The organism is Acinetobacter sp. HY1485 (genome assembly GCF_027568475.1).
Lineage (GTDB): Bacteria > Pseudomonadota > Gammaproteobacteria > Pseudomonadales > Moraxellaceae > Acinetobacter.
Window position 1 is genome coordinate 1 of the sequence record NZ_JANKZG010000002.1, and the last position, 115343, is coordinate 115343.

Here is a 115343-nt window from a genome sequence, read left to right on the forward strand (position 1 = left end):
ATTACTAGCAATATTCGCTCAAATAAATTTTCGAGTAAATTCTTACTAATTGTAACCAATGATTTTAATTTATCAGTGATCAATCAGTAAAAATCCACACAAGTTGTTCTTCAATTCTCTTAATGATTTCTTCTCACTTCGTCAGTGAAAAGCATCAACACAACACTCCAAAACACATCAGCTTTTCGTTGTATCGCGTCGGTATGGGGTGCATTATAGGACGTTTTTTTTCTTTGACAAGCTTATTTTTAAATTTTCTTTACAAGCGTCTTTTTTTTGTACTATAAATCACACAACAATAAATCAAGTTATTGTTTTTTATAAATAATTTATTTTTAAAAAAATATAGCATTAAATTTAAAATTTTCTAGCTCAAGTATTTAATAAGCAAATTGTAATATTTGAATGTTTTTTAAACATTATTATTATTTTCTTTTACTATGCTCTTTTTATCATCATTTTTATACTTTAATATGCATTTTTTATGTTTTAGGCATTTTTAATTTGTGTATTTTTTACTATGAAAAAAATATATTTCTGCCTTTTTGTTTTTTCTCTCTTTTTAATTCCGATTGTTCATGCAACTCCTTTACATAACTATTATACTTTAACTTTATCTATATTGAGCTATAGTAAATGGGCGAGCAATCAAACACCAACTTTATGTGTTGTAGAGGACAATCATACAGCTACTCTTTTTAGTCACTATATAAAGCACTATGGTTATAATTATAGAGTGAATAATGTCATCGTTAATGACGTACTAAAAAGTAATTGTCAAATTGTTTATTTTTCTTCTGCAATAGCTGTAAATCAACAGCGCACTTTAATTTTAAACTCATCATTAACAACAAATACGCTAATTTTCACTGAAAATGATAGTAATTGTGAATTAGGTAGCTCTTTTTGTTTGTACAAAAAAACTGAAAAAGTTACTTTTAGTATTAATCTTGACGCTCTCACACGTTCACGAATTCATATTGATCCACGTGTGTTGTTATTAGCCCGTAATTCGGAGTAAGTAATGTATAAGCAAAGCTCTACTTCGCTAAGGGGTTTATTTAGAAAATCACAACTCATTACATTGTTTGTAATGTTCTCAATTTGCTCTTTAACTTTTGTATCTATTTCTATCTTTACAATGAAAACGTATGTAACTCAAAATTTAAACTTATTGGGTAATACGTTAAGTGAAAGAATTCAACCAGCAATTGTATTTAAAGATGATACAACCCTTAAGCAAATTTTAAATGAATACACTCAAGAACATTCTATCCGAACCATTTATGTTTTTGATAATAACAATAATCTAATTGCAAATAGTACTGAAAATCCCAACCATTTTTCGAGTGCTCAGCGTTTATTTGATCACTGGTTTTTAAGCCAACCTGCTACTTTTAATATTTATCATCAGCAAAAAATTGGAAAGCTACAAATTTATGGGAGTTCTGAAAAAATTTTACAGTTTTTACTTACTATTTTGGTCGGCATTTTTATTTCACTAGTGGCCATGCTAATCACGCTTTGGCTTTCAACTAAAATGACGTATCGTTTTATTATGCAAGCCATTTATCCACTCACACAAATTGCGCAACTTGTTAGTGAGCAAAAAGCTTATAATCTTAGATTTCCAAACAATAAAATTAAAGAATTTCAAAAAATTAACAATGTTTTTAACGAATTACTTTCTGAAATCCAAATTTGGCATACTCATCTACAAAAAGAAAATACTCAACTTTCTTTTCAAGCCAAACATGATCCACTGACTAAACTGCCTAATCGCAGTTATTTCTATCAACAGCTGTTGGCTATATTTGAAGATATTGATGATCGGAACCATTCTGCTCTTTTATTTTTAGATAATAATAATTTTAAAATGATCAACGATGAATATGGGCATTTAGCAGGAGATGCAGTTTTAATTGAAATGGCAAAACGTATTCAAATGTGTTTAAGGCATGAGGATTTTATTGCTCGTTTAGGAGGGGATGAATTTGCAATTATTATTCGCTCAATTCAAGAAAAACAGCATTTGTTCAAAGTAATTGAAAAAATTATGGCAACAAGCCAAGCACCTTTACGTTTTAAAGATAATATGATTGATTTTAGTTTTAGTATGGGTATTGCATTTTCTGCCTATTCCTCATCTCCTGAAGATTTAATTACACAAGCTGATCAAGCAATGTATCGAGCAAAAAACTCCTCTAAGCATTGGGCGATTAGCCAAAAACCTTAGGATTCTTTATGAAGTTCAAATTATTATTTGCTGTTTGTATTTGTTTTATTTTAACAGGTTGTACTGGACTAGGTGGATTAAAACCTCGTCAAATTACCATGCTAAAGCAACAAGGCTTTACCTATCATGAAGATGAAGGCTGGTCTCTTAAGTTAAATGATCCATTATTATTTGGATTTGACAAGATTGAGTCTTCACCTGAAAGTATTCGACAGATCGAAGGATTATCAATCAAATTACATAAATATAATTTAGAGCAATTAAAAATTGTAGGTTATACCGATGATATTGGACAAGAAGCTTATAATTTAAAATTATCTCAACAACGCGCTGAGTATATTTCTTCAATTTTTTTACAAAATGGATTTAAACCAATTAATATACAAACATTAGGACGTGGTTCAGAAAATCCAATTGTTCCAAATGATTCTGATGAAAATAGAGCAAATAACCGACGCGTATCTATTATTATTGTACCTTAAAATTATCGCCTCCTTTGAAGGGGGCTTTTTTTAGATATAAAAAAACCGCATTTAAGCGGATCTCTTATTTAATGGTCGGAGCAGTAGGATTCGAACCTACGACCCCCTGGTCCCAAACCAGGTGCACTACCAGGCTGTGCTATGCTCCGAAAATTGGGGTGAATGATGGGGCTCGAACCCACGACAACCGGAATCACAATCCGGGGCTCTACCAACTGAGCTACATCCACCGTAGTGCTTAAGTTCTACAACACCAGACACTTTAAATTGCGCGCCTGACAGGATTCGAACCTGTGACCATCCGCTTAGAAGGCGGATGCTCTATCCAACTGAGCTACAGGCGCATAATCGATGACTCGATACACTTGCCGACTTTTTGGTCGGAGCAGTAGGATTCGAACCTACGACCCCCTGGTCCCAAACCAGGTGCACTACCAGGCTGTGCTATGCTCCGTTCCGCTTCTCAGCTTTTGTTGTATCGCACATCGTGCGGTACGGTGTGCATTTTAGGCGTGAGTTCATCTTACGTCAAGCACTATATTGAAAAAAAACAATCGAAAGCGCATTAATTGTTCGTTTTTCAGTTATTTTCTTATTTTCAACAACTTATTGTCGATTTTTAGTACAAAAAAAGATGGTTTAACCATCTTTTTTAAAATTTATGAGCGATAGTCTGCATTGATTTTAACGTAATCATACGATAAATCGCAGGTATACACCGTATCGCTTGCTTCACCGCGATTTAAATCTACTCGGATCGTAATTTCTTTTTGTTGCATTACTGCTGCACCTGCTTCTTCTGTATAGGTTGAAGCTGCACCACCATCTTTACATAGTTGGACATCACCTAACCAAACTTGAATTTTATTTACATCTAAATTTTGAATATCTGAATAACCAATTGCACACAAAATTCGACCCCAATTTGGATCTTCTGCAAATATTGCCGTTTTTACCAACGGTGATTGTGCAATACTATAAGCGACATTGCAGCATTCTTGCGTATTCGCTCCGCCTTCTACATGTACAGTGATGAACTTTGTTGCACCCTCACCATCGCGGATAATCAATTGCGCTAAACGTTTCATTATACGCGTTAAAACCGTTTTAAATGCATTGTAACGTACATCTGTTGTTTCTTTTAATGGCAGACCGCCTGCTTGTCCTGTTGCCATTAAAATACAAGAGTCATTTGTTGATGTATCACCATCTACTGTAATGCGATTAAATGATTGATCTGCTGTCTCTTTAAGTAATGTTTGAAGCAACGACTGCTCAATTGGCATATCGGTTGCTACAAAACCAAGCATCGTTGCCATATTTGGGCGGATCATGCCCGCGCCTTTACTAATTCCTGTAATAGTGTACTTAATATCATCAAGTACAAATGTTTCAGATGCACCTTTTGGGATAGTATCAGTCGTCATAATACCGTGTGCAGCGTCTACCCATGCGTTTTCTGAAAGTATATTCAATGCAGGGGTTAAACCTGCTGTCAAACGCTCAATAGGAAGTTGTTCGCCAATGACACCTGTAGAAAAAGGTAAAATTTGCGTTGAATCTACATTTGCAATAGTGGCAAGTTCTTCACATGTTGCATAGGTATTTTGTAATCCCTGTTGCCCTGTACCTGCGTTGGCATTGCCTGTATTAATGACTAAGTAACGAATAGATGAATGTTTTAAATTTAATTTACTGACCTGAACAGGTGCAGCACAAAATGCATTTTGGGTGAAAATACCTGCAACACTACTGCCTTCTGCAAGTTCAAAAACTACTAAATCTCGTCGGTTGGGATAGCGTACGTAAGCCTCTGCTGTACCAATTTTTATTCCTTTCACCACTTGCATTTGTGGCATTGTAATATCACCAACCGCCATTTTTTATTCCTAGAATTTAAATATTTAGCTTATGAGATTAGTTAAAAAAAAACCAGTCTTTTATGACTGGTTTTTGATTAGTTCGCTGGCATATCTAATAATGCTTTTTCTGCTTTTTGTTGGCTTTCAGCAGATAATGCAGGGTTGGTTGCCACAATACGTTTTACTGTAACCTCATTAGCAGGTGCAACTGCTTCTGTTTGAAATACCACTGAACGACCATTGGTATTGCCTAGTGTATAGCTAATGCCAGTACGAGGGCTAACGACGGTCGTTGAGCCTTTTTTAATGCTTGCTTCTGCTGTTTGATTACCCATTGCAGCTTTTACATTGTCAGGTGTTGTGGTAAATGGCTCTGTAGGGGCTGCAAATACAGATGATGCTACCGCTGAAAAAGCAATAATTTGTATTATTTTCTTCATTTTCAAATCTCAAAATCAAAAGTGTACTAAAGTTCGTCTATAAAAAAAGCAGAACTCTTGTTCTGCTTTTGTAAAAGCTTAAATTTTACCGTGACACTGCTTGTACTTTAACCCTGAGCCACACGGACATGGCGAGTTACGACTTGCAGGTGGTGTAACCTCTTGTACAGTTTCTTCTGTATTTTCAATTACTGTACCTGTTAGGGTATCAACATCATCATGTTCAAAAGACAGTTTCAATTCTTCAGCTTGCTGTTGTTGGCGTGCTTCTAATTCTGCTGCTTCTTCTGGCGTTGGGATGTGTACCATCGACAGGTCTGTAACAACATCAGATTTAATGACACCTAACATGTTCACAAATAAATTAAATGCTTCTTTTTTGTATTCTTGCTCAGGATTTTTCTGTGCATAACCGCGTAAATGAATACCTTGGCGCAAATAATCCATTGCTGCAAGATGTTCTTTCCAATGACGATCTAACGAATTAAGCATAAAGTGACGTTCTAACATTGCTGCTGAATCTGCCATTTGCTCACGACGGTCACGATAACGTGCCAATACCTCGTCTGTAATACGGCGTACCAAGCCTTCTTCATCTAGACGACGGTCTTGCTCTAACCACTGCTGAATAGGTAAATCAATTGCAAGATCTGTACGCAATGCACTTTCTAAACCTTCAACGTCCCACTGATCGTGAATTGATTCAGGTGGAATAAAGTTAGCAATAAAGCCATGCATTACATCGGTATGCATATTTTCGATGTAATCTTGCAGTGAATTTTCTGCCAACACATCATCACGTTGAGAGTAAATAATTTTACGCTGTTCGTTATTTACATCGTCATATTTTAATAAGTTTTTACGAATATCAAAGTTACGTGCTTCAACTTTACGCTGTGCATTTTCAATTGAACGGCTTACAATTTTATGCTCAATTGCTTCATCTTCTTTTAAACCTGCCGCACGCATCATATTTACCATACGATCACCTGCGAAGATACGCATTAGGTCATCATCAAGTGATAAGTAGAAGCGAGATACACCCGGATCGCCTTGACGACCTGCACGACCACGCAACTGGTTATCAATACGACGCGATTCGTGACGTTCTGAACCAATAATGTGTAAACCGCCTGCATTAAGCACGATATCGTGGTTTTTTTGCCACTCTTCTTTTAAGCGAGCTTCGTCTTCAGGGGTTGGGTTTTCAATTTTAGCTAGTTTAACTTTCCAGTTACCACCTAAAATAATATCTGTACCGCGACCTGCCATGTTTGTTGCAATGGTAACAGAGTCTGGACTACCTGCTTGTGCAATAATATCTGCTTCACGCTCATGCTGTTTTGCATTCAGCACTTCGTGTTTAATACCCGCTTGAGTAAGTTTATGCGCTAATACTTCGCTAGCTTCAATGGTTGCTGTACCCACTAAAATAGGCGCACGCGTTTCTTGGATACGTTTAATTTCTGCAACAATGGCATCAAATTTCCCATTACGGTTTAAGAAAATTAAATCGTTGTGGTCTTGGCGTACCATTGGACGGTGTGTTGGAATAAGAACAACATCTAAACCATAAATTTCTTTCATTTCGGCAGCTTCGGTATCCGCTGTACCTGTCATGCCTGAAAGTTTTTTATATAATCGGAAATAGTTTTGGAATGTTGTGGTCGCAAGCGTTTGGTTTTCAGGTTGAATTTCTAAGCCTTCTTTTGCTTCTACTGCCTGATGCAAACCTTCAGACCAACGACGCCCTGGCATGGTACGACCTGTATGCTCATCAACAATCACAATTTCGCCATCATGAACAATATAATGTACGTCACGATGGAATAAAAAGTGAGCACGAATAGCGGCAGAAACGTGATGCACTAAACTTAAGTTTGTAGCTGAATATAAACTTTCACCCTCTTGAAGTAAGCCCATTTCGATCAGTTCTTTTTCAACTGCCTCGTAACCCACTTCTGTCATTTCTACAGAGCGTTGTTTTTCATCAATCCAAAAATGTCCACCATCTGCCACTTTTTCTTCTTTTTGGGCATGTAGTTTTGGTGCAATATGATTAATTGCACTGTATAACTGTGATGAGTCTTCACTTTGCCCTGAAATAATCAGTGGCGTACGTGCTTCATCAATTAAAATTGAATCGACTTCATCAATAATGGCATATGACAAACTACGTTGCTTTTTCTCAGCAAGTGAGAACACCATATTGTCACGAAGATAATCAAAACCAAATTCGTTGTTTGTACCATAAGTAAGGTCGGCTTGATATGCCAATGCCTTTTCATCTGGCGCTTGCATTGAGTAAATGATACCTACCGTTAGACCTAAGAACTCATACAACGGACGGTTAATCTCAGCATCACGCTGTGCAAGATAGTCATTGACGGTAATAACATGCACACCTTCGCCACTGATTGCATTAAGGTAACATGCCAAAGTACCCATCAAGGTTTTACCTTCACCTGTACGCATCTCAGCAATTTTACCTTCATGCAAGGTAATACCACCAATCAGCTGAACATCGTAATGGCGCATTCCCATCACACGCTTGGCTGCCTCACGACAAACCGCAAATGCTTCTGGTAATAGATCGTCTAAACTCACCCCTGTTTGGTAACGATCTTTAAATTCTTGAGTTTTTGCAGATAAGTCTGCGTCACTAAGGGCTGATATCGTCGGTTCAAGCGCATTAATTTTATCGACAATTTTACGCATGCGTTTAAGTTCGCGCTCATTTTTTGTACCGAAGATGCCTCCGATCAGACTTGCCAACATGAATAAACTCTCTAATTTTTGCTAGTCAAAATACATTTCTAATAATAGGTTATTATGGTGTTAGATTTAGGAAGTACAAGTATTTTTATGATTTTTCTTTTTTGATGCTGTACCTTTCTTATACGTTTTTAGCACTTTTCATTATATAAACATAACAAAAGACTATTTTTTATTTCGCTTTAAAACACGCATATTAAAGACAGACAAAAATTAAAGGGTACAAAAATGACATTACGTTTAGGCGATACAGCACCTAATTTTCAGCAAAATTCTAGCGATGGTATGATTGATTTTTATGAATATTTAGGGAATGATTGGGGTGTTTTATTTTCTCATCCTGCTGACTATACTCCTGTATGTACAACTGAACTTGGTTTTACAGCTAAATTAAAAAAAGAATTTGAAAAACGACATGTTAAAGCCATTGCACTTTCTGTTGATGATGTAGAATCCCATCGTGGTTGGATTAATGACATTAATGAAACACAAGAGACAGAGGTTAATTTTCCAATTTTGGCAGATAAAGACCGCAAAGTTTCGGAAATTTATGGCTTCTTACACCCAAATGCAAGCGATACCACCACTGTACGTTCACTGGTGATTATTGATCCAAATAAAAAAGTACGCCTTATTATTACTTATCCTGCATCTACAGGGCGTAACTTCCATGAAGTATTACGTGTAATTGATTCTTTACAACTCACCGATGAGCATAAAGTGGCAACACCTGCAAATTGGCAACAAGGCGACGATGTGGTGATTGTGCCTTCAATTCAAGATGAAGAAGAATTAAAAACACGTTTTCCACAAGGATATAAGGCTGTGAAACCCTATTTACGTTTGACACCACAACCCAATAAAAAGCCTGCATAACGCAGGCTTTTTTTAACGCTGATCCAATGGTACCCAATCAATGACCCATGCAGACTTCATTCCTAAACTTGCATCAGCTTGAATTTTCTTACGTATATCTGTTGCACTATCTCGATCTTTCATCGGTCCAATCATAATACGAATACCTTTCGATGTTGGACTGGTTGTAACTTTGTAACCTTTAGCACGTAATTTTGCCACAGTATTATCAGCATTAGCTTGATTAGCTGCTAAAGATACCTGCACCATAATTTTGCTTGAGCCGCCCATAATCTCACGGGCTTTCTCTGTATCTGCTTTTTTCTTCGCTACTTCTGAAGTATCCGCTTCATGTTTTTTTACTTTAGGCTCGGTCTTAGCTTCCGTTTGTTTTTTTGCTTCTAGCTCTGCTTGATGTTTTGCTTTTGCTTCTAAATCTGCTTGCTTTTTCGCTTTAGCATCTAGTTCAGCTTGACGCTTAGCCTTTGCCTCTACGTCAGCTTGCTTTTTCGCTTTTGCTTCGGCCTGTTCAGCTTGGTGCTTGGCTTTTGCTTCTAAATCCGCTTGTTTTGCTTTTGCGTCTAAGTCTGCTTGTTTTTTAAGTTTTGCATATACATCAGACTGTTCTGCCTGAAACTTCTGTTTTTGTTGCTCCGCTTCCAAACTTGCTTTTTTCTTCGCTTGCAACGCCAAAGCATCAGCTTGTTTTTTCGCATCGTCTGCAACTTGTTTTCTTTTAGCTGCTATATCTTCTGCAGCTGTTGCAGCTTTGGTCACTTCAGGTGGAATATTATCTGAACTTTCTGTTTCACGTTTACGGCGCGCATTAATCTCAGCATATTCTTGTGCAGCTTTTTGCGCGGCTGCCGCTTCTGCTTGCTGTTGCTGTGCCAAATATTGCTGTGTTCTTGCTTCTTGCTCAGCCACGGCACGTTCACGCGCACGCTTTTGCTCTGCAAGTAGGCGTTTTTCTGTTTCTACGTCCACGGTTACAGGCTGTAACGACTGCATTTCTGCAACAGTTGCTTTTTCAGGTGCAACCTGTGCTGTTTGAGGTGCTGGCGCTTGTTTTAACTCTTGTGTTCCTTTATGTAGTAAGGCGGCAAGTAAAACACCTCCTCCTAATAGAACAACGCCACCCATCCAACGTTGTTTGTTATTCATTGACATTATTCAATGTACTCCCAAACCGCTTCTAATGTATGAAACGAACCGCATACTAAAATAATTTGTTCTTCATTTGCTTGTTGTAATGCATTTTCAAATGCCTGTGAAATTGTTTCAAATACCTCAACAGGTTCATTGTCTAGTGCATTTACGATTGCATTTAAAGGTGCTGCACGCGGTGCCGATAAAGCTGCAATATTCCACGAAGCAATAGCAGGCTTTAATTGCTGTACAACACTTTGAATGTCTTTATCTACCAGCATAGAAAATACAGCTTTGATTTGCGTATATTGTGTATTGCATTGTAAGAAATTTTTCAATTCACGCAACAAAAATTCAACACCGTGTGCATTATGTCCCGCATCAAAAATAACGGTTTTATTTTTAATTGTTCTAATTTCAAAACGCCCTGCAATTTTAGCATTTTGTATACCTTGTATGATGGCATCATTAGATACGTTTAAACCACTTTTTAAAATGCTTGCTAAAGCAGTCGATAAATTTTCAATCGCAAGATGCCCACGAGGTAAACGTAGTGTTGTCCCACCACTTGCAAATGCCCAATATTCTGTATCTAAATTTTCGTAAACATAGTCATGCCCTGCTACTGTCAACGGCGCTTGGCATTGTTGCGCTTTTTTCTCAATCGCTTGTGGTAATGCCTGTTGTCCTGCAAAAATAACAGGAATATGCGGGCGTATAATACCTGCTTTTTCAAATGCAATTTTTTCGATGGTATCGCCTAACCAATCTATATGATCCAAACCAATATTTGTAATAACTGCTAAGTCAGGATCAATGATGTTTACAACATCTAAACGCCCACCTAGTCCGACTTCTAATACCCAAACATCGCACTGTTGCTGTTGAAAAATAACAAATGCTGCTAGCGTGGTCGCTTCAAAAAAAGAAAGTGTCAATCCGCAATCACGGCGTGCTTGATCAACTTGAACAAAAGCATCAATTAATTTTTGATCTGTCGCTTCTATACCCGAAATTTTAACCCGTTCGTTAAAACGGTAGATATGAGGAGATTGATACAAGCCAACTTGATAGCCTGCTTGCTTTAGAATACTAGCAATTGTTGTTGTTGTAGAGCCTTTACCATTGGTACCCGCCACAGTAATCACTTTGGCTTTAGGCTGTGTAATATTTAATTTTTGTGCAACAGGGAGAACTCGTTCTAATCCAAGATCAATCCCTGTAACATGAACGTGACCCCAATAGTTGAGCCACGTCATTAAAGAGTCAGTGCTTAATGGTGCGTTCACTTTACATTCATTAGTTTGCTTACGATTCTGTATACAGTATCACGTAATGAATGACGGTGAACAATTTGATCAACCACACCATGCTCTAATAAATATTCAGCACGTTGGAACGGTTCATCTAGTTTTTCACGTACCGTTTGCTCAATCACACGTTTACCTGCAAAACCAATCATCGCTTTAGGTTCTGCCAAATGCACATCACCTAGCATTGCTAATGATGCTGTTACACCACCATATACAGGATGTGTAAGTACCACAATGTATGGTAAACGTGCTTGTTTAAGGCGCTCAACTGCTGCTGATGTACGTGCCATTTGCATTAAAGACAACATACCTTCTTGCATACGCGCGCCACCTGAAGCAGCAAAGCATACTACTGCTTGCTTATTTGCAATGGCATGTTCAACAGCTTTTACAAAACGGTCGCCCACTACTGTACCCATTGAGCCTGCCATAAAATCAAACTCAAATGCACACGCTGTCATTGGAATGCCCTTTAGAACACCCTCAAATACCACTAAGGCTTCAGTTTCACCTGTTTTCTTTTGTGCTTCAGAAATACGTTCTGTATACGGTCTATTGTCTACAAATTTAAGTGGATCTTTTGTAACAAACTCTTGTCCAAGTTCTTGAGTAACTTGATCAAAAAACCAATTTAAACGCGGACGTGCTTTCATGCGTAAGTGTTCATCACACTGTGGGCATACATAGCCATTAAATGAGATTGCCGTTACTGTCGTCAGTGAATGACATTCTGGACATTCAATCGTTGGTTCAGAAAAGCTGGCTTTTAGCGTTTCTTTTTCATCAGGTACATGGATACCTGGTACAGGACGATCTGTCCACGGCGTTGCGGCATTTAATACTTTTGCTGTCATACTCACTCGTCGAGCGCTGCTCGAAGCTCCTTGATTTTGTTAATCGTTTGATCTGCGGCTTGCTCGATAGGTTGTGTTGCAAAAGGTTTAACTAACGCACTACCTACAATCACAGCATCGGCAACAGCACCCATGGCTTTTGCAGATGCTGCATCATTAATTCCAAAACCCACACCCACAGGTGTATTGGTTTTAGTTTTAATTTTGGCAATGCGCTCGGCTGCTTCTTCTACATTTAATGTAGCAGCACCTGTTACGCCTTTTAGCGACACATAGTAGATAAACCCACTTGCTTGTTGCGCTACATGTTGAATACGATCATCGGTTGATGTGGGTGCAAGTAAGAAGATTTGGTTCATGTCATGTTTTTTCAACACATCATTAAACGCTGTTGCTTCTTCGGGTGGTAAATCCACAAGTAACACACCATCTACACCGCTTTCGTGTGCAATTTGAACAAACTTATCGTAACCAATCACTTCAATCGGATTGAGATAACCCATCAGCACCACAGGTGTTGTGCTATCTTTTTCACGGAATTGTTTCACCATGCTCAGCGCATCAAGTGTATTTGTTCCGCCTGCTAATGCACGCTCAGCAGCCAATGCAATCACAGGTCCATCTGCCATTGGGTCAGAAAAAGGAAGTCCTAATTCAATGACATCTACCCCTGCTTCAACCATACGGTGTAATAAAGGGACAGTAACAGAAGGCACAGGATCACCCGCCATTACATAAGACACAAGTGCTTTACGCTGTTGAGATTTAAGCTGTTCAAAACGTGTGGCTAAACGCGACATAAGCTCTATTTCCTTGAATAATGGCTTATTACCGATTCATCAAACTGGTCTAATCGCATTCAACATTCACTGCAATTTTCCGCGAGGTACATTAATCAATATTTAAGGTTTTTTCTCAATGATCAAAGATACCTTTTTTCGTTGTTTTCTAAAGACGCAATTTAACGGTAATAAGCAAAATAATATTTAAAATTAATAGCCCAAACAATGATTTAAAAACATTTTGGGTTTATATAGGGTAATAGCAAAAGGCACCGCATCATTGCAGTGCCTCAAGAAATGGCTACATATCTACCATTTCTATACCATCTAAGCGAGCTACCGTCATCAGGTCTTTATCGCCACGCCCTGATACCGTTGCAATTAAGATTTGGTCTTTTGGCATGGTTTGTGCAAGTTTAGACACATACGCCATTGCATGGGCACTTTCAAGCGCAGGAATAATCCCTTCAATACGCGTTAAATCACGGAAACCCTGTAACGCTTCTTCATCATTAATTGGCACGTAATTCACACGTTGCATATCTTTTAAGAAGCTATGTTCAGGCCCTACGCCTGGATAATCTAAACCTGCCGAAATACTGTGAGTTTCGATGATCTGCCCTTGAGGGTCACTCATCAAGTAAGTACGATTACCATGTAACACGCCCACATGCCCTGCATTCAACGGTGCAGAATGTTTACCTGTTTCAATGCCTAACCCTGCAGCTTCTACGCCGTACATTGCCACATCATCATTTAAGAATGGGTAAAATAAGCCCATTGCATTTGAGCCACCACCCACACATGCCACAAGTGCATCGGGTAAACGCCCTGCTTGTTCTAAAATTTGGCGACGTGCCTCACGCCCAATAATGGATTGAAAATCACGTACAAGTTGTGGATAAGGATGTGGACCTGCTACCGTACCAATCACATAATAAGTATTATCTACATTAGATACCCAATCGCGCATGGCTTCGTTCATGGCATCTTTGAGTGTGCGTGAACCACTAGTCACAGGCACAACTTTTGCACCTAATAAACGCATACGGTATACATTCATCGCTTGACGTTTTACATCGTCCTCGCCCATATATACCACACACTCTAGTCCTAAGCGTGCTGCAATGGTTGCAGTGGCAACACCGTGTTGTCCTGCACCTGTTTCGGCAATAATACGCTGTTTACCCGAAAGTTTAGCCAATAGAGCTTGTCCAATCGTATTATTTACTTTATGAGAACCTGTATGGTTTAAATCCTCACGTTTTAAGTAAATTTGCGCACCGCCGAGGTGCTTCGACCATCGTTCAGCATAATAAAGTGGACTAGGGCGACCAACATAGTGCGCCAAATCGCGGTCGAATTCTGCAAGAAACTGCTCATCTGTTTTCATGCGTGTATACAAGTTTTCTAAATCTTGTAATGCCGCCATAAGCGTTTCTGACACAAATCGTCCGCCATGAATACCAAAATGCCCACGAGCATCTGGATATTGTGTGTAGTCAATTTTATTTTGCTGATCCACAATGGACTCCTTGCATAAACATCTTTATTTGCTGATGGTCTTTAATACCTTTTGCAACTTCTACACCACCACTTACATCCACTGCAAATGGCTGTGTTTGTTTTATTGCTTGTTGAATATTTTGCGGGTTTAATCCACCTGCTAAAATGAGTGGAATACTGAGTTTGGGAAACGTTGACCAATCAAATGAATGTCCCGTTCCACCTTTTAGTTCAGGATGCCAAGCATCTAATAAGATAGCACTTGCACCTGCATCTTGGTAGCGTTCAATTTCTGCAATAATGTCTAAATTAGGCTTCATTTGAATAGCTTTATACCAACGGCGCTGTACGTGCTTGGCAATTTGCGCACATTCTTGGGCTGATTCATCACCATGAAACTGTAAAATATCCACAGGGGCTTTGGCAAGTGTACTTAAAATATCTTCAAGTGACGCATTAACAAAGAGCCCGACCGTTTGCACATAAGCAGGTACGGCATGCAACAATATTTTTGCTTGCTCAGGCGTTACAGCACGTGGGCTAGGTGGATAAAATACAAAGCCAATGGCATCTGCGCCTAAACTCACCACACTGTTTACATCTTCTAAACGTGTAATCCCACAAATTTTGGTTCGAACTCGCATCTTTAATCTTTTAATCTTGCGTTACACACACTTTACCTGAAACAACATAATATTTGATATATTTTAAGTTGTGCCAATTTTTAATGTGCTGTTATGCAATTTAATGCTCAATATACGCAACTTGCGTCTAAACTGTATCACCATCAAAAACCTCATCCCCTATTAAACCCACAAGCAGGGCATTTTAACCATGCACTTGCCGATGAATTAAAATTTAATGGTGATTGGGTTGCACTTTGTAGCGGGCAACAAACCTTTGATGAATTTGAACCGCTTGCAATGGTGTATGCAGGGCATCAGTTTGGGCAATGGGCAGGACAATTAGGCGATGGTCGAGGTTTATTGATTGCTCAAGTGCTTAACACACACGGAAAAACCATTGATTTACACCTTAAGGGTGCAGGTAAAACGCCATATTCTAGAATGGGTGATGGACGTGCCGTATTACGTTCAGTAATTCGTGAATATTTAGCAGGTCATGCTTTAAATTCATTGGGTGTTGCCTCAAGCAATGCGCTTGGTTTCACAAGTTCACGCCAAGGCGTACAACGTGAAAAACTTGAACCAGGTGCGATGATGCTTCGTACATCGGATTGCCATATCCGTTTAGGACATTTTGAATGGATTAATCAATATGCACCTGAGCTATTGGCAGACTTTACGCAAAAATGTATTGAATGGCATTACCCACACCTTTTAGATAGTGCTAGTCCTACTATTGATTTTGCACGTGGCGTCATTGAACGCACCGCTCAAATGGTGGCAAATTGGCAGTTAGTGGGTTTTGCACACGGTGTAATGAATACCGACAATTTGAATATTACAGGTTCGACCCTCGATTTTGGACCATTCGGATTTATGGAGCGTTTTCGTCCTGATTGGCAAAACAACCATTCAGACCATAGCAAACGCTATACCTACCAAAAACAGCCAAGTATTGCTAAATGGAATTTATGGGTATGGGTAAATAACCTGCGTCCTTTGGTAGATGATGAACAAACACTCCTTGCGACCATCGAACACTTTGAACCCACTTTTTTAAAGTATTACCAAAATGGACTCGCACAAAAGATGGGCTTACCAAGTTTCCATAAGGATAGTTTTGATTGTGGCTTAGAATTTTTACAGCTTTTACAAAAAGAACAGTTAGATTACACGCAAAGTTTTTGGCGTTTACAACAGCAAGAATACACAGCAATCCAACATGACTGCATTGACCAAACATCATTTGAAAAATTCATCACACGTTATCATGCAATACGTGAACATCAAGATGTCAGTGCATTACAAGCTAATATGAAAAACCCACGTTATATTTTGCGTAATCATATGGCACAAAAAGCCATTGAGCATGCAGAATGTGAGGACTTTTCTGAAGTTGACCGTTTATTTAAATTATTAGCAAATCCGTTTACCGTACAGCCTGAGTTAGAACAACCGAGCGACTTACTGACCAATGAGCCTGCTTTAGCAATTAGTTGCTCGTCTTAATTATAAGGTGTCACTATTTTTAAAACAGTGACACCTTATGCTTTAAAGTATTCAATTTTATAGAAATAAATTAAGGATATTCAAAACGATAGCCTATTCCATAAACTGCTTGTACCCACTCATGATCTGTATCACTCATTTCGGTGATTTTACGGCGTAAATTTTTAATATGGCTATCAATCACACGGTCAGCCACATCAAAACTATCGGGGTTGATATGATCTAACAGTTGCGTACGAGAATAGACCTGCCCCACATGTTCTAAAAATAATTCTAATAAGCGAAACTCTGTTGGCGTTAAATTTAATGCTTTTTGCTTATACCAAATACGCTGTTGAGACGCATCAATTCTAAACGTTTCTTGTTGCTCAGGTTCTGCTTTACGTTCTAAACGGCGCAACACAGCTTGTACACGTGCAACCAACTCTTTTGGACTAAATGGTTTACACACATAATCATCTGCACCCATATTTAAGCCCAATACACGGTCAATCTCTTCAGTGCGTGCTGTTACCATAATAATCGGTAAATCTGATTGTTCACGTACTTTACGGCAAATTTCTAAACCATCCATACGCGGTACCATTAAGTCTAAAATCATTAAACTTGGCTTTTTGGTTAAAAACGCTTGATACGCCTCAAACCCATCATGAAATACCCGCACCGCAAAACCCGATGCTTCTAAATAGTCTTTTACTAAGCCTGCAAGTTCTACTTCATCTTCAACTAAATAGATTTGATGCATATTCCGATCCTAATTTAATTTTAATAATTGCTTGTTAAATGTAAGTTTGGCACGTAATCCCCCTAAAGGTGAATGTTCAAACGTTAACTCGCCACCTAAGGCATGAGCAAGACGTACTGAAAGCGCAAGCCCTAGACCTGTACCACCTGTACTACGTGTACGCGAATCATCTACTCGATAAAACCGCTCGCCTAAACGTTCTAATTGCTCATCACTTAAACCCAGTGGGCTGTCATCCACATAAAGTGTCCAATCGCGTTCTGTTTCCTCGGTGTGAATCTGAATTTTTCCGCCACGCTCGGTATAACGAATACTATTGCCTAGAAGATTAACCAAAATTTGTTTAAAACGGTCTTGGTCTAGTGTTAATCGTGTACTGTGTCCCTGAACTGTGACCTCAAATTCAGATTGATCAAACTTTGTTTTAAAACTTTCAATTTCCTGACAAATAATCTGCCACGGATCAACTTCTGTGAAGTAACATTTTAATTGTTGCACATCAACTTGTGCTAAATCTGATAAATCTTGTGTGAGTTTTTTTAAGCTACACACTTGCGCCATCATTGAACCTAAATGCTCAGGTGTTGCTTTTCTAATGCCATCTTGCATCGCTTCAATTTGCGCTTGAAGTACAGAAAGTGGGGTTTTAAGCTCATGGGAGGTATCTGCTACCCACTGACGGCGTGACTGTTCGTGCTGATATAAAATTTCCGAAAGTCGATTGATCTGTGTTGATAAATCCCCTAATTCATCATTTCGTTTCACTTTTACTTCGTATTGGTAGTTGCCTTGTGTGAGTTCTTGTGTCGCTTTAAGCAAACGATGAATTGGTTTTTTAAAGTAAGTTGCAAGTAAAATAGCCAGAAGCAAACTGGCCAATACAGTCACTGCATAAATAAGAAGTAAAACACGTTTTTGTGTACTAAAGAAATTTAGACTGAGTGCATCATCTTGGTTTAAAACGGGTTTAAGCCCCAAATAACCCACTACTTTGCCATTCACCTCAATTTCACGATATGACACTGTTCCGTGACTTTGCTCTCCCACAATAAGATTTTTGTTTTGATCATATAACGACAAGCGCCCACTCAGTCCTAATTTATCGGGAAATGGTGGTGGAAAACGCCTATCAAAGCGACCTTCTCGAGAAGGCATTGGTCTATTAAATTCAAAACCATCGAAAGGCTGGTACTCTGAAGGTAAGTTTTGTTGTAATAGCTGTAAATGATCTGCCTCATCCCACAGACCATGTTTAAACCCTGTAGGAATATTTAAACTTGTATTGTCTTTAAAATATCGTTGTTGCAAAGAAATATCGTACTGACGGCGTAACCACATACGCGATAAATGTTCTAGATTTTCGGGGTTTGGAGAAGCATCTACCTGCAAAATTTGTGCTTGAATGGCATCACCCCAATCATGGTAAACCTTATAGACGCCTTCTAAATTATCAATTAGATGGTCAAGTTTTTGCATCTCAACATCAGCCACGTACTTGGCAAAGTTTTCTTTCATCGTCCACTGGAACACTGCCAAACTTACCGTTGTAATAAAAACTGTGGTGAGCAACACTGTAGAAAATAAGCGTAAAGCAATCGGAATACGGCGATTTTGCAACTTAACCATCTCAATATGTATCTTGTGTGTATTGTAACCAACATATTGCTAAAAAACTCTTCATAGTTCCTCCATGTTGGTTGGATATATTTAAATAAACATAAGTGAGGAATTTTGATGAATAACTTAATAAAAATAATGTTACTCGGTGGAATGGGTGTTTTAACGGCTTGTTCGAGTATGCCAAATAAACCACCACATGATGGTAAACCACCAATGTCGCACAAAGATCGTGCTGAACGCAAAGCGATGATGGAGCAATTTAACCAAGCATGTAAGGGACAACCTGAAGGACAAACGCTACAACTGAGCGTGGGTGATAAAGTGATTCAAGGTACATGTGAGCTTCACTTTAAACCAAATAAGCCACCAAAAGGTATGGCACCACAACCACCGAAAGATGTACCGCCACCTCCTGCTGTAAATCCTTAGTATAAAACCCCACATTGTTGGGGTTTTCTTTTATATTATGGTTTTATTTGCTTGGAGTCAGTCATGCAATCTCCCAAAAAAAGACCAAGTTTTGAAACCGTACTTGATAAAATTGGTAACATTGCTGTAGAAGGCTTTCATTATTTTGCCTTGTTTATTATTGGCTGTATGATTGCGTGGTCTGCAGTGCATACCACCATAGATATTTTTACAGACAAATCTTATGCCTCTATTGATGATATTTTACTACTCTTCATTTATTTAGAGCTTGGTGCGATGGTGGGAATTTACTTTAAAACCAACCGTATGCCTGTACGTTTTCTTATTTATATTGCGATTACAGCACTCACACGTTTGCTCATTTCAGTTATTCAGCAAGAGCACCAAGCCGATTGGGGGCTTTTAATTATTACAGGTGCAATTTTAATTTTAGCCATTTCAATTTTTATTGTGCGCTATGCATCATGGCATTACCCATCAAATGTGGTTGAAAAACACGAAAAACCGAATAGAAAATTACAACCTCAAGATGATGAACTTGCATAACATATTTACAAATTTAAATTTATAAATATAATAGCAACATATTTAAGGAGATAAATATGTTGTTTTCATCATTAAAACTTGGTGGTTTAACGCTTAAAAACCGTATTGCATTACCCCCACTTACACGTTGCCGTAGTAGCCAACCGGGTAATATTCCAAATCAACGTATGGTGGAATATTACACGCAACGTGCAAGCGCTGGCTTTATGGTCACAGAAGGCACTCAAATAGAACCGCGTGGACAAGGCTATGCATGGACACCCGGTATTCACTCACAAGACCAAATTGAGGGTTGGAAAAAAGTAACGCAAGCCGTGCATCAAGCAGGGGGTACGTTATTTTGTCAGCTTTGGCATGTAGGACGTGTCTCTCACAACCAATTACAGCCCCAACAACAAGCCCCTATTGCACCTTCTGCACTGCCTGCAACCAATGTACGTGTGTTTATTGAAACAGCCCCTAACGAAGGAATACTTACAAGTCCAAGCGAACCACGCGCTTTATCCACAGCAGAAGTTAAAGAAGTTGTTGAGCTTTATCGTCAAGCTGCACACAATGCCAAAGAAGCAGGTTTTGATGGTGTAGAGCTTCATGCTGCCAATGGTTATCTGATTAATCAGTTCATTTCTGAACATACCAACCAACGTACCGATGAATATGGTGGCTGTTTAGAAAACCGTTTACGCTTTTTAAAAGAAGTTGTAGAAGCGGTAAGCAGTGCATTTGGTTCACAACGTGTCGGTGTGCGTTTTGCCCCGCTATTTCATAGTACAGATGAAGAACGTGTTTATTTAGGTTTAGTTGAGTCAGACCCACATCATACGTACATTACAGCAGCCAAAATGCTCAATGACTTAAATATTGGTTATTTATCTATTGCAGAAGCCGATTGGGATAACGCTCCTGATTTACCAATATCGTTTCGTCAAGCGCTACGCGACACATTCAAAGCACCTATTATGTATGCGGGCAAATACACCTTAGAAAAAGCACAATATGTGATTGAAAATGGTTGGGGCGATCTATTTGGCTTTGGACGTACATTTATTGCCAATCCAGACTTACCACACCGTTTAGCACATCAACTACCATTGAATGAGGTTGATGCAGGGTCACTATATGGCGGTACAGAAAAAGGCTATACTGACTATCCAACTTATTCAACACCGTAATCTGTTATGTGTTTTGCTAGCGAAGAACTGTTAAAAATCCTTGCCAACCCAACACGCCGTGCAATTTTGCAATGGTTAAAAGCGCCAAGTATTGCCTTTGCCAGCCAAACACAATTGTATCCATTTGATCAATACGGCGTGTGTGCAAGTTTAATTCAGCATAAAGCAGGTTTATCGCAACCTGCTACCTCGTTAAGTCTAAAGATCTTACTTGATGCCAATCTTGTGATTGCCACACGCGTAGGTAAATGGACATACTTCAAACGCAATGAAACGGCACTTCAGCAAAGCCTTGATCTGTTACAACAAGACATTCAAACGCTTTAAAAAGTTGAAATACCCGACCATTCCATAAAACGATATAACCAATATTTTGATGTAGATTCGTCTGCATATTGGGCATAGTCCACACTTGTGGTTGTCCACTTGGTATCAAAATACTGCTGTGCATCTACAAATACAGGCTGTACAGCAGTACCCACCACACGTATATCGCTTTCTAAATTATAGTTTTTTAAATTACGTGCGGTGTAGTTGGCAGAACCTAAAATCATTTCGGCTTGCTGTGCATGACGCTTCATCATCATTTTACTATGACACTGCTCACCATGCGTATCGCACCATCGAACGTTAATGCCTGCTTGATGAAACTCAGATGCCACTTGACGGTTAGGTATACCATTTTTTTGATGCCCAAATGCATCTTTATTAGGATCAAGTAAAATACGTAACTTCACACCACGTTGATGTGCAGATTTTAATGCTTCAACGATCTGACGCTCAGATAAGTAAAACATCACTAAATCAAGCTGATCATTGGCTTGAGCATTGTTAATGGTATTTAATACGGCATTATAAATGGCTTTTTCAGTGAGCAATTGAACTTGAGGTAGCTGTTTATCACCATCTTTTTGCCCCACCACAATCATGGGTACATCCCCTTCGGACATTTTTGCCACAGGTTGCTCACTACGCATTACATCTACGGCTGTTGCACCTTGTACCACCACACCCACGTTATCATGATGCGAACTTCCATCATGCGTATTTTGTGAGGTTACTAATGCTTTCCAACCTTGTGTGGTATCTACCGTGAGTGTTTTACGATGATTGGCTTTAAAATTAAGTAGGTTTAAATAACTGCGTAAAGTTACTTTTTCTTGCCCAAATGGATTAGTTAGCCAGCCTGCTTGTGGGTTGTTTTGCACTTGGCAGCACAAATACCAAAATCCAGACCACGCAGGATTAGACGCACGTAATACAGATAAATTGGTTTCCATTAAATCAATGCCTGCACGGCGTAACTGAATATAATGTTCAGGTACAACGCCACCATAAACAGAATTAATCGGATCTGTCATTACTGTAATTGACATATTTGGATTAATCTTTTTCTTTTTAATTAACGCTTGTGTAAGCTCTTGCGTCATGGCACGTTGTGGCTGTGTAGATTTTCCTACCTCACTGTTAAATAAAAACATATCTAACACAATCGTGGTTTGTGCCTCGTTAATCATGCTCAACATTTCATCAAAAATTTGATGTTTTTGCACTGTATCTGCAACAAATTTAACATCGGCATGGCGTAACGGTGTTTCCACACTCAGCCCTTCGGGTAAGGGTTTAATAGTTTGATAGACCGCAGAGCTAACATAACTTAAAGCAAACACACCCAAGATAAGCCCAACATACCGACGCTTAGACCACTTGAGTTTACTTTGAACTCGTTCAAAAATACGCATAATAAAAAACCTAACCCGATATGCTCAGGCTAGGTCGAATAGTCACTTTTTTCAAGTAGATTTTAGAAATTAAAATCTACACCTACTGTAAAATTACGTCCAACTTGTGGTACATCAGCCAAGAAGGATTCATGTTGATAAACTTTACTATCTAACACATTATTTGCTTTGGTATATAAACGGTAGCCTGTTTTATCATTCAGTTTACCACTATACGCTAAGCCCAAGTTGAGCATGTTATAACCCGACGTATTGGTTTCATAACTTGCAATTTTATCTTGCTTAAACACATGGTAATACTCTGCATTTGCCGTATAACCATCAGCAAAATTGGCATTAATTCGGGTGCCTAAACGCCCTGCTGGGACGCGTGGGGCATTCTCACTTTCAATTTTGCCACGTACATAATCACCAAACAGCCCGACGTTATATATAGAAGAAAGTTGATAGCTTATGTCACTATCTACACCATAAAAACGTGCCTTTGCTTGTTCATAATGCACAGAGCGGAACTCACCCACACGGTCAATGGTATTGGCATAAATAAAGTTATCAAACCAATTATGGTACACACTGACATTATATTTCAGTGCATCTTGAGCACCATGAAACCCTAAGCTTACGTTATTTGATTTTTCTTTTGTTAGCTCATCATTTCCAAACTCAAAGCTTTTAGTTGGTCCATGCAAACCACCATTTGAATAAAGCTCTTGTGCCATAGGTAAACGTTCTTGATGAGATGCATTTAAAGATAACTTATGATCAGGTACAAATTCCCAAGCTGTTTCGCCTGCTACAGAATATGCTGTACCTTTAAAATCTTTCTGATCTGAATTTACATGCGAATCTTGGTGATCAATACGGGTTGAAAATTTGGTATTGACCGTACCAAATTGTTTGCCCTGTAAAGCAAATATACTATAGCGTTTAGTATCAGTTGGTGCCATTAAGGCTTCTTCACCATCAATGGTGAGTTTTTGTCGTGTAAATTGTGTCCCAATTTGTCCACTCCACCCTGCCCACGGGTTGTTTTCTAAAACAATACGTCCATCTGTTCCTGTACTATTAAAAATAGTGGCAGGTGTATCACCATCCATTTCTTCATGTTCGTACGTGGTATGCGTAGCTTGTACCGTTAATTTATTAAATCCTGCAAATGGATCATTTAATTGCGTTTTAAAGTCATAACGCTTTTGTTTAAGATTAATCCAAGAAGAACCACCTGCTTCATCTTCGTCATCCTCATGTTCGGCAGGAACAGTTAACATCATGTTTGCATCAGGCTCCCATTCAGATTCCACATCTCCCGGAATACCATAACGATCATGACGATTACTGAACGAAATACCTGTAAAGCCTCGGTCGTAAATCCAAGATAATCCTGCATTATAATTATCAGATTTGGCGAATGTACTGTCTTCACGACGAGTTTGTTGTTGTAAATCATTTGGTAAGATATAGTCATTTGCACGTCGGGTTAAGCCACCCACTTTAAGTGCTACTTGGCTACCTAAACCAATCGTCGTATCTGCCGAATACAACATATCATCGCTACCTGTATTGTAGCGTGTACCAATATGCCCCTCAAAACCATCTTTTGGCATTTGGTTTGGAATTTTATTATCCACCACATTTACCAAACCACCCACAGAACCTGCCCCATACAACAAGGTATCTGCACCTTGAATAAGTTGTATTTCTTGGGCACTGTTTGGGTCTACAGTCACAGCATGGTCAGGCGAAACTGATGATACATCTAAAACATCGCCTCCATTTTCTGTAATTTTAATACGTGCCCCATCTTGCCCCCGAATAACAGGACGACTCACGCCACCTGTGTACTGCGCAGCATAAACCCCTGCTTGCCCATTTAATGCGTTTCCAATTGTGGTAGCACCTTCCATCAATTGCTCATGTTCAATTGCTTTATCATTTACATTTAGTAATGTTTTAGGTTGCGCGTGCAGTTGTATTGTTGCCAACTCAGTTGGTTGGTCTGCCATGGCATGTTGCACTGAAAAAGCAAGTAACGACAAAACAAAAGCTTTGTGATGAAGGTACATATCCGAGTTCCGTTCAAAAGTTTTACGTTATGTTATAACATTGTTTTATTTTTACAAGCCAAACCTGTAAAAAACTTCATTATTGCCCCACTATGCGTCATTTAAATGACATTTTGATTTAATCCTTGAGCGCACAGTATGAAATAGGCATAATTAAAGGCTTTACTACATAAGTCATTCGTGGCTTTATCTCACTAAATAATAGAAGTTGGACTTAGTACGCCATGATGCGAACTCATTACTGTGGCTCATTAACAGAAGCCCAAATTGATCAAACAGTTACAATATGCGGTTGGGTACACCGTCGCCGCGATCATGGCGGTGTCATTTTCCTTGATATGCGTGACCGTGATGGTCTTGTACAGGTAGTGATTGATCCAGACACCCCTGAAGCATTTGCAACTGCCGATAAAGCACGCTCTGAATTTGTATTAAAAGTAACAGGTCGTGTACGTCGCCGTTATGAAGGCACAGAAAATGCCAACATGATTAGCGGACAAATTGAAGTTTTAGGTAAAGATATTGAAGTGCTTGCTGCTTCAGAAACACCACCGTTTCCACTCAATGACGAAACAACAAATATCTCTGAAGACATCCGTTTAAAATATCGTTTCTTAGATATTCGTCGTCCAGAAATGTTAGATCGTTTACGTTTTCGCTCTAAAGTAACCAACTTAATTCGTAACTACTTAGACGACCACGGTTTCTTAGATGTAGAAACACCAATTTTAACGCGTGCAACACCAGAAGGTGCGCGTGACTATTTAGTACCAAGCCGTGTATCAAATGGTAGCTTCTACGCATTACCACAATCACCACAGTTGTTTAAACAATTGCTCATGGTGGGTGGTATTGATCGTTACTACCAAATCGCAAAATGTTTCCGTGATGAAGATTTGCGTGCAGATCGTCAGCCTGAATTTACACAAATCGACGTTGAAACATCGTTCTTAAATGACGATGAAATCATGGATTTGATGGAAGGCATGACAACTAAACTATTTAGCGAATTGCTAAATGTTAAGTTTGATAAGTTCCAACGTATGCCGTATTCAGAAGCAATGCGTGATTATGCGTCAGACAAACCAGACTTACGTATTCCACTTAAATTAGTAGACGTTGCAGATTTAATGCAAGGTGTAGAATTTAAAGTATTCTCAGGTCCTGCAAACGATCCTAAAGGACGTATTGCGGCGTTACGTGTACCAAATGCAAGTTCGCTTACACGTAGTCAAATTGATGAATACACTAAATTTGTGGGCATCTACGGTGCTAAAGGTTTGGCATACATCAAAGTAAACGAAATCGAAAAAGGGGTTGAAGGTCTTCAATCACCAATCGTTAAGTTTATCGAACCAATTGTAATGCAATTGCTTGAACGCGTTGGCGCACAAAATGGCGATATCGTATTCTTTGGTGCAGATAAAGCAAAAGTTGTAAATGATGCAATGGGTGCTTTACGCGTGAAGATTGGTCACGATCTTAACCTTGCAACATGCGAGTGGGCACCGCTTTGGGTGGTTGACTTCCCAATGTTTGAAGAAACAGACGATGGCAAATGGACATCTGTTCACCATCCATTCACGCTTCCAAAAAGCAGCGTAGAAGATGTGAAGAACAATCCAGGTGAAGCACTATCTGTTGCTTACGATATGGTACTTAACGGTACTGAGCTTGGTGGTGGTTCACTTCGTATCTATACACTTGAAATGCAAAAAGCAATTTTTGAAGCGCTTGGCATTTCTGATGAAGAAGCAGAAGAGAAATTCAGCTTCTTACTTAACGCGCTTAAATACGGTGCACCTCCGCATGGTGGTTTAGCATTTGGTTTAGACCGTTTAATTATGCTCATGACGGGTGCATCATCTATCCGTGATGTGATTGCATTCCCGAAAACGAAAACAGCTGAATGTCCAATGACACAAGCACCTGCACCAGTTGAAACAACGCAACTGCGTGATTTAGGTATTCGTTTACGTGAACAAGCTAAAAAAGAAGCTTAATTTAAAAACCCTGCTTCGGCAGGGTTTTTCTTTATAAATGTTCTAATATCTTTTCTAAATTTTTAAAATAGTTTTCTCTATATAAGTAAGCGATCGATTCTTTGATTTTATCTGCGTTATAAAAGTTTTTTGGGTTGGCAACAAATTGCTGCATTTTATTTGCAAGCACCTCTACATCACCTACTTCAAACAAACTGCCATTAACGCTCTCTGTAATAATATCTTTAGGTCCGAATTTACAATCAGAAGCTAAACATGGAATACCATAAGAAATCGCTTCACCTAACACCAAAGGCAAACCTTCATATTGAGAAGGTAATATTAAACAACTTGCCTCTGTAATGGCTTGCCAAGGTTTATCAAACCAACCTAAAAATTTTACTTTCTCTTGTAGTCCAAACTGTTGTACGGCTTGTTCAAGCTCAGTGCGGTCTTGCCCATCACCATAAAATTCAAAGGTAAAATTGAGCTTCTTAATTTTTTTAATTGCATGCAAAATATCCATACAGCGTTTTTGCTGATAACAAAATAAACGCCCAACATAAATAAATTTTATTTTTTCAGTTGTTCTTTTTAGTTCTTGTTGCTGTTCAATTGGGTTATAAATTAATGAGATTTTCTCTTGAGAAATGCCCAAATCATGTAATGAATGCTCAATACCTGTGCAAATAGCAAAATAATGGTCAGCATAATAAATGTTTTCTAAAAATACAGGCTTTTGCGCATGATAATAACTATACGACATATGATCCCAAAAAATAATGCTCGCTTGCTTATACTCTTTAAGTACTTTTAGATAAAAATAATTAGGCGTTAGAATTAAGTTAGGTTGATACTGTTCCAAACTTTGCTTTAGAACATCCTCTAAAATGAGTTCTGCTGATACATACTCAAAATGAGTATCACACAACCACTCTTCATTTAAACAATGATTTAAAAGTAAAATTTTAATTTTATAATTATCAGTAAAATAATCATAAAAATCTCTTATAACTTTTTCTGTGCCACCATGGCCACTCAGTCCATCGGCAATAATTAATATTTTTTTCATTTATTTTCTCTTTTCTTTTAATTATATGCTTCTAAACTGAATTTAAATTAACTTTTGTCTTAGACTTTGTAACTATGGCATAATAAAGCCCTAAAATAGCAAAGGTACCGTAACATGGCTATGCGTCCAGAAGTACGTCGTCGTTCATTTGTTGTGATTGGTTTCTCTTTAGTTCAATGGGGAATTATGAACTATATTCTCCATAATGAAATGTTTAATATTACAACATACCAGCGTATTTTATATTTTTGTGTAAGTAGTTTGTCTGCGGCTTTACTCATCTTTTTAGCACTCATTTATATGGTTTTAAAAGGTAACGCTGATAGTCGCTAATTATGCATATGCTTCGTTTTTTTCGTTATATTCCGCTTTCTGTACTTAGAAAACTTGCCGTTTGTACGGCTTGGATTATTAATCAAAATCCAAACAAGGGCATGTTACGAAAAGTTTTAATTAATTTGAAACTTACTTACCCTCAGCTTAATGAACAAGAACGAATACAGCTTGCAAAAACGAGTGTTCAAAAACAATGCTTATCTTATGTTGAATCTATTAAATGCTGGGCAATGCCACCGCAATGGAGCATTGATCAAATTACAACTGTTCATCATATCGAAAAACTGCAAAATGCACTTAAAGACCCCAGAGGTACTTTAATTATTACACCGCATTTGGGTACATGGGAAATGATGAACGCATGGGTGCATCAGTATGGTATACCAACCATTATGTATAAACCTATGAAAGATAAGTTTGTTAATGATTTTGTCCTCCAAGCAAGACAAAGTTTAAATGCAAACCTTGTACCAACGGATGCAACAGGTGTAAGAGCTTTATTTAAAAATTTAAAACAAGGTGGTTTTAGCGTTATTTTACCTGACCATGTGCCTCATCCATCAGGGGGTGTCGTTGTTCCATTTTTTGGTATTCATACATTGACTAGTACACTTGCTAGTAAAATGGCACAAAAAACACAATGTAGACTCATTGGTTTAAGTTGTATTCGGAAAAAAAATGGGCAAGGCTTTGAGGTCTATTGTGACCTTTTAGATCATCCACAACTTTACAATTCAGATATCAATATTGCGACCACCGCTTTAAATCTAGAAATAGAAAAAATGGTGAATCGTTTTCCTGCTGAATATATGTGGGGATATAAACGCTTTAAACATATCCCCAATATTGGTCATCCTTACTAAATTAAATCATCAAGTGTCAATTTAATATCAATACCGAGTCTTTGGGTTCGGTCATTGACCACCGCATGACGCTTTGAAATTTTCTGACTACTTTTAAGTAAGTGTGGAAAACGCATTAACCACTGATATAGTGCATTTCTTCTTTTATATTTCTCAATCCAACGCATATCTCGACTTGCTTGTAACTGCTCAATAATGGGCTTTACATCATTGCCATATACGCGTCGTGATGTATCAAAAATAAATGTATAGCTTGGTGGTAAATTTTTTAACGTAATTTTTCCTGCCTCTAACCATTCAAAAACAAGCTCTTGTAAAATGACCTGATCCCAACGTTCTGGCTCTGCCAACATACGCTTTTCCCACTCATTCATTAAAGCATGAGCATTTGGCGTTTCATTAATAAATAAGGTACTACTTACTAAACGTTCGTCATTCATTAAATGGACAGCAATATCTTCTTTAATATTACTAAAATATGGGCGAATATCTTCTAAAACCACCGCATCAGCATCAATATATAAAATAGGGCCTTTAATCTCGCGACGCATTTGTGCAATAAATGTAGGCTTAAATGCAATAATTTTTTGCCAATCATTTTTTGAAAACTCACGGAGTTCTACATTAATATCAAATTTTTTTGCTGACTGCTCTAAGATCTGTGCGTGTTTTGTATATAACTTATCATCTGTATAAAAACCAAAAATTGTCAGCATAGTTATCCTATAAAATAAAAGCGTCTAAACCTATAAAAATGAATTGTATAATACCGCACGTTTGTAAAACAAATTGTACGGTGTTCTGTAGAGTTAAATGTATTAAGATTAACAACGAAACTTTAAGGGGAAAATAAAATGTCGAATGAAAAAATTAAAGTCTTTGTCGGCTGTGACCCAAATAACTGCGACTTAGAGCAAATGATGGTGCTTGAGTACAGTATTAAAAAACATACTCAAAACCCTGTAGAAATTGTGTGGATGCAAATCTCACACGATGAAAATAGTTTTTGGTTTTCTGAAAAAAATAAAAATTTAGGCTGGAACACCCAAAAATGGGCGACTCCTTTTTCAGGTTTTCGTTGGGCAATTCCTGAATATTGTAATTTTGAAGGTCGTGCCATTTATATGGATGCAGACGTTATTGTATTGTGTGACCTTTTAGAATTATGGCATCATCCGATTGGGGAAAATGCAATTGTAGCGGCTAAAGGGGGCAAAAAATCAGCTCGTTTATGCACATGTGTATGGGACTGTGCCAAAGCCAAAGCGTATATCCCTGCTTTATCAGAATTTAAAATGGATGAAAATGGGCATCAAAAAATGATGCAAACCCTAAAAGACCATCCAAACCTAGTAGAACCATACCAAAATTCATATAACTGTGTAGATGGTGAGGGATTAGAGATTGAGCAGATTAAAATCTTGCATTACTCAGATATGGGAACGCAATTTAGTCATAAATACTCTTTACCTCGTTTAGAGCAAAATCAGCAAAAACATTGGTTTGATGGCAAGATTATGCCGCATCCTCGTGAAGATCTTGTTGCTTTATTTGATCAGTATTATCATGAAGCTCTAGAGGCGGGTTATACACCCGAACAATACCGCATAGAACCTTATGGTCACTTCCCTAAAGCGACACAAGTAAATTATCACGGTAATGGTGTGACGCGTCCTGAATCTACAGTAAGCCGATTTATTCATAAATTAAAAGCAAAATTTAAAAATAATAAATTTTCTTTGGATAACTAAAGCCCATGTATAATGGCATGCAAAGAATTCGTCACTAGAGTTATGCATGCCATCTTTTTCTCTTGATATGCTTAATCGCAGTATTTTTAAATTTATTTATAAACTGAGTTTTCCTAAAACACACAAACATAATCGCCGTTTTTGGCCTTACTATCGTGTAGAAAGAAATTCCGAGCATCACATACAAAGAGTCATTTTTAAAAAACAAATTGTTGCTCAAAATACAGTTACACGCTCTAAAAATCGTAAATTAATGCTGATAGCGACAGGCCCTTCTTTAACTCAACTACCAAAACAAGATTTGACTCAAAGTGATATTGATTATATTGGTGTAAATGGGGCAATTTCCTGCCAAGAAATTCATTTTAAATATTACGTGATTATTGATCATAATTTTGTGATGGAAAAATTTGATCTTGTAAAAGCAGTGTTAAATACGCCTTGTACTTTATTTACCACACCACGCTGTTTAGATTTAATTTTACGTAAAATGAATTTTTCACAAATTAAGAGTGATATTAAAGTATTAGAAGTGATCACACGCAACGAAATTGAAGTTTTTTTAAATGCAAAAAAAACTATTTCGTTTGATGATCCTAATTACTATATTCATGAAGGATATGGTTTTTCTAAAAATATCTTTCATAGTGTATTTGATTACTTTACGGTTGCATATGTAGCATTGCAAATTGGCGTATTTTTAAAATATCCAACTATATTTTTAGCAGGCTTAGATATGAATAATTTTTCTCAGCCCCGCTTTTATGAAACTAAAGAGAACCAACAACCTACCTTATTAGATCTACACCAATCTACAGTGCTTAATGCGTTTGCACTAGCAAGCGAATATATGACTCAAAATCATATAAAAGTTATTAATTTATCACCAAGCAGTGCAATTGAAAATTTTACTAAATATGCGTGCTTAGCAGATTATGATAAATCTAAAAGTGACCCTTTAAAGTAGTATTGATGTTGATAAAATTTACTCAAGTAGTTACGTTCTTTTTTTGTCAATTTAATTAAGTAAGGATGAGGTATAGAAGGCGTAGAAATTGCCAGCTCAATTAATACTTTTTCTTTTACCCAACGATTTTTTACTTGATAACTCAAGGCATTTTCATCACAATTTATTACCGTTATACTGGGTTTAGTACAACGCATAATCTTTTGACATGCTACATAAGCAATAAGATATTCTAGATTTCCGATTTCTTGAAAAATTTCTTTAGGATTTTCATATTGCTGTTTTATATCTGCAATATATTGTTGCGGAGAAATTTTAAGTGCATAAGCTAATTCATCAAACCATGCTTTAAAAAATTCTTGTTTTGGTCTTGCTGCTAACAACCAATTCTCAATAACAGGATAATCTGAATGTATCGTATTTTTTGCTCTGTAATAAGCAAAAATAGCGGTCTTTTCTTGACATAATAAGTGGTTGATCCAATCTAAATTTTGATACAGTAAAATACTTGCATCCAACCAAATTCCGCCATGCGCATATAGCAAGTCAAATCTGAGTAAATCGGCTTTTTGTTGCGGTGTTAAATGCGAGTAAATAGTCCAATCAACTTGACTATACTGCCCCATATTTTCTGGGTTTAGAATAAGAACTTGATAATCTAAATTTTCTTTTTGTATTTTTTGTAAACAGGCCTGAACTAAATCAGGGCATTCACCTTGCCAATAAATCCAAATAATTTTTGGAAGAGAAGATTCATTTTTTTGCATCGGATAAAGACTAATCTTGTCCGCAAAATTATCAATCTGAATCTCACTTTTCACCCATTTATGATTCATAAATAGATATTTAAACTTACATGCGTAGTAAAGTTTTTTAAAAATTTTCATGAGATTTTATATTTATTTTTTAATGCAGATAAACGATCACACCACATTCTTTTTTGCTTTTTCACGTTGTATGACCAACTTCGATGTGCTTTGTCATTTCTTCTTTGACTCTGCGTTGCAATAGCTCCATCAATATCACTATCTAAACCATTCGGTTTAAGTAAAGGTGGCCAAACAGATAATCCTTTACCGTTTTGGCTGAGCCATGTTTGAAATACATTATCAACAGGCATAGAAATATCTTGAATATAGTTTACAAATGCCTGAGCACCCTGACGAGACCAAATTAAACCAATACCTCGTATAGGAAAATAATAAGCATGGATTAATGTATGATGTTCAAATGTTTGGATAGGCGTATAAATCTTTCTTTTTTTGGCAGCCAAATTAATTAAATACCAATCCAAATCACGATGAGTATCTAAATATTTTAAAATATCATCTACCGTTTCTTTAAAATGCTCTGAAACTTTCAAATCATCTTCTAAAACAATTAAATAATCAGCATCTGTTTGTAAGAATTTTTTAACACAGCCAAGATGACTCATGTAACAACCAAGCTCAGAATTTAATAAACTCCGACCCATAATTTGATTTGCTTTTTGATCATTATAATCAACAAAATCACTCAGCTGTTTTTTTCTTCCATCGTAAGCAGGAAACCGAGTAAAAGAGAACTGTTGAGCATTCAACTGAGTTGTTGCACTTGCAAGACGCTCATCACTTCCATCTAAATTAATTAAATAGGTTTCTACTTTCATTTTTGCTCTAATATCTGAGAAGGTAAAAAATCTTCAAATTTTTTAATCAAATCTTGTTGAATAACACGTTTGTACGTTATGTCTAGCTGATCTAAACTTTGCACACAGCCAAACTTAATGCTGTCATCGTGTAATTCATTACGCCAACGCTCTACACCTTTTTGATTTTTTAAATAAGCAATATTCAAATCATTTTTGAGTGTTGCTTGGTCTTTTTGAATCGCAAGATGATTAGACAATCCAACAGGTAAAAATTGTTGATGATGTCTAAATTTAAATTGAATTTGCTCATTCAAAATATGCGTATTTTCTTTAAAAAATTGCCTTAATAAATCTTTATTTATAAGATGTGGACGATGATGAATTTCGAAGTATTGAGATAAACCAACCATCTCAGCACTTAACATTTGGGCAACTGTATATTTAGCAGAAACTGTTTTACTCAATAATTTTTTAATTTCATATTTAAATTTTTTAGCTATATTTTTCTGCCAATGCCCATAAATAACCACTTTATTATCTACTAAAAAATCTTCAATTTTAGACGGTGCATTAAAGAAAAAATCATCATTAAGGTAAATAAACTTAGAAGAAATATTTGGAATATTCCAAAGCATTGTTTCTAAACTTAATGAATTAAATGTAGGCAGATACTGAGTATAACCATCAAATAAAACTTGATGATCAATCACTTGAATTTTGTCTGCTGTACAAATGCCTTGTGCTACAAACTCTGTTAACCAAGTGGGTTGTTGTTGGTCTGTCACCAAATAAATTGTTCTACAATACGGTACGTATTTTAAAATAGAAGCAATACAAAAATAAATTTCTTCATCACTTGCAAAACGAGTGGTTTCTACCGATTTACAGTATTGATTTCGCTTCGCTTGTAATTTTTGATCACTTCCATCTACCCAAGTAATCACAAAATCTAAATTTTGCATTATTTCCATGCCTTTTTAATCCAGTCAGATGGCAACACATGACGATACCATTTACCACCACCACCATTGATTGCATCAGGTGGGTTAATTTCACCATGAAACACAATAATTTTTGCATCTTGTGGTTTTACAGGTGGTTTAAAATAAGCAAATGGAATTTTTTGTAAACAATGATATTTATAGCTCTTGCACCAGCTTTCTGGCCAATAACTTAACACACTGTACTCATCAATAAACCAAGATAAATAGGCTTGTTCATGGCGGAAATTCTTTCTAATTTCATCAAAATTTTGACGGAAATAAGGCAAAATCTCAGGAAAAGCACCTAATTTAAAACGATAAACAGAGCTATTACCTGTAATTCGCCAAGGGCGTTTCCAATCATGAATAATTAAAAAATCGCCTTTTTGAGTAAAAAAGCAATCAATATTATCAACAATCACCACATCTAAATCTAAAAAAAGTGCATTTCCTTTTAAACCATATAAATCTGGCTCAAATGTAGAGAGCTTATTCCAGCCTCTTTCAGGGCTACCTTCAGGTAAATCTAAAGGTGGAATCGGATAGCATTCAATTTCAGGTAAAATACCTTCTGTTCTATCTGTTAAACACACCATTTTAAAAGGCAATGTTAAGTGTCTTTTGACCATGTTATACAAACGATTCACATAATCTGCACCATACTTTGTGCCCCATTTCATACAAAGTACAATATTTTCTTGTGAATCTAATGTTGTTGATTGCATTGGTTCAAGTACACCTATATCGCGTCCACGGTTTTGTGGAGTTTTTCTCTAGGCATTATATTAGCAAATAAAAAAGCGAAACCGAAGTTTCGCTTTATTGTCATTATTTTACATAGGTTAACCAATGTGCATACTTTGGATTTTTACCTTGTACGGCATCAAAATACGTTTTTTGGATTTCTGTGGTAATTGGCCCACGTACACCCTCACCAATTTGACGGTCATCATATTCACGGATTGGCGTTACTTCGGCAGCTGTGCCTGTAAAGAATGCTTCATCTGCAATATAAAATTCATCACGCGTGATACGGCGTTCTACCACTTTATAACCTAAATCGTGTGCAATCTGAATCACAGTTTGACGTGTAATACCATCTAAACCACCGCTTGATAATTCAGGGGTATGCAACACACCATCTTGCACTAAAAATACGTTTTCGCCTGCACCTTGACACACAAAACCATGCGGATCTAACAGCATTGCTTCATCGTAACCTGCTTGTGCAACTTCTTGATGTGCCAAAATAGACACTGTGTAGTTACCACATGCTTTTGCTTTACACATGGTCACGTTTGGATGATGGTGCGTAAACGAAGATGTTTTAACACGAATGCCTTTTGCCATGGCTTCTTCGCCCAAATAGGCACCCCAACTCCACGCAGCAACAGCGGCATGAATGGTATTTGAAGTGGATGCAATACCTAAACGCTCTGAACCAATCCAAATAAAAGGACGCAAATAAGCAGACGATAATTTATTTTCACGTACAACATCAATTTGTGCTTGTTCTAATGTTGCTTGATCAAATGGAACTTTCATTTGATAAATTTTGGCAGAATTTAATAAACGTTTGGTATGTTCTTTTAAACGGAAAATTGCAGTGCCCTGTGGCGTTTCATATGCACGCACACCTTCAAAAACACCCATACTATAATGCAATGTATGCGTTAAAACGTGAACTTTTGCGTCACGCCAATCTACTAATTCCCCATCTTGCCAAATAAAACCATCACGATCAGCCAAATTCATGACATATACTCCATTACATAACTACAGTTGGATCAATTAATTTTTGCCATAACTTGCAAACGATCTCGCGGGTGTTTTGCCATGCGTCTGCTTTTACTTGCATATTGTGATTGGCAAGGGCTAAACGATGGCTTTCGGCTCGTTCACTGAGATAAGCTTGAATCAAAGCCTGCACATCGAGGTGGGATAGACACCCTAAGCGTGCAGCATCTTCAAGGATTCGTACGTTATCGGAGTAATGGGCGAGATCGGGCTTCGACCCACTCCACGCTAACACAACATACTGTGCCATAAATTCAATATCAACGATACCACCTGTATCCTGTTTTAAATGAAAAATGCCTAATTTTTTTTGTTCTGTATTGCTTCCTAAATGGTCTTTCATTTTTTGACGCATCTGAACCACTTCTTGGCGAACATACTCAATGTCACGCACTTGGGTTAAAACAGATTGGCGAATATCATTAAATTGGGCTTTTAATTTCTCATCGCCTGCAATGGCACGAGCACGCACTAAAGCTTGATGCTCCCATAACCATGCACTTTTTGTTTGATAATTCTGATATGCCTGAATACTGGTCACAAGCACGCCTGCTTCACCCGATGGACGTAAACGTGTGTCAATTTCGTACACACGCCCATCAAGCGTTTGCGTGGTCATCAACGACATAAATTTTTGTGCCACTTTAAAAGCAAACTGAAAGCCTGAAATTTCTTTTTTGCCATCTGTATCGGCTTGCTCATCCAATTGGTGCACAAACACCAAATCTAAATCTGAGCCATAACCCAATTCAATACCGCCAAGTTTGCCATAACCAATCACGGCAAACCCTTGTTGATGATTAGATGCACGCTCCCCATTTTTTAAAATAGGATGCCCATAACGCTGTGCCACCAACTGATACGCTAAATGCAATGTGGTTTTTACACAAACTTCGGCAATATCTGTTAATGCATCAGAAATTTTCATCAGTGGGCTTTCTGCCAATACATCACTGGCAGCAACGGCTAAAACATGGCTTTTTTTAAATAAACGTAACGCACGCATTAAGTCTTCTACTTGATCAAGCTCAATGCGTAACAGTTGATGACGTATTGCATCTTCAAGATCACTCCGCTGTGGCAACTCAAAGTCCATCGACAAAAATTCATCTAACAACACAGGATACTGTGTCAGTTCTTCACAAATCCACGGGCTCACTTCTGCCATTTTAATTAAACGCTGTAATGCACCCTTATTTTCAATCAGCATCACTAAATAAACGGTACGACGCATTACCGATTCAATTAACGGCATTAAGCGTAAAAGTGCCATTTGTGGTTGTTCTACTTTTACAATCGCTTGGCTAAAAATACCCCAAAATATTTTGAGTCGTTCTTTTGCTTTTTCGGGTAATTTTTTAACTGCTTGTGATGCCCAAAATGTTTGAATACGTTGCCATGTTTCCTCATCGACAATTTGCTTAAGGGCATCATCTTGTTGATGTTCTGTTGGTTCAGGCAATGGTGCTTGAATTAATACTTTAAATTGATGCGACACATGCTCACGATGCACATTTAAAGCCGTTATAAATGCTTGCCATGAATTAAAACCAAGTGTGTCAATTAAACGCTGACGCAATGTTTCGTCTACAGGAAGCACCTGTGTTTGTTGGTCGTTTAACGCTTGAATGGCATGTTCTACACGGCGTAAAAACAAATAAGCATCTGTGAGCTGTTGTACAGTTTGTGGCGTAAGTAAATCGGTTAGATGTTGTAAATTAACAAGGCATTGTCTATCTTGAAGTTCACGTTTTGAACCGCCATAAATAAGCTGAAAAACCTGCACAATAAACTCAATTTCACGGATACCGCCTGAACCTAGTTTAATATCATCTTTAAGCTGACGGCGTGCCACTTCACGTTCAATCATCGCTTTCATTTCGCGCATGGCTTCAAAAGCAGAATAATCAACGTAACGTCTAAACACAAAAGGTCGGGTCATTTTAAGCAGGGCTTTACCTTCATCACCTGTAATAATCCGTGCTTTAATCCATGCGTATCTTTCCCATTCACGCCCATGTTGTAATAAATATTTTTCTAATGCGGTGTAGCTCATTGCAAGTGCCGAGCCATCACCCCAAGGGCGTAAACGCATATCTACCCGAAATACAAAACCATCGGCAGTCATCTGATCAAGCAAATAAATTAGTTTTTGACCCCAAAAAATACAAAACTGTTGGACGTCTATACATTTACGCCCATTGGTTTCGCCCTGTTGATCAAAGGTGAAAATTAAATCAATATCACTAGATAAATTAAGCTCTTGTGCCCCTAATTTCCCCATGCCAATCACTGTCAGGTCTTGAACTTTGCCATTTGCCCCAATCGGCTCACCATATTTTTTTACTAGTGGCTCACGTGCATAGCTTTTGGCAACTTCAATACACGCATCAGCAAAATCAGAAAGCTCTTTGGTTAAGGTCACAACATCGGTGAGTTGATTGGCATCTTGCCAAATCCATCGAAACATTAAGCATGCACGTAAGCCACGCAAGGCTTTCATCCATAGCTGTTCATCTTCAATAGATTGAACAACATCTTGCACACGCTTAAAAATATCTTGCCTTGAGAGGGGTTTTAAAAATTGGTCTTGTATGTAATCTTGTTGTAATTGATGCGAATAAATTGCCAACACCTGTGTTGCATACTCACTGGCATGGCAAGTTGTTTGAAGTTGTAGCGCGTCCATGATGCATGACCTAGTTAATACCTCGTCAAAACATAAGATAATTACGCTGTTTTTTCTAGTACCAATGCTGTATGGTCAAGTTCGGCACATGGTAGTTGTACGGTAAAAGTTGTCCCGTGACCCTCTTTGGAATTTACCAAAATATGTCCTTTGTTCAGCTCAACAAAGCGTTTACACAGCACCAGCCCTAAGCCTGTACCTTTTTCGCCTGCTGTGCCTTTTAAAGATGATTTGAGTTTAGGGTCAAAAATATTTTTAATTTGAATATTATTCATACCTAACCCTGTATCCGTCACATAAAAATAAACGCCGTCTGCTTTACGTTCTGCCGAAATTGTGACACAGCCCGTGCCATCTGTTGGCGTAAACTTTAACGCATTAGATACCAAGTTTTGTAAAGTCGATGTGACCATATTTAAATCGGCATACACTTTTAAATTGTCAGGTATACGATCAATCAGTTGAATTTTTTTATTTAGTGCCAAGCTACCTAAAACACTCATAACAATATGACTAGCTTGTTTTAATTCAAAATTAATGGGTTGATAAGTAAACCGCCCACCTTCTGCCATTGCCCAATTGAGTAAGTTTTCTAATAAATGATACGTTGAGCTTGCAGTATCGTTTAGATAGCTTGCAATATTTTGAATACTTGCAGGGTCTAGTGTGTCTAACTCTTCGGCAAGCACTTCTGAAAAACCAATTAAACCATGAAAAGGTGCACGTAAATCGTGTGCAATAATTTGAAAGAATTTAGTTTTACTATGGTTAAGCGTTGAAACCTGCTCGTAAGACTCTTGAAGCGTAGCAAAATTAGCTTTAAGTTCTAAATACTCAACCAAATCGTTCAGCAGCTCTTGTACAAATGCAATATCTTCAACAGCAAAACAATCTTTACAATCATCTATAAAAATAAGCTGCCCAATACTATGTTGTTTTTTAGACAGTAAAGGAAAAGCAACAAGGCGTTGATTTTGTGGAATATGAGGCATAATTGCTTGTTGGTATTGCGTATATTGCTGATGCCCTAAAGTTAGCATTTCTTTAGTAAGCAACTTTACCACATGCGTTGCAGCGATTTTAAATGATTTAAAACCTAATGCCGAATGCGACCACGCATAGGGCTCATGCTGAAAAATACAAATTGCATGATCAACTCGCAAAATCTTTTTTGCACGCGCCAAAAAGGTTTCAAGTTTATTTTGAGGAGATACAACATCTAATAACAACGCTAAATGACATGCGCTGATTTGACCCATCTGATCAATATTGAGTAACGATAATGCCATAACATATGTCCTCGTTGGATGTTCTTCTTATTTTAAATTTAATTAATAATGCATCTTATCATTAACAATTATCACACAAAATGCAACTATATAGAGAAATAGTTACACTTTATTTGGGTGCATTATCTATTCAAACTTAAACATTAAAAAACCCCAAGCCTTTGATACCAGCTTGGGGTTTTGGAATCTTGGTCCCGAGGGTCGGACTCGAACCGACACATCATCTCTGATAGTGGATTTTGAATCCACCGCGTCTACCAATTTCACCACCTCGGGAGAGTATGGTTTGTGTAAGCTATCTTACTCTATTTTGTGCCATTGTCAATTTTAATTGCTTGTTTTTAGTACAATCAGTGTGCTTTTGATACGCTTAAAAAAACTTTATACTGCCCCAAATTCCAATTTATTATGACTATGAAACTTTCTGACTATACGTTTGATCTTCCCGACAATTTAATTGCACGCTATCCACTTGAACAGCGCAGTGCATCCCGCCTGCTTCATCTACAAAAAGATGGTCATTTTGAAGATCTTAAATTTTCAAATATTGTTGATTTATTAGACGAAGGCGACTTACTCGTTTTAAATGATACCAAAGTAATGAAAGCTCGTTTAAAAGGTAAACGTGCAACAGGCGGTGCCGTTGAAATTTTGGTTGAGCGTCTACAAGATCAACATATTGCACATTGCCATATTAAAGCCAGTAATACACCTAAAGCAGGTGCAGAACTATTTATTGGCGATACCAAAGTGACTGTATTGGGTCGTCACGAAAATTTATTTATTGTTGAGTTTGAACAGCCGATTATTCATGTACTTGACCAATACGGACAGCTCCCTATTCCGCCTTATTTTAACCGTGAAGCAGAAGATATTGATACCGAGCGTTATCAAACCGTATTTAATGACCCTGAAAAAATGGCAAGTGTGGCAGCGCCTACTGCAAGCCTGCATTTTGATGAAGATATTTTAAAACGTCTTGAGGAAAAGGGGATTCAAAGAACTTTTGTTACCCTTCACGTGGGTGCAGGCACATTTGCCCCTGTACGTACCGAAAACTTAGAAAATCATATTATGCACAGTGAATGGTGTGATGTTCCAAGTGACACTGCCAAGCTTATTCAAGAAACTAAAGCACGTGGTAATAAAGTAATTGCGGTGGGTACAACGGCAACACGTGCAGTTGAGAGTGCAGCACAGGCACATCAAGGTAAAATTGAAGCATGGACAGGCGATACACAAATTTTCATCTATCCAGGTTATGAATTTTGTGTGGTCGATCGTTTAATTACCAATTTCCACCTCCCCGAATCAACACTATTAATGTTGGTTTCGGCACTTTCTAGCCGTGACAATATTTTAAATGCCTATCACCATGCTGTTGCACAGCAGTATCGCTTTTTTAGTTACGGCGATGCCATGTTAATTGACCGAGTATAATGATGAAAGCTGAGCAACGCGTGACCCGAAATGTTGCTCGGCTTTGGCAAATTGAACGTGATGTCAAAACCGAACAAGATTTACTCAATGCCCTACACCCTTGGCATGGCAAGCAAAACCTCAAATTTAACCAACAAGCTTGCTTTTTATATGCCTTAAGTGGTGGGCTCATTTTACTGTTTTGTTTTTTACTTAAAATAAAAATAGGTTTTGTGATTGGTTGTATTTTACTCATCTTGGCGTATTTAAATTATCATAGTGACCGTGGCATAAATGCTGTCATTCAAGCCCTCGAACAAAAAATGATACAAGTACGTTATGACCTAGCGTTTAATCATCTGCCCTCACATTTGCCTTTTAGTACACAAAGTCTTTTTTTATTTAATCAGCTCAAACAGCATTTTAGTACCTTATTTTCCGCACATTCTAGTGCTTCTTATATTTCACGGTTTGCCAGTACAAATTGGCAGATTAACCAACAAGACTGCCCTGTTTTACTGTTTGAATACGTCAATATTATTGAAATAAAAACACATGATGAAGATGGAACAAAAATTTCGTGGCGTAAAGAAGAACACCGACAATGGGGTGCTTTTATATTTAAGATGCCTGCTTTAGGGATTGCCATTAACAATACACAAAATACGTTTAAAGCCCCCTACCAAGTGCCTTGGAATACCAGTGATATTCAAATGAATGAATATTTGTATATTCGAGGTTATGAAGATTTACAACTTGCTAAAAATTTAACGCCGCATCGTGTTGTGCAGTTTGATCAATTTTTTAAACAACAAACAGGTGATTTAATTTTTCATTATGAACAAGATATTGCCTGCTTTTTGGGATTAGCCCCTTTGTTTGAAATGCACAGTCAACACAATGACATAAAAACAATATCTAATCTAAGAGGGCATTTACGCACATCGCGTCTGCTACACTACGAACAGTTTAAAAAACAAATGATAACGTTACTCTCATCATTATAAAAAAGGAAACATCATGCTTATTTTTATCGGACTTATTGTCGCCCTCATTGTATGGAGCATTTATATCCGCAATACTATTGTAAAACATTTAAATGCCACGCAACGCTCTTGGTCAGATGTCACCAATTTTGAATTAAAAAAAGTCCGTACGCTTGAACAACTTGAAGAAAAATTACAGCAATACACTCAGTTTGAACAACACACGCTCACACAAATTACGGCGTTACGTCAGCAAATTATGAATCTTAATTTAAGCCGTACTGACACATCACAACTGCAACACGTTGAACAACTCAATCATGATGTGATGCATAAACTGAATATGGTGGTAGAAAACTATCCTGAACTTAAAGCAGATCAAGTTTATTTAACGATGATGCATGAAATTCAACAGCAAAATGACAATGTGGCAGCATCTTTGAGTATTTTTAACCGTAATGTTGAGTTTTTTAATAATCAAATTCAGGTTTTTCCAAATAATATAATCAACACACTCACGCTATCTAAACGCCCCATCCGTCCGTTTAGAGACCCTGTGATGAACCAAAATTTTCAATATCGTCCAAACTTCCATTAAGTCTTACAAAACAGGGGTGGTACTCATCAGCATAATCTAGGAAAATACTCCTTTTTTATCAGCGAACTGTTTTTTCGCCTTGATGTGGGTTTAACATGAAATTTGAAAAATTAGGTCAGTCAGGTCGTGCGCGCCGTGGGCGTTTAACGCTTGAACATGGCGTGGTAGAAACACCTGTATTTATGCCTGTAGGCACATACGGTACGGTAAAAGGCATGTTGCCACGCGACATTGAAGGCATTAAAGCACAAATCGTATTGGGCAATACCTTCCATCTTTATTTACGTCCGGGGTTAGACGTCATTAAAGAACACGGTGGTTTACACGGCTTTATGAAATGGGATAAACCAATCTTAACAGATTCAGGCGGTTTCCAAGTGTTTAGCTTGGGTGCTATGCGTAAAATTAAAGAAGACGGTGTGACGTTCCGCTCACCGATTGACGGTTCAAAAGTGTTTTTATCGCCTGAAATTTCAATGGATATTCAGCATACGTTAAATTCAGATATCGTGATGATTTTTGATGAATGTACGCCTTATCCTGCATCACATCAACAAGCACAAGAATCATTACAACTGAGCTTACGCTGGGCAAAACGTTGTAAAGATCAACATCAAAAAAATGAAAACCCAAATGCATTGTTTGGCATCATTCAAGGTGGTATGTACGAAGACTTACGTGATGAGTCTTTAAAAGGACTACTTGATGTTGGTTTTGATGGCTATGCCATTGGTGGCTTGTCTGTGGGTGAACCTAAAGATGAGATGATCAAAGTATTAGATTATCTTCCTGAAAAAATGCCAAGCGATAAACCACGTTATTTGATGGGTGTCGGCAAACCTGAAGACATCGTAGAAGCAGTACGCCGTGGTGTGGATATGTTTGACTGTGTTATGCCAACCCGTAACGCACGTAATGGACACTACTTTGTTACAGACGGTTTAGTGCGTATTCGTAACAGTAAATACCGCCATGACCAAACCCCACTTGACCCACATTGCGATTGTTATACGTGCCAAAACTTTACCCGTGCGTATTTATTCCACCTCGAAAAATGTGGCGAAATGCTTGGGTCAATGCTTGGTACAATCCATAACTTACGTTACTACCAACGCTTAACCGAAAATATGCGTGATGCACTTGATGCAGGCACATTTGACGAATTTGTTGCAGACTTCTATGCACGCCGTGGACTTGACGTTCCTGCCTGCCCTTAATCATTTGCGATTACATACAAGACCATGTAAATTGCATCATAATTTTAATACTTTTAGGAAACTTAAATGAGCTTGTTTATCTCTACTGCTCACGCCGCTGAAGGTGCCGCACAGCAGCCAAGCATGATTGCTAACTTTGGTATGATTGCTGTTTTTATTGCCATTTTTTACTTTTTAATTTGGCGTCCTCAATCTAAACGTGCCAAAGAACACCGTGCTTTAATTGAAAGTTTGGGCGTTGGTAGCGAAGTTGTTTTTGCGGGTGGCTTAATGGGTCGTATCAAAAAAATTGAAGGCGACTATGCAGCAGTAGAACTCAGCCGTGGCGTAGAAATTAAAATTCAACGTTCAAGTGTCATTTCTGTACTTCCAGAAGGTACTTTAGATAGCCTGTAATTTTTACCCAAGTCGTGCCATGCACGACTTTCTCATTTTAAGAAGATAGCAAATGCGTTACCCAGCTTGGAAATACGTGCTGATTATTTTTGTACTGATTATCAGCACCTTATACGCACTGCCAAGTTTGTACCCAGATGAACCTGCCGTTCAGATTTCAGGGGCAAAGGCTGGAACAACGATTGACCAGTCTATTTTACAAAAAGCAGAGCAAATTTTAAAAAACGATAATATTGTTAGTCACGACAATAGCTTTACCAATAATGCAGCACTGATCCGCTTGGGTAACTCAACCACCCAGCTTAAAGCGCAAGATGCATTACGTCGTGGTTTAGGCGATAACTACGTGGTTGCACTTAACCTTGCACCAACCACTCCAGAATGGCTTCAAAAAATTGGTGCAAAACCAATGAAATTAGGGCTAGATTTACGTGGTGGTGTTCACTTCTTACTTGAAGTGGATATGGACAAGGCACTTAGCCAACGTATGGAAACCTCAAGCACAGACTTGCGCCGTCAATTCCGTGACAACAACATTAAATTTAATAACTTATCACTCAATAACAATGTGATTACGGTTGCATTTGCAAACAATACAGACCGCGATAGCGCAATGAGTTTCTTACGCCGTAACAGTGCAGACTTTACGCAACAAGCACTTGTTAATGCCGATGGTCCTATTGTTCAGCTCACTTATACCGATGCACGCCGTCAAGAAATTCAATCTTATGCAGTTAACCAAAACTTAACCACATTACGTAACCGTATTAATGAGTTAGGTGTTGCAGAAGCTGTGGTACAAAGCGAAGGTAACAACCGTATTGTGGTTGAATTGCCGGGTGTACAAGATACAGCAGAAGCAAAACGTGTTTTAGGACGTACAGCAAACCTTGAGTTTCGTTTAGTTGCAGATCAAAACGATCAGTATATTAATAGTTACACAGGTAAATACAACGAACAGCCAATACCAGCAGGAACAGAAGTTTTTGCCTATCAATCGCTTGATAGTGGTCGTCAGTTATTATTACAACGTAACCGTATCCTCACAGGTGAACGTGTTCAAAATGCATCATCAGGTTTAAGCCAAGATTCAGGCGGTGCTGAGGTTAATATTACCTTAGATAGCGCAGGTGGTAAGTTGATGTCTGATGCAACACGCCGTGCTGTGGGCAAACGTATGGCGGTATTATTTATTGAGAATAAGCAAAAAATCTCATATGTAACCGACCCAACAACTAACGTACAAACAGAAGTACGCACACCTTATACCGAATCTGTTGTGATTAATGCAGCAACCATTCAACAAGTATTAGGTTCACAGTTCCGTATTACAGGACTAAGCTCACCCCAAGAAGCAGCTGAACTTTCACTTATGTTACGTTCTGGTGCGCTTGCTGCGCCAATGTACTTTGTAGAAGAACGTGTTGTGGGACCAAGTCTTGGTCAAGAAAACATCGATAAAGGTATTTTATCAACCGAAGTTGGCTTTATTTTGGTTGCCATTTGGATGGTTGTGTTCTTCCGCTTATTTGGTTTAATCGCAAACTTTGCACTTGTGTTTAACCTTGCCATGATTTTAACGTTCATGTCTTGGATTGGTGCATCGTTATCTTTACCGGGTATTGCAGGTATTGTAATTACCATTGCCATTGCGGTAGATGCCAACGTCCTCATTTGTGAGCGTATCCGCGAAGAAATGCGATGGGGTGCATCACCTAAACAAGCCATTGTGGCAGGTTATGACCGTGCATATAACACCATTTTTGACTCAAACTTAACCACATTTATTGTTGCGTTTATTTTGTTTGCGTTGGGTACAGGTCCAATTAAAGGATTTGCCGTTACCCTGATGATTGGTATTGTATGTTCAATGTTTACTGCTATTACCGTAACGCGTGCAATTGTACAGCTCATTTATGGTAAGCGTCGTAATTTAACCAAGTTGAGTATGTAAGGAGATTGCTATGACCAAAACGACTCAACAAGAAAATTACACTCGCCCAGACAACGAACGTATTATTGGATTCATGAAAATTGCCAAACCTGCGGCAATCATTTCTATCTTAATTACGTTGGCTAGTCTGTTCTTTATCTGCTTCAAAGGTCTAAATTTAGGTTTAGATTTTACAGGTGGTATTGCAGCTGAAGTGACCTATCAAAAAGCAGCAGAGCAAGATCAAGTGATCTCAGCATTAGAACAATCAGGTTTTAAACATGCTGTGGTACAAACGCTAGGCAGTAATAGCGACTTGCTTATTCGTATGCCTGTACAGGACATCAAAGTTGAAGATTTAAATAATACGTTAACCAAAGCAGTACAACTGCCAAATAACGTGGCAACACTACATAAAGTTGATTCTGTTGGCGGTCAAGTAGGTAACGAACTATATGTACGTTCGGCGGGGGCAATTGCTCTTGCATTGGTACTGATGCTGATTTATGTCACCATTCGCTTTGAGTTTAAACTTGCAATGGGTGCTGTGCTGTCATTATTCCACGATGTGATTGCCATTTTAGGTATTTTTGCCTTAATGCAGTGGCCATTTGACCTCACTGTTTTAGCTGCTGTCCTTGCGGTAATGGGCTTTTCACTTAATGATAACATCGTAGTGTCTGACCGTATTCGTGAGAACTTCCGTAAAATCCGTGGGGCATCTCCAAGAGAAGTTGTAGATATTGCACTAACAGAAACATTGCGCCGTACATTCCATACGTCTATGACTTTGGTACTTGTGGTGGTTGCAATGATGTTCTTAGGTGGTGATGGTTTACATTGGTTCTCTGTTGCAACATTTGTGGGTATTTTTGTCGGTACGTACTCTTCTATTTATATTGGTACAGCATTTGCACTTTGGCGTGGTCTTAACCGTCAAGACTTTATTGTGCAAGTAAAACCAGAGTTTGAAGAAGAAGATATTCCTTAATTCAATTAAACAGCATCTTCGGATGCTGTTTTTTTATGCCCAACTTACAGCTATTTTTTGTTCTGCCGCTACTGTAAGCATAGAGTGCGCTAGCGTAATATTCTGATAAAAAAACTGCCCTAATTTTGGATGCGTTACTGTACCGTACATTTGAGTTGGATGCGCTTGCGTGTTTAACGTTCTTAAATCTAGGCGAATACCTAAACTATGCGCTTTAAGCACTGCTTCTTTAATTGTCCATACCTTAAACCAAAACGTACGATCTTCATTTAAAGCCTGCCATGTTTCAATTTCTTCTGCATGAAAATAATGCTCGGCAAGCGCTTGCATACGTACATTTCGTGAAAAATCTTCAATATCAACACCAAGCTGTTTAACATCATGACTATACGCTAATGCATAGTATTGCTGACTATGTGAGTGATTAAATGCAATTTGTGGGCTTATTGGTTTATCAAATTCATTTTTTGTGATGATGAGCGGTTGGCAACATTGCTCTTGAAGTTGTGTATCTCGATAATTCCGTAGCTGTTCACGCTGTTGCATATTTAGACGCAAATTACCCTGATCAGGTAAATGAAGTAAATTGGTAATTTTTTTATATTGTAGGTAAATCATAAAAGTACGCACGATAAAAGGTTATCATACGTACTTATTTTTATTTTATAAACAGCAATGTTCGTCTGTCGGACGATATACAGGCTGATTTGGCGTTTGCGCAAGCGTTTGATTAAACCATTGTACTACACAATCTATAATTTTAGGTTGGAACCAATGAGCACTACCATGCTCTGCTCCTTCAACCAAAATATAATGTGCAGGACTATCTTGTGCTTTAAGTGCATTATACAGCTGTGCGCTTTGTTGAGGTGAAACCAAGCTATCTGCACTACCATGCATAATTAGAAACGGCGGTAACTTACCTTTAATATGCTCAATCGGGCTTGCTTTAAGTGCTTTATCATCGCATTCGTAAATAGAAGCACCTGCAAACTCTTTAAATGCAACCCCATTCACCAACAGCGCTTCTGTTGATGCAGGTGATTCATGTACTTTTTGGAGTTTCTCAGAAAAACCATCACTGATATTTAATAAGCTTGAAATACCATACAAAGATACAACAGATTGTACATCTGTAGTTTGATTTAAAAAGTCGCCTTGTTCATATTCTTTTTCTTTTGCAGTGGTGGCTACCATTTGAGCAAGCCATCCACCTGCAGAATCCCCAATTACACCAATACGTTTTGGATCAATTCCTAAATGTACGGCATGCTTTTTTAAATAACGGATTGCTGCTTTTGCATCAATCACAGGTGCAGGAAATGTATGCGGTACTACTCGATATTCAACTGATGCCACAACAAAACCAGCATGAGCTAATGCCATACGCATTTCGATAAATTTTTCGTAATCTGCCGAAGTAAATCCACCTCCTGGAAAATAAACAACTGTTGGTTTTAACTCAGACGTACGTGGAATTAACAAAGACATATGCAATGGAATAACTGAACGCATTTTAAAAATTTGAGAATAAATAATGCCTGTTATCTCATCAATTTGATCGCGCATATGATCAATTTTCATGATATTTGCGCCATGTGTATAGCCTGCGAGACTGTGTTCGTGATGCGTGCTCAGCATAAATATACCCTTTTTGTTGTAGTACTTCCGTTTCTTATTATTAAGTTTAACTCTATATTTAAAGAAATATAGAGTTTTTTGCAATCTTTTTTTTACTAAAATTTGACAATGTTGCCTTTTAACGCCAATCCTGTGACTGCCATTCCTTTATGACATTCATAACTTGTCGTACTTCTCATTTCTTTTGATTTGTAGTAACTCACTATATTGGTCACTGCATTTCCGCCACGTTGTTGGGCAGTATTTTGTAGCTGAATCAAAGCAGAACGAAGTACCCAATCACAAGACTCTTCAGCGGATTTGGCAAACCCATTTGTTTTTTTATTGGTCACAACATTCGCTTGAATCAGCTTGCCACCTGTTTTATTACCTGCTAAATAAAACTTTACACTGCCATCTAAAGTTCCATCTGCCACAGCACGTTGTACAGCACTATTAAAATCAAATTGATGCGCATGATCTGCTGCATATACACCTGTTGTACCAATTAAAAGCATCCCTGCTGTAAATAGTTTTTTAAACATGGTTCTCTCCTTCGTAGTTTTTTAAAATAATAGAGGTATTAATGCCACCAAAGGCAAAATTATTGGTCATCACAATGTGTGCTTGTACATCACGTAATTGATCAACAATGTAATCTAACTTGCCACATAGCGGATCAACGTGCGTTAAATTAAGCGTGGGGATTAATTTCTGGCGTTTCATCATTTCAACACTGAGCCATGCTTCCACAGCACCACAAGCGCCTAACGTATGCCCAAAATAGCTTTTTAGGGAACTAATCGGTTTAAAGCCTAAAACTTCTTGGGTAGCTTGTGTTTCTGCTACGTCACCATGATCGGTTGCTGTACCATGTGCATTGACATAATCAATTTGATCTGCCGAAATCTGTGCATCTTTTAAAGCCAATTTCATGCAATGTGCCATACTATTTTGGTCTGGACGTGTCACGTGCGTGCCATCGCTATTACTACCATACCCTATAATTTCAGCATAAATTTTTGCACCACGGGCTTTAGCGTGTTCTAATTCTTCTAAAATTAAACAGCCTGCACCTTCACCTACCACAAGCCCATCACGATTTGCATCAAACGGACGTGGCGACTGCTCAGGTGTGTCGTTACTTCCACTCGTTGCCATTAATACATCAAATACACCTGCACTTGGTGCACTCAACTCTTCTGCACCGCCTGCAAGCATCACCGTTTGCTTGCCATATTTAATCGCCTCATAGGCTTGACCAATAGACATAGAACCCGACGTACACGCACTTGACGTTGGTAATGACAATCCTTTAATACCAAAATGAACCGTCATATTGACAAGACTCGTATGTGCCATCATGCGAATATAAGTGGTTGCATTCATCTTATCCATTGTCTGCTCAAGCACCATTCTGCCCATTTCGCAAACAGCGTCTACACTCCCTGCCGATGAGCCGTAAGCTACGCCTGTTTCACCACTTTTAATAATCGGGTCATCTAATAATTGTGCATCTTCTAATGCTTTTTCTGCACTAATAACTGACATCAGTGCCACACGTCCCATACCGCGCATGACTTTACGCGTAAAATGAGATGGAATGGTAAATTGGTCGATGGCACCGCCTAGACGTGTACGTAAATCGGGATATACGTCCCATTCGGGCATGTAACGTATCCCATTTTTTTTGGCTTCAAAGTTAGAAAAAATCTCATCCGCGGTTTCACCCAATGAGGTAATGCCTGCCATACCTGTAATTACGACTCGTTTCATTACACCATACCGCCATTGACAGAAATCACCTGACGGGTAATGTAAGAAGCTTCGTCAGAACACAGAAATTTAACCAAACTTGCCACTTCTTCTACTTGCCCCATGCGTTGCATTGGTATCATTTTCATGGCGTGTTCTTTTACTTCTTCTGTTACCATTTCGGTTTCAATTAAACCTGGAGCAACGCAGTTCACCGTAATTTTACGTTTTGCAAGTTCTAAAGACAGAGCTTTTGTTGCACCAATTAAGCCTGCTTTTGCAGCACTATAATTGACTTGTCCACGATTACCCATCATGCCCGAAACAGACGACAATGTGACAATACGTCCACCTTTACGTAGGTGAATCATTGGCATAATTAATGGTTTAATAATGTTGTAAAACCCATTGAGTGATGTAGATACTACTTCATCCCAATCATTATCTTCTAACATTGGAAACGCCGCATCGCGTGTTAAACCTGCGTTTAAAACTACGCCATAAAATGCCCCGTATTGTTCTATTTCTTGCTCAAGAAGCGCTTTACATTTTTCACGGTCATTTACGTCAAACATCAATGTATGGCTTTCACGCCCCAAAGTACGGATTTCTTGCACCACTTGCTCTGCTTCTGCCAAACGTGAGCGCGCATGGACAGTAATATCAAATCCTGCTTGAGCAAGTTGTAATGCAATTGCACGCCCAATACCACGGCTAGAGCCCGTGACTAAAATACGTTTTGTCATATTAATTCCTATTGTTCTGGTTCATACACGCTTAGCAGTGCAGATATATAATGTTGCTGATATTCAATTTCACATAAAAACTGCCCCAAGCCTTCATGTATGTATTGGCGTTCAGCACGAATTTTAAGTGTTGTTCCTAAGTCAAAATAAGGCACGGGCAAATTGAGTTTTCGTGTTCCAAGCAAAAAACCCACTCTTGGTGCTCGGTCAGACTTTTGACCTTGTAGCCCTGCATAAGTACTAATAGTTTGTGCCATAATTTCAATACTTACCCAAGTCGGTAAACCTCGTTCGGCTACAAACATTAACTCAGAAGTAATATTTAATGTGGTTTCAATCCACTCATCACCCACTGCCACAATATCATCTACAAATACCATTGGTGTAGCATGCGGGATATAATCTACTGCTTTCATGATGTTCCAAAAATTAAACTAACGTTGCTACCACCAAAAGCAAAAGAATTGCTCATTGCATAATGGATAGGCTGTTTCAGCACAGCATCTTTCACATAAGATTGATCTAAAAGTTCACAATCAATTTCACCTGTTTGATGCAAAGGCAACCATGTTTGTTCAAGTAAAATTTGGTGACAAATATAGGCTTCTAAAGCCCCTGCTGCCCCTAAGCAATGTCCTGTTTTATGCTTTGTACTACTAATATTGACACCGTTTGAACCAAAAACTTGACGTACGGCCTTAATTTCCATCGCATCATTTTGAGGTGTTGCCGTACCATGCAAGTTAAGATAGTCAATGCTAGATGCCTGAAGTTGAGCACTGTCTAACGCACGTTGCATAGCGGATTGTGCACCTGCTCCTTCAGGATGTGGTGCAGAAATATGCCAAGCATCCATAGATTCACCACAACCCATCAACATTACAGGTGCTTGTTCTTTGGTCAGTAAAAATAGGCTTGCAGATTCTCCAATATTAATCCCATCTCGATGAGTGCCACACGGCGTACACTGCGTTTTGGATAAACTTTCTAAACTATTAAAACCATTCAGCGTTAATTGGCAAAGCGTATCTACACCCCCCACCAATACGGCATCGGCTAAACCTGCATTAATTAAACGTTGCCCTGCGGCAAAGGCTTTTCCACTAGAAGAACAGGCGGTTGAAATCGTATAAGCAATACCTTGCCACCCCAAATAAGTTTGTAAGCCACGCGCTAAACAGCCCATTTCTTGTTTTTTATAAGATACTTTTACGTTTGGATTATCAAAACGTTGTTTCAAAGCAGGTTCGTTATCGGCAATCCCCGAAGTTGACGTCCCCATCACAATTGCAAGTCTTGTTTTTGAGACATGTGCGGTATGTTCTGCAAGATTCATCTGTTCAAGAGCAGTCAGTGCTAAACGAAAATTTCGTGAGTCAATATATGCTACTGCAGGAGCAAGCTGACCACTAAATACTTCACCTTGATATGCACCTACCAATACAGATTGATCAATGAGCAAATCATCTCTAGACGTCAGCATCATTTGATCGGTAGTAAGTGCCTGTTTTATATTTTTCCCTAAGCTTGATAAGCTTGCACTACATGCAATTCCAACAGGCTTCACGGGTCTAATCCTTCAGGTATGGCACTAAACACAATGCTATAAGGCACTTGTATATTATTTAATGTGACCTGTTCAGTTTGAGTCTGTATATTGAGCACATGCACACCTTGAATATCAATTTCACGAGTTGCATTGTTTTGTTTGATTTGCGTATTCACGGGCATAAAGTTTGGATACGTTGCAAACAAAATATCACGTACTAAAAAATTAAAAGGCAATAACTTCATTGCATCGATGCGTTGTTCAACCTTTACGGTATTGCCATCAAAATTGAGTTTAAATAGCTGTTGCCCTGTTAAGCTCAGAGCAACCATAGATAACTGTTTGCCTTGCTGTTGTTGATACAGCAAAAAGCTAAAACTTTTATTTTTCCACTGTACCTCAAGTTGATCTTGGCGTTGATACTGCTGTACTTGCCAAGCAGAATTTTGCAAACCCTTTGCCACCGGAAGCTGACACCCTGCCAACATGATACTGATAGCTAGATATTTAAGAAGTCTCATGCTCACCTTCACGACAATACTCTGCAATAGTGCTTAAACGGCGTTTGGCATTTTTATGAATTGGATTTGTTGCATCCCATGCATAACCTGCCAAAAGCGAAGAGATCATGTTACGAATTTGTGGATTTTTATGCTGGTAAGTTGAAAAAACAATATCCTGAAACTCACCCGTATACCAACCTTCTACATAAGCACGAAATACATCAATGCCTGCACGTAATGGCTTTTCATATTCTTCTAACCAATTGACTTGCTCGCCTTGTAATACACGCTCCACCAACGGCACTGCCAAACTTGCAGATTTAAGTGCAATCGTCACGCCCGAAGAAAATACAGGATCTAAAAATTCACCAGCATTACCAAGTAACGCATAATTATTTTGGGCAAGATGTTTTACATCGGCTGCATATCCCACCAATGTACGGACAGACGTATCAAACTTGGCATTTTTTAAAACATCAGACAAGGCAGGGTCATCTGCTAAAATCTTTTTCAATAATTCTTCAGGTGTGCACTCATCAAAGCCATAAGCATCAAAAAAATCTTGCTCTGCTACAACCCCAAAAGATGAGCGTCCATCTGCAAAAGGAATGGTCCAATACCAAGCACGGTGGTCTTTTTCATGTACCGTAATTAAGATTTTTTCTCGATCAAAATTTTCAGTAATCCCATCTTCAATATGCGTAAACACAGCACGGCGTACAGGAAAATTTGATGGGCTTTCTAAATCAAGTAGTTTTGGTAATACACGCCCAAAGCCACTTGCATCAAGCAAAAATTTAGCTTGAATTTGGTAAGTATTATTTTGCTCATCTTTAACCGTGAGTAAGGGTTGTGCTTGCTCTACATCAACCTCAAGCACCTCATGCCCAAACCGTAAATCTGTACCTTGTGCTTGTGTACCTTGTGCAAGTAAATGATCAAAATTGGCACGTCTAACCTGCCATGTTGTACCCGGACCATCGGTAAATTTTTCACGAAAGTCATAAAAACTACGCTCATCACCCCGTAAAAAACTTGCACCATTTTTATATTGAAAAGCAAACTCATCCACATGATCGCGTACAGTTTGCAATAAGCCTGCTTCTTCCAAAAAAACCATCGCTTGAGGAAGTAATGACTCCCCAATACTAAAGCGTGGAAAATGCTGACGCTCCAACACCACCACGTTGTAGCCTTTTTGGCGTAACAATGCCGATGCAGAACTCCCTGATGGTCCTGCACCAATAATCACAACATCTGTTTGTTCAATCACAAGATGATCCTTTTTTTAAATGCGTTAATACTTGGTGGTGTTGGTCAGAGACCGTAAATAAAGTGGCATAGATAAAAGCAAAGACAACGCCTAACAATACCGTAAGTCCAAAACAATGAATGGCATAGGTATGACTAAAAGACAACAGCCCAAAACCTAGCAATGTCGATAACATACATAAAAATAATGCCATTCCCACTACTTTGGCATGGTCATGTCCATGACGGTAAAAAATAGCGTAATCTACCCCAATCCCAATAATTAAAAATGTACCCATCAAGCTAAATAAATTAATTTCTACACCGATGAATGCTTGAATAGCAAATGTGGTTAACAGTGCCATACTCACAGGCAAAATAAGCGGAATAACCGAACGCACACCGTAAATAAGACCCAATCCAACACCTAAACCAATCAGTGCATAAATAAGCAACCATGTCGCTTGTTGGCGATGTGCTTTAAACATATCGGACATGGTCTGAATAGGTTGTTGAAACTGAATATTTGGCGTTTGTAATGCCTTGAGTACTTGTGCATCGCCTTGTACTAACACCAAACGTACGCTTGCTTTTGGTTGTAAAAATGCAAGTGGATGTGCTTGAATATCCTGAACCGTGAGTAATGGCATTGTTTTAATGTGTTGTTGCCAATCTAAGACATTTTGCACAGGTAACTCTAGCGTATGGGCGTATTCAACTAATGCATCTTTAGGAATACTCAGCAGTAAATCTTTGTTTTGTTGCTGTTGCTCAGTTGATGGTAGCCATTGCCCTAAGGCTTGAATATTTTGAACTTTGCCTTGTACTTTTAATGCTTCAAGCTGACTAATCAGTTGTTGTTCGGTATTTTCGCCTTGTACAATAAAATAATTGGTGGTTTGAGGCTGTGCAAAGCGTTCTCGTACATAAGCATCTTCAGCTTTAAGTGTGGCATCCATACTTTGCAAGTTACGCACATCATCATTAATTTTTAAATGTGTCATGCCCCATGCACCACTCATTAAAATTACGACGATTGCACCATAGTACACAGGTTTATTCTGCTGAAAACGATCCCGTATATTGCCAATAAATGCCAAACGTTTTAATGCAGGTTCAGCATTCAGTGCAGGCAATCTTGGTAATAATAAAATACTCGTTACCCATGCTGCGGCAAGCCCGACCATCGAAAATACCGCAATTTGCCTAAACCCCGGAAACGGCGAAAAACTTAATGCTAAGTACGCCACAATGGTGGTCATTAAGCCCATAAACAAACTAGGCAAAAGTGGTTTTAAAATCGTAAAGCCATCATGTTTACGGTGCTGTGATTGCAACGCCATAAAGTAAAAAGAAAAGTCGACACACACACCAATTAAACTTGCACCAAACACAAGCGTAATCATATGAATTTCGTTAAAAATAAGATGTGTTACAGCAAACGCAACAATAGAACCACTACTGACTGCTATAAACTCGGTGAGCATTGGGCGTAATGAACGAAAGCCAAACCAAACTAAAAAAATAAGCCCTAAACTTGACCCTAAACCAATGGTCGAGATTTCTTCTTGTGCCGATTTTGTTCCAAAACTTGCAAAAATAAGCGTTCCTGTCCAGTGACTTTTCACACCTGATAATGCCGTTTTTTGCTGTTCAACCCATGCCATCACACTTTCTTGATATTCAATATTGTAAGGACTATTTTTTAAGTCCAATACTATTAAGCGAGAGTGTTCTTTTTCATCATGAATGGTGGCAAAGCCTTGCTCTAACTGCACATTTTGCTGTGTTTGGAGCTGGCTTAACCCCATGGCATAACGTGGAAACAACAACAACGGGTCTTGCTTAAGTAGGTCTGCTGTTATCGGCATTCCGGGACTCATCATTTGCAAAACACTTTGTTCGCCTAAAGCAGCATAATCTTGCTGTTTAAGTAATGTTTTATCTTGTGTACTTAAAAGTCCTGCACGGTGCTCAAATAAAACTTTACCAAACTTTTCCACATCAAATTGATGCTGTAATGGTTTTAATAGCTGGGTATGCTGAACAGCCTGCGTTAACTTATTGGTTGCATCATTAAGTGCTTTTTCGTTATTTGCATCTAACACCACAAAAACTTTTTGATTAAGCTGATCGCTCATGTAGTTTTGTGTTTCTTGCAAACCTGCCTGCTGTTGTTTTTCTGGCAATAACGCAAAGATGTTCGCTTGAATATGGATCGATTTATTTAGCCATGCCAAACCTAAACACAGACTCGTTACAACCAATAAAACAATCCAAACGGCTGTAAGTTTATTTTGCCAATTTGAAAAGTTCATTTTCTTGTACATTCATAGGTTGCGAGTTTTGCTGACTAAAGCGAATGGTGGTGGTATTACCATCTTTTTCTTGTAATACAATTTGATTGACGTACTGTCCACCTTGGGCATCTACTTGTGTAAATAACTTTTTAAACAATGTATTTTTGGGAGTTAATTGAACTTGCCAACCTTTAGATGTATTTTCTACATGCGTTATATTAAAATTTTGTGTAAGCGTAGCTTGGTCACCTGCCATCAACTGTAAAAATAATGTGGCAACAGACCCATACGGCGATTGTTGAACATTAATTTCGCTCAATGTACGTTGGGTTTTTTGCACTAATTTTTTTGGCGTTACCACTAAATCTGCTTGTACAGGTTTTTTGATTTGCCACAATACGCCCTGTTGTCTATTAAACAAAATCTCGCCTTGTGAGCTAAAGGTCTTATTTAACGAAACTAATTTCTTTTGCTGTTCAAAATGTGCACGCACAAGCGAGGTTTGTGCTAATTGCTGAAAAATTGCTTGTGTAGGTTCTGCATGCAAAATTGGCATACTCAGACCCAAACATAAGGCAAATAATATTTTTTTCATGCGTTATTCTCCACAAAACCATCCCACGCCTGTAAACGTTCAAATAAAACTTTAGGTGACTCTAAACATAATTCTCGTGTTTGCATATTTACTGCCACTTGGGTGGTATAACCTTTAGTTAAACGCTTTCCTGTCGATGCATCAAAAATCAAATAATCAATTTTTAAACGGTTTTCCCATTCTTTTAAAACAGCACGGATTCGAATTTTTTGCATAAACTCAATACCGTAAATATATCGCACATGACTTTCTATCACTGGCCAAGCATAACCTGATGCAAACATATCATTATAGTTATAGCTAAATTGATCTAATAATTTACAACGAGCAATTTCAAAATATTTAATATAATGTCCATGCCACACCACATTCATGGTATCCACATCATGAAAGGGAATTTCAATTTCAACATCCGCATGCATGGTTTTGCTCCCATTGTGTTAAAAGCGTTAAATCTTCTAAACGATCAACCAATTCTTGTAACTCAGCTTGTAATGGACGATCTTCTTCTACCAAATTGAAGGTTTGTTTTGTCCAATCAATAAAGTTTTGTAAAGCAGGTGTAACGTCAACTTGTTTTAAATGAATCGCTTGTACAGCAGCACAGCTTAAAGCAGCAATAACCTGTTCAGTGAGTACAATTGTTCTTGTGGCATCACGCGCAGCAATCGTTCCCATGCTCACTTTATCTTGATTATGGCACTCGGTAGAACGCGAAAAAATAGAAGCAGGCAACGTATGCTTGAGTGCTTCGGCTGTCCATGCCGAAACTGCAATTTGTACAGCTTTAAATCCATGATTAAGCGGTAAACGCTCGGCACTTGCCCCTGTTAAATTACGTGGCAAACCATGATTCATTTTATGATCAACTAATTGTGCAATTTGACGATCCATTAAATCTGCAATATTTGCCATCATCAATTTTAAGCTATCCATCGCTTGAGCAATGTGCCCACCATAAAAGTGTCCACCATGCAAAACGCGTTGTTCAATCGGGTCAATCAATGGATTATCGTTGCTTGAATTAAGTTCATTTTCAATAAACTGACGTAACCACACTTTAGAATCTTCAAATACCCCTATCACATGCGGTGCACAACGTAGTGAATAGCGATCTTGTAAACGTGAGCTTTGATGTTGAGTATCTGACTCAAAGGCTAAAAATTCACGTAATTGACGCGCAATATGTTGTTGCCCCACATGTGGTTTTTGTGCAAATAGAACTTCATCAAAATGGCTTGGATTTCCCTCTAATGCCAATACATTGAGTGCCGTAATCATCGTACTTGCTAAACCAATTTGTTCTGCTTTTTTATAATTTAAACATGCAATTGCTGTCATTACAGCAGTGCCGTTCATCAATGCTAAGCCTTCTTTTGGGCGTAGGACAATTGGGTCTAAACCATACTCTTGATACACTTGCGCAATTGGCACAATTTTACCGTTGGCATAAACATCACGCTCACCTGCCAAAGCACCTGCAATATAAGACAACGGCGTTAAATCACCACTTGCTCCCACTGAACCTTCAGATGGAATCACAGGAATAATATTTTCATTGAGCATCCACACCAAGCGTTCAAGTAGTGCTAAAGATACGCCCGAAAATCCACGTGCTAACGAGCATAATCTTGTCACCACCACGGCACGTGCGGTTGTAATATCTAAATTTTCACCTAACCCACAACCATGAAAACGCGATAACTGTAAAGGTAACTCGTTTACTTGATGCAACGGCACACTTACCAAACAGGAGTCACCATAACCTGTGGTCACCCCATAAATCACGCCTTCTTCTTGTAAAAGCTGATCTAAAAAATCGACACCCTTTTGAATTTTTTCTTGCCATACCGTACTTTCAGGCAAAGCAACTTTACATTGATTTTTAGCAATTGCCACCACATGTTCAATCGTGAGCAACTGCTCTCCAACTATTTGCATTGTTACTTATTCCAAAAATAATAAAAATTAAACCACTGATACGGTGCACGTATACAATGTTGTTCAAGCAACCGTACATACTGTGTGGTTACAGCTTGTAAGGCTTGTTGGCGTGTTTGACGCGGAAAATTCAATTGATCTGCAATTGGGTGAATATGTACCTCAACGGCTTGGCTTGTACGATAGCAAAAAGCCGTCACCACAGGGGCTTTAAGTAAGTTTGCCAACACCCAAGCCCCTTGTGGGAACAACGCATTTTCACCCAAAAAATTAACTTCAACTGTACGGTTAGAATGCACAGGTACACGGTCTGCTGCTATGAGTACCCATTCACCTAAAGCAAGTTTTTCTTCTAAAATAATGGCAGTTTCAAGCCCTAACTCATCTACAGGGATTAAATTAATATTGGCTTTATTGCTAATCTTTTTTAGAAATTTATTAAAATCTGAAGCGTGTTTTTGATAAACCAATACATTAATTTTTTGTTGATGTTCTGCTTTAATGGCACGCAACAATTCAATATTGCCAAAGTGTGATACGACTAAAACCAACCCTTTTTGATAGTGCTTATTTAAATGCTCATGTCCAACAATTTGAAGGTCTTGTGATGAAAATTTTCCCATCCATCCTTCTATTTTATCCAAAATTGCTTGGGAAAAACTCATAAGATGCGTATAGGTATTTACACTTGTGGGCAAATGTTTAAACGGCGATGCTTTGCCTGCAAATGTATGTAGCCGTTGCAAATAATCTAACGAGGCTTGACGTGCATAACGGGCAAATAACCAATACCATAACACAATAAAATACAACACCACATGAATGAGCCAACGCCCACCTAAACGGTACATCCATAAAATAAGCATGAGTGGCAACATGCCACCTCGCTCTTTTAACTCATTCCAACGTGGGGCAGACATTAGCGACCTTTTACTTTTTGCTTTAAAAGTTGAGGTAAACGCCATAGCATTCCTGCAAATAAAGTGGCATGCATCTTAGATAGCTCCACATTATCTTCCCACACTTTAAAGTGTGATATCCCATTTTCAGGATAAACCACAGATGTCGGAATATTAATAAACGGTACACCTTGCCATTTTAAATGAACTAAAATTTCACTATCAAACCCCATCCGTGGACGAAGCTTATATTGCGACATGAGCTTTACTGTGCTTTCAATAGGATAAACTCGAAACCCACACATACTATCTTTAATTTCTAACGATAACGTATTAATCCATACCCAAATATGAGTGGCATAGCGTCCGTACAAACGTTTTTTTGGCACAGAAGCATCAAATATAGGACTTCCAATCACCATCGCATTTGGGTTTTGTTCAGTGGCTTTTAAAAACTGAGGAATATCTTCCCAACAATGCTGTCCATCAGCATCAAGCTGTAGAGCATGCGAACAACCTAATGCTTTTGCTTTTTGTATACCCGTCATCACAGCTTGCCCTTTCCCCATATTCTGTGCATGTTCAACAAGCACCACGTCCTGAGCAAAGGTTTTTAAAATCGTTGTTGTTTCTTCATCACTGCCATCGTTAATTAAAATAATGGGTAATGCATATGTTTTTAAATGCTCAATCAAAGCATTTAAATAATGCGGATGGTTATAAACAGGAATAATAAATGCTATTTTCATGATTGGCACTCAAACAAAAAACGCCCTGATGCTAAGGTTTTTTCGCCTGCTGTTATTTTAAAAATCACTTTATGCGCCTTGCGTGATAAAGCAAGCTCTACAATTTGATGCGGTTGAATCACTTCTTGAAATTTAAGTTGCTCATAGCCTGCACACCACAATAAATCCGACCAAATTTGACGTGAAAATGCATCAACAAACGCGATTTGTCCCACACCAGGATAAATCGGTTGATTGGGAAAATGTCCTTTAAAACACTCTAGTTCCACAGGAAACTCAAGTTCAAAAATATGTTGTTCATCTTTAATGTTTTTAGATAAAACAACTGGATGCATCATCGGTTTAAACAAGGCCTTTAAGTCCTTTTTATTGAGTTTTGATTGTGTGTTAATCGGAAGCTTAGACAAAAAACGCCAACGGCGTGGAATAGCAATTTTTTCAAGCATTGAGCTTAGTTGGTTTTTTATATGATTTACTACAGTTGCTTTGTTTATATCGTGTTCCGCCAAAACTGCAACACATGCCAACATCTGCCGTTGTTCATGTTCAATAATCAACACATGACACTGCTCAATTTCGGAAAGTTGTAAAACGGTCTGTTCGATTGCATCTAAACTTAAACGCTTTTCTTCAAGTTTTACAATACGATCAATCCGACCTAATAATTTAAATGTACCGTTTATATTTAGGTCTATACAGTCGCCTGTCAGTACCCAATCTCGGCTTTGTGCATGGTTACTTTTTACTTTTAACTGTTGATGCTCAGCAACATCAACCTGTACATTGCTAAATGGTTTCCATAGTGCATCATCTGCTTGTCGATGGGCAATTCCCCCTGTTTCTGAGCTACCCAAAACTTCTGTAATAGGGGCATTAATATTAGGACGGATCCCCGTATCCAACTTCCCACCCGATGAAAACACTTGGGAACATTCAACCAAAGAAACATCAGATGCCCAGCGTTTTAGTAATGCAGGGCTAGACACCAAATAATGTGGCTTTCCTGCTTCAACTAATTTTTTTTGAAGCTGAACCACATATTCAGGATATAACAATTGCTCACGGTAAAAACTTCCGCCCGACATTAAAGGCAATAACAGCTTAAACAACAGTCCGTAAATATGTTGATGGCTGACTGTGGCAATGGCAACTGCATGTTTAGGCAAGTCAAAGCTATTTTTTAAACCATCAACTTCATTGAGTAGTTGCTGTAAAGTACGCTCAATATGCTTTGGCTCACCTGTAGAGCCCGATGTAAAAAATACAATTTTAGCGTGCTTTAATTGCTCTAACTCAACACTTAAATGGTTGGTACTAACCTGACGTTCTACAAACACAATATCTTGTGCTTTAAACTGTTGTTCAAGTTGTGCCACACGATGAGGAGGTAAAATCAAGGTTTTATTGCTAGCAAGTACAGCAAAAAATAAAACTAAAAAGTCATAGCTATCTGTTTGCCATAATGCCATCGTCTTAGCACTATGCTTGGCAAGTATGCCTGCTTGTTGCGCTACATCTTGCCAAAACTCAGCAAAGGTAATTTGCTGTAATTGTTCATCCCAACATAAAATTTGATTAGCATGTTTCATTGTGAATTCGTTGTTGTTTTTTACGCAAAATGAACTCACCTGCTAACAACACGCCCATAATTAAATAAGAAATAAAGCCGTTATACAGCACCCAAGCGTGCATCGACATAAAAACTGTGATCAATGCCACTGTTGCATTTAACGCAAAAAATACACACCACACTTTGGTCACTTGCTTTGTCCATATTACGCCATGTGGTGGTAAATCAGGCTCAAACATACGTGCAAAGCGTTCAATCATAGAAGGTGGACGATATAACGTATAAGCAAAAATACTCAGAGCACCTAAACTCATGGCAATAGGATAAAACTGTAACCATGTATGTTCACGCATGATGAGACTTAGCCCACCACATAAAATGGCAAGCCATGTCAGAGGTGCAAGGGCACTCTTTTTTTGCGTAAAAAGACGAATAATTCCAAGCCCTAAAAGCAGGCTACTCACTTGCCATAAATAGCCATGTGCCAAGCACCATCCCATCAAAAAAGGATAAGCAACCAATAGCACACCACTCAATAGCTGAATTAAGCGTCGCATTCTGCCGACATTTTTTGAATGACCAATACCACATCACGCACGGTACGTACATTTTTAAAATCTTCAGGTTTCACTTGTTTACCTGTTAAGTTTTTAATTTTTACGACCAAATCAACCGCATCAATACTATCTACGTCTAAATCTGTATAAAGATTTGAATCCATATTTACTTTGCTTGGCGGAATTTCAAATAAATCATCCATCCACTCACGCATCTGATTTAAAATATAGTCTTCAGTTAACATGCTCATATCTCTAGCGTGTTCCTTGCTGTTCTACCAGCGCTACAAGTGTTTCAATTGATTGGAAATATTTTTTCGTATCTGCAGATTCAGCATTTAAATGAATGTTGTAACGTTTTTTAAGTGCTAAACCAAGTTCTAAGGCATCAATAGAATCTAGCCCTAAACCTTCATTAAATAGTGGTGCAGTATCATCAATGTCATCAACACTAATGTCTTCTAGTGCTAATACATCAATAATCATTTGCTTTAATTCTGTCGCAAGATTACTCATTACTTCGATAACTCATGGTCAAAAAATTGATAAAGGTATTGATTTAATAAACGTACATTTTTAGGTGTGACGCTCAAATCAGGAATAATGTCTTTTACGTAGATAGGATCTAGAACTTGAATAGAAATATGAAAAGGTTGATCTGGAATGTGGTACCACTTTTCATTTTTGGTGAGTGTAGATGGCGTACAGGTAATTTTAACAGGACGGATTGGCACATTTGCACGTAAAGCAATATTTGCTGCGCCACGCTGAAAATCATTTAAGTGATGATTTTTTTCTGTACGCGTTCCTTCAGGAAAAATAACCAATGATGGTGCACCATTTTCGTGTAAACGCGCCACACAATCATACATAAACTGCTCAGAGCCTGCATTTAAAATATAGTTAGCATTTTGTACAGGACCGCGCGTAAAAGGATTTTTCCATAACGCCTGTTTAACCACACAATTGGCTTTATTCATTGAGCCAATCAAAAGTACCACATCAATCAATGTAGGATGGTTAGCAATAACTAACTCTTGCTCACTGCTTTTAAGTTTTTCTAAACCTTCAACTTCATAAGTCATAATCCCTAGCTTTACCATCATCTCGGCAAAGCCATGAAAACTCTGCTGAATCACACGCTGAGTAATTTCAGTACATTGTTTTTTGTCTTGTGTTTTAAGTTTTACTAATGGTGCAAGTAAAGTTCCAATAGCAATACCACCAAGACCAAAACTTACAAAGCTAAAACCTGTTGCACCAACGCGCCAAGCATAATTCAATTTCTTTTTTAATGTCATCTTTGCCACACTCCCTGTTGAGAATGTTTTAACTCAGGATTACTCCAAAAATTTTCAAAATCAATTGCATCACGCTCACGCTTGAGCATCGCCACTTGGTTTAAATTTAAAATTAAATTGGGTTGATCTAGTGAAACAATTCCTGCCAATGAAAATGCTTCAAAAGACATTAAATCTGTATAAACATTTGGAATAGGAAAATCGTAATACACTACGAGTGCTTTCTTAGCAGAATGGGTTTTTAAAAAGGCATATGCATCTACTATAGCTTCTGACCATGTTGCACTTAAACTTGTAGAAATGGTGTCATCTTTTTTTAAGATCGAATATAAGCCTGCAATCGCATTATGTACAGAAGTTGAAAACTGTGTTGGTGATGGAAGCTCACCTTGGAGAATATCTTTTAAAATATTAAGTGTTTTTTCTTCATCACCAAATTGTGATGCCCAAACAATATAGTCTACTTGATGATACTGCAAAACATTAAGCGCACTATTTAAGGCAAGCTTTGCAAGTGGTGAGAGGCGACGGCGTTGCATAGGCGGAATAGCCTTCAATGCTTCAAATTCCGATGAGGCAACACTTTTAAAAAGTTGCTCAATGTGCAACTGTAACTCCACGCTCACCCCATATTTTACAAAAAATGGGATTATAACCAAGTCTGTCTAGATACAAAAATAATACGAACAACTTTTTTGTAAAAGAAAGCCCAAGTCACTGGTACTTGGGCTTTTTTATTAACTTCTATATTTCTTTTCGGCTTTTTTGAATTTCTGTACATAACGACGACGACGTGCAGCCACGCGCTCATCTAACTGCGTTTTGCGTCCTTCAAATGGATTTTTAGACGTTTTAAACTCAATACGTACAGGTGTTCCTTCAAGTTTGTATACTTTACGGAATACATTTTCTAAGTAACGGCGATAATCTGCAGACGTTTTATCAACTTTATTACCATGAATCACAATCGTTGGTGGGTTTTGTCCACCCATATGCGCGTAACGCATTTTAATACGACGACCACTTACCATTGGTGGCTGATGTGCTTCTGTTGCATCACTTAAAATTTGCGTTAATTTTGCAGGTGACACTTTTAAGTTTGCAGATTCATATGCACGGTGAATAGATGGATATAAATCACCCACACCTGTACCATGTAAGGCAGAAATTAAGTGAATTTTTGCCCAAGGAATAAAGTCAAAACGACGATCTACATCTGATTTAACCTGCTTACGGTCATACTCAGACATGTTGTCCCATTTGTTAATGGCAATCACTAACGCACGACCTGCTTCTAACGCATAGCCAATTAAATGAAGATCTTGCTCAACAATCCCTTCACGCGCATCAATTACCACTACAATAACGTGAGCATCTTTAATGGCTTGTAGCGTTTTTACAATTGAGAATTTCTCAATCGTTTCATCTACTTTACCTTTACGACGCACACCTGCAGTATCAATTAACGTATATTGACGTTCATTACGTTCATACGGAATATAAACCGAATCACGCGTTGTTCCCGGCATGTCGTAAACAACAACACGGTCTTCACCAAGTAAACGGTTAACCAATGTTGATTTACCTACGTTTGGACGACCAATCACCGCTAAACGTAAACCCGTTTGCTTATCAAGTTCTTCAGCGTCCTCATCTTCAGGCACATCTACAAGAACATCTTCAAGCATTTGCGCCACACCACGACCATGGCTTGCTGCAACATGGATTGGCTCACCAAAGCCAAGTTTATAAAACTCAACGACAGCTGCTTCTGCATGTACACCATCTACCTTGTTAGCAACAAGATAAACTTTCTTACCTAAAGTACGTAGTTCACGCGCAATTTGCTCATCTGAAGCAAGTAAGCCTGCACGAGCATCCACCACAAACACAATAATGTCTGCTTCGTGAATAGCAGTTTGAGATTGCTCTGCCATATAGGCATCAATCCCTTGCTCACTTTCACCAATACCGCCAGTATCAACCACAATAAATGATTTGTTTTGATAAACAGCATCACCATATTTACGGTCACGAGTCAAACCAGCAAAGTCTGCAACCAGTGCATCACGACTTTTGGTAATTTGGTTAAATAACGTCGACTTGCCGACGTTTGGACGCCCAATGAGCGCAATAACGGGTTTCATAAATTAACGATTCTGCCAAACGCTTAACGCGCCTTTTTGAGTTGAAACATAGAGTTGTCCATCAATGACACGCAAAGAAGTAATATCTCCTTTGGTTTTTGATCGACCAATAAGATTACCTGTACTTGGATCAACAAGGTTTAACACCCCATCTAAATCTCCAACCACAAGGTCTGAACCCAACATAACGGGGTTGCTTAAGTTACGATGTAATAACTGTGTATTTTCCCACAGTTTCTCACCTGTGATCAAATCATAAGCGAGAATTTTTCCATCTGTTGTTGTTGCATATACAGCTTTTTGAGTCACTTCAGGGCGTTTACTACTGCTTACGTCTTGACTCCATACCACACGTTGTTGCTCTAAATCATTAACAGTCAACTGTCCTTGATAGCCTGCTGTTACCAAAAACTGTCCCATCATCACAGGATCGCCTACAACATCGTTCAAACGCGCGACATCAGTACGTCCTTCGGCAACAGAAACCTGACGTTGTAAACGTGCAACACCTGTAATTACATCAATACCGTACACATAGCCATTTGCCGTTGCCACAAGCACATTATTTGGATCTAATGCAATTGGCGCTGCTTGACCGCGTAAACTAAATTCTACACTTGGTAAATGATAGACCCAAAGCTGTTGCCCTGTTTGTGCATCATGTGCATACACGTTGCCATCATTACTGACCGTAATCACACGCCCTAACTGAATGTGTGATGGTGCAATGATGGGTGCAGATAATTGGCTCGTCCACTTAATCTGACCTGTTTGTTGGTCTAAACCAAATAGTTCACCTTTTTGGTTTCCCGCAACAACAATACCTTGCCCTGCAACCACACCTGCACTTAAGCCTTGCTTTTTAGTGGTTTGTGTTGCCCAAACACGTTTGTTATTTTGAAAAGCTTCAACCGTTCCTTTAGGGTCCACAGCAAACAACATATTATTATCAGTTGCCATTTGTAAACGTAACGGATCATTTTCAGCAGTTGCAGAAACACTTGTTGAAAAAACAGGAACCAATTGTTTGGCTTGCACCAATTTTGGTAATGGATTCGGCTTAATTTTTTCTACTTTGGGTTGATGACTTGAACATCCCATCAGCGCAGCCGTAAGTATTGCAAATGCAAAAGGTATTTTAATATTCATTAAGATGCATCCTCTTGTTTATCTAAAATTGGGTTATCAATTTCAGGATCATCAACTAAAATACCAACACTTTCGAGTTTAATTTGTAAAATTTGGCGTTCTTGCTTACGTTCAACTGCCAATTTCCATGCATCTTGATACGCTTGACGTGCTTTTTCTTTGTTATTTTGCTCAACAAAAATATCACCACGCGCTTCATTTGCGGTTGCTGCAAAAGACGGTACTTTAATCAAATCAAGTGTCTTTAATGCTTCGTCATATTTCTTTTGTGCTGTTTGTGCATATGCCAAATGTAGGTTTACTAAAGAAATTAAACCCTCATCTTTAACTGTTGAGCCTTGAACTTTCATCAGTTCTCGTTCAGCCGCCGCATAATCTGCTTTATCAAAGTCAATTTTAGCCATCACTAATTGTGCTTGAATGGCTTGTGCAGAATTGCTTTGTTTTTTAACTACCGTATCTGCAAGTGTTGCAACATTGGCAAACGCAGTTTTATCTGTCACTGCACTTGGAGCTTGATCCATCATTTGTTGCACACGAGCAGTTTCATTTTCTAATGCACGGTTATCTTTTTTATGCCAATAGTTCCAGCCTAAAAAAGCAATCACGGCAATAAGCACACCTGTTGCCACAGATGAGCCATATTTTTTTGTTACTGACTTTAATTTGCTGAGTTGCTCTTCTTCTGTTAATGCACTACTCATGGTTGTATCCTTTTTTACGCAAACTGTTCAAGCAAGAACGGGACAATACGTTCAATTTCTACATCAGACTGTTCTGCCGTTGCTAGTTTTTTCAGTGCAACTTGCTGTGCTTCCCACTCACGCTCGCCTGCAATTAATGCAAAAATTGCCCCTGCTTGATCTGCCTTTTTCATTTGGCTTTTCATGCTTCCTTGAGAACCTGTTTTAATACGAATCGTACTATTTGCATCTTCCAAAGCATTACGTAATTGTTCTGCAAGTACCAATGCACGCCCTTGTGAGTTTGGATCGGCTACAATAAATACATCACAATCACGCGTTGGGGTGTTGTCTTCTACTTGCTCTAAAAGTAATAGTAAACGCTCTATGCCCATTGCAAAACCAACCGCAGGCACAGACTGATCTGCTTTACCCTTAAGCTGACCCACTAGCCCATCATAACGCCCACCTGCACATACAGTACCTTGTGAACCAAGATGCGTAGTTGTCCATTCAAATACGGTTTTATTGTAATAATCTAAACCACGTACCAATTTTTGATTAATCACAAACGATACGCCTGCGTCCGTTAAATACTGTTTTAACTGCGCAAAGTGTTGCAAACTTTCTTCTTTTAAAAAGTCGTGTAACTGAGGTGCATTTTCTAAAATTTGCTGGGTACGCTCATTTTTAGAATCTAAAATACGTAACGGATTTGTGTCTAAACGGCGTTGCGAATCTTCATCTAAATCTGCTTTATGTACAGTTAAAAATTCAACCAATGCCGTACGGTACTCAGCACGCTCATCCATTTCGCCCAAAGTATTCAGTTCAAGTTGAACTTTATCGGCAACACCCATACGTTTCCATAAACGTGCTGTCATTAAAATTAGCTCAGCATCAATATCAGGTGTGGCAACGCCAAACGTTTCTACCCCAAATTGATGAAATTGACGATAACGCCCTTTTTGTGGTTTTTCGTAACGGAACATCGGTCCCAAATACCACACACGTGGTGCAGCACCACGTAGCAAGTTATTTTCAAGCATTAAGCGCACACAACCGGCTGTACCTTCTGGACGCAAGGTCAAAGATTCAGGCGGGTTACCTTTATCTAAAAATGTGTACATCTCTTTTTCAACGATATCCGTTGCATCACCAATAGCACGTTTAAATAAACCTGTATGCTCAACAATTGGCAAACGTACTTGCTGATAGCCATAAGCATCCATTAAAGATGACAAATGTTGTTCTAAACGTCTCCACGCAGGAGTTTGCGTTGGAAGAATGTCGTTAAAGCCTTTAATTGCGGTAATTGAAATCATGATGATGAACTACGAATAATTTCTTTTGATTTAGCTTCTTCAAGCTGCTTAACACGTTGACGAACCATCGTTTCGATTTCATCAACTAATTGATCGGTCTCAATTAAATGGCTCTTATCGCCATTACGGTAAACCAATGAACGTGGACTTGCACCCACCACACCGATATCGGCTTCTTTGGCTTCACCCGGACCGTTTACTTTACAACCAATAACAGACACATCCATTGGTGTACGAATATCTTCTAAACGCTCTTCTAAGTCTTGCATCACTTTAATCACGTTGAATTCTTGACGTGAACAGCTTGGACAGGCAATAAAATTGATGCCATTAGAACGAAGACTTAATGATTTTAAGATATCAAAACCAATTTTAATTTCTTCTTCAGGTTCAGCGGCAAGCGAAATACGCATGGTGTCGCCAATTCCTTCCATCAACAAACCACCCAGTGCAATTGCAGATTTTACAGTCCCTGTACGGTAAATACCTGCTTCCGTCACACCTAAATGTAGTGGGTTATCAATTTGCTGTGAAAGTAAACGATACGCGTCCATGGTTAAAAATACGTTAGATGCTTTTACACTAACTTTAAATTCTTGAAAGTCTAAACGGTCTAAAATATCAATATGGCGTAATGCAGACTCTAAAAGTGCCTGACCTGTTGGCTCACCATATTTTTTTTGTAGATCTTTTTCAAGCGAACCTGCATTTACACCAATACGCATCGAAATATCGTTGTGTTTAGCAGCGGCGACCACTTCACGGATTTTTTTCTCAGAGCCAATATTACCCGGATTAAGACGCAAACAATCTGCACCTGCATCGGCAACGGCTAAAGCAATTTTATGGTCAAAATGAATATCTGCAACAAGTGGAATATTAACCCGCTTACGGATTTCACCAAACGCTTGTGCCGCCTCCATAGACGGTACAGAAACACGCATAATATCTGCACCTGCTTGAGCACAACGTTCAATTTGTGCCACCGTTGCAGCAACATCACAGGTTTCTGTATTGGTCATACTTTGTACGCTAATGGGCGCATCGCCACCCACATACACAGAACCGACACGAATTTTACGTGTCGGACGACGCTTAATCGGATTTTCTATCATGTGTTTTACCTATTAACGAGATAAACGGAAATCCGCTTTACCATTGACGGTGTATGGTGACAATGAAATCACTTCGTTATTTAAACTTAATGACGATACCGCTTGTGCATCATCTAAACGAATTTGAAATGGAGATTGCCCTTGTAAATTTAAGGCTTCTGCTTGACGACCTGATGCCAAGACTTTACCTGTTGAATCTACAATACGAACCGATGTTGGGCGTGAAACTTGAATCGAAAGTTGGTCACCTGATGCTTGTGTTTGCGTAACAGGTAAAACTTGCGTATTGGTTTGTGGCGTAACAGGTGCTTGTACTTTTTTCTGACTAGACCACTTCTGAATACCCATTACCACCAATGCAATAAGCACCACCACAATTAACGTCAGTAATATGCGCTTTAACCACTTACGGTTACGGTCTGTATTTGAACCGGGCAATTTACCCATCGTTTTAATCGGTGAATCTTTTAGTGATTGACTGGCACGCAACCCTGTATCATTTACGTAAATTTCATCAAAACGCTGAATAATCGCAGATGCATCCACATTTAAATGTTTGGCATAACTACGATAATAGCCTTTAATAAACGTTGCTTCTGGTAAAAGGGTGTAGTCATCTTTTTCTAATGCTTCTACCGTTTTAACAGGCATGTTAAGTGCTTTTGCAACATCACTTAATTCACGTTTTTGTGTAAGGCGGATATGACGTAAATATTCACCCGGACGTTGAACGTTGCCTAAAGTATTAGGGGTTGCTTGCTGTGAATTTGGATTTACTTCCATACCGCCTCAGTACTGTACTGTAATTGCAAATAACGTTGATATTCTTGACTATCTGGGAATAATGCCCTGAGTTGATTTGCCAAGACTTGCGTGCTCATGGTATCACCATTTGCGCGCATAATGCGAATTCCGACCCATAACGCATGGGCACTTTGATTTTTCTTACCAACAATAGAGACGTAATCTTCATAAAGTGGTGAAGCTAAACGATTTTGTTGGCGTAAATAATAAATCTCAGCCAACTCAAGCATCGCAATTGGATTTGCTGAATCGGCTTGTAACGATTGGCGAAATGTGGCTTCTGCTTGTTCGTTATCGCCTAGTTTTTGATACGTTTGTCCAAGATTAGTTAACGCCATTGAACGTTGGTCGTATCCTAATGTTGTTCCTGCAATTTGTAGTTGCTTTAACGCCTCTTTGTAGTTCCCTACTTGATACAAGTAACGTCCATAGTTATTACGGATTTGAGCATCTTTTGGCTCAAGTGCTACCGCTTTTTTAAAATAACTATCTGCTTTTTCTACATTGCTTGGGCTACCTTCTTGTTGTAGAAGAACGCCCATCATCATATTAGCTGTTGGATCTCGGCTTTCTTTAGCAAGTGCTTCATCTAAAGCACGTTTTGCAGCATCAATTTGTCCTGTACGGATATATTCTGCTGCAATTTGAGTTCTTACCTCTGCAGATTTTTTAGGATCTTTTTTAGGTAAATTAGAAGTGGTTTGACATCCTTGCAATGCCAGTACCGTTAAACTTGCTAAAACAGATTTTACAATCTTGTTCACCGAAATATGCCTCTATGTTGAGTTACCCCTGAGAACGAACAATCTCGCCTTGTTGTGCAATTTTCTTTTTCCATTGCTCTGCACGACGTGTTCGATCTGCCACTTGTCCAACCAACTGACCACATGCTGCATCAATATCATCACCGCGTGTTTGACGAATTGTACACACAAATCCTGCATCAGATAATGTTTTTTGAAACGCCATAATACGGTTTCGGCTTGAACGACCATATGGTGCATGTGGAAACGGGTTAAACGGAATGAGGTTGATTTTACTTGGTAGATTTTTTAATAGTGTTATCATTTGTTGTGCATGTTCAGGCTTGTCATTCACACCTTCTAACATCACATATTCAATTGTGACATGCTTACGGGCACTTTCATTGCCATCTTTATTGATGTAACGCTGTGCCGCAGGAATAAGCTGTTCTAATGGATATTTTTTATTAATTGGTACAAGTTCGTTACGTAATTCATTGTTTGGTGCATGTAGTGAAATTGCTAAAGCCACATCTAACTCTTCTGCCAATTTGTCAATCATCGGTACAATACCCGATGTTGATAACGTAACACGGCGTTTAGACATACCATACGCAAAGTCATCTAGCATTAATGACATTGAATCGACCACAGGCTTAAAGTTAAGCAATGGTTCACCCATACCCATCATCACCACGTTGGTGACAGAGCGGGTACGTTCAGCAATTTCCACATCTTCCATATAAGATTGGTTTGCTACCCACAACTGTCCAATAATTTCGTCAGGTGTTAAATCACGCTGAAAACCTTGTTTACCTGTTGAACAAAACGAGCAATCTAGCGCACAACCCACTTGCGATGAAATACATAAAGTTTTACGTGCACCTGTTTTATCATCAGCAGGAATAAGCACGGTTTCTACTAATGAGCCTTCTCCATCACCCACACGAAACACCCATTTACGTGTTCCATCTTGAGAGTAATGACGGTGTACCACTTCAGGCGCTTTTACTTCGCATACTTTTTCTAATTTTTCACGAAGTTTGCCTGAAATATTGGTCATCTGCGCAAAGTCAGTAACGAAGTATTGGTGTACCCACTTCATGACTTGACCAGCACGAAACTTTTTTTCACCCAATTTTTCAAAAAATTGTTCTAACTGTACACGTGACATCCCCAGTAAGTTAACTTTTGACGTTACCTCTGGCGTATGCGTCGAGATTTTAACTGCGTCGTGTGTCATGTACATTACCTAAACAATATCTAAAAAAGAGAGGGTGCTTAAAAAGCAAAATTTTGAGAATAAAAAAACCAGATAAGCAGTATAACACTTATCTGGTTTTAAGTGCTCGATTAACGAGTACGCGGGCAAACTTCTGTTTGCGCGAAGAAGTAAGATACTTCACGAGCAGCAGATTCTACAGAGTCAGAACCGTGAGCAGCGTTTTCGTCAATGCTTACAGCGAAATCTGCACGGATTGTGCCTGGAGCCGCTTCTTTAGGGTTTGTTGCACCTAAAATTTCACGGTGAGCTAGAACAGCGTTTTCGCCTTCTAATACAGATACAACAACAGGACCAGAAGTCATGAACGCAACTAAGTCAGCAAAGAAACCACGTTCTTTGTGCTCTGCGTAAAAACCTTCAGCTTCTGCTTGAGAAAGGTGCTTCATTTTAGTTGCAACAATTTTTAAACCTGATTGTTCAAAACGAGCAAAAATGTCACCGATGTGGTTTTTAGCAACTGCATCTGGTTTTACGATAGATAAAGTACGTTCAATTGCCATGATTGTGGCTCCTTAAACAATGATTGGAAAATTTTGCGCATTATACCCATCTAAGCCAAAATAATCAGCTTAGAATATGTAAAAGTTAAGTTTTTATTAGCTTGCTTCGTCAATCCATGCCATTTGAATTGCTTCGAGTAAACCCTCAGTTGATTTTGTTGGATCATCTTTAAAATCGGGAAGTGCACAAATCCATGCGTGCATGTCTGTAAAACGTACCCACTGTGGGTCAACTTCTGGATGTGCTTCTAACAGTTCAATGGCAATATCTATAGTATCTGTCCAGCGTAGGCTCACGTGTTTTACCTCATTTTATATTGCAAAAAATCTTACCATAATTAGTTTGAAGCATTTTTGATTTTTTGAGCAGTCTGAACCAAGTGTTCGTGAGACACCTGATCACAATCATGCGAAGAAATATAACCCTGATATTCTTTAAAAAAATGATTTACAGGTGAAGAAACCGCTTGCCATTTTTGTATGAGATGTTGCGTGCCATGCATTGGAAATAATTTAGCATGTACATGGTCAATTCCAAATCCTTCAAATACTAATGCAGTACGCCCTACATCTTCAAATGCTTCATCTAACTGCTTGGCAACAGCTTTTGAAAATTGCATGAGTTTGTTTAATACTGTTTCTTCTAATTCAAATACATAACTTGAATAATGCTGTTTAGGAATAACAACAGTCACCCCTTCTGTATTAGGAAAGATAGATAAAAATGCAATGTGTTCATCATCCTCTTTGATCACATATGCTTGTTGCTCTTTACGAGCAATACGACAAAAAATACAATCTTCCATTATTTTTCCCTTTGTTTTTAGTATAAAAAAGCCTCACTAGTGTGAGGCTTTTTTCAAATCAATTAAAGATTAGTTTTTATCTTTATCAATGATTTTGTTTGCTTTGATCCATGGCATCATAGAACGAAGTTTTTCACCTGTTACTTCAATACCATGTGCAGCATTTTGACGGCGACGTGCTGTCATAGATGGGTAGTTTAACGCACCTTCTTGGATGAACATTTTTGCATATTCACCAGATTGGATACGTTTAAGCGCATTACGCATCGCTTCACGAGATTGTTCGTTGATTACTTCAACGCCCGTTACATACTCACCATATTCAGCATTGTTAGATACTGAATAGTTCATGTCTGCAATACCGCCTTCAAACATTAAGTCCACGATTAATTTTAATTCGTGCAAACATTCAAAGTATGCCATTTCAGGTGCATAACCCGCTTCTACTAGCGTTTCATAACCCATTTTTACTAATTCTACTGCACCACCACAAAGAACAGCTTGCTCACCAAAAAGGTCAGTTTCTGTTTCTTCACGGAATGAAGTTTCGATGATACCCGTACGACCACCACCTACGCCAGAAGCATAAGAAAGTGCTACGTTACGTGCATTACCAGAAGCATCTTGATGGATTGCAATTAAGTCAGGTACACCTGAACCACGTTGGTATTCAGAACGTACAGTATGACCAGGTGCTTTTGGCGCAACCATAATCACGTCTAAATCTTTACGTGGTACAACTTGGTTGTAAAGAACCGCAAAGCCGTGTGCAAATGCAAGCGTTGCACCTTCTTTAATGTTTGGTTCAATCACATCACGATAAAGCTGTGCTTGGAACTCATCTGGTGTCAAGATCATCACAACATCAGCATTTTTTACAGCAGCAGGCACTTCAGCAACTTTTAAACCAGCACCTTCAGCTTTTTTCCAAGATGCAGAATTTGCACGTAAACCCACTGTTACGTCTACACCTGAATCTTTAAGGTTTAATGCGTGTGCATGACCTTGTGAACCGTAGCCAATAATCGCTACTTTTTTGCCTTGAATGATAGATAAGTCACAATCTTTATCGTAAAAAATTTGCATTTTTGTCTCCAGTAAAACTCTTTATAATGTTTAATTAAATACTTAAAACTTTTTCGCCACGAGAAATCCCTGATACACCCGAGCGAACAACTTCTAAAATCGTGGTTTCAGATAGAGCTTCAATAAACCCATCTAATTTTTCAGTCGTACCCACAATTTGAATGGTATACGTTGATGGCGTAACATCGACAATCGTGGCACGGAAAATATCCGTCGTCCGTTTTACTTCGTCACGCGCAATGCCTGTTGCTTTTACTTTAATGAGCATCAGTTCACGCTCTACGTGTGGTCCTTCACTCAAATCAACTACTTTTACCACTTCTAACAATTTGTTGAGTTGCTTTGTGATTTGCTCAATTTGATGATCATCACCGTATGTCGTTAAAGTTAAACGAGATAATGTTGAGTCCTCAGTTGGTGCAACATTTAAAGTGTCAATGTTATAACCCCGTTGGCTAAACAATCCCACTAAACGAGATAACGCACCAGATTCATTTTCCATTAACACTGAAATAATGTGTCTCATGCTGTGCGCTCCCCTTTATGCAACCACATATCTTTCATCGATTGCCCTGCAATTTGCATTGGATAAACATGCTCAGAACGCTCAATCATGGCATTAATAAAGACACATTTATCGGTAATCGCCATTGCTTGTTCAAGCTTTTCCTCTAATTCATCTTCATGCTCAATGGTGATGGCAACATGCCCATAGGCTTCCATCAATTTTGCAAAGTCAGGTAAAGATTCAATATAAGAGCTAGAGTGACGCCCTTCATAGTTCATATCTTGCCACTGTTTTACCATGCCCAAAGCACGGTTGTTTAAACATAAAATTTTTACATTTAAACCATATTGCTTACAGGTAGATAACTCTTGAATACACATCTGAATAGACGCTTCACCCGTTACACACACCACTTGCTGATCGGGACATGCAAGTTTTGCTGCCATGGCATACGGCAAGCCAACGCCCATCGTGCCTAAGCCACCTGAGTTAATCCATTGGCGTGGACGGTTATATTTATAATATAACGCTGCAAACATTTGATGCTGTCCAACGTCAGACGTAATAATGGCATCGCCATGTGTCACTTTACACAGCGCCTCAACCACTTGTTGCGGTTTTAACGTTTTGGTTTCACTTGGTGCATAACGCAAGCCATGAACAGTACGCCACTCATCAATCTGCTTCCACCACTCCCCAAGTGCCTCAGGGTTTGGTTTAGACACATTCATTTGCTTTAATTGTGCCAACATCTCTTGTAAAACAGGCTCTACCGCACCCACAATTGGGATATGCGCAGAAATTGTTTTTGAGATTGCCGCAGGGTCAATATCAATATGAATGATTTTGGCATTTTTACAGAACTTACTTGGGTTATTGGTCACACGGTCATCAAAGCGTGCACCCACCGCAAAAATCACATCAGCATTGTGCATTGCCATATTGGCTTCGTATGTGCCATGCATCCCTAACATACCAATAAACTGCGGGTCAGTACCTGAAAAACCACCTAAGCCCATTAAGGTATTGGTTACTGGGTAATTAAGTAAGTGTGCAATCTCTGTCAATAATTCAGATGCATTACCTTGCACCACACCACCACCTGTATAAATTACAGGACGCTTAGCATGAATTAATTCTTCTACTGCTTTACGAATTTGTCCTGTATGTCCACGGTACGGCGGTTGGTACGAACGAATTTTTACTTTTTCAGGATAATCATATGCAAACTTATCAACAGGATTTGTTGCATCTTTTGGAATATCAATCACCACAGGTCCCGGACGCCCTGTTGATGCAATGTAAAACGCTTTTTTAATCATGGCAGGAATTTCACTGGCATGACGTACTTGGAAACTATGTTTCACAATTGGGCGAGACACCCCAATCATATCGGTTTCTTGGAATGCATCTTCACCAATAAGGTGTGATGCCACTTGTCCAGACAACACCACCATTGGAATCGAGTCCATATAAGCAGTTGCAATCGCTGTTACCGTATTGGTTGCACCCGGACCTGAGGTCACAAGTACTACACCTGTTTTACCCGTTACACGTGAATATGCATCTGCCATATGCCCTGCCGCTTGTTCATGGCGTACAAGGTAATGCTGAATTCGGTCTTGTCGATACAGTGCATCGTAAATGTGTAAAACGGCTCCGCCAGGATAACCAAAAACGTGTTCAACACCTTCGTCCGCCAATGCGCGAACAAGCATTTCTCCACCAGAAAGAAGTTCCAACGTGATTCACCCTATCTTTTTTTATAACGTACTACAGACGTTACGATTACTTTTACATCCGACTCTGAACTTTTATAGCACAGATTTCGCGCTTTTTTAGTGCAATAGAAAAAAATCTCTGATACGGCGATCAGTACATAGATATGTTGGGATAAATATATCTATGCCTATACAAAATTCGGCTAGAATTTGTACCTATTGCAATCTTGTTTTATCTAAAGGGTGATCAGATAAAGCAGGTATTTCTGTTAAGCATTCTTGATGTTTCGGCTTAGAAAGTCAAGCCACACATTGCCTTTTCGTAATTCTTATCACGTTCACGACAATGCAAGAAAAATAAAATCTTATTCCCCGTTTTTGGATATATTTTTTATCGAATCTTTGCTATTTTTTGGCTAAAGTAAAAAAAAATTTCACCCATCTCGCTTATTTTTTAAAAAAGTAGGATAAAAATGACTACAAATATTGTGAAACCGTGTTTATTAACATTACTTTTACTCAGTAATGTGAGTATTTATGCAAAAGAATTCTACAAATGGGTTGATGCCAATGGTTCAACACACTACACAGATACACCACCACCTAAATCTACCAAACAAACCAAAGTCCACACCTATGGTTGGAATAATAGTAATCCTACACAAACAACAGCACCTAGCACACCAGCTATTCCTATAGAAGTGAGAACACAATCAGGACGGATTGATGTCGAACAAGCCGTTAAAGCAAACGAACGCAGTCATGCAAGCTCTGAACCTATAGCAATTAGCCCTAAAGAACCAAAACACTAAGTATTTTCTTTAAGCGTCATTCACGGTATTCTGTGCACTCTCTATTTTTTAACTTATTGTTGTTGTTAATACATTTATGACTACACACATTGACCCAGAATACCAAGCGGGTGCGATTGAACCGTCAGTTCAAAAAGACTGGGAAGATCGCAAAGTATTTAAAGTTGCAGATACAGTAGAAGGTAAACGCCGTTATATCCTCTCTATGTTCCCTTACCCAAGTGGCAAACTGCACATGGGGCACGTTCGTAACTATACAATTGGCGATGTGATTAGTCGTTTTCACCAACTCAAAGGTGAAACTGTATTACAACCAATGGGGTGGGATGCCTTTGGTCTACCTGCAGAAAACGCAGCCATTGCACATAAAGTTGCCCCTGCAAAATGGACATTTGAAAACATTGATTACATGCGTAATCAACTTAAAAGTTTAGGACTTGCAATTGATTGGGATCGTGAAATTGCAACCTGCACACCTGAATATTACCGTTGGGAACAGTGGTTATTTGTTCAACTTTATAAAAAAGGTTTAATTTACCGCAAACTTTCTACTGTAAATTGGGATCCTGTTGATCAAACTGTACTTGCAAACGAACAAGTCATTGATGGTCGTGGTTGGCGTTCAGGTGCATTGGTTGAAAAACGCGATATTCCAATGTACTACTTCCGTATTACAGATTATGCACAAGAATTATTAGACGATTTAGATCAGTTAAAAGATGGTTGGCCACAACAAGTCTTAACTATGCAACGCAATTGGATTGGTCGCTCTGAAGGAATGGACATTACCTTCCCATCAGCAAATCCAAACATTTATGCAGATGGTTTAACGGTTTACACCACGCGCCCAGATACCTTAATGGGTGTAACGTATGTTGCCATTGCAGCAGAACACCCAATGGCAACTAAAGCTGCCGAAAACAACCCAGAACTTCAAGCATTTATTGAAGAGTGCCGTCATGGTTCGGTTGCAGAAGCAGACATGGCAACTGCCGAGAAAAAAGGCATGCCAACAGGGCTTTCTGTGAAGCACCCACTTACAGGCGAAGAAGTACCTGTATGGATTGCCAATTACGTGTTGATGTCTTACGGTTCAGGTGCGGTGATGGCTGTGCCTGCACATGACGAGCGTGACTTTGAATTTGCTAATAAATTTGGTTTAACCATTAAACAGGTTATTGATGCTCAGGGCAAAGATGACCAAGCGTTTAATGCAACCGAGTGGCAAGAATGGTACGGCAGTAAAGATGGCAAATTGGTTAATTCAGGCAAATTTGATGGCTTAAACTTCCAATCTGCATTTGACGCGTTTATTGCAGAACTTGAGCCACAAACACTTGCAAGCAAAAAAGTTCAATTCCGTTTACGCGATTGGGGTGTTTCTCGTCAGCGTTATTGGGGTTGTCCAATTCCAATGATTAACTGTGATCATTGCGGTCAAGTGCCTGTCCCTGAAGAGCAACTTCCTGTGGTATTACCAACTGATGTTGTACCAGACGGCTCGGGTAATCCTTTGGCTAAAATGCCTGAGTTTTATGAGACTACTTGCCCATCGTGTGGTAAAGATGCACGCCGTGAAACAGATACGCTTGATACCTTTGTTGAATCATCTTGGTACTATGCACGCTACGCATCGCCTGACTTTACAGATGGCATGATTAAGCCTGAAGCTGCACAAACATGGTTGCCTGTTAATCAATATATTGGTGGTGTAGAACACGCAATTTTACACTTATTGTATGCACGTTTCTTCCATAAATTGATGCGTGACGAGGGCGTGGTACAAGGCAACGAACCATTTGCCAACTTACTTACACAAGGCATGGTACTTGCAGATACGTTCTATCGTGAAGATGAAGCAGGCAAAAAAACGTGGTTTAACCCTGCCGATGTTGAGCTTGAACGTGATGAAAAAGGCCGTGCTTTATCAGCTAAACTTGTAAAAGATGGTCAGCCTGTTGTCATTAATGGTCAAGAAAAAATGTCGAAGTCTAAAAACAACGGCGTTGACCCACAAGCCATTATTGACCAATACGGTGCAGATACCGCACGTGTATTTATGATGTTTGCTGCACCACCCGATCAATCACTTGAATGGTCGGATGCAGGCGTTGAAGGTTCTAACCGTTTCTTAAAACGTGTATGGCGTTTAACAGCAAACTTCTTAGAAAAAGCTTCATCTACTATAACGCTAGATAAAGCAAATCTTTCTAAAGATGCACAAGACTTACGCCGTAAAGTACACGAAACTATTGCGAAAGTAGGAGATGATATTGAACGTCGTCATGCGTTTAACACAGCAATTGCAGCACAAATGGAATTGTTAAATGCCATTAGCAAATTTAACACAACATCGGAAAACGATATTGCGGTTGAACGTGAAGCGATTGTGACGTTACTGACCTTACTTGCACCATTTGCACCGCATTTAAGTCAGACATTACTTGCACAGTTTGGTTTAGACTTAACCCAAACAGCATTCCCACAAGTAGACGAATCTGCCCTTACCCGTAACAGTCAAACGATTGTTGTACAGGTAAATGGTAAACTTCGTGGTAAGCTAGAGGTTGCCGTTGGAACATCTAAAGAAGATATTTTAGCGCAAGCAAAAGCACTACCCGAAGTACAACAGTTCTTAACAGGTGAAACCAAAAAAGAAATTGTTGTACCTAACAAACTTGTTAATTTAGTCGTATAAAAAAAGAGGAACAAGCATGCACTTAGTCCATCGTTTAGCAGCAGTGGTTTTAACTTTAGGCTTGAGTGCAAGCTTGACAGGCTGTGGCTTTCATCTCATTGGTCGTGGCCCACAGTCAACGCCTATTGCTTATCAGCATATGAAACTGAATTTACCAGCTGATGCAAATGTATTGGGTGATAAACTCACCATGTATCTGACAGGCAATGGGGCGAAATTTGATAACGCAACCAACGCCTATACACTGCATGTGTTAAGTTATGATTATAAGCGTCAAAAACTAAGTGGACGTGTGGCAGAAGTATTGCTTCATTTAAATGTGACATTTCAAATTGAAGATAGCCAAGGTAATGCTATTACTACACCACGCACCATTACAGGGATTAAAACCTATCAATATAACGTGGCAACTGTAAACGTAGACGATAATGAAGAGCATTATTTGATTGATGTTTTAATTGATGATGTCGCACAGCAAATGTCGCGCCAAATTTCATCGAATCGTTTACCAATTATTCAACAGCAGCAATGAAAATAGATTATCTTCAAGCCCTCAAGCAAACTAAAAATGCGACAGGGGCTTGGATTTTACATGGGCAAGAACCGCTTTTAGAACAAAATTTGTTAGATGCTTTTCGTAAAGAATGGCACTCTGCACAAATTGAACGCCAACGCTATGACATTCAAAATATGAGCGATTGGAAAACGGTATTTAATGCACTCAATAGTTTATCTTTATTTGCCCAGCAATTGGCAGTTGAAGTTCATGGCAACATCAAACCTGATGCGAGTACGCTAAAATTATTAAAAGACTACCTTCAATATAACGAAAGTAATCTTTTGGTAATTGTGCTACCTAAACAAGATAGTAGTGCGTTAAAAGGACAATTTTTTCAATTGGTGGATGCCAATGGTACAGTGGTATCCCTTACGGCGCATTATCCACAAGACCGTCAACGCATTTTAGAAGTAGAAGCAAAAAAACTAAATATCACGCTCCAACCCGATGCTTGGACATGGTTGTTAGAACATCATGAGCATAATTTGTTAGCAGCAAAAAATAGTTTAATTCGTGTGAGTGATACTTTCCCTGATTTAACTCAAATGGGTCAGGAACAACTATACGAATGCTTACACGATCAATCACGCTATACCACTTACGACTTAAGCGACCAACTCATTGCAGGTCATTTGGCACAATCTGTTAAAATTTACCAATATCTCATTTCTACAGGTGAGCCTTTAAGTTTAATGTTATGGGTAATTGCTAAAGAAATGCGCTTGCTCATGCAACTGTTCGAACAGCCACAAAATGCTATGCAATTAGGTATCTGGAAAAATAAGATTTCAAACTATCAGCGTGCTGTAAGACGGTTTACACCTCAACAGTTTTTGCAGTTCCCTTCATTATTACTTAGAATAGACAGTGCAATCAAAGGCATATCACAAGAAAATCCTGCTCATCTTATTCTACAAAGTATTACGTTACTGTGCGGTAAAACTTTATTTAACACCTAAAAATGTTCATGTTTTCTTCTTAATTCATGATTATACTGCTATATCACCGTATTTGTATTATTTTTATTCATGTCAAAGAAAACGATTAAAATTACGCTCACAATATTAATTTTAGCTATTTTGGGGTTTGGGGCTTGGCATTACTTTAAGCCAAAAGAAGAACAGCCCCAATATATTACAGAAACTGTTACACGGGGTAACTTAGAAAATACGGTACTTGCAACAGGTACACTAGATGCCACCAAACTCGTGAGTGTTGGTTCGCAGGCATCAGGGCAAGTTAAAAAAATGTATGTGGAATTAGGCGATGAAGTTAAAAAAGGACAACTCATTGCGCAAATTGACTCTGAAACGCAACAAAATACCTTTAAAAATACAGCGGCAAATATTCGTAATTTAGAAGCACAAAGATTACAACAAGAAGCGAATCTTAACGAAAAACGTTTAGACTTTAATCGCCAAAAAGTAATGCTTGCACAAGATGCAACGCCACGCGCAACATTTGAGGCAGCAGAAGCAAGTTATAAAACGGCTCAAGCACAAGTAAAAGCTGTTGATGCTCAAATTGAACAAGCCAAACTCAGTGAATCTACTGCAAAAACTAATTTAGGTTATACCCGTATTATTGCGCCAATGGATGGCACCATTGTGGCAATTGTGACAGAAGAAGGACAAACGGTAAACGCCAACCAAAGTACACCCACCATTGTTAAACTTGCACAGCTTCAAAATATGACAATCAAAGCACAAGTCAGTGAAGCTGATATTATGAAAGTAGAAAAAGGACAAAAAGTCTACTTTACAACACTGGGTGATAGTACAAAACGCTACGCAACTTTACGTCAAATTGAACCTGCGCCTGAATCTATTTCAAGTGACTCAAGCACATCTACAAGTAGCAGTAGCTCATCTACTGCCATCTACTACAATGCGTTATTTGATGTACCTAATACTGATGGTAAATTACGGATTGATATGACAGCACAAGTTTATATTGTGTTAAATGATGCCAATAATTCCCTTCTTTTACCTTCTGCTGCTTTAGGCAAAGAAACACCACATGTAAAAAAACTAGAACTCACTGCTGAGCAAAAAAATCTTGTTGCACAGGGTAAAGCATCTTTAGGAACCGTACGTATTCTTGATGCCCAAGGTAAAGCACATGCTCAACAAGTATTGGTTGGTATTAATAACCGTGTGAATGCGCAAGTCCTTGCTGGAGTAAAAGAAGGTGATGAAGTGGTCATTGCGGATAGTTCAGATACCTCTGCTGCTGCTGCAAAATCAAAAAGTGGACGTCGTAACGGTCCACCGATGGGAATGTAAGCATGACGGTATTACTTGAAGTAAGCGATTTAACACGTGAGTTTCCCGCAGGCGAAACAACGGTCAAAATCTTAAAAGGGATTAATCTACAAATTCATGCAGGTGAGCTAGTTGCCATTGTAGGGCAATCAGGTTCGGGTAAATCTACCCTCATGAATATTTTAGGTTGTTTAGACCGCCCCACAAGTGGTAGTTATAAAGTAAGCGGGCATGAAACAGGAAAACTCGAGCCTGACCAACTTGCCCAACTACGGCGTGAATACTTTGGCTTTATTTTTCAGCGTTACCATCTTTTAGGTGACTTAAGTGCCGTAGGTAATGTGTCTGTGCCTGCAATTTATGCAGGTGTAGAAGCATCTGAGCGAGAAAAACGTGCCACATCACTACTCACAGAACTCGGTCTAGGCAATAAAACCCAAAACCGCCCAAGCCAACTTTCAGGTGGACAACAACAACGTGTCAGTATTGCACGGGCGTTAATGAATGGTGGCGATGTCATTTTAGCCGATGAACCCACAGGCGCACTTGACTCGCAAAGTGGTATTGAAGTGATGCGTATTTTACGCGAACTCAATGCAGCAGGTCATACCATCATTTTAGTCACGCATGATATGCAAGTTGCACAAAATGCAACGCGTATTATTGAAATTAGTGATGGGATGATTATTGCAGACCGTGCCAATACACCCGAACAACATTCTGTAAAAACAGACTCAACAGCTTTACCTAAACAGCAAACCAAAAGCAAAAAAGTATCGGCTTGGCGCTCTACATTAGACCGCCTTTCTGAAGCATTTAACATGGCGTTACTTGCCATGAATGCGCATCGTATGCGTACATTCTTAACCATGTTAGGCATTATTATTGGGATTGCCTCGGTCGTTACCGTGGTGGCTCTTGGTAAAGGCTCACAAGAACAGATTTTAAAAAATATCAGTAGCTTAGGTACCAATACCATTACTGTATTTCAAGGGCGTGGCTTTGGTGATAACTCTAAGACAGCTAGCTTTAAAACGCTTGTCCCAAGTGATGCAGATGCTATTGCAAGCCAACCTTATGTAAGTGCGGTCAGCCCTGTTGTCAGTTCCTCAAAAACTATTCGCTATCAAGAAAATGAAGCAACTGCCACCGTTAATGGTGTCAGTAATGATTTTTTTGATGTGAAAGGGCTTACATTTAAAGAGGGACAAACTTTTGCTGCCACAACAGTGCGCGAACGCTCACAAGATGTGATTATTGATACCAATACACAAAAACAATTTTTTAGTGATGGCAGTGATCCTGTAGGACAAGTTGTACTTTTAGGCAGTGTACCTGCACGTATTGTGGGTGTAGTTGAACCTCAAAGTAACCCAATGGGCGCAGACGAGACACTTAACGTTTATATGCCATATACCACGGTGATGAGCCGTATGCTAGGGCAAGCCAATGTACGTAATATTATTGTACGTATTAATGATAAATACTCGAGTGATGCAGCTGATAATGCCATTGTAAACCTTCTAACCCTACGTCATGGCGCACAAGATATCTACACCATGAACAGTGATAGTATCCGTCAAACCATCGAAAAGACCACAGGAACAATGACACTGCTTATCTCTGCCATTGCTGTCATTTCATTGGTGGTAGGAGGTATTGGTGTGATGAATATCATGCTTGTATCAGTGACTGAACGTACACAAGAAATTGGTGTACGTATGGCGGTGGGTGCAAGGCAAAGCGATATTTTACAGCAATTTTTAATTGAAGCCGTTCTGGTCTGTATCTTAGGGGGTATTTTGGGTGTCTTACTTTCTTTGGGTTTAGGGCAAATCATTACCCACTTTGCAGGAGGCAATTTTGCCGTGATTTATTCAACTACCTCCATTGTGGCGGCTTTTGTATGCTCTACTTTAATTGGTGTGGTATTTGGCTTTTTACCTGCCAAAAATGCAGCCAAATTAGACCCTGTTAATGCCCTTGCACGAGAATAAACAATGAAAACACCTTTAATTTTAGCAATGGCATGCACTACCCTATTTGGTTGTTCTGCCATTGTAAAAACACCCTATCAAGCGCCACAAGTCAACACGCCTGCACAGTTTGCTTATCAAAAAACAGGGCAAAAAATTAACGACCGTTGGTGGATGTTATTTAATGATGCTCAGCTTAATCAGTTAATAGACCATGTTTTAGCACAAAATAATAACCTTGCTGTTGCAGGTATTGCAATTCAGCAAGCACGTTTGCAAGCAGGACTTCAAGCAGATCAGCAAGGATTACGTGTAAGTAGTTCTGTCTCGGCAGGACACCGCTTAGACATTCATAGTGGTGATGACAGCTCTCAAGGACTATCTGCAAGTGCAGGCGTAAGTTATGAACTAGACTTATTTGGTAAACTTGCACGCCAAACAGATGCAGCTAAATGGGAAGCACAAGCCACAGAGCAAGACTTAGAAGCTACGGCACAAACACTTGTAGGTACAACGGCTCAATTGTACTGGCAACTTGCTTACTTACACGAAAGCCGAACTATTGCTCAAGCTAATATTACAAGCTCGCAAAGACTATATGATTTAGTAAATATTCAGTATAAGGCAGGTGCTGTATCAGGTTTAGAGCTAACGCAAGCAGCACAAGCCGTACAAAGCCAAAAAGCAACGTTTAGCCAAATTGAACAAAACCTTGTTGAAACTCGCACCGCTATTGCCGTGTTGTTACATGTGCCTGTGCAACAACTTAATATTACTGAACCTACCCAACTGCCTAATATTACTTTACCTGCTATTGAAAGTGGTTTGCCTGCCGAGCTATTGGCAAGACGTCCCGATTTAAAGGCATCGGAACTGCGTTTAAGAAAAGTACTTGCAACTGCCGATGCCACACGTGCAAGCTACTATCCTTCTATTAGCCTTACAGGTAACTTAGGTGCAAGTAGCACCTCATTGGTTGCACTCATTAAAAACCCTGTACTCACATTAGGCGCTAATTTAAGCCTGCCTTTTTTACAGTACAACGATATGAAGAAAAATATTGCAGTCAGTCAACTTGATTATGAAAAAGCCATTATCAACTACCGTCAATCTTTGTATCAAGCGTTTGCCGATGTGGAGAATGCCCTCTCTGCACGGACTCAACTTGCAGCGCAAATGAACGCACAACAGCAAAACCTTGCTTTAGCGCAAAAGGCAGAAAACTTAATTAATGTACAGTATCGTTATGGTTCGGTCGCACTTAAAAATGTGCTAGATCAACAGCAAACCACACGTTCTACGCGTTTGGCTTTATTAAACCTACAACAAAGCCAATACAATGCCTACGTTACATTAATGCAAGCGCTCGGTGGTCGTCCAATTTGAGGGCATTTGAGTACAGCGTGGGCAAAACTACTCACGCTTACTTAACAAGAACAACGTGTTATTCAAATACAAGAAAAAGAGCGATTTGATTTTCTAAAAGAATATGCGCTCATGGATATCATTGAGACTGACCCCAAAAGTTTTCAATACGGTTTTACCAAAGCTCAATATAATGGAACTGTTCATATTAAAACTAGCCCAGACCATAAATTAAACTTGTAGGAACAATGGGTGAATATATGATTTTAGCTGCAAGTTAAAGCTGAAGACTTTGAAAGTGGCTATATTACAAATATCCGTCAATGAGCATACCGTCTAAAGATGACAACGTATCAGAAAGTATCTCATTACAAAAAAATGGTATTCAAAAGGAATTTATTTTTAAAACAAAAAACATCAATATGATGAAATTTCAGTTCCTTATACTTATGCTTTAGGTTTCGATAAGATTATAAAATTTGAACCTCACTTGAATTATATCGACTTTCTAATTGTTAACCAAAACAACCAAACGCAATATCGCTATCTAAGATATAATAAAACAGCAACTGGATTTATTTACACGCCATAAAAAAGCGACCTTACGGTCGCTCATTTGGATTATTCATCATCCATAATTGCAGGGCTCATACCCACAGTATTGAAACCTGCATCTACATACATAATTTCACCTGTAATACCAGAAGCCCACGGCGAGCATAAAAATAATGCCGCATTACCCACTTCTTCAATGGTTACATTACGCTTAAGCGGTGAGATTTTTTCATTTGCATCTAACATTTTACGGAAAGATTTAATACCCGATGCAGCCAATGTACGAATAGGCCCTGCAGAAATCGCATTAACACGGATACCTTCTTCACCCAAGCTAGAAGCTAAATAACGTACGCCTGCTTCTAAAGATGCTTTTGCCATACCCATCACGTTGTAGTTTGGCATTACACGCTCTGCACCTTGGTAAGTTAGCGTAAGTAAGCAACCTTGACGCGCTTGTAATAAAGGCTTCGCTGCACGTGCCATTGCCACAAAGCTATATGCACTAATATCGTGTGCCACTTTAAAACCATCACGATCAGTCACATCAGTGAAATCGCCATCTAACGTGTGTGCAGGGGCAAAACCAATTGAGTGAACCACACCATCTAAACCATCCCAATGTTTTGCAAGCTCTACAAATGCTTGATCAATTTCAGCATCTACGCCCACGTCACATGGAAAAACAAGATTAGAACCAAATGTTTCTGCAAAACCATCCACACGTTTTTTTAATTTTTCGTTTGGATAAGTAAATGCAAGTTCTGCGCCTTCACGGTGAAGTGCTTGTGCAATACCATAAGCAATTGAAAGTTTACTTGCGATACCCGCAACCAAAAAGCGCTTACCCGCTAATAATCCTGCCATTTATATATTCTCTTCTTAAAGATGTTTGTTAAATAATGCCCATTTTTAAACGATTTATAAATTGCATAAAGCATCTTTTTTGCAAAAAAATCGCCTCAACAAGTGAGGCGACTGTAATTAATCATTCGATGATAAGCCAATGAGGCGTAAAAACGAGGTATACATCCAAATGAGTGTGGCAAGTAATGACACTGCACAAATCCACTCAAATGACTGTGGCGCACGTTGCATTGCTGCATTTTCAATTAAGTCAAAGTCTAAAATTAAATTTAAAGAGGCAATAACTGCAACAAATACCGCAACCCCAATGCCTAAACCATTGCTTTCAAAAACGTAAGGAATACTTGAACCAAATACCATTTTTAAAATAAATTGTGCGATGAACAAAATAAAAATTGCTAGTGTTGCAGACATCACTACAGATTTAAATTTTTCTGTTGCACGGATAATTTTACGTTTATACAGTGCAAGCATCACAAACATGGTAATGAAGGTTGCCAATAAAGCTTTAATAGGTGCACCAGGATATTTAAGTTCAAATAATACCGATACCCCACCTAAAAATGCACCTTCAAACAATGCATATGGCACAGCAAGATTAGGTGCTGTATTAGGTTTAAACGTGATAATCATGGCTAAGATAAAACCACCTATACCACCCACTACACTGCCCATCATTGCCATATTGAAATTTTGCGTGAGTAGGCAATAAAGGAAAAATAAAATACCCACACCTGCAGAAATAGATGTAAGTAAAACTGACTTATTAATCGCACCACGAACAGTCATGGGCTTATGATAATCCGCGTAAGTTTCCACACGCGTTAAAATAGGATTATTACTTTGCATGGTTGAACTCTTTTTATAAAAGTTTAATTGATATTATACACTTCAACATATCGACTGATAATGATAAAAAAATGCAATCCTTAGTAGAATTGCATCTTGTGTTAATTATTCGTAATAAAGAAGTATTCGCGGTAATACTTTAGTTCGCGGATCGAATCGCGAATATCATCCATTGCTAAATGAGATGCACCTTTTTTCAGTCCACTCATAATTTCTGGACGCCAGCGTTTTGCTAACTCTTTTACCGATGATACATCTAAATTACGGTAGTGGAAAAACTGCTCAAGCTCAGGCATTTCACGGTGCATAAAACGGCGGTCTTGGCAAATTGAGTTACCACACATTGGCGAAGATTTTGGATCAACCCACTTTTTCAAAAACTCAAGAGTTTTTTCCTCAGCATCACGCACTGTTAATTGGCTACGACGCACACGCTCGACTAAACCAGACTGACCGTGTTGACGCGTATTCCACTCATCCATACCATTTAAAATTTGATTTGACTGATGAATAGCCAACACAGGACCTTCTGCCAAAATGTTTAGGTTGTCATCGGTCACAATGGTGGCAATTTCAATAATTCTATCGTTATCTGTATCTAAACCTGTCATTTCAAGGTCAATCCAAATTAACCGTGTATTTGGCGTGCTACTCATTGCGCTTTCAATTCTTATAGGCTTAAAACAAGAATAGTAGCAAATTTCTTGCTTCTTGGCTGTAATTCACCTGCCCTTCATGCTATTTTTGCCATCTTAATTTTTGGTTTATTAGGACACGAATGGCTCTAATTCGTAAGCGTCGTTTAACTGACCAACAAAAACGTCGTATTCAAAAACAGCATCAAACACGTCAAGAAGATTTAGACACCTCTCACGATTTAGAAGGTTTAGTCGTTCAACATTACGGACGCCAACTTGAAGTTAAAGCCTTAAATACGCCAGACCCACATCCTATTAAACCAGAAACTGCCGAAGGTGAACCTGAATCCTTTTGGAAACCGATTGAGATCGGCAGTATTTGGCGTTGTCATACGCGTACCAATTTAGAACTGTTGGTAACAGGTGACCGTGTGAAATGGCAAGCTGACCCCAATACAGGGCTTGGCATTATCACCGCCATTCACGAGCGTTCGTCACTACTGACGCGTCCAGACCGTTATCACAAAGTAAAACCTGTGGCAGCCAATATCAGCTTAATTGTCATTGTATTTGCACCTTTGCCTGAACCTGCCCCAATGCTAATAGACCGCTATTTAGTGGCATGTAAAAATGCCAATATTCCTGCGTTATTGGTGCTTAACAAAACAGATTTACTTAAAGAAAATGACCCAATCTTAAAACTTATTCAAGAATATCAAGATTTAGGTTATGAAATCATGCTGACCCATGCTGATGGCGATTTATCTGAACTCGCAAAGCGTCTTGATAATGAAACAGTGGCATTTGTTGGGCAATCAGGTGTGGGTAAAAGCTCTTTAATTAACAATATTGTGCCCAATGCAGCGCAAAAAACCAATATTATTTCTGAAAATTCAGCACTTGGGCAGCACACCACAACTTCAACTCGCCTTATTGATTTTGGCGAAAATGGTGCGCTAATTGACTCGCCCGGTATTCGTGAATTTGGTTTATGGCATTTAACAGAAGATGCGGTATATGGCGGTTTTCCTGAGATTTATAACCTCATTGGGCAATGCCAATTTAGAAACTGTACGCATAAAAATGCCAAAAACTGTGCATTAGAACGTGCCGCATCAACAAGAGAAATTTTACCAAGACGCTTAGAAAGCTTTTTACGTCTGTGCGATGAAATTCAAGAAGCACAGCAAAAAAACTAAGCAAGGTTTTTGCTCACAATTAATATAGGCTATACTCTAGCTCAATTTTGATGGTTATTAGGTGAATTGTGGAACGTTGGTTCGAATTCATGGGGAATCACCCCTTCTTGTTTGGTCTACTTGCCGTTCTTATCGTCATGTTCTTCATTTTTGAAGGAAAGCGTAACGGTCGTAAAATTTCTCCACAATCACTTGGTGTTTTGGTGAAAATCAAAAATGCAATGCTGATTGATTTACGTGATGCCAAAGATTTCCGTGAAGGACATATCAGTGGTAGCCGTAATATTCCGTATAGTCAAATTGCAAACCATCTCGATGAATTAAAAACATCTGAGCGCCCAATTGTCTTTATTTGTAATTTAGGACAAGTGGCAGGCACTGCGTTGGCACAAGTTGCTCATACAGATAGCTACCGCTTAGATGGTGGAATTGCCAATTGGAAAGCGCAAGGCTTACCTTTAATTAAAGCAAAATAACGTTTAAGGAGAACACTCATGGCTAATGTTGTCATTTATTCAACAACCGTATGCCCGTATTGCGTTCGTGCAAAACAGCTTCTTGAGCGTAAAGGCATTCAATATAAAGAAATTAATTTATCTAACGAAGCGCCAGAAGTACGTGTAGAACTGATGCAACGTACCAATCACCGCACTGTGCCACAGATTTTCATTAACGATCAATTTATTGGTGGTTTTGATCAGCTTTATGCTTTAGAGCGTGAAGGTAAACTTGACGAAGGACTTTAAAAAATGAGTACAGAACAACAACCGCAACTTGCGTTAGAACGCCTTTATACAAAAGATGTTTCTTTTGAAATTCCAAGCGCAGAAGTATTCACTAAAGAGTGGAAACCTGAACTTAATATCAACTTGTCTTCTACAGCAGACAAAATTGATCCAACACACTACGAAGTATCTTTAAAAGTTGTGGTTGAAGCAAAAAACGACAATCAAACTGCTTTTATTGTTGATATTACGCAAGCAGGCATCTTCTTAGTAGATGGTGTAGAAGATGAACGTCTTCCGTACATTTTAGGTGCATACTGCCCAAATATTTTATTCCCATTCTTACGTGAAGCAGTAAATGACCTTGTAACTAAAGGTAGCTTCCCGCAATTATTGCTTACACCAATCAACTTTGATGCTGAATTTGAAGCGAACATGCAACGCGCTCAAATGGAAGCAGCAGAAGCTGAAGGCAAAGCATAAGCCTTTAAAGCCATCCAAACGGGTGGCTTTTTTTTACTAGCAAAAAATAACAATTTAAGCCTAAAATAATCGTTACGATGAGAAAAACAATTCAAGGCAAAATCGCATGGCAAAGTCAGCAAGCTCTCCAAGTCGTCGCTTTTTAAAACTTGCAAGCATGACGGCAAGTATTGCCACCAAAACCGTTTCTAACTCTATTCGCAGTTTAACCGCAGATGAAGAACAAAAAGATGCGGCACGTCGTCAACTGTTTCAAGAAATTGGTTTACAAATTGCCAATACATTAGGCGAAATGAAAGGCGCTGTAATGAAAGTGGGACAAATTGCATCGCAGTATAAAGACATTTTCCCACCTGAAGTGGCAAAAGCCATTGCAAAATTACAACGTCAAGCCCCTGCAATGCCCTTTGCAGACATCAAAGTACAAGTAGAAAAAGAGCTACAAAAACCAATTTCTGATGTATTTACGCATTTTGAAGAAACACCTTTTGCAGCAGCCTCTATTGGGCAAGTCCATAAAGCAACACTTAAAAATGGGCAACAAGTGGTGGTAAAAGTTCAGTACCCTGGTGTTGATGAAGCCTGTGAAAGTGATTTAAAACAAGTACGCCTTGCCCTACGCATGATGGGTGTTCTGAAAATTGACAAAAAATTACAAGACCAACTTTTTGCCGAAATTCAAGACAGTTTAACCAACGAGCTAAACTACGAAATTGAAGCCCAAAATCTAGAAGTTGCACGTACCTTTCATGGCAAGCTTGATCCACACATTATTATTCCAACGGTCTATACCGACTATTCAACACGTCATATCTTAACGCTTAGCTATGAAGCGGGTAACAGTATTGAAACAGCAAGTACATGGTCACAAGAATTACGTAATACCTTAGGCAAACGCTTATTTAAAGCCATGGGACAAGAGATTTTTTATCTTAGACGTTTTCATTGTGACCCGCATCCAGGTAACTTCGCATTTAGAGAAAATGGCGATGTCGTGGTCTATGATTACGGCGGTGTTAAAACACTCTCACCGCAACATGTTGCCACGTTTAAGTCGCTTATTCGTGCTTGCCGTACACACAACATTACTGAAATTGAAAATCAACTTATTGACTTAAATGCACTTTCAGAACGCAATGCTTTTCCGCATGAGCTGTATGAAGAATGGTTAAACGTACTATTACGTCCACTTACTACATTTTATGATTTTGAAGAAAACTCTGCTCATCATGATGGGGTAAAACTTGCAAAGAAATCATTAAAATATTGGGATATTTTTAAACCATCACCCGATACATTGATGGTCAATCGGACAGTTTCAGGGCATTATTGGAATATGATCCATCTCAAAGTTAAAGATGATTTAACTGACCTTTTTAACGAATTAGTTCCTTTAGATGAGTAAGACATGAAAAAATTTGCAGATAACATTGCCCATATTGATACACATTACACCCACACACCAACTGCGTTTAAAAATGGCGAGCAATATAATAGCGCTCAAGAAAATCAAGGTAGTGCCAAAATTTTTGCCTTTGCACAGTTAAACCAACTCAGTGAACAACAAACGCTTGAATTATTTGCCGAGCATTACGACAGCGTGATCGCAGATCCAACAGGCACAGCACATCAAAATATCCGTCAATTTTTAAAACACGGTTGGCAAGGCATTACTTTTGAGGGACAAGCATTAACTACAAAATAACAACCTATTGAGTATATTTTTATCTATAATGATAGAAATATACTTAAATTAAAACTCAAATGAAAAGTGTACTCTCTTTAAGCCTTATTTTCCTCGCAGGTTGTAGTACAGTGCCTGAAAACGAAGCAGATCATCAACGCCGATTGGCAAAGACACATAGCGATGTGATTAATACCCTCGACCCTTCGACTATTTATAATCAACAACAAAATGGCAGTGGATTATTACTTGATAAAAATCCCACATATAAAAACAGCGACTCAAAATACATGTTTAGACATGTACATTAAACTTAATTTTTTATGGCATGACTATCTTGATGTGAAGTTTACTCATACATCGTTGCCGCATACAGAATATGGGCTAATATTTTCCAATCTAAGCAATTTGAATTGAGTTTATTTAGCGCTTCTTGATCGCCAATATTGTTAAAGTAACCATCCATATCTTCTACCCAACTTTCTATACCCCCTAAATAATCAGGTAAATTAGAGTTATAGCAAGTAGACGTATGCTGTTGAAGCGTTCTCATAAACTCTAAAAAGTCTTCACGCGTTTTAATTTGAGAGATATTCATATAAACCTATACCTGCAAAAGTACATAACAGCGCACCAATCACATGTAGAGAAATCGCAAGCATTGCCGTGGAAAAACGACCTTGTTGTAAAAGTGATACAATTTCGACAGAGAAAGTAGAGAATGTGGTTAGTCCGCCACAAAACCCTGTGATCACAAATAATTTATAATTTGGACTTAGATCACTTTGTGCAAAATAGGCGATGGCAAAGCCAATAATAAAGCCACCAATCCAATTAACGGCAACGGTACCAAGGGGGATATGAGGATAAATTGAATTAAGTTTTAATCCAATAAACCATCTAGACCAACCACCCAATACAGAACCTAAAGCAATTGCAAACAAAGCATAATACATTTAACGCACTCCTAAAAATGGATAGAGCACGCACAAAAACCTACGCACCCTATCAATTGGGTTCGCAGGCATCATTAGCTCATCATGAGCGGTTTGTAATAGGAAGAATGCCATTTCCTTATCTTTAAATTACTGTAAAACTATTTGGTTTTCAAGTAATCATGCACACCTTGTGCCGCTGTCCGCCCCGTAGAGAAACATGCTGTCAGTAAATAGCCCCCTGTAGGTGCATCCCAATTCAACATCTCTCCACAGCAAAACACATGCGGGTTACTTTTAAGCTGTAACTGTTTGGTCAATACATCGGAGCGTACGCCCCCTGCACAACTAATCGCTTCTTCAATCGGGCGAAAACATTTCAGTTCAATTTTTAATTGCTTAATGATTTGCGCAAGTTGTTCGGGGTGCTGCCAGATCTCTTTTGCAATAATTTCTCGTATCAAATTGGCTTTGGCACTGTCTAAACCTGCTTTACGCCATGTATTTGCCATAGACTGTTTTTTATTAGGCTTTAATTTTTTTACTAAATCATCAATAGTTAAATCGGGCAATAAATCAAGCGTGAGCGTCATATCTTGCTCACGTAATTGACGATTGAGCTTGTAAACCACGCCACTTTCTAACCCATAATGTGTAATTACAATATCGCCTTGGGCTTTATAGTGTGGGTCTACCCATGCTTCAATTCGTTTAAGCGGTTGCCCAAACACAGGCTGCATAAACTCAGACCATTTGTATTCAACCCCTGCATTACTTGGCATAAAAGGTTGAATATCTGAAGATTTAAGCCACTTTTGCCATGCCCCATCACTACCCAAACGTGACCAAGACACCGCACCACATGCCAAAACAATGGCATCAAAACATTGCGATGGTTGCTGTTCAAATGTAAGGGTATTACGTGTTAGAGCTGTACAACGATGACGATAATGGAACCGAACACCTGTATCAGCTAGTCGCTTTAACCATGCCCGTAGCAATGGCGCAGCTTTCATTTCTACAGGAAAAATCCTGCCTGAACTCCCGACATAAGACTCAATACCCAAGCCTGTCATCCATGCTTGAATGGCTTTAGCATTAAACTGCTCAATGCCTGCTTGTAACCAAGCAGATTGATCGTAACGGGCAATAAATTGCTTTAATGGTTCTGCATGAGAAATATTTAGACCTGTCTTGCCTGCCATTAAAAACTTACGGGCAGCCGATGGCATTTGCTCAAAAATATGAATCTCATAATTGTACTGACTCAAAAATTCTGCTGCCATGAGCCCTGCAGGTCCTGCCCCCACAATTGCCACCGTTTTAGCCATGTTGCGCTTGCCCTAGTAACGGCTCAAATGCATCAAAACGTGTTGTGTAGCCTTGTGGTTTTGTAATAATCAGCTGTTGGCATAGCTCGCCACGTTCTAAATATTTAATCTCAAAATGTGTACGTGCCGATGTCTTTGCAATTACTTCTTTTTTGTAGGGTAATTGCCATACGTTTTGCAATTGCTGTTCTGCTTCTTCAATGTATTCCACAATATTACTGGCAAGCGTAATGGTACCGCCTACTTGTAAACGCGATAAAATAAATTCAAAAAATGGCATATTTAACCAACGCTGTGCCGAATTGTGTGGCTCAGGATTTGGATATAAAATAAAAAACTGCTCAACTTGGGCAGGATACAACGCATGGGTAATCCAAGGTAATGCATCGGCATGAATGGGCGTCAGACTATTTAAGTTAAGTACGGCATGCTGTTTTTGCATGGCTTCAAATTTTTCTTTTGTACGTTCAATCGCATACAATTGAGTTGTAGGGTTTTCTTGGCTAAATAAAACCGCATGTTTACCCTTACCTGCTCCAATTTCTACCGTAACTGCTGTACGTTTAATCGGTTGAAAATCACGAGGCGCAACCATATATTGTGCTTGAAATTGACGAATTTGCATAACCAAATCAAAATCACTAAAAATTAGTGTAAGTCTAACCTAATTTAAATCTCAAAAGGTATTTTCAATGACTCAAAAATTTTCATGTCCACGCTGTGGTGAGCCTTCAACATGGCACGGTAATGATTTTCGTCCGTTTTGCTCAGAACGTTGTAAACTCATAGACCTTGGTGCTTGGGCAAATGATGAGTATCGCCTGCCTACTCAAGATGCTCCACAAGCCGAAAATTCTGAAGAATAGAGATATCCTTATCTTAATATCTACTGTTAAATAAATGGAAGTTTTAATAAAATTAATAAAAACAATTACTTAAGTCTATTTAACTTTTAGTCGTATCTTTATGATCTGTGCTTAAATAAGCAAAGCAATTTTTCTTATTTCTCAAAATAACGTGGTTTGGCGTTAATACATACACGTTGTATTTAGAGATAAGAAGATGCGTTTTAAAGTAGTGGCTGTTTCGGGGAGTGTATCCTCCCCATCTAAAACAGAAATATTAATTCAAACAATTATTGATCAATTTAAAGAAACTCAAGAGATTGATGTTCATTTTGTTAAACTCAGTACTATTGGGCGTGATTTAAGCGGTGCATTGTTTCGCTCAGAACTCCCCACTCATATTGAAAATGATTTAACAGCAATTGAAAACGCAGATTTACTCGTTGTGGGTACACCTGTTTATCGTGCTTCTTTTACAGGTTTATTCAAACATTTATTTGATTTTGTCGATCAAAATGCTCTGATTGATGTGCCTATTTTGCTATCTGCATCAGGTGGTAGTCACCGCCATGCGTTAATTTTAGAGCATCAATTACGCCCATTATTTAGTTTTTTTCAAGCGCATACCTTACCAATTGGGGTATATGCCATTGATAATGATTTTAAAAACTACCAAGTTACTAGTTCTGCTTTAGACAACCGCATTCAACTTGCTGTACAACGCGCGCTTCCATTTTTGAACCATGAAAAAACCAAGAAAATTGGTTTAAAAGTTTTGGAGGCTTAGCATGAAAATTCAATTAATTTTAAGTAGCTTTATCTTTTTGACTGCTTGCTCATCTTCTCAAACACCGCAAGAACAACAAACAATTAAAGTTGGCTTTCAAAAATCGACACTCAACGCTATTGTTTTAAAAACCAATGAAGATTTATTAAAAAAATCATTTCCCAATACCAAAATTGAATGGAAAGAATTTCCTGCAGGACCACAAATGCTTGAGGCATTATCAGCAGGCTCTATTGATTTTGGCTCTGTGGGTAATACACCGCCTATTTTTGCTCAAGCCGCCAATAAAAATATTCGTTATGTGGCATATGAGAATGTACACCCAAAATGGCAAGCAGTTTTAGTTCCCAAAGATAGCCCTCTTATCAATATCACACAGCTAAAAGGCAAAAAAATTGCCGTACAAAAAGGCTCAAGTGCACACGATTTACTTGGACGCGTTTTACAAAAAGCCCATTTGACTTGGGCGGATATTCAACCTGTTTGGCTTGCACCTGCAGATGCACGGGCAGCGCTAGATAAAAAAGCAGTAGATGCATGGGCAATTTGGGAACCATTTTTAACTGCGGCTGAAGTTGAAGGTCAGGCTCGTCCGCTCATTGAAGGCGATCAATTTGAAACCACCTATAACTTTTTAATTGGACAACCCGACTTTATTAAAAATCATCCCACAGAAACACAAAAGTTTATTCAAGCCAATAATGATGCTGCCCAATGGGTTGTTGAACATCCTCAGCAAACTTTAGATCTTTACCAACATGCAATTGGTTTAGATAAAAATATTACCCAAAAAGTTTTAGCTAAGAAATACCAACCCTCATTACTACACCCTATTACACCAACCGTGATTACAGCACAGCAAAATATTGCAGATCGATTTACACACGATCAGGTCATTCCACAAAAAATTAATATTCAACAAGCAGTTAATTCACAATAGGAGCATGTCATGAAAATTTTTTGGTTTATTCCTACCCATGGCGATAGCCGTTACTTAGGTACGTCTAAAGGCTCACGTGTTGTGGATTATGCTTATATGAAGCAAATTGCAATAGCGGCTGATCATTTAGGATACGAAGGTGTTCTACTACCGACAGGTCGCTCGTGTGAAGACCCTTGGATTACAGCGGCTAGTTTAATTGATGCCACACAACGCCTTAAATTTTTGGTGGCATTACGTCCAGGTGTAACAACACCTGCTTTAGCAGCACGTATGGCATCTACATTTGACCGTTTATCTAATGGACGCGTCCTGCTTAATTTAGTCACAGGTGGCGATGCCAATGAGCTTAAAGGCGATGGTTTATACGAAGATCATGCATCACGTTATCAAACTGCCAACGAGTACGTTAAAATTTGGCGGGAAATTTTAACTCGTTCACATCAAAATGAAGAATTTACTTTTCACGGCGAAAAACTTAGTGTAGATAATGCTCGATTGCTCTATCCACCAGTCCAAAAACCTTATCCTCCACTTTGGTTTGGCGGTTCGTCTGAACCTGCAATTGAACTTGCTACAGATCAAGTAGATACATATCTCACATGGGGTGAACCGCCTGCTGCTGTTAAAGAAAAATTAGATATTGTTAAACAAAAAGCACAAGCCAAAGGTAGAACGCTTAACTACGGTATTCGCTTACATGTCATTGTGCGAGAAACAAATGAAGAAGCATGGCAAGCAGCAGAAGACTTAATCAAATATGTAGATGATGAAACGATTTTGTTTGCCCAACAAAAATTCTCAAAAATGGACTCTGTGGGTCAGCAACGGATGGCAAAGCTTCATAATGGTAGCCGTGACAATCTAGAAGTTTCACCTAATTTATGGGCAGGGGTTGGCTTAGTTCGTGGTGGTGCAGGTACAGCACTTGTGGGTGATCCGCAAACGGTGGCGACACGCATCCAAGAATATGCAGATTTAGGTATTAGTACCTTTATTTTTTCAGGCTATCCCCACTTAGAAGAAGCGATTCGGTTTGCAGAACTTGTATTTCCACTCTTACCTTTGGAAACACAACAAAAAATACAACAATATCAGGGGCCAAGAGGCGAAATCGTTGCTAATCACAGCCAACCGCAAGGAAGTACCTAATGCATAAAATCGTACCGTGGATTCTGCCTATTAGCTTACTCAGCTTATGGCAAATTTCTTCTATGCTGGGTTGGTTAAATCCTCAAATTTTACCTTCACCCAGTGCAGTTGCCATGGCTTTTTGGCGGTTACTGTTATCGGGTGAGTTATGGGTGAATGTTAAAATTAGTACCCAACGTGCCTTAATGGGACTTGCTGTAGGAGGTGGACTAGGTTTCATTCTAGGCCTCCTCAATGGTAGTTCTAAACTATGTTCGCACTTTTTAGACACTACCTTACAAATGGTACGTAACATTCCTGCTTTAGCGCTTATTCCATTAGTTATTTTGTGGTTTGGAATAGATGAATCGGCAAAACTCTTTTTGGTTTCTGTGGGTGTATTTTTTCCAATTTATATCAATACCTATCATGGCATTCGATCAGTTGATCCCGACCTCATTGAAATGGGTCAAAGTTATGGACTCAACCGTTGGCAACTGTATAAAGAAATTGTACTACCGGGTGCAATGCCTTCTATCTTAGTCGGTTTACGTTTTTCTTTAGGTTTAGTTTGGGTACTTTTAATTGTGGCAGAAACTATTTCCGCGCAATCCGGTATTGGCTATATGACCATGAATGCACGGGAATTTTTACAAACTGATGTTGTACTTGTAGGAATTTTACTCTACGCCTTTTTAGGCAAGTTAGCAGATATTTTTGCACAACTTTTAGAGCGTTATTTTTTGCGTTGGCATATAGGATATAAATAAGATGAGTATTCAAATTAAAATTTCAAACTTACATAAACATTATGCAAATGCGCATGTCCTTCAAAACTTAAATTTGTCGATTGGTGCAGGTGAATTTGTTGCAGTTGTGGGCAAAAGTGGTTGTGGCAAGAGCACTTTATTACGTTTGATTGCCAACTTAGAACAACCTAATCAAGGCTATATTCAAGATCAGCAACAAAACATCTTAAAACCAAGTGATATTCGTGTCATGTTTCAAGATGCACGCTTACTGCCTTGGAAAACAGCTATTGATAATATTAAACTTGGACTCAACACCACACACTCAGCCAAAGCATTACAGTTTTTAGAAAAAGTGGGGCTAAAAGAAAAAGTAAATCTTTGGTCAAATCAACTTTCAGGTGGGCAAAAACAACGTGTAGCACTTGCACGTGCCTTATTACATCAACCCAATGTCTTATTATTTGATGAACCTCTAGGTGCACTGGATGCTTTAACACGCTTAGACATGCAACAACTCATTGAGCATTTATGGCTTGAACATCAATTTACTTCTGTACTAGTGACCCATGATGTGAGTGAGGCAGTGCAATTGGCTGATCGCATTATTTTGCTTGATGAAGGCAAAATTGCGAAAGAATTTAAAGTAGATTTAGCTCGCCCTCGTGTAAAAAACCATGCGTTCTTTGAAATTGAAAAAACCGTTTTAAACAGCATACTACATGCTTAATTATTAAGCTTGGCATTCTTTATGCATATCTTTGCTTGTCTCTTGATATGGAACGAATGCCAATGCAAAAAATTAAAAACTCGCTCTTTTTACAAGTCATTATTGCAGCAGGTATTGGCATTTTACTGGGTATTAATGCACCACAATTTTCTATTTCTTTACAAATTTTAGGCGATAGTTTTATTCGCCTCATTAAAATGCTCATTGCACCACTTATTTTTTGTGTCATTGTAACGGGCATTTATAATGTTGGAGACCTTAAAAAAGCAGGTAAAGTGGGGTTAAAAACCCTCATTTATTTTGAGCTGATGACCACTATTGCATTGGTATTAGGTGTTGTTGTGGCTTATATATTTAACCCCGGACAAGGCATGAAGATTGATCTTCATACTTTAGATAGTAGTCATCTAAACCAATATACCGACCATATTCATGCGGTTAATAATATTTCAGACTTTATTTTAAATATTATTCCGCAAAGTGCGATGGGTGCTTTTATTAACGGCGATGTGTTACAAGTTATTGTATTCGCCATTATTTTTGGTTGTGCTTTAAGTTGTTTACCTCAAGACGTAAAACAACCTGTGGCATCATTATTGGATAAGATTTCCCAAATTATTTTTAAAATGATGGCAATCATCATCAAACTTGCCCCACTTGGCGTGATGGGTGCTGTGGCATATACCATTGCAAAATATGGTATTGGTTCTTTATCTCATCTACTTTATTTTGTTCTGATTTATTACGTTGCCATTTTCTTTTTTGTGTTTGCAATTCTTGGTAGTGTACTTTATTTATTTGGGTTTAATATTTTTAAAGTTATCAGCTACTTTAAAGAAGAACTTTTGGTGGTATTAGGCACAGCTTCTTCAGATGCCGTTTTGCCCCAAGTAATGGATAAACTTAATAAACTTGGTGTGCAATCTAATATCGTCAGTTTAGTTATACCTGCAGGGTATTCATTTAATTTAGATGGTTTTTCAATTTATCTTACACTTGCTGTGGTATTTATTGCACAAGCTACAGGTGTGAATTTATCACTACATGATTTAGCCATTTTGCTTGTAATTGCTGTGTTTACCTCAAAAGGTGCTCATGGTATTCCGGCTTCTGCCATTGTTGTGCTTGCAGCAACGCTGTCTAGTTTTCCTGCCATCCCTGCTGTTGGATTAGTACTTATTTTATCGGTTGATTGGTTTGTTGGAATGGTACGTGCAGCTAGTAATTTAGTGGGTAACTGCGTTGCGACATTGGTTATTGCAAGTATGGAAAAAGAAATTAATTACACTGAAGCCCATCTTGTATTAACCATACCTAAAAAGGAGAAAGTTTTAACTCCGTTATAATTACAGAAAAATTATTTAAGAGTGGGTATGCCAGAGTATTAAAGACTAATACCGCACGGCAACCCACCCTATATCAAGAGTTTTTGCTTTAGAGTTTATTAAAATAACTTTGAGTTCCACGTAAAATACATATGCAGATATTCTATTGTTTTTTTAAGGCTAATTTACTGCCCCAAAAGTAAACTAATTTACAAAAGTTCAATTTTTTTCAATCTTACTGCAAAAAAAAATGAGCTCGTCTATTACTTGGTCTCAAACTAAAAAACTACCCACTATTATAGTTTAGGATAAAAAATTGCTAAAAACGTTTATGTTTAACCTGCCTTACCTGACAAAAATGGATTATGCTGTTTTTCATAGCCAATCGTACTCATTTCGCCATGTCCACAAATAAACCGTGTGTCATCCGGTAGCGTAAAACATTGAGTCTGAATAGATTCAATTAACTGTGCATGGTTACTTTTAGGAAAATCGGTGCGTCCTATCGAGCCTTTAAACAATACGTCACCTGTCCAAAGTAGCTTATTTTCTGCATTATAAAAAATCACATGCCCAGGTGTATGACCCGGAGTAAAACGCACTTCAAACTGATGTTCACCTAGCGTTAATACTTCTCCGCCTTTTAACCACTGTGTCACTTCCACAGGTTGAGGAATAGGAAAGTGATAACGCGCGCAAACATCCTGAATCATATCTAACCAAAAGGCATCATCTTGATGTGGACCAATCACAGGTACATCCCAATATTGGTTTAACTCGCCCACAGCACCTGCATGGTCAAAGTGTCCATGGGTCAACCACATTGCTTTAACGGTTAAACCCAACGCATCCACTTCTTGTCTTAAACGCTGTGCATCACCACCTGCATCAATCAAAATAGCATCTTTGGTTACACTGTCCCATACAATTGAGCAGTTTTGGGCAAAAGCAGTCACAGGTACAATTTTGACTTGTAGCATGGCAATCTCCTTATTGCGCCAAAGAAATTTTTAAAGCATCTAACTGAGATTGAATTAATGTTTCAAACAGTTCTAGATGTAGCTCATCCGTGTTAAGTGCAGGGATATAAGCATAAGATTCACCCCCTGCCTCTTTAAATGTTTCTGCGTTTTCCATAGCAAGTTCTTCAAGTGTTTCTAAGCAATCTGCCGAAAATGCAGGACTCATAATCTGTACAGATTTAACACCTTTTTTGCCCCATTCTTCTAGCAATACATCTGTATAAGGCTTCACCCACTCTTGCTTACCAAAACGTGACTGAAAACTAATTGCCCAAGCATCGTCATTTAATTGCAATTCTTTGGCAACTAATTTTGCTGTAATACGGCAACGGTCTGCATACGGGTCGCCCTTATCGGCATAAGGCTGTGGAATACCATGAAAAGACATCAATAATTTTTCAGCAATGCCATGATTTTTCCAATAACGGCGCACACTTTCGGCTAACGCTTTAATATATAGCGGGTGCTGATAGTAATCTTTAATAATACTTAAACCGGGTAAATTACGCTGTTTCAACATCCATTTTGATAGCAAATCGTATTGGGGTGCTGTTGAGGTTGCCGAATATTGTGGATACAAAGGCAATAACACCACATGGTCTTGCGGTTGGCTTTGCATTTCTTTTAAACATGCCACCATGCCCGGATTACCATACGTCATGGCAGGGATAATTTTTAACTCAAATTCAGGATACTGCCCAACAATTTGTTCTTTTAAATGATTCACCTGACGAAACATTATTTCACGCATCGGTGAGTCTTTTGACCATACACTTGCATACGCTTGAGACACACGTTTTGGACGAAAGGGTAAAATAAACATGCGTAAAATTATTTGCCATAAAAATTTAGGAATTTCAATCACACGCGTATCTGACAAAAATTCTTTTAAAAATTGACGCACAGCAGGTACAGTTGGCTCGTCAGGCGTACCTAAATTGGCTAAGATCACCGTGACTTTTGGCTTACTCACTAAAGACATAGGGCAGTATCATTCACTATCATTTGCGCTTACTCTACCGCTTTCCTTAAATGAAGGAAACCTATAACAAGTATCTTTTTTTAACTTAATTTGATCGAAATGAACGATTATGCAGGTCGTTTATTATATTGTTCTAAACAAAAAATCTGTTTTTCCAAATCAAAAATTTGAGATTGCAAATCGGCTGTTTCTTGATTTTTAACCCATCCCATAGAAGGATGATCTTTAATAAAAATAGGAAATTCATGTTTTAATTTTTTGACCAACTCATAAACACATAAATAACGCATCACATGTGTTTGATCTTGTTTAAATGAATTTTGGAAAGCGATCAGTTTTTCTTGTTGATCTACCGACTGATTAAGCGATAACTGATTCAGACAAATCACAAAAATAGGTTTTTGTCTTGCCATTGCATAAATATATTCAAGTTGGACATGACTTACCCCAAAGGGGGCTTCCTCACCATAACTATCTCCTTGTAATACCACCACATAATCACTTATATCAATTTGACGGCGAATACTCGTGGCCTGAGATTGATGGCATTGTTGTACGCCTGAGATAAAATGTCCCATGTTGATTAATGTTTGACACACCATCGCATAATCTCGTTCCATCCGTTGTCCAGAGGTCGAAATAAAAATGTGATAGCGTTGATTTGCCATAGGATATATTCATTTTTTTAATTAATATAATTTTATTTATAACACAAACTAAACAATAGCCAAGTTAAATTTGATGTGCTCGCCAAGAAAATTCACAGTTAATAAGTTTTGATATTATATTATTTATTTTTAATATATTACCACCTGTAAAGTAGCACTCAATTTGAGCATCGTCATTTAAGCTTTGTGTACTTTGTAAATTATTTTTTAATAATATTTTTGCTGTTTGGCGTGCAACCGCTTGCCCTGAATCGACCAAAGTGAATTGTTCTTTAAAGACATGATTTAGAGCATTTTTTAAAAAAGGATAATGTGTACAACCTAACACTAAATGATCTGCTTTTTGTTCAATGGCAGGTTGTAAAACCGATTTAAGCAACTGATGCATTTGCGTACTATTACACTGCCCTGCTTCAATAAGGGGTACTAATTCTAAACAAGTCACAGGCAATACTTTGACCTGTGCAGGTTGTGCAAAATGGGTTATCACCTCTTGAATGAGCCGACCTCTAAAGGTAGCAGGTGTGGCTAAAACAGCAACGGTTTTGGTTTTAGAATTAATTACGGCAGGTTTTAAGGCAGGTACAAGCCCAATAATTGGAAACGTATCGCCATAATGTTGGCGTAGATGATCTAAACTAAAAGCAGATGCGGTATTACAAGCAACCACCACCGCTTTACAACCTTGCTGATATAACCATTCTACAGCATTTGCAGTAAGTGTACGGATGTCATCATCTTCTCTTGCGCCATACGGTACATGTGCCGTATCTGCAAAGTAAATTATTTTTTCTTGAGGTAAATGACGCATAATCTCTTGCGCAACTGATAATCCACCAATACCAGAATCAAATATACCAATCGGCGCATCAGATGCCATTTTATTACACTCATTTAAAACAATGTGCTAAATCTTAAACCTCAGGCTTTTAATTGCCAACAAAAATCACCACTTTGTAATGTTAAAACCGTATCACCTGTTGGGGTTTCTTCAAGTTTGCCATATTCAATAAGTTGAAAAAAAGCACTACGACTCAACAACCCAAGTAATCCATCTCGCACTTCTAGATAAGGTCGATCATTTTTCATCATCATAGGATGGTCAGTATCTAATTTAATCCATTTATTTTGAAGTGTTTTGGCATATAACATCTGTTGGTCTTGCTGAATTTCTATAATAAAAAAGGGGGCATCCTCTACCTGAATACGGAATTTTTCATGTGGCGTTTTTAAGTAAAACAATTCATTTTCTTGCCAAAGTAATTTAGAAAATAAATCAATTAAACGTGTCTTTTTAATTTGTGTACCTTCATGCCACCACTCACCATTGGCTTTAATGGTTAAATCCATATGTGTTGTGCGTGTGGGTTGCCAATCTTGTAAGTTAAAATCTGATGGTAAATCATGTAGTAAAGATTGTAGGCTCATAAGAAATCCATATAAAAAAATGATCGCTTTTTTTGGCTATTTAACAGAAAATAAGCAACTTTCAGCCGAAAGGTTGAATATAGCGTATCATAGGACTATACGCCGTATACACGCATGGCAGCACCAATTTGGTTGCCACCTTTAGCTATATATGAGGAGCCTTACATGGAACACATCGAACGTGAATCGATGGAGTTTGACGTTGTGATTGTTGGCGCAGGACCTGCGGGACTTTCTGCTGCAATTAAACTTCGCCAGTTAGCCATTCAACATGACTTACCTGACTTGACCGTTTGTGTGGTAGAAAAAGGCTCCGAAGTGGGCGCACATATTTTATCGGGTGCTGTATTAGAACCACGCGCGCTAAACGAGCTTTTTCCAAATTGGAAAGAAGAAGGCGCACCGTTAAATGTGCCTGTAACACAGGATAAAACATACTTTTTAACCTCAGACCAAAAACACCAAGAAGCACCTCATTGGGTTGTGCCTAAAACAATGCATAACGAGGGCAACTATGTAGTGTCTTTAGGCAACGTGGTACGTTGGTTAGGTGAAAAAGCCGAAGAGCTTGAAGTTGCTGTTTTTCCAGGATTTGCAGCTTCAGAAATTTTGTACCATACCGATGGTACTGTAAAAGGTATTCAAACAGGTGACATGGGTGTCGGTAAAGATGGACAACCTACAGGTAACTTCACACCAGGTTACGAGTTACATGCCAAATACACCATTTTTGCAGAAGGTTGCCGTGGGCATTTGGGTAAGCGTTTAATTTCCCAATTTGACCTAGACAAAAATGCAGACCCACAACATTACGGTATTGGTATTAAAGAACTGTGGGAAGTCGATCCATCGTTGCATCAAGAAGGTTTAGTAATGCATGGTGCAGGTTGGCCGCTCTCTGAAACAGGTTCATCAGGGGGTTGGTGGTTATATCACGGCGAAAACAACCAAATTAGTTTGGGTATGATTGTTGACCTTGCTTATAAAAATCCACATATGTATCCATTTATGGAAATGCAACGTTTTAAAACGCACCCACTCATTAAACAGTATTTAGAAGGTGGCAAACGTATTTCTTATGGTGCGCGTGCAGTTGTAAAAGGTGGTTTGAATTCTTTACCAAAACTCACCTTTGCAGGGGGTGCACTCATTGGTGATGATGCAGGCTTCTTAAACTTTGCTAAAATTAAAGGTTCACATACCGCTATGAAGTCGGGAATGTTATGTGCCGAAGCCATTTTTGAAGCAATTAAAGAAGGTGTAGCTCAAGGTGGTGAAGTGTCTATCGCACGTGTGACTGAAGGCGAAGATCATTTTATGAAAGAGCCTTTAGCTTATAGCAAAAAATTTGAACAAAGTTGGTTAAAAGAAGAATTATTCCAAACCCGTAACTTTGGTCCTGCAATGCATAAATTTGGACAATACGGTGGTGGTGCATTTAACTTTATCGATCAAAATGTATTTAGAATTCCATTTACATTGCATGATCTCACGCCTGATTTTTCTGCGCTTGATACAGTTGATGTCACAAACTTTAAACCTAACTACCCAAAACCAGATGGCAAGCTCACGTTTGACCGTTTATCTTCGGTATTTATTTCAAATACTGTACACGAAGAAAATCAGCCTTCTCATTTAAAACTCACAGATGCCCATATTCCTGTTAATGTAAACTTACCCAAATGGGATGAGCCTGCACAGCGTTATTGCCCAGCAGGGGTCTATGAAATTGTAGAAGAAGCAGGACAAAAGCATTTCCAAATTAATGCAGCCAACTGCGTACATTGTAAAACGTGTGATATTAAAGACCCATCACAAAATATTACTTGGGTAACGCCCGAAGGTGGCGGTGGTCCAAACTATCCAAATATGTAAAAAAAGCCCCTTGTGGGCTTTTTTAATCTTTAAAAAATATTAATATGAAATAAACCTTAAAAAATGGCTATTAATAAAACAATTAGAAAAATTCATCAAAATTTGTTTTGTATTAAATAATAAATTATATAAATATACAGCGAGTTTTAAGTACACGGACGAATATGCTTATTTGGCATATAAATGCTTAAAAAAGTAAGATCATTTAAAAGCTGAACCTACAGCTTTGGAGAGTAATTTTATGCATCGTTATGGAATGACTTCAATTGTCACGGCACTCCTTACTATCGCATTATCCACTTCATGTCAGCAAGTGATGGCAGCCCCTGCCCCACAAGAAACCGTACAACAATCTGAGCAACTCCCTGCTTGGTGGAAACAAGCCGTTTTTTATCAGGTTTATCCACGCTCATTTAAAAATACCAATGGTAGTGGTGTTGGTGACTTAAACGGAATTATAGAAAAACTAGATTACTTAAAAAGTTTAGGTGTCGATGCAATTTGGATTAATCCGCATTACGAATCTCCTAATACAGACAATGGTTATGATGTTAGCGATTATAAAAACATCATGAAAGAATACGGCACGATGGAAGATTTTGACCGTCTTGTTGCAGAAATGAAAAAACGTGATATGCGTTTAATGATTGATGTGGTGATTAACCATACCAGCGATCAACACCCGTGGTTTATTCAAAGTAAAAGCAGTAAAGATAACCCGTACCGAGAATACTATTTCTGGCGTGATAGTAAAGATGGTCAAGTCCCCAACAATTACCCATCATTTTTTGGTGGTGGCGCATGGGATAAAGACGGCAATACCGACCAATATTACTTGCACTATTTTGCTAAACAACAACCCGACTTAAACTGGGAAAACCCAAAAGTTCGCCAAGAATTGTACGATATTTTGCGTTTTTGGTTAGATAAAGGCGTATCTGGCTTGCGTATGGATACGGTAGCTACTTATGCCAAAATTCCAAACTTTCCAGAGCTAAGCCCAGCAGAAGTAGATAACTACGCCGTTGCTTATACCAAAGGTCCAGAACTTCATAAGTACATTAAAGAGATGAACCAAGAGGTTTTATCGAAGTATGATGCTGTATCAGCAGGTGAGATTTTTGGTGTACCGCTAGCAGAATCCATTAAATTCTCTGATCGTCGTCGTCAAGAACTCAATATGTCATTTACGTTTGATCTTATTCGTGTGGATGTTGATCCAAAAGAATCATGGCGTCGTAAAGACTGGAAACTCAGTGAGTTTAGAAAAATTATTCATGACTTAGATACCATAACAGGGAACTATGGTTGGAATGCCTTTTTCTTAGATAACCACGATAATCCACGTATGCTGTCACATTTTGGTGATGACCGTCCAAAATGGCGTGAAGCATCGGCAAAAGCATTGGGCACAGTGTTACTGACGCAACGTGCAACGCCGTTTATCTATCAAGGTACAGAATTGGGTATGACCAATTACCCATTCAAAAATATTTATGACTTTGAAGATATTGCCATTAAGGGCTTATGGAAAGACAAAGTTGAAACAGGCAAAGTAACCGAAGCTGATTTCTTAAAAACAGCACGCTTAACCAGTCGTGATAATACACGTACGCCATTTCAATGGGATGCAACTGCAAATGCAGGCTTTACCACAGGCACACCATGGTTAAAGATTAATCCAAACTATAAACAGATTAATGCTGCAAGCCAAATTAATGATCCAAATTCTATCTTTAGCTATTACAAAAAGCTGATTAAGTTACGTCATGAAATTCCTGCACTGACCTACGGCACATATACAGATTTAGATCTTAAAAATAATGATGTGTATGCTTATACACGTGTTTTAGGTGCAGAAAAATACTTAGTAGTTGCAAACTTTAAAGAACATAAAGTGAAATACAACTTGCCAAATAATGTTGTAGTTCAAAGTGTAATCACTGAAAGTAATGCAAAACGAACCATTAAACCCAATACCACACAGCTCAATTTAGCACCGTGGCAATCGGGTATTTATAAAATCAAATAAAAAAAGGAAGGGCTTGCCCTTCCTTTTTTCTTAGAACTCGCCTTTGGCACGGCGTTCTTGCATTGCATTAACCAATGCTTTTCTTGGGAACGTAAACCAAATTAAAATAATCACAATACTCGCAATTAAATACGCTGCCATGTGGTATTGCGTATATAACGCACGTACAATTTCAATGCCTGCAAAAAAGCATGTCATGTTTAACATCGACATTGCCGCAGATACTGTACCTTTGCCCATTTCAGATGACATAAACGCATAACGGAACACCACAGAAACGGCAATCCCTTCACCAAAACTTAAGATAGTCATCCCAATCACAAGTAATGGAATAGTAAATTGAGTCAATACTAAACTTGATGCTGCAATAATGGCACCCACCAACATGGTTGGAAAGCCCACCAAAATGGTTTTACCTAACTCAAAGCGGTCAACCACTTTAATTAAAACAATATTACCTAAAATTAACCCTGCAAAAATTGGAATTTGGAATAAACCATATTGCAAACTGCTTAGACCAAGCTCATCTACCAACATAATGGGTGAAATTGCAATCCATAACATCAGTGGCAACACCACCAAGGGTAAAGCAATGGCAAGACTTAAAAAGCGTTTGTCTGCATAGGTTTGTTTAAAATCACCAAACAGTTGCCCTAATGGTTTTTTCTCCATCGTGGGTGCCATGTACGGCATAGACGACTTTAAACCAAACCAACTTAAAAATGACATCGCAGCAATGGCAATAAAGCCCCAATGCCAAGAGATATGGTCAATCAAAAATGCACCAAATACAGGTCCTAGTAACGGCGCAAGTAAAGATAAGTTAGACATAATTGCCATCACTTTTACCGCATCACGCTCTTCAAAAGATTCCTGAATTGCAGCATAACCCACTGCCGAAACAACCGTTAAACCTGCACCTTGTAAAAAGCGCATAATTAAAAATTGATACATGTTTTGTGCAAAAAGAATAATTAAACAGCATACGGTAAAAAACATTACCCCTGCCAATAATACTTTTTTACGCCCTAAACGGTCTGAAAGTGGACCAAATAACCATGCCACACATGCCCCACCTAAAAGGTACAAAGACATAGAAGATGGTGCCCAATCTGCACTTACGCCAAAGTCTTGCGTAATTGCTAACATTGCGGGTTGAATAAGATCATTGCCAATATAGGTGGCAAGCTCAAATAAAACCAAAGCTAGCGGAAACATAAGTGTCGCTAGGCTTAATTTTTTTGCCTGAGAATTTTGCATTTTAATTTAAAGATCATGAGTTTATTGTGTATCAATGAACACAATATAAAAATAGTGGAATCAGGAGCAGATTGTCTTGGATTAAGGCACCATCTGCCTAATTTTAGGGGGGCAACATTAGCATATTTTACTATAAAGGTCGAACCACAATATCAGCCGATTAAAACCATCAAATTAAAAGATTTTTCCCTCCATGTTTTGATGAATTTACCTATACTTTTGTAATTGTTTACATAAGAATACGCCATCATTTTATGCCCTTGAAAAACCAAGATGTTTTCCTTTTTATCCATAGAATTCGCGTTAGGATTCATTGCATTTTTTTGTGTTTATTGGGCATTTCAATCCAGACCACATCTTCAAAATTATTTACTGACTTTGGCAAGTTATGCTGTGGTCTATGCAATGGCAAGTACGGCAGCGGTGGTGGTACTCGCAACGTTTAGTTTTGCAATTTATGCCATTTCACGTTTTGTGCAAACCTCTAAATCTTGGTACATTTTTGGGCTTATCTTGACTGTACTGCACCTGTGTTTTTGGAAATACTTCGATTTCTTTAAAAACAGTACAGACCTTTTAACAGATTTGGTTTTACCGTTAGGTATTTCTTATTATTCTTTTCAAGCGATCAGCTATTTAACCAGTTGTTATCAACACACCACCACGCGTTTAAATTTGCGTGACTTACTGTTTCATTTTTCATTTTTTGCCACCATCAGTGCAGGTCCTATTGCCCGTGTACAAAATGCAAAAGGCTTAAACGATATATATCAACAACCGTGTGGCATTGCACAACAACTGCATACACCACGTAAAATTTTATCACCTACATGGGCGTTTGTTCTTATTTTATTGGCATTGATAAAAAAATGGTGGCTTGCAGGTTGGATTGCAGACAGTTGGGTTAACCCTGTTTTTTCCAATCCATTACAGTACCAAAGCCTAGAAATTTTAAGTGCTATTTATGGCTATACCTTACAGCTTTTTTTAGACTTTTCAGGGTATAGCGAAATGATGATTGCCTTTGGTTTACTGCTTGGCTTTCGTTTACCTGTTAACTTTAAAGCGCCTTTACTCGCTCATAATATCCGAGATTTTTGGGATCGTTGGCATATCAGCCTTTCTACATGGATCCGTGATTATATTTATATTCCATTAGGCGGAAGCAAAAAAGGATTTGGACGTACCCAGCTTAACTTGATTATTGCAATGGCACTTTCAGGCTTATGGCATGGGTCGGGCTTACACTTCATGTTTTGGGGTTTATTGCATGGAAGTGCCATTGTGCTTCTCAACATTGCAGACCGTTTTTACAATCAGCGTAATGCTGTATCAAGCTCAGGATTATTGGGTAAAATTTTAAGTGTGTTTGTCACCTTTAACTTTGTTTGCTTCTGCTTTGTATTCTTTAGAGCTAAAAATTTAGATGAAGCGTTACAAGTGTTTCAAGCACTGTTTGCAAATACACACCATATTGCTTGGTCAAGTAACCCACTTTATTTTTTAAGTCTACTCATCATCACAGCAGGAGTTTACCCTTTCGCTTATAAAAAATTTCTACAATTCCAACAATATGCTTTACCGCATTATCGTTTATCTATCCCATTATTTATGTGTTTTTTAACGGTTCTTATTTTTGCACCATCAGGCATTCCGGGGTTCATCTATGCAAACTTCTAGCCTTATTGTTAGCGTACAGCACACACACCATCGCTTTATGTTTGTGATGTTTACGCTTTGCATGTTTGCCATGACCTCTATTTGGATGATGCAAAATTCAATAAATGCCTACTATCAACAAACCTACCATCAAGAT

The 115343-nt window shown here is 38.6% G+C and carries 114 protein-coding genes, 5 tRNA genes, 2 pseudogenes and 1 riboswitch (1 of these 122 running past the window's edge); of the genes and pseudogenes, 46 read left to right on the forward strand and 75 right to left on the reverse strand.

What is annotated here, in order from left to right:
- Window positions 1-520: 520 nt before the first annotated feature.
- The 3 genes from PCI70_RS01845 to PCI70_RS01855 are packed head-to-tail and all read left to right on the forward strand — an operon-like array spanning window position 521 to window position 2718.
- Entirely contained in the window at window positions 521-1021 is a 501-nt protein-coding gene (locus tag PCI70_RS01845) for a YfiR family protein (RefSeq protein WP_269913658.1), read from the forward strand.
- Between the two features lie 3 nt (window positions 1022-1024).
- Window positions 1025-2236, forward strand: coding sequence for a diguanylate cyclase domain-containing protein (locus PCI70_RS01850; RefSeq protein WP_269913659.1), 1212 nt, complete (start codon window positions 1025-1027; stop codon window positions 2234-2236).
- Between the two features lie 8 nt (window positions 2237-2244).
- Window positions 2245-2718, forward strand: a complete 474-nt coding sequence (locus PCI70_RS01855; RefSeq protein ID WP_269913660.1) for an OmpA family protein — start codon at window positions 2245-2247, stop codon at window positions 2716-2718.
- 72 nt (window positions 2719-2790) lie between these two features.
- Here the strand turns inward: PCI70_RS01855 and PCI70_RS01860 are convergent.
- From PCI70_RS01860 to secA, 7 genes are all read right to left on the reverse strand, one after another.
- Window positions 2791-2867, reverse strand: a tRNA-Pro gene (locus PCI70_RS01860).
- A 5-nt stretch (window positions 2868-2872) separates the two neighbouring features.
- Window positions 2873-2948 (reverse strand) — tRNA-His (locus tag PCI70_RS01865).
- 40 nt (window positions 2949-2988) lie between these two features.
- Window positions 2989-3062, reverse strand: a tRNA-Arg gene (locus PCI70_RS01870).
- A 33-nt stretch (window positions 3063-3095) separates the two neighbouring features.
- Window positions 3096-3172, reverse strand: a tRNA-Pro gene (locus PCI70_RS01875).
- Between the two features lie 205 nt (window positions 3173-3377).
- The gene (gene argJ / locus PCI70_RS01880) at window positions 3378-4598 is read right to left on the reverse strand and encodes a bifunctional glutamate N-acetyltransferase/amino-acid acetyltransferase ArgJ (protein WP_269913661.1); all 1221 of its coding nucleotides are present in this window, start codon (window positions 4596-4598) and stop codon (window positions 3378-3380) included.
- A 77-nt stretch (window positions 4599-4675) separates the two neighbouring features.
- Window positions 4676-5020: a hypothetical protein gene (locus PCI70_RS01885; RefSeq protein ID WP_269913662.1), complete on the reverse strand. Its 345-nt coding sequence runs from the start codon at window positions 5018-5020 to the stop codon at window positions 4676-4678.
- 78 nt (window positions 5021-5098) lie between these two features.
- On the reverse strand, window positions 5099-7798 hold the full coding sequence (gene secA / locus PCI70_RS01890; RefSeq protein WP_269913663.1) for a preprotein translocase subunit SecA: 2700 nt from the start codon (window positions 7796-7798) through the stop codon (window positions 5099-5101).
- Between the two features lie 225 nt (window positions 7799-8023).
- On the opposite strand from secA, the gene PCI70_RS01895 reads away from it, so the two are divergent.
- On the forward strand, window positions 8024-8671 hold the full coding sequence (locus PCI70_RS01895; protein WP_269913664.1) for a peroxiredoxin: 648 nt from the start codon (window positions 8024-8026) through the stop codon (window positions 8669-8671).
- A gap of 12 nt (window positions 8672-8683) precedes the next feature.
- On the opposite strand, the gene PCI70_RS01900 is transcribed toward PCI70_RS01895, so the two are convergent.
- The 6 genes from PCI70_RS01900 to PCI70_RS01925 all read right to left on the reverse strand — a co-directional run bounded on the left by PCI70_RS01900 (window position 8684) and on the right by PCI70_RS01925 (window position 14898).
- Window positions 8684-9820, reverse strand: a complete 1137-nt coding sequence (locus tag PCI70_RS01900) for an SPOR domain-containing protein (RefSeq protein WP_269913665.1) — start codon at window positions 9818-9820, stop codon at window positions 8684-8686.
- Window positions 9820-11088, reverse strand: a complete 1269-nt coding sequence (gene folC, locus PCI70_RS01905; RefSeq protein ID WP_269913666.1) for a bifunctional tetrahydrofolate synthase/dihydrofolate synthase — start codon at window positions 11086-11088, stop codon at window positions 9820-9822. Before folC ends, PCI70_RS01900 begins: the two co-directional genes overlap by 1 nt.
- A complete protein-coding gene (accD, locus tag PCI70_RS01910; RefSeq protein ID WP_269913667.1) occupies window positions 11085-11966 on the reverse strand; it encodes an acetyl-CoA carboxylase, carboxyltransferase subunit beta in 882 nt (293 codons plus the stop codon). The genes folC and accD overlap by 4 nt, the downstream gene beginning before the upstream one ends.
- Before the next feature lie 2 nt (window positions 11967-11968).
- The gene (gene trpA / locus PCI70_RS01915; protein ID WP_269913668.1) at window positions 11969-12766 is read right to left on the reverse strand and encodes a tryptophan synthase subunit alpha; all 798 of its coding nucleotides are present in this window, start codon (window positions 12764-12766) and stop codon (window positions 11969-11971) included.
- A gap of 283 nt (window positions 12767-13049) precedes the next feature.
- Window positions 13050-14273: a tryptophan synthase subunit beta gene (gene trpB, locus PCI70_RS01920; protein WP_269913669.1), complete on the reverse strand. Its 1224-nt coding sequence runs from the start codon at window positions 14271-14273 to the stop codon at window positions 13050-13052.
- Complete coding sequence (locus PCI70_RS01925) at window positions 14257-14898, reverse strand: phosphoribosylanthranilate isomerase (protein WP_269913670.1); 642 nt, start codon at window positions 14896-14898, stop codon at window positions 14257-14259. The genes trpB and PCI70_RS01925 overlap by 17 nt, the downstream gene beginning before the upstream one ends.
- A gap of 93 nt (window positions 14899-14991) precedes the next feature.
- Here PCI70_RS01925 and PCI70_RS01930 point away from each other — a divergent pair, with 93 nt between their 5' ends.
- Window positions 14992-16389 (forward strand): protein adenylyltransferase SelO, encoded by a 1398-nt coding sequence (locus PCI70_RS01930; RefSeq protein ID WP_269913671.1) that lies wholly within the window; start codon window positions 14992-14994, stop codon window positions 16387-16389.
- A gap of 70 nt (window positions 16390-16459) precedes the next feature.
- Here PCI70_RS01930 and PCI70_RS01935 read toward each other — a convergent pair whose 3' ends face one another.
- Both PCI70_RS01935 and baeS read right to left on the reverse strand, forming a co-directional pair.
- Window positions 16460-17134, reverse strand: coding sequence for a response regulator (locus PCI70_RS01935; protein ID WP_269913672.1), 675 nt, complete (start codon window positions 17132-17134; stop codon window positions 16460-16462).
- Window positions 17135-17143: 9 nt separating this feature from the next.
- Window positions 17144-18751, reverse strand: a complete 1608-nt coding sequence (gene baeS / locus PCI70_RS01940; protein ID WP_269913990.1) for a sensor histidine kinase efflux regulator BaeS — start codon at window positions 18749-18751, stop codon at window positions 17144-17146.
- Window positions 18752-18868: 117 nt separating this feature from the next.
- Here baeS and PCI70_RS01945 point away from each other — a divergent pair, with 117 nt between their 5' ends.
- The 4 genes from PCI70_RS01945 to PCI70_RS01960 all read left to right on the forward strand — a co-directional run bounded on the left by PCI70_RS01945 (window position 18869) and on the right by PCI70_RS01960 (window position 21228).
- The gene (locus PCI70_RS01945; protein WP_269913673.1) at window positions 18869-19183 is read left to right on the forward strand and encodes a hypothetical protein; all 315 of its coding nucleotides are present in this window, start codon (window positions 18869-18871) and stop codon (window positions 19181-19183) included.
- A 63-nt stretch (window positions 19184-19246) separates the two neighbouring features.
- On the forward strand, window positions 19247-19729 hold the full coding sequence (locus tag PCI70_RS01950; protein WP_269913674.1) for a phosphate-starvation-inducible protein PsiE: 483 nt from the start codon (window positions 19247-19249) through the stop codon (window positions 19727-19729).
- A gap of 56 nt (window positions 19730-19785) precedes the next feature.
- A complete protein-coding gene (locus PCI70_RS01955) occupies window positions 19786-20901 on the forward strand; it encodes an alkene reductase (RefSeq protein WP_269913675.1) in 1116 nt (371 codons plus the stop codon).
- Window positions 20902-20907: 6 nt separating this feature from the next.
- Window positions 20908-21228, forward strand: a complete 321-nt coding sequence (locus tag PCI70_RS01960) for an ArsR/SmtB family transcription factor (RefSeq protein ID WP_269913676.1) — start codon at window positions 20908-20910, stop codon at window positions 21226-21228.
- On the opposite strand, the gene PCI70_RS01965 is transcribed toward PCI70_RS01960, so the two are convergent.
- A complete protein-coding gene (locus tag PCI70_RS01965) occupies window positions 21225-22643 on the reverse strand; it encodes a phospholipase D-like domain-containing protein (RefSeq protein ID WP_269913677.1) in 1419 nt (472 codons plus the stop codon). The two genes, PCI70_RS01960 and PCI70_RS01965, sit on opposite strands and share 4 nt — an antisense overlap.
- 62 nt (window positions 22644-22705) lie before the next feature.
- Complete coding sequence (gene znuD / locus PCI70_RS01970) at window positions 22706-24706, reverse strand: zinc piracy TonB-dependent receptor ZnuD (protein WP_269913678.1); 2001 nt, start codon at window positions 24704-24706, stop codon at window positions 22706-22708.
- 224 nt (window positions 24707-24930) lie between these two features.
- On the opposite strand from znuD, the gene aspS reads away from it, so the two are divergent.
- Window positions 24931-26709: an aspartate--tRNA ligase gene (gene aspS / locus PCI70_RS01975; RefSeq protein WP_269913679.1), complete on the forward strand. Its 1779-nt coding sequence runs from the start codon at window positions 24931-24933 to the stop codon at window positions 26707-26709.
- A gap of 31 nt (window positions 26710-26740) precedes the next feature.
- On the opposite strand, the gene PCI70_RS01980 is transcribed toward aspS, so the two are convergent.
- Window positions 26741-27760 (reverse strand): glycosyltransferase, encoded by a 1020-nt coding sequence (locus tag PCI70_RS01980; RefSeq protein WP_269913680.1) that lies wholly within the window; start codon window positions 27758-27760, stop codon window positions 26741-26743.
- 114 nt (window positions 27761-27874) lie between these two features.
- Between PCI70_RS01980 and PCI70_RS01985 the strand changes: the two genes are divergently transcribed.
- Complete coding sequence (locus tag PCI70_RS01985) at window positions 27875-28093, forward strand: hypothetical protein (RefSeq protein ID WP_269913681.1); 219 nt, start codon at window positions 27875-27877, stop codon at window positions 28091-28093.
- Window positions 28094-28095: 2 nt separating this feature from the next.
- Complete coding sequence (locus tag PCI70_RS01990) at window positions 28096-28959, forward strand: lysophospholipid acyltransferase family protein (protein ID WP_269913682.1); 864 nt, start codon at window positions 28096-28098, stop codon at window positions 28957-28959.
- Here PCI70_RS01990 and PCI70_RS01995 read toward each other — a convergent pair.
- Window positions 28956-29675 (reverse strand): putative nucleotide-diphospho-sugar transferase, encoded by a 720-nt coding sequence (locus PCI70_RS01995; RefSeq protein WP_269913683.1) that lies wholly within the window; start codon window positions 29673-29675, stop codon window positions 28956-28958. The two genes, PCI70_RS01990 and PCI70_RS01995, sit on opposite strands and share 4 nt — an antisense overlap.
- 138 nt (window positions 29676-29813) lie before the next feature.
- On the opposite strand from PCI70_RS01995, the gene PCI70_RS02000 reads away from it, so the two are divergent.
- Both PCI70_RS02000 and PCI70_RS02005 read left to right on the forward strand, forming a co-directional pair.
- Window positions 29814-30710, forward strand: coding sequence for a glycosyltransferase (locus PCI70_RS02000; protein WP_269913684.1), 897 nt, complete (start codon window positions 29814-29816; stop codon window positions 30708-30710).
- Between the two features lie 46 nt (window positions 30711-30756).
- The gene (locus PCI70_RS02005; RefSeq protein ID WP_269913685.1) at window positions 30757-31677 is read left to right on the forward strand and encodes a lipopolysaccharide biosynthesis protein; all 921 of its coding nucleotides are present in this window, start codon (window positions 30757-30759) and stop codon (window positions 31675-31677) included.
- Here the strand turns inward: PCI70_RS02005 and PCI70_RS02010 are convergent.
- From PCI70_RS02010 to PCI70_RS02045, 8 genes are all read right to left on the reverse strand, one after another.
- Window positions 31644-32564, reverse strand: a complete 921-nt coding sequence (locus PCI70_RS02010; RefSeq protein WP_269913686.1) for a glycosyltransferase family 32 protein — start codon at window positions 32562-32564, stop codon at window positions 31644-31646. The two genes, PCI70_RS02005 and PCI70_RS02010, sit on opposite strands and share 34 nt — an antisense overlap.
- Entirely contained in the window at window positions 32561-33325 is a 765-nt protein-coding gene (locus PCI70_RS02015; protein WP_269913687.1) for a glycosyltransferase family 25 protein, read from the reverse strand. The genes PCI70_RS02010 and PCI70_RS02015 overlap by 4 nt, the downstream gene beginning before the upstream one ends.
- Window positions 33322-34269, reverse strand: coding sequence for a Stealth CR1 domain-containing protein (locus PCI70_RS02020; RefSeq protein WP_269913991.1), 948 nt, complete (start codon window positions 34267-34269; stop codon window positions 33322-33324). Before PCI70_RS02020 ends, PCI70_RS02015 begins: the two co-directional genes overlap by 4 nt.
- Window positions 34269-35015 (reverse strand): glycosyltransferase, encoded by a 747-nt coding sequence (locus tag PCI70_RS02025; protein WP_269913688.1) that lies wholly within the window; start codon window positions 35013-35015, stop codon window positions 34269-34271. The genes PCI70_RS02020 and PCI70_RS02025 overlap by 1 nt, the downstream gene beginning before the upstream one ends.
- A 103-nt stretch (window positions 35016-35118) precedes the next feature.
- On the reverse strand, window positions 35119-36045 hold the full coding sequence (locus PCI70_RS02030; protein ID WP_269913689.1) for a branched-chain amino acid transaminase: 927 nt from the start codon (window positions 36043-36045) through the stop codon (window positions 35119-35121).
- Between the two features lie 13 nt (window positions 36046-36058).
- Window positions 36059-38776, reverse strand: coding sequence for a bifunctional [glutamate--ammonia ligase]-adenylyl-L-tyrosine phosphorylase/[glutamate--ammonia-ligase] adenylyltransferase (glnE, locus tag PCI70_RS02035; protein ID WP_269913690.1), 2718 nt, complete (start codon window positions 38774-38776; stop codon window positions 36059-36061).
- Window positions 38777-38817: 41 nt separating this feature from the next.
- The gene (locus tag PCI70_RS02040; RefSeq protein ID WP_269913691.1) at window positions 38818-40065 is read right to left on the reverse strand and encodes a sensor histidine kinase; all 1248 of its coding nucleotides are present in this window, start codon (window positions 40063-40065) and stop codon (window positions 38818-38820) included.
- Window positions 40066-40254: 189 nt separating this feature from the next.
- A tRNA-Leu gene (locus PCI70_RS02045) sits at window positions 40255-40341 on the reverse strand.
- 138 nt (window positions 40342-40479) lie between these two features.
- Here PCI70_RS02045 and queA point away from each other — a divergent pair.
- The 7 genes from queA (at window position 40480) to secF (ending at window position 47605) form a co-directional block, all read left to right on the forward strand.
- Complete coding sequence (gene queA / locus PCI70_RS02050) at window positions 40480-41505, forward strand: tRNA preQ1(34) S-adenosylmethionine ribosyltransferase-isomerase QueA (protein ID WP_269913992.1); 1026 nt, start codon at window positions 40480-40482, stop codon at window positions 41503-41505.
- Window positions 41505-42491, forward strand: coding sequence for a hypothetical protein (locus PCI70_RS02055; protein ID WP_269913692.1), 987 nt, complete (start codon window positions 41505-41507; stop codon window positions 42489-42491). The genes queA and PCI70_RS02055 overlap by 1 nt, the downstream gene beginning before the upstream one ends.
- A 13-nt stretch (window positions 42492-42504) precedes the next feature.
- A complete protein-coding gene (locus tag PCI70_RS02060) occupies window positions 42505-43068 on the forward strand; it encodes a LemA family protein (protein ID WP_269913693.1) in 564 nt (187 codons plus the stop codon).
- A gap of 95 nt (window positions 43069-43163) precedes the next feature.
- Window positions 43164-44285, forward strand: coding sequence for a tRNA guanosine(34) transglycosylase Tgt (gene tgt, locus PCI70_RS02065; RefSeq protein WP_269913694.1), 1122 nt, complete (start codon window positions 43164-43166; stop codon window positions 44283-44285).
- 66 nt (window positions 44286-44351) lie between these two features.
- The gene (gene yajC, locus PCI70_RS02070; RefSeq protein WP_269913695.1) at window positions 44352-44681 is read left to right on the forward strand and encodes a preprotein translocase subunit YajC; all 330 of its coding nucleotides are present in this window, start codon (window positions 44352-44354) and stop codon (window positions 44679-44681) included.
- Window positions 44682-44733: 52 nt separating this feature from the next.
- Entirely contained in the window at window positions 44734-46635 is a 1902-nt protein-coding gene (gene secD / locus PCI70_RS02075; protein WP_269913696.1) for a protein translocase subunit SecD, read from the forward strand.
- A gap of 10 nt (window positions 46636-46645) precedes the next feature.
- Entirely contained in the window at window positions 46646-47605 is a 960-nt protein-coding gene (secF, locus tag PCI70_RS02080) for a protein translocase subunit SecF (protein ID WP_269913697.1), read from the forward strand.
- Between the two features lie 33 nt (window positions 47606-47638).
- On the opposite strand, the gene PCI70_RS02085 is transcribed toward secF, so the two are convergent.
- From PCI70_RS02085 to PCI70_RS02255, 35 genes are all read right to left on the reverse strand, one after another.
- A complete protein-coding gene (locus PCI70_RS02085; RefSeq protein ID WP_269913698.1) occupies window positions 47639-48223 on the reverse strand; it encodes a 4'-phosphopantetheinyl transferase family protein in 585 nt (194 codons plus the stop codon).
- A gap of 45 nt (window positions 48224-48268) precedes the next feature.
- Window positions 48269-49246: an alpha/beta hydrolase gene (locus tag PCI70_RS02090; protein WP_269913699.1), complete on the reverse strand. Its 978-nt coding sequence runs from the start codon at window positions 49244-49246 to the stop codon at window positions 48269-48271.
- A 95-nt stretch (window positions 49247-49341) separates the two neighbouring features.
- A complete protein-coding gene (locus tag PCI70_RS02095; RefSeq protein ID WP_269913700.1) occupies window positions 49342-49770 on the reverse strand; it encodes an excinuclease in 429 nt (142 codons plus the stop codon).
- Window positions 49763-51001, reverse strand: coding sequence for a beta-ketoacyl-ACP synthase (locus tag PCI70_RS02100; protein WP_269913701.1), 1239 nt, complete (start codon window positions 50999-51001; stop codon window positions 49763-49765). Before PCI70_RS02100 ends, PCI70_RS02095 begins: the two co-directional genes overlap by 8 nt.
- Window positions 51001-51726, reverse strand: coding sequence for a 3-ketoacyl-ACP reductase FabG2 (locus tag PCI70_RS02105; protein ID WP_269913702.1), 726 nt, complete (start codon window positions 51724-51726; stop codon window positions 51001-51003). Before PCI70_RS02105 ends, PCI70_RS02100 begins: the two co-directional genes overlap by 1 nt.
- An 8-nt stretch (window positions 51727-51734) precedes the next feature.
- Window positions 51735-52142, reverse strand: a complete 408-nt coding sequence (locus PCI70_RS02110; RefSeq protein ID WP_269913703.1) for an ApeP family dehydratase — start codon at window positions 52140-52142, stop codon at window positions 51735-51737.
- Window positions 52139-53302, reverse strand: coding sequence for a beta-ketoacyl-ACP synthase (locus PCI70_RS02115; RefSeq protein ID WP_269913993.1), 1164 nt, complete (start codon window positions 53300-53302; stop codon window positions 52139-52141). Before PCI70_RS02115 ends, PCI70_RS02110 begins: the two co-directional genes overlap by 4 nt.
- Entirely contained in the window at window positions 53290-53796 is a 507-nt protein-coding gene (locus tag PCI70_RS02120; protein ID WP_269913704.1) for a DUF3261 domain-containing protein, read from the reverse strand. Before PCI70_RS02120 ends, PCI70_RS02115 begins: the two co-directional genes overlap by 13 nt.
- Window positions 53783-55051: an NAD(P)/FAD-dependent oxidoreductase gene (locus tag PCI70_RS02125; RefSeq protein WP_269913705.1), complete on the reverse strand. Its 1269-nt coding sequence runs from the start codon at window positions 55049-55051 to the stop codon at window positions 53783-53785. Before PCI70_RS02125 ends, PCI70_RS02120 begins: the two co-directional genes overlap by 14 nt.
- The gene (locus PCI70_RS02130; protein WP_269913706.1) at window positions 55044-57347 is read right to left on the reverse strand and encodes an MMPL family transporter; all 2304 of its coding nucleotides are present in this window, start codon (window positions 57345-57347) and stop codon (window positions 55044-55046) included. The genes PCI70_RS02125 and PCI70_RS02130 overlap by 8 nt, the downstream gene beginning before the upstream one ends.
- Window positions 57322-57924 carry a LolA family protein gene (locus tag PCI70_RS02135; RefSeq protein WP_269913707.1) on the reverse strand — a complete coding sequence of 201 codons (603 nt, stop codon included), beginning with the start codon at window positions 57922-57924 and terminating at the stop codon, window positions 57322-57324. Before PCI70_RS02135 ends, PCI70_RS02130 begins: the two co-directional genes overlap by 26 nt.
- On the reverse strand, window positions 57921-58346 hold the full coding sequence (locus PCI70_RS02140) for an acyl-CoA thioesterase (RefSeq protein WP_269913708.1): 426 nt from the start codon (window positions 58344-58346) through the stop codon (window positions 57921-57923). The genes PCI70_RS02135 and PCI70_RS02140 overlap by 4 nt, the downstream gene beginning before the upstream one ends.
- Complete coding sequence (locus PCI70_RS02145) at window positions 58330-59865, reverse strand: HAL/PAL/TAL family ammonia-lyase (protein ID WP_269913709.1); 1536 nt, start codon at window positions 59863-59865, stop codon at window positions 58330-58332. Before PCI70_RS02145 ends, PCI70_RS02140 begins: the two co-directional genes overlap by 17 nt.
- Before the next feature lie 2 nt (window positions 59866-59867).
- The gene (locus PCI70_RS02150; RefSeq protein WP_269913710.1) at window positions 59868-60785 is read right to left on the reverse strand and encodes an LpxL/LpxP family acyltransferase; all 918 of its coding nucleotides are present in this window, start codon (window positions 60783-60785) and stop codon (window positions 59868-59870) included.
- Window positions 60785-61513: a glycosyltransferase family 2 protein gene (locus PCI70_RS02155; RefSeq protein ID WP_269913711.1), complete on the reverse strand. Its 729-nt coding sequence runs from the start codon at window positions 61511-61513 to the stop codon at window positions 60785-60787. Before PCI70_RS02155 ends, PCI70_RS02150 begins: the two co-directional genes overlap by 1 nt.
- Window positions 61510-63102, reverse strand: a complete 1593-nt coding sequence (locus PCI70_RS02160; RefSeq protein ID WP_269913712.1) for an AMP-binding protein — start codon at window positions 63100-63102, stop codon at window positions 61510-61512. The genes PCI70_RS02155 and PCI70_RS02160 overlap by 4 nt, the downstream gene beginning before the upstream one ends.
- Window positions 63089-63640 (reverse strand): Clp protease, encoded by a 552-nt coding sequence (locus PCI70_RS02165; RefSeq protein WP_269913713.1) that lies wholly within the window; start codon window positions 63638-63640, stop codon window positions 63089-63091. Before PCI70_RS02165 ends, PCI70_RS02160 begins: the two co-directional genes overlap by 14 nt.
- Complete coding sequence (locus PCI70_RS02170) at window positions 63628-63885, reverse strand: acyl carrier protein (protein WP_442865147.1); 258 nt, start codon at window positions 63883-63885, stop codon at window positions 63628-63630. The genes PCI70_RS02165 and PCI70_RS02170 overlap by 13 nt, the downstream gene beginning before the upstream one ends.
- A 10-nt stretch (window positions 63886-63895) precedes the next feature.
- Window positions 63896-64156 carry a phosphopantetheine-binding protein gene (locus PCI70_RS02175; RefSeq protein ID WP_269913715.1) on the reverse strand — a complete coding sequence of 87 codons (261 nt, stop codon included), beginning with the start codon at window positions 64154-64156 and terminating at the stop codon, window positions 63896-63898.
- The gene (locus PCI70_RS02180) at window positions 64156-64941 is read right to left on the reverse strand and encodes a lysophospholipid acyltransferase family protein (RefSeq protein WP_269913716.1); all 786 of its coding nucleotides are present in this window, start codon (window positions 64939-64941) and stop codon (window positions 64156-64158) included. The genes PCI70_RS02175 and PCI70_RS02180 overlap by 1 nt, the downstream gene beginning before the upstream one ends.
- A complete protein-coding gene (locus PCI70_RS02185; protein ID WP_269913717.1) occupies window positions 64938-65561 on the reverse strand; it encodes a beta-ketoacyl synthase chain length factor in 624 nt (207 codons plus the stop codon). Before PCI70_RS02185 ends, PCI70_RS02180 begins: the two co-directional genes overlap by 4 nt.
- Window positions 65562-65678: 117 nt before the next feature.
- On the reverse strand, window positions 65679-67088 hold the full coding sequence (gene der / locus PCI70_RS02190; RefSeq protein ID WP_269913718.1) for a ribosome biogenesis GTPase Der: 1410 nt from the start codon (window positions 67086-67088) through the stop codon (window positions 65679-65681).
- Window positions 67089-67091: 3 nt separating this feature from the next.
- On the reverse strand, window positions 67092-68237 hold the full coding sequence (gene bamB, locus PCI70_RS02195) for an outer membrane protein assembly factor BamB (RefSeq protein WP_269913719.1): 1146 nt from the start codon (window positions 68235-68237) through the stop codon (window positions 67092-67094).
- Window positions 68237-68941 (reverse strand): YfgM family protein, encoded by a 705-nt coding sequence (locus tag PCI70_RS02200; RefSeq protein ID WP_269913720.1) that lies wholly within the window; start codon window positions 68939-68941, stop codon window positions 68237-68239. The genes bamB and PCI70_RS02200 overlap by 1 nt, the downstream gene beginning before the upstream one ends.
- 14 nt (window positions 68942-68955) lie before the next feature.
- Window positions 68956-70245: a histidine--tRNA ligase gene (gene hisS / locus PCI70_RS02205; protein WP_269913721.1), complete on the reverse strand. Its 1290-nt coding sequence runs from the start codon at window positions 70243-70245 to the stop codon at window positions 68956-68958.
- A complete protein-coding gene (gene ispG / locus PCI70_RS02210) occupies window positions 70242-71360 on the reverse strand; it encodes a flavodoxin-dependent (E)-4-hydroxy-3-methylbut-2-enyl-diphosphate synthase (protein WP_269913722.1) in 1119 nt (372 codons plus the stop codon). Before ispG ends, hisS begins: the two co-directional genes overlap by 4 nt.
- A gap of 12 nt (window positions 71361-71372) precedes the next feature.
- A complete protein-coding gene (locus tag PCI70_RS02215) occupies window positions 71373-72143 on the reverse strand; it encodes a helix-turn-helix domain-containing protein (RefSeq protein WP_269913723.1) in 771 nt (256 codons plus the stop codon).
- Complete coding sequence (gene pilW / locus PCI70_RS02220) at window positions 72134-72928, reverse strand: type IV pilus biogenesis/stability protein PilW (RefSeq protein WP_269913724.1); 795 nt, start codon at window positions 72926-72928, stop codon at window positions 72134-72136. The genes PCI70_RS02215 and pilW overlap by 10 nt, the downstream gene beginning before the upstream one ends.
- 22 nt (window positions 72929-72950) lie before the next feature.
- Entirely contained in the window at window positions 72951-74150 is a 1200-nt protein-coding gene (gene rlmN / locus PCI70_RS02225; protein ID WP_442865139.1) for a 23S rRNA (adenine(2503)-C(2))-methyltransferase RlmN, read from the reverse strand.
- A gap of 110 nt (window positions 74151-74260) precedes the next feature.
- A complete protein-coding gene (gene ndk, locus PCI70_RS02230; protein WP_269913725.1) occupies window positions 74261-74692 on the reverse strand; it encodes a nucleoside-diphosphate kinase in 432 nt (143 codons plus the stop codon).
- 96 nt (window positions 74693-74788) lie between these two features.
- On the reverse strand, window positions 74789-74989 hold the full coding sequence (iscX, locus tag PCI70_RS02235) for a Fe-S cluster assembly protein IscX (RefSeq protein ID WP_269913726.1): 201 nt from the start codon (window positions 74987-74989) through the stop codon (window positions 74789-74791).
- A 41-nt stretch (window positions 74990-75030) separates the two neighbouring features.
- Window positions 75031-75498 (reverse strand): HIT family protein, encoded by a 468-nt coding sequence (locus PCI70_RS02240; RefSeq protein WP_269913727.1) that lies wholly within the window; start codon window positions 75496-75498, stop codon window positions 75031-75033.
- A gap of 69 nt (window positions 75499-75567) precedes the next feature.
- Window positions 75568-76584 (reverse strand): ketol-acid reductoisomerase, encoded by a 1017-nt coding sequence (gene ilvC / locus PCI70_RS02245; protein WP_269913728.1) that lies wholly within the window; start codon window positions 76582-76584, stop codon window positions 75568-75570.
- A gap of 34 nt (window positions 76585-76618) precedes the next feature.
- Window positions 76619-77110 carry an acetolactate synthase small subunit gene (ilvN, locus tag PCI70_RS02250; protein WP_269913729.1) on the reverse strand — a complete coding sequence of 164 codons (492 nt, stop codon included), beginning with the start codon at window positions 77108-77110 and terminating at the stop codon, window positions 76619-76621.
- The gene (locus PCI70_RS02255; RefSeq protein ID WP_269913730.1) at window positions 77107-78834 is read right to left on the reverse strand and encodes an acetolactate synthase 3 large subunit; all 1728 of its coding nucleotides are present in this window, start codon (window positions 78832-78834) and stop codon (window positions 77107-77109) included. The genes ilvN and PCI70_RS02255 overlap by 4 nt, the downstream gene beginning before the upstream one ends.
- Window positions 78835-79286: 452 nt before the next feature.
- Here PCI70_RS02255 and PCI70_RS02260 point away from each other — a divergent pair, with 452 nt between their 5' ends.
- The 7 genes from PCI70_RS02260 (at window position 79287) to PCI70_RS02290 (ending at window position 88508) form a co-directional block, all read left to right on the forward strand.
- Entirely contained in the window at window positions 79287-79625 is a 339-nt protein-coding gene (locus PCI70_RS02260) for a DUF4124 domain-containing protein (RefSeq protein WP_269913731.1), read from the forward strand.
- A gap of 76 nt (window positions 79626-79701) precedes the next feature.
- Window positions 79702-82323, forward strand: a complete 2622-nt coding sequence (gene leuS / locus PCI70_RS02265; RefSeq protein WP_269913732.1) for a leucine--tRNA ligase — start codon at window positions 79702-79704, stop codon at window positions 82321-82323.
- A gap of 16 nt (window positions 82324-82339) precedes the next feature.
- On the forward strand, window positions 82340-82855 hold the full coding sequence (locus PCI70_RS02270) for an LPS-assembly lipoprotein LptE (RefSeq protein WP_269913733.1): 516 nt from the start codon (window positions 82340-82342) through the stop codon (window positions 82853-82855).
- Window positions 82852-83841 (forward strand): DNA polymerase III subunit delta, encoded by a 990-nt coding sequence (gene holA / locus PCI70_RS02275; RefSeq protein ID WP_269913734.1) that lies wholly within the window; start codon window positions 82852-82854, stop codon window positions 83839-83841. The genes PCI70_RS02270 and holA overlap by 4 nt, the downstream gene beginning before the upstream one ends.
- 69 nt (window positions 83842-83910) lie before the next feature.
- Window positions 83911-85167 (forward strand): MacA family efflux pump subunit, encoded by a 1257-nt coding sequence (locus tag PCI70_RS02280; protein ID WP_269913735.1) that lies wholly within the window; start codon window positions 83911-83913, stop codon window positions 85165-85167.
- Between the two features lie 2 nt (window positions 85168-85169).
- A complete protein-coding gene (locus PCI70_RS02285) occupies window positions 85170-87143 on the forward strand; it encodes a MacB family efflux pump subunit (protein WP_269913736.1) in 1974 nt (657 codons plus the stop codon).
- Between the two features lie 3 nt (window positions 87144-87146).
- Window positions 87147-88508 carry an efflux transporter outer membrane subunit gene (locus tag PCI70_RS02290; RefSeq protein WP_269913737.1) on the forward strand — a complete coding sequence of 454 codons (1362 nt, stop codon included), beginning with the start codon at window positions 87147-87149 and terminating at the stop codon, window positions 88506-88508.
- 600 nt (window positions 88509-89108) lie between these two features.
- Here the strand turns inward: PCI70_RS02290 and PCI70_RS02295 are convergent.
- The 3 genes from PCI70_RS02295 to orn all read right to left on the reverse strand — a co-directional run bounded on the left by PCI70_RS02295 (window position 89109) and on the right by orn (window position 91414).
- Entirely contained in the window at window positions 89109-89909 is an 801-nt protein-coding gene (locus tag PCI70_RS02295) for an enoyl-ACP reductase FabI (RefSeq protein WP_269913738.1), read from the reverse strand.
- A gap of 117 nt (window positions 89910-90026) precedes the next feature.
- Window positions 90027-90758, reverse strand: a complete 732-nt coding sequence (locus PCI70_RS02300; protein ID WP_269913739.1) for a Bax inhibitor-1/YccA family protein — start codon at window positions 90756-90758, stop codon at window positions 90027-90029.
- Between the two features lie 101 nt (window positions 90759-90859).
- Window positions 90860-91414 (reverse strand): oligoribonuclease, encoded by a 555-nt coding sequence (gene orn, locus PCI70_RS02305; protein ID WP_269913740.1) that lies wholly within the window; start codon window positions 91412-91414, stop codon window positions 90860-90862.
- 122 nt (window positions 91415-91536) lie between these two features.
- Between orn and rsgA the strand changes: the two genes are divergently transcribed.
- The 7 genes from rsgA (at window position 91537) to PCI70_RS02340 (ending at window position 95798) form a co-directional block, all read left to right on the forward strand.
- Entirely contained in the window at window positions 91537-92595 is a 1059-nt protein-coding gene (gene rsgA / locus PCI70_RS02310; RefSeq protein WP_269913741.1) for a ribosome small subunit-dependent GTPase A, read from the forward strand.
- Between the two features lie 68 nt (window positions 92596-92663).
- A complete protein-coding gene (locus PCI70_RS02315; protein WP_269913742.1) occupies window positions 92664-93071 on the forward strand; it encodes a rhodanese-like domain-containing protein in 408 nt (135 codons plus the stop codon).
- Between the two features lie 18 nt (window positions 93072-93089).
- The gene (gene grxC / locus PCI70_RS02320) at window positions 93090-93341 is read left to right on the forward strand and encodes a glutaredoxin 3 (protein WP_269913743.1); all 252 of its coding nucleotides are present in this window, start codon (window positions 93090-93092) and stop codon (window positions 93339-93341) included.
- 3 nt (window positions 93342-93344) lie between these two features.
- Window positions 93345-93803 (forward strand): protein-export chaperone SecB, encoded by a 459-nt coding sequence (gene secB, locus PCI70_RS02325; RefSeq protein WP_269913744.1) that lies wholly within the window; start codon window positions 93345-93347, stop codon window positions 93801-93803.
- Window positions 93804-93909: 106 nt separating this feature from the next.
- Complete coding sequence (locus PCI70_RS02330; RefSeq protein ID WP_269913745.1) at window positions 93910-95208, forward strand: ABC1 kinase family protein; 1299 nt, start codon at window positions 93910-93912, stop codon at window positions 95206-95208.
- Window positions 95209-95211: 3 nt separating this feature from the next.
- Window positions 95212-95508 carry a HopJ type III effector protein gene (locus tag PCI70_RS02335; RefSeq protein ID WP_269913746.1) on the forward strand — a complete coding sequence of 99 codons (297 nt, stop codon included), beginning with the start codon at window positions 95212-95214 and terminating at the stop codon, window positions 95506-95508.
- 59 nt (window positions 95509-95567) lie between these two features.
- Window positions 95568-95798: a hypothetical protein gene (locus PCI70_RS02340; protein WP_269913747.1), complete on the forward strand. Its 231-nt coding sequence runs from the start codon at window positions 95568-95570 to the stop codon at window positions 95796-95798.
- Between the two features lie 38 nt (window positions 95799-95836).
- Here the strand turns inward: PCI70_RS02340 and PCI70_RS02345 are convergent, their stop codons facing one another.
- From PCI70_RS02345 to PCI70_RS02360, 4 genes are all read right to left on the reverse strand, one after another.
- Window positions 95837-96085 carry a DUF7660 family protein gene (locus PCI70_RS02345; protein WP_269913748.1) on the reverse strand — a complete coding sequence of 83 codons (249 nt, stop codon included), beginning with the start codon at window positions 96083-96085 and terminating at the stop codon, window positions 95837-95839.
- A complete protein-coding gene (gene crcB / locus PCI70_RS02350) occupies window positions 96066-96443 on the reverse strand; it encodes a fluoride efflux transporter CrcB (protein ID WP_269913749.1) in 378 nt (125 codons plus the stop codon). Before crcB ends, PCI70_RS02345 begins: the two co-directional genes overlap by 20 nt.
- A 58-nt stretch (window positions 96444-96501) precedes the next feature.
- A riboswitch (Fluoride riboswitch) is annotated at window positions 96502-96570 on the reverse strand.
- Window positions 96571-96583: 13 nt separating this feature from the next.
- A complete protein-coding gene (locus PCI70_RS02355) occupies window positions 96584-97753 on the reverse strand; it encodes a TIGR03862 family flavoprotein (RefSeq protein WP_269913750.1) in 1170 nt (389 codons plus the stop codon).
- Complete coding sequence (locus PCI70_RS02360) at window positions 97746-98384, reverse strand: SAM-dependent methyltransferase (RefSeq protein WP_269913751.1); 639 nt, start codon at window positions 98382-98384, stop codon at window positions 97746-97748. The genes PCI70_RS02355 and PCI70_RS02360 overlap by 8 nt, the downstream gene beginning before the upstream one ends.
- 61 nt (window positions 98385-98445) lie before the next feature.
- Between PCI70_RS02360 and PCI70_RS02365 the strand changes: the two genes are divergently transcribed.
- The 7 genes and pseudogenes from PCI70_RS02365 (at window position 98446) to dctA (ending at window position 104281) form a co-directional block, all read left to right on the forward strand.
- Window positions 98446-98619 carry a DNA gyrase inhibitor YacG gene (locus PCI70_RS02365; RefSeq protein ID WP_269913752.1) on the forward strand — a complete coding sequence of 58 codons (174 nt, stop codon included), beginning with the start codon at window positions 98446-98448 and terminating at the stop codon, window positions 98617-98619.
- A gap of 196 nt (window positions 98620-98815) precedes the next feature.
- A pseudogene (gene msuE / locus PCI70_RS02370) lies at window positions 98816-99382 on the forward strand (FMN reductase); the annotation flags it as partial.
- Between the two features lie 4 nt (window positions 99383-99386).
- Complete coding sequence (locus tag PCI70_RS02375) at window positions 99387-100325, forward strand: aliphatic sulfonate ABC transporter substrate-binding protein (RefSeq protein WP_269913753.1); 939 nt, start codon at window positions 99387-99389, stop codon at window positions 100323-100325.
- Between the two features lie 9 nt (window positions 100326-100334).
- Entirely contained in the window at window positions 100335-101477 is a 1143-nt protein-coding gene (gene ssuD, locus PCI70_RS02380) for an FMNH2-dependent alkanesulfonate monooxygenase (protein WP_269913754.1), read from the forward strand.
- Window positions 101477-102226 (forward strand): aliphatic sulfonate ABC transporter permease SsuC, encoded by a 750-nt coding sequence (gene ssuC, locus PCI70_RS02385; RefSeq protein ID WP_269913755.1) that lies wholly within the window; start codon window positions 101477-101479, stop codon window positions 102224-102226. The genes ssuD and ssuC overlap by 1 nt, the downstream gene beginning before the upstream one ends.
- A gap of 10 nt (window positions 102227-102236) precedes the next feature.
- Window positions 102237-102935: pseudogene (locus PCI70_RS02390) on the forward strand (ATP-binding cassette domain-containing protein); the annotation flags it as partial.
- Between the two features lie 62 nt (window positions 102936-102997).
- On the forward strand, window positions 102998-104281 hold the full coding sequence (gene dctA, locus PCI70_RS02395; protein WP_269913757.1) for a C4-dicarboxylate transporter DctA: 1284 nt from the start codon (window positions 102998-103000) through the stop codon (window positions 104279-104281).
- Window positions 104282-104595: 314 nt separating this feature from the next.
- On the opposite strand, the gene PCI70_RS02400 is transcribed toward dctA, so the two are convergent.
- The 5 genes from PCI70_RS02400 to PCI70_RS02420 form a co-directional block, all read right to left on the reverse strand.
- The gene (locus PCI70_RS02400) at window positions 104596-105240 is read right to left on the reverse strand and encodes an MBL fold metallo-hydrolase (protein ID WP_269913758.1); all 645 of its coding nucleotides are present in this window, start codon (window positions 105238-105240) and stop codon (window positions 104596-104598) included.
- A gap of 10 nt (window positions 105241-105250) precedes the next feature.
- The gene (gene hemH, locus PCI70_RS02405; RefSeq protein ID WP_269913759.1) at window positions 105251-106264 is read right to left on the reverse strand and encodes a ferrochelatase; all 1014 of its coding nucleotides are present in this window, start codon (window positions 106262-106264) and stop codon (window positions 105251-105253) included.
- 107 nt (window positions 106265-106371) lie between these two features.
- Window positions 106372-106932 (reverse strand): DUF4062 domain-containing protein, encoded by a 561-nt coding sequence (locus tag PCI70_RS02410; protein WP_269913760.1) that lies wholly within the window; start codon window positions 106930-106932, stop codon window positions 106372-106374.
- 64 nt (window positions 106933-106996) lie between these two features.
- The gene (gene murI, locus PCI70_RS02415) at window positions 106997-107812 is read right to left on the reverse strand and encodes a glutamate racemase (RefSeq protein WP_269913761.1); all 816 of its coding nucleotides are present in this window, start codon (window positions 107810-107812) and stop codon (window positions 106997-106999) included.
- Between the two features lie 41 nt (window positions 107813-107853).
- Window positions 107854-108360, reverse strand: a complete 507-nt coding sequence (locus PCI70_RS02420) for a DUF1285 domain-containing protein (RefSeq protein ID WP_269913762.1) — start codon at window positions 108358-108360, stop codon at window positions 107854-107856.
- Between the two features lie 165 nt (window positions 108361-108525).
- Between PCI70_RS02420 and PCI70_RS02425 the strand changes: the two genes are divergently transcribed.
- Both PCI70_RS02425 and PCI70_RS02430 read left to right on the forward strand, forming a co-directional pair.
- Window positions 108526-110235, forward strand: coding sequence for an electron transfer flavoprotein-ubiquinone oxidoreductase (locus PCI70_RS02425; protein ID WP_269913763.1), 1710 nt, complete (start codon window positions 108526-108528; stop codon window positions 110233-110235).
- A 241-nt stretch (window positions 110236-110476) separates the two neighbouring features.
- Window positions 110477-112267, forward strand: a complete 1791-nt coding sequence (locus PCI70_RS02430; RefSeq protein WP_269913764.1) for a glycoside hydrolase family 13 protein — start codon at window positions 110477-110479, stop codon at window positions 112265-112267.
- A gap of 30 nt (window positions 112268-112297) precedes the next feature.
- On the opposite strand, the gene PCI70_RS02435 is transcribed toward PCI70_RS02430, so the two are convergent.
- Window positions 112298-113527, reverse strand: a complete 1230-nt coding sequence (locus PCI70_RS02435) for an MFS transporter (protein ID WP_269913765.1) — start codon at window positions 113525-113527, stop codon at window positions 112298-112300.
- A gap of 273 nt (window positions 113528-113800) precedes the next feature.
- On the opposite strand from PCI70_RS02435, the gene PCI70_RS02440 reads away from it, so the two are divergent.
- Window positions 113801-115207 carry an MBOAT family O-acyltransferase gene (locus tag PCI70_RS02440; RefSeq protein WP_269913766.1) on the forward strand — a complete coding sequence of 469 codons (1407 nt, stop codon included), beginning with the start codon at window positions 113801-113803 and terminating at the stop codon, window positions 115205-115207.
- Window positions 115194-115343, forward strand: partial view of an SGNH/GDSL hydrolase family protein gene (locus PCI70_RS02445; RefSeq protein WP_269913767.1) — the start only. The gene runs 906 nt beyond the window's last position; 150 of the gene's 1056 nt are visible here — the first part of the coding sequence; the start codon lies at window positions 115194-115196; its stop codon lies off the right edge, out of view. Before PCI70_RS02440 ends, PCI70_RS02445 begins: the two co-directional genes overlap by 14 nt.

Excerpts from the sequence above, each read along its gene's own strand:
- PCI70_RS01845 (WP_269913658.1), top strand. The coding sequence starts at position 521 with ATGAAAAAAATATATTTCTGCCTTTTTGTTTTTTCTCTCTTTTTAATT.
- PCI70_RS01850 (WP_269913659.1), top strand. The coding sequence starts at position 1,025 with ATGTATAAGCAAAGCTCTACTTCGCTAAGGGGTTTATTTAGAAAATCA.
- PCI70_RS01855 (WP_269913660.1), top strand. The coding sequence starts at position 2,245 with ATGAAGTTCAAATTATTATTTGCTGTTTGTATTTGTTTTATTTTAACA.
- argJ (WP_269913661.1), bottom strand. The coding sequence starts at position 4,598 with ATGGCGGTTGGTGATATTACAATGCCACAAATGCAAGTGGTGAAAGGA.
- PCI70_RS01885 (WP_269913662.1), bottom strand. The coding sequence starts at position 5,020 with ATGAAGAAAATAATACAAATTATTGCTTTTTCAGCGGTAGCATCATCT.
- secA (WP_269913663.1), bottom strand. The coding sequence starts at position 7,798 with ATGTTGGCAAGTCTGATCGGAGGCATCTTCGGTACAAAAAATGAGCGC.
- PCI70_RS01895 (WP_269913664.1), top strand. The coding sequence starts at position 8,024 with ATGACATTACGTTTAGGCGATACAGCACCTAATTTTCAGCAAAATTCT.
- PCI70_RS01900 (WP_269913665.1), bottom strand. The coding sequence starts at position 9,820 with ATGTCAATGAATAACAAACAACGTTGGATGGGTGGCGTTGTTCTATTA.
- accD (WP_269913667.1), bottom strand. The coding sequence starts at position 11,966 with ATGACAGCAAAAGTATTAAATGCCGCAACGCCGTGGACAGATCGTCCT.
- trpA (WP_269913668.1), bottom strand. The coding sequence starts at position 12,766 with ATGTCGCGTTTAGCCACACGTTTTGAACAGCTTAAATCTCAACAGCGT.
- PCI70_RS01925 (WP_269913670.1), bottom strand. The coding sequence starts at position 14,898 with ATGCGAGTTCGAACCAAAATTTGTGGGATTACACGTTTAGAAGATGTA.
- PCI70_RS01930 (WP_269913671.1), top strand. The coding sequence starts at position 14,992 with ATGCAATTTAATGCTCAATATACGCAACTTGCGTCTAAACTGTATCAC.
- PCI70_RS01935 (WP_269913672.1), bottom strand. The coding sequence starts at position 17,134 with ATGCATCAAATCTATTTAGTTGAAGATGAAGTAGAACTTGCAGGCTTA.
- PCI70_RS01945 (WP_269913673.1), top strand. The coding sequence starts at position 18,869 with ATGAATAACTTAATAAAAATAATGTTACTCGGTGGAATGGGTGTTTTA.
- PCI70_RS01950 (WP_269913674.1), top strand. The coding sequence starts at position 19,247 with ATGCAATCTCCCAAAAAAAGACCAAGTTTTGAAACCGTACTTGATAAA.
- PCI70_RS01955 (WP_269913675.1), top strand. The coding sequence starts at position 19,786 with ATGTTGTTTTCATCATTAAAACTTGGTGGTTTAACGCTTAAAAACCGT.
- PCI70_RS01960 (WP_269913676.1), top strand. The coding sequence starts at position 20,908 with ATGTGTTTTGCTAGCGAAGAACTGTTAAAAATCCTTGCCAACCCAACA.
- PCI70_RS01965 (WP_269913677.1), bottom strand. The coding sequence starts at position 22,643 with ATGCGTATTTTTGAACGAGTTCAAAGTAAACTCAAGTGGTCTAAGCGT.
- znuD (WP_269913678.1), bottom strand. The coding sequence starts at position 24,706 with ATGTACCTTCATCACAAAGCTTTTGTTTTGTCGTTACTTGCTTTTTCA.
- aspS (WP_269913679.1), top strand. The coding sequence starts at position 24,931 with ATGATGCGAACTCATTACTGTGGCTCATTAACAGAAGCCCAAATTGAT.
- PCI70_RS01980 (WP_269913680.1), bottom strand. The coding sequence starts at position 27,760 with ATGAAAAAAATATTAATTATTGCCGATGGACTGAGTGGCCATGGTGGC.
- PCI70_RS01985 (WP_269913681.1), top strand. The coding sequence starts at position 27,875 with ATGGCTATGCGTCCAGAAGTACGTCGTCGTTCATTTGTTGTGATTGGT.
- PCI70_RS01990 (WP_269913682.1), top strand. The coding sequence starts at position 28,096 with ATGCATATGCTTCGTTTTTTTCGTTATATTCCGCTTTCTGTACTTAGA.
- PCI70_RS01995 (WP_269913683.1), bottom strand. The coding sequence starts at position 29,675 with ATGCTGACAATTTTTGGTTTTTATACAGATGATAAGTTATATACAAAA.
- PCI70_RS02000 (WP_269913684.1), top strand. The coding sequence starts at position 29,814 with ATGTCGAATGAAAAAATTAAAGTCTTTGTCGGCTGTGACCCAAATAAC.
- PCI70_RS02005 (WP_269913685.1), top strand. The coding sequence starts at position 30,757 with ATGCCATCTTTTTCTCTTGATATGCTTAATCGCAGTATTTTTAAATTT.
- PCI70_RS02010 (WP_269913686.1), bottom strand. The coding sequence starts at position 32,564 with ATGAAAATTTTTAAAAAACTTTACTACGCATGTAAGTTTAAATATCTA.
- PCI70_RS02015 (WP_269913687.1), bottom strand. The coding sequence starts at position 33,325 with ATGAAAGTAGAAACCTATTTAATTAATTTAGATGGAAGTGATGAGCGT.
- PCI70_RS02020 (WP_269913991.1), bottom strand. The coding sequence starts at position 34,269 with ATGCAAAATTTAGATTTTGTGATTACTTGGGTAGATGGAAGTGATCAA.
- PCI70_RS02025 (WP_269913688.1), bottom strand. The coding sequence starts at position 35,015 with ATGCAATCAACAACATTAGATTCACAAGAAAATATTGTACTTTGTATG.
- PCI70_RS02030 (WP_269913689.1), bottom strand. The coding sequence starts at position 36,045 with ATGAATTTGGCTGATCGTGATGGTTTTATTTGGCAAGATGGGGAATTA.
- glnE (WP_269913690.1), bottom strand. The coding sequence starts at position 38,776 with ATGGACGCGCTACAACTTCAAACAACTTGCCATGCCAGTGAGTATGCA.
- PCI70_RS02040 (WP_269913691.1), bottom strand. The coding sequence starts at position 40,065 with ATGGCATTATCGTTACTCAATATTGATCAGATGGGTCAAATCAGCGCA.
- queA (WP_269913992.1), top strand. The coding sequence starts at position 40,480 with ATGAAACTTTCTGACTATACGTTTGATCTTCCCGACAATTTAATTGCA.
- PCI70_RS02055 (WP_269913692.1), top strand. The coding sequence starts at position 41,505 with ATGATGAAAGCTGAGCAACGCGTGACCCGAAATGTTGCTCGGCTTTGG.
- PCI70_RS02060 (WP_269913693.1), top strand. The coding sequence starts at position 42,505 with ATGCTTATTTTTATCGGACTTATTGTCGCCCTCATTGTATGGAGCATT.
- tgt (WP_269913694.1), top strand. The coding sequence starts at position 43,164 with ATGAAATTTGAAAAATTAGGTCAGTCAGGTCGTGCGCGCCGTGGGCGT.
- yajC (WP_269913695.1), top strand. The coding sequence starts at position 44,352 with ATGAGCTTGTTTATCTCTACTGCTCACGCCGCTGAAGGTGCCGCACAG.
- secD (WP_269913696.1), top strand. The coding sequence starts at position 44,734 with ATGCGTTACCCAGCTTGGAAATACGTGCTGATTATTTTTGTACTGATT.
- secF (WP_269913697.1), top strand. The coding sequence starts at position 46,646 with ATGACCAAAACGACTCAACAAGAAAATTACACTCGCCCAGACAACGAA.
- PCI70_RS02085 (WP_269913698.1), bottom strand. The coding sequence starts at position 48,223 with ATGATTTACCTACAATATAAAAAAATTACCAATTTACTTCATTTACCT.
- PCI70_RS02090 (WP_269913699.1), bottom strand. The coding sequence starts at position 49,246 with ATGCTGAGCACGCATCACGAACACAGTCTCGCAGGCTATACACATGGC.
- PCI70_RS02095 (WP_269913700.1), bottom strand. The coding sequence starts at position 49,770 with ATGTTTAAAAAACTATTTACAGCAGGGATGCTTTTAATTGGTACAACA.
- PCI70_RS02100 (WP_269913701.1), bottom strand. The coding sequence starts at position 51,001 with ATGAAACGAGTCGTAATTACAGGTATGGCAGGCATTACCTCATTGGGT.
- PCI70_RS02105 (WP_269913702.1), bottom strand. The coding sequence starts at position 51,726 with ATGACAAAACGTATTTTAGTCACGGGCTCTAGCCGTGGTATTGGGCGT.
- PCI70_RS02110 (WP_269913703.1), bottom strand. The coding sequence starts at position 52,142 with ATGAAAGCAGTAGATTATATCCCGCATGCTACACCAATGGTATTTGTA.
- PCI70_RS02120 (WP_269913704.1), bottom strand. The coding sequence starts at position 53,796 with ATGAGACTTCTTAAATATCTAGCTATCAGTATCATGTTGGCAGGGTGT.
- PCI70_RS02130 (WP_269913706.1), bottom strand. The coding sequence starts at position 57,347 with ATGAACTTTTCAAATTGGCAAAATAAACTTACAGCCGTTTGGATTGTT.
- PCI70_RS02135 (WP_269913707.1), bottom strand. The coding sequence starts at position 57,924 with ATGAAAAAAATATTATTTGCCTTATGTTTGGGTCTGAGTATGCCAATT.
- PCI70_RS02140 (WP_269913708.1), bottom strand. The coding sequence starts at position 58,346 with ATGCATGCGGATGTTGAAATTGAAATTCCCTTTCATGATGTGGATACC.
- PCI70_RS02145 (WP_269913709.1), bottom strand. The coding sequence starts at position 59,865 with ATGCAAATAGTTGGAGAGCAGTTGCTCACGATTGAACATGTGGTGGCA.
- PCI70_RS02150 (WP_269913710.1), bottom strand. The coding sequence starts at position 60,785 with ATGTCTGCCCCACGTTGGAATGAGTTAAAAGAGCGAGGTGGCATGTTG.
- PCI70_RS02155 (WP_269913711.1), bottom strand. The coding sequence starts at position 61,513 with ATGAAAATAGCATTTATTATTCCTGTTTATAACCATCCGCATTATTTA.
- PCI70_RS02160 (WP_269913712.1), bottom strand. The coding sequence starts at position 63,102 with ATGAAACATGCTAATCAAATTTTATGTTGGGATGAACAATTACAGCAA.
- PCI70_RS02165 (WP_269913713.1), bottom strand. The coding sequence starts at position 63,640 with ATGCGACGCTTAATTCAGCTATTGAGTGGTGTGCTATTGGTTGCTTAT.
- PCI70_RS02170 (WP_442865147.1), bottom strand. The coding sequence starts at position 63,885 with ATGTTAACTGAAGACTATATTTTAAATCAGATGCGTGAGTGGATGGAT.
- PCI70_RS02175 (WP_269913715.1), bottom strand. The coding sequence starts at position 64,156 with ATGAGTAATCTTGCGACAGAATTAAAGCAAATGATTATTGATGTATTA.
- PCI70_RS02180 (WP_269913716.1), bottom strand. The coding sequence starts at position 64,941 with ATGACATTAAAAAAGAAATTGAATTATGCTTGGCGCGTTGGTGCAACA.
- der (WP_269913718.1), bottom strand. The coding sequence starts at position 67,088 with ATGAAACCCGTTATTGCGCTCATTGGGCGTCCAAACGTCGGCAAGTCG.
- bamB (WP_269913719.1), bottom strand. The coding sequence starts at position 68,237 with ATGAATATTAAAATACCTTTTGCATTTGCAATACTTACGGCTGCGCTG.
- PCI70_RS02200 (WP_269913720.1), bottom strand. The coding sequence starts at position 68,941 with ATGAGTAGTGCATTAACAGAAGAAGAGCAACTCAGCAAATTAAAGTCA.
- hisS (WP_269913721.1), bottom strand. The coding sequence starts at position 70,245 with ATGATTTCAATTACCGCAATTAAAGGCTTTAACGACATTCTTCCAACG.
- ispG (WP_269913722.1), bottom strand. The coding sequence starts at position 71,360 with ATGATAGAAAATCCGATTAAGCGTCGTCCGACACGTAAAATTCGTGTC.
- PCI70_RS02215 (WP_269913723.1), bottom strand. The coding sequence starts at position 72,143 with ATGGAAGTAAATCCAAATTCACAGCAAGCAACCCCTAATACTTTAGGC.
- rlmN (WP_442865139.1), bottom strand. The coding sequence starts at position 74,150 with ATGACACACGACGCAGTTAAAATCTCGACGCATACGCCAGAGGTAACG.
- ndk (WP_269913725.1), bottom strand. The coding sequence starts at position 74,692 with ATGGCAATTGAACGTACTTTATCTATCGTAAAACCAGATGCAGTTGCT.
- PCI70_RS02240 (WP_269913727.1), bottom strand. The coding sequence starts at position 75,498 with ATGGAAGATTGTATTTTTTGTCGTATTGCTCGTAAAGAGCAACAAGCA.
- ilvC (WP_269913728.1), bottom strand. The coding sequence starts at position 76,584 with ATGCAAATTTTTTACGATAAAGATTGTGACTTATCTATCATTCAAGGC.
- ilvN (WP_269913729.1), bottom strand. The coding sequence starts at position 77,110 with ATGAGACACATTATTTCAGTGTTAATGGAAAATGAATCTGGTGCGTTA.
- PCI70_RS02260 (WP_269913731.1), top strand. The coding sequence starts at position 79,287 with ATGACTACAAATATTGTGAAACCGTGTTTATTAACATTACTTTTACTC.
- leuS (WP_269913732.1), top strand. The coding sequence starts at position 79,702 with ATGACTACACACATTGACCCAGAATACCAAGCGGGTGCGATTGAACCG.
- PCI70_RS02270 (WP_269913733.1), top strand. The coding sequence starts at position 82,340 with ATGCACTTAGTCCATCGTTTAGCAGCAGTGGTTTTAACTTTAGGCTTG.
- holA (WP_269913734.1), top strand. The coding sequence starts at position 82,852 with ATGAAAATAGATTATCTTCAAGCCCTCAAGCAAACTAAAAATGCGACA.
- PCI70_RS02280 (WP_269913735.1), top strand. The coding sequence starts at position 83,911 with ATGTCAAAGAAAACGATTAAAATTACGCTCACAATATTAATTTTAGCT.
- PCI70_RS02285 (WP_269913736.1), top strand. The coding sequence starts at position 85,170 with ATGACGGTATTACTTGAAGTAAGCGATTTAACACGTGAGTTTCCCGCA.
- PCI70_RS02290 (WP_269913737.1), top strand. The coding sequence starts at position 87,147 with ATGAAAACACCTTTAATTTTAGCAATGGCATGCACTACCCTATTTGGT.
- PCI70_RS02295 (WP_269913738.1), bottom strand. The coding sequence starts at position 89,909 with ATGGCAGGATTATTAGCGGGTAAGCGCTTTTTGGTTGCGGGTATCGCA.
- PCI70_RS02300 (WP_269913739.1), bottom strand. The coding sequence starts at position 90,758 with ATGCAAAGTAATAATCCTATTTTAACGCGTGTGGAAACTTACGCGGAT.
- orn (WP_269913740.1), bottom strand. The coding sequence starts at position 91,414 with ATGAGTAGCACGCCAAATACACGGTTAATTTGGATTGACCTTGAAATG.
- rsgA (WP_269913741.1), top strand. The coding sequence starts at position 91,537 with ATGGCTCTAATTCGTAAGCGTCGTTTAACTGACCAACAAAAACGTCGT.
- grxC (WP_269913743.1), top strand. The coding sequence starts at position 93,090 with ATGGCTAATGTTGTCATTTATTCAACAACCGTATGCCCGTATTGCGTT.
- secB (WP_269913744.1), top strand. The coding sequence starts at position 93,345 with ATGAGTACAGAACAACAACCGCAACTTGCGTTAGAACGCCTTTATACA.
- PCI70_RS02330 (WP_269913745.1), top strand. The coding sequence starts at position 93,910 with ATGGCAAAGTCAGCAAGCTCTCCAAGTCGTCGCTTTTTAAAACTTGCA.
- PCI70_RS02335 (WP_269913746.1), top strand. The coding sequence starts at position 95,212 with ATGAAAAAATTTGCAGATAACATTGCCCATATTGATACACATTACACC.
- PCI70_RS02340 (WP_269913747.1), top strand. The coding sequence starts at position 95,568 with ATGAAAAGTGTACTCTCTTTAAGCCTTATTTTCCTCGCAGGTTGTAGT.
- PCI70_RS02345 (WP_269913748.1), bottom strand. The coding sequence starts at position 96,085 with ATGAATATCTCTCAAATTAAAACGCGTGAAGACTTTTTAGAGTTTATG.
- crcB (WP_269913749.1), bottom strand. The coding sequence starts at position 96,443 with ATGTATTATGCTTTGTTTGCAATTGCTTTAGGTTCTGTATTGGGTGGT.
- PCI70_RS02355 (WP_269913750.1), bottom strand. The coding sequence starts at position 97,753 with ATGGCTAAAACGGTGGCAATTGTGGGGGCAGGACCTGCAGGGCTCATG.
- PCI70_RS02365 (WP_269913752.1), top strand. The coding sequence starts at position 98,446 with ATGACTCAAAAATTTTCATGTCCACGCTGTGGTGAGCCTTCAACATGG.
- PCI70_RS02375 (WP_269913753.1), top strand. The coding sequence starts at position 99,387 with ATGAAAATTCAATTAATTTTAAGTAGCTTTATCTTTTTGACTGCTTGC.
- ssuD (WP_269913754.1), top strand. The coding sequence starts at position 100,335 with ATGAAAATTTTTTGGTTTATTCCTACCCATGGCGATAGCCGTTACTTA.
- ssuC (WP_269913755.1), top strand. The coding sequence starts at position 101,477 with ATGCATAAAATCGTACCGTGGATTCTGCCTATTAGCTTACTCAGCTTA.
- dctA (WP_269913757.1), top strand. The coding sequence starts at position 102,998 with ATGCAAAAAATTAAAAACTCGCTCTTTTTACAAGTCATTATTGCAGCA.
- PCI70_RS02400 (WP_269913758.1), bottom strand. The coding sequence starts at position 105,240 with ATGCTACAAGTCAAAATTGTACCTGTGACTGCTTTTGCCCAAAACTGC.
- hemH (WP_269913759.1), bottom strand. The coding sequence starts at position 106,264 with ATGTCTTTAGTGAGTAAGCCAAAAGTCACGGTGATCTTAGCCAATTTA.
- PCI70_RS02410 (WP_269913760.1), bottom strand. The coding sequence starts at position 106,932 with ATGGCAAATCAACGCTATCACATTTTTATTTCGACCTCTGGACAACGG.
- murI (WP_269913761.1), bottom strand. The coding sequence starts at position 107,812 with ATGGCATCTGATGCGCCGATTGGTATATTTGATTCTGGTATTGGTGGA.
- PCI70_RS02420 (WP_269913762.1), bottom strand. The coding sequence starts at position 108,360 with ATGAGCCTACAATCTTTACTACATGATTTACCATCAGATTTTAACTTA.
- PCI70_RS02425 (WP_269913763.1), top strand. The coding sequence starts at position 108,526 with ATGGAACACATCGAACGTGAATCGATGGAGTTTGACGTTGTGATTGTT.
- PCI70_RS02430 (WP_269913764.1), top strand. The coding sequence starts at position 110,477 with ATGCATCGTTATGGAATGACTTCAATTGTCACGGCACTCCTTACTATC.
- PCI70_RS02435 (WP_269913765.1), bottom strand. The coding sequence starts at position 113,527 with ATGCAAAATTCTCAGGCAAAAAAATTAAGCCTAGCGACACTTATGTTT.
- PCI70_RS02440 (WP_269913766.1), top strand. The coding sequence starts at position 113,801 with ATGTTTTCCTTTTTATCCATAGAATTCGCGTTAGGATTCATTGCATTT.